Annotated in this window: 101 protein-coding genes and 1 pseudogene (1 of these 102 running past the window's edge); 53 read left to right on the forward strand and 49 right to left on the reverse strand. The window is 40.1% G+C overall.

Annotation, left to right across the window (positions count from 1 at the left end; translation table 11 throughout):
* Positions 1–1,842, reverse strand: the 5' portion of a protein-coding gene (locus AACU25_RS01845; protein ID WP_096573656.1) for a hydantoinase/oxoprolinase family protein. Its footprint begins 258 nt before the window's first position; only the first 1,842 of its 2,100 coding nucleotides appear in the window; its start codon is at positions 1,840–1,842; its stop codon lies off the left edge, out of view.
* A 215-nt stretch (positions 1,843–2,057) separates the two neighbouring features.
* On the opposite strand from AACU25_RS01845, the gene AACU25_RS01850 reads away from it, so the two are divergent.
* The 7 genes from AACU25_RS01850 to AACU25_RS01880 all read left to right on the forward strand — a co-directional run bounded on the left by AACU25_RS01850 (position 2,058) and on the right by AACU25_RS01880 (position 7,875).
* The gene (locus AACU25_RS01850; RefSeq protein WP_096573657.1) at positions 2,058–2,621 is read left to right on the forward strand and encodes a class I SAM-dependent methyltransferase; all 564 of its coding nucleotides are present in this window, start codon (positions 2,058–2,060) and stop codon (positions 2,619–2,621) included.
* A gap of 7 nt (positions 2,622–2,628) precedes the next feature.
* On the forward strand, positions 2,629–3,351 hold the full coding sequence (locus tag AACU25_RS01855) for a glycosyltransferase family 2 protein (protein WP_096573658.1): 723 nt from the start codon (positions 2,629–2,631) through the stop codon (positions 3,349–3,351).
* Between the two features lie 235 nt (positions 3,352–3,586).
* Positions 3,587–3,958: an EamA family transporter gene (locus AACU25_RS01860; RefSeq protein WP_190445548.1), complete on the forward strand. Its 372-nt coding sequence runs from the start codon at positions 3,587–3,589 to the stop codon at positions 3,956–3,958.
* 48 nt (positions 3,959–4,006) lie between these two features.
* Positions 4,007–4,978: a GDP-mannose 4,6-dehydratase gene (locus tag AACU25_RS01865; protein WP_096573659.1), complete on the forward strand. Its 972-nt coding sequence runs from the start codon at positions 4,007–4,009 to the stop codon at positions 4,976–4,978.
* Between the two features lie 8 nt (positions 4,979–4,986).
* Positions 4,987–6,150, forward strand: coding sequence for a glycosyltransferase family 4 protein (locus tag AACU25_RS01870; protein WP_096573660.1), 1,164 nt, complete (start codon positions 4,987–4,989; stop codon positions 6,148–6,150).
* Complete coding sequence (locus tag AACU25_RS01875) at positions 6,147–7,241, forward strand: glycosyltransferase family 4 protein (RefSeq protein ID WP_096573661.1); 1,095 nt, start codon at positions 6,147–6,149, stop codon at positions 7,239–7,241. Before AACU25_RS01870 ends, AACU25_RS01875 begins: the two co-directional genes overlap by 4 nt.
* Positions 7,242–7,284: 43 nt before the next feature.
* A complete protein-coding gene (locus tag AACU25_RS01880; RefSeq protein WP_096573662.1) occupies positions 7,285–7,875 on the forward strand; it encodes a Uma2 family endonuclease in 591 nt (196 codons plus the stop codon).
* A gap of 25 nt (positions 7,876–7,900) precedes the next feature.
* On the opposite strand, the gene pyk is transcribed toward AACU25_RS01880, so the two are convergent.
* A complete protein-coding gene (gene pyk, locus AACU25_RS01885; RefSeq protein WP_096573663.1) occupies positions 7,901–9,667 on the reverse strand; it encodes a pyruvate kinase in 1,767 nt (588 codons plus the stop codon).
* A gap of 538 nt (positions 9,668–10,205) precedes the next feature.
* Here pyk and crtR point away from each other — a divergent pair.
* Entirely contained in the window at positions 10,206–11,105 is a 900-nt protein-coding gene (gene crtR, locus AACU25_RS01890; protein ID WP_096573664.1) for a beta-carotene hydroxylase, read from the forward strand.
* A 146-nt stretch (positions 11,106–11,251) separates the two neighbouring features.
* On the opposite strand, the gene recN is transcribed toward crtR, so the two are convergent.
* Entirely contained in the window at positions 11,252–12,997 is a 1,746-nt protein-coding gene (recN, locus tag AACU25_RS01895; protein ID WP_096573665.1) for a DNA repair protein RecN, read from the reverse strand.
* Positions 12,998–13,522: 525 nt separating this feature from the next.
* Between recN and AACU25_RS01900 the strand changes: the two genes are divergently transcribed.
* Entirely contained in the window at positions 13,523–15,592 is a 2,070-nt protein-coding gene (locus tag AACU25_RS01900) for an ABC1 kinase family protein (protein WP_190445550.1), read from the forward strand.
* Between the two features lie 144 nt (positions 15,593–15,736).
* Here AACU25_RS01900 and AACU25_RS01905 read toward each other — a convergent pair whose 3' ends face one another.
* Genes AACU25_RS01905 through AACU25_RS01915 form a run of 3 tightly spaced genes read right to left on the reverse strand, consistent with a single transcriptional unit; the run spans position 15,737 to position 17,080 of the window.
* Positions 15,737–16,312 (reverse strand): Uma2 family endonuclease, encoded by a 576-nt coding sequence (locus AACU25_RS01905; protein ID WP_096573666.1) that lies wholly within the window; start codon positions 16,310–16,312, stop codon positions 15,737–15,739.
* A 22-nt stretch (positions 16,313–16,334) separates the two neighbouring features.
* A complete protein-coding gene (locus tag AACU25_RS01910; RefSeq protein ID WP_096573667.1) occupies positions 16,335–16,676 on the reverse strand; it encodes a XisI protein in 342 nt (113 codons plus the stop codon).
* Complete coding sequence (locus tag AACU25_RS01915) at positions 16,664–17,080, reverse strand: XisH family protein (RefSeq protein ID WP_096573668.1); 417 nt, start codon at positions 17,078–17,080, stop codon at positions 16,664–16,666. Before AACU25_RS01915 ends, AACU25_RS01910 begins: the two co-directional genes overlap by 13 nt.
* A 71-nt stretch (positions 17,081–17,151) precedes the next feature.
* Between AACU25_RS01915 and AACU25_RS01920 the strand changes: the two genes are divergently transcribed.
* Both AACU25_RS01920 and AACU25_RS01925 read left to right on the forward strand, forming a co-directional pair.
* Positions 17,152–17,274: a hypothetical protein gene (locus tag AACU25_RS01920; RefSeq protein WP_321206549.1), complete on the forward strand. Its 123-nt coding sequence runs from the start codon at positions 17,152–17,154 to the stop codon at positions 17,272–17,274.
* A 5-nt stretch (positions 17,275–17,279) separates the two neighbouring features.
* Positions 17,280–17,501 (forward strand): hypothetical protein, encoded by a 222-nt coding sequence (locus AACU25_RS01925; RefSeq protein WP_096573669.1) that lies wholly within the window; start codon positions 17,280–17,282, stop codon positions 17,499–17,501.
* Positions 17,502–17,626: 125 nt separating this feature from the next.
* On the opposite strand, the gene AACU25_RS01930 is transcribed toward AACU25_RS01925, so the two are convergent.
* Together AACU25_RS01930 and AACU25_RS01935 are read right to left on the reverse strand one after the other, a co-directional pair.
* The gene (locus tag AACU25_RS01930; protein WP_096573670.1) at positions 17,627–18,031 is read right to left on the reverse strand and encodes a hypothetical protein; all 405 of its coding nucleotides are present in this window, start codon (positions 18,029–18,031) and stop codon (positions 17,627–17,629) included.
* A gap of 12 nt (positions 18,032–18,043) precedes the next feature.
* Positions 18,044–18,418 carry a papain fold toxin domain-containing protein gene (locus tag AACU25_RS01935; protein ID WP_199347127.1) on the reverse strand — a complete coding sequence of 125 codons (375 nt, stop codon included), beginning with the start codon at positions 18,416–18,418 and terminating at the stop codon, positions 18,044–18,046.
* 95 nt (positions 18,419–18,513) lie between these two features.
* Here AACU25_RS01935 and AACU25_RS01940 point away from each other — a divergent pair, with 95 nt between their 5' ends.
* The 4 genes from AACU25_RS01940 to AACU25_RS01955 are packed head-to-tail and all read left to right on the forward strand — an operon-like array spanning position 18,514 to position 20,621.
* Positions 18,514–18,762, forward strand: a complete 249-nt coding sequence (locus tag AACU25_RS01940) for a hypothetical protein (RefSeq protein WP_096573672.1) — start codon at positions 18,514–18,516, stop codon at positions 18,760–18,762.
* Positions 18,763–18,808: 46 nt separating this feature from the next.
* Positions 18,809–19,927, forward strand: a complete 1,119-nt coding sequence (locus AACU25_RS01945) for a DUF262 domain-containing protein (protein WP_096573673.1) — start codon at positions 18,809–18,811, stop codon at positions 19,925–19,927.
* Entirely contained in the window at positions 19,924–20,451 is a 528-nt protein-coding gene (locus AACU25_RS01950; protein WP_321206550.1) for an MAE_28990/MAE_18760 family HEPN-like nuclease, read from the forward strand. The genes AACU25_RS01945 and AACU25_RS01950 overlap by 4 nt, the downstream gene beginning before the upstream one ends.
* An 11-nt stretch (positions 20,452–20,462) precedes the next feature.
* Positions 20,463–20,621, forward strand: a complete 159-nt coding sequence (locus AACU25_RS01955) for a hypothetical protein (protein ID WP_321206551.1) — start codon at positions 20,463–20,465, stop codon at positions 20,619–20,621.
* Between the two features lie 31 nt (positions 20,622–20,652).
* Here the strand turns inward: AACU25_RS01955 and AACU25_RS01960 are convergent, their stop codons facing one another.
* The 3 genes from AACU25_RS01960 to AACU25_RS01970 all read right to left on the reverse strand — a co-directional run bounded on the left by AACU25_RS01960 (position 20,653) and on the right by AACU25_RS01970 (position 27,015).
* Positions 20,653–24,639 carry a magnesium chelatase subunit H gene (locus AACU25_RS01960; protein ID WP_096573674.1) on the reverse strand — a complete coding sequence of 1,329 codons (3,987 nt, stop codon included), beginning with the start codon at positions 24,637–24,639 and terminating at the stop codon, positions 20,653–20,655.
* A 530-nt stretch (positions 24,640–25,169) separates the two neighbouring features.
* Complete coding sequence (locus AACU25_RS01965) at positions 25,170–25,772, reverse strand: hypothetical protein (RefSeq protein WP_096573675.1); 603 nt, start codon at positions 25,770–25,772, stop codon at positions 25,170–25,172.
* A 742-nt stretch (positions 25,773–26,514) separates the two neighbouring features.
* The gene (locus AACU25_RS01970) at positions 26,515–27,015 is read right to left on the reverse strand and encodes a sterol desaturase family protein (protein ID WP_096573676.1); all 501 of its coding nucleotides are present in this window, start codon (positions 27,013–27,015) and stop codon (positions 26,515–26,517) included.
* A 566-nt stretch (positions 27,016–27,581) separates the two neighbouring features.
* Here AACU25_RS01970 and AACU25_RS01975 point away from each other — a divergent pair.
* The gene (locus tag AACU25_RS01975) at positions 27,582–28,280 is read left to right on the forward strand and encodes a haloacid dehalogenase type II (RefSeq protein WP_096573677.1); all 699 of its coding nucleotides are present in this window, start codon (positions 27,582–27,584) and stop codon (positions 28,278–28,280) included.
* A 135-nt stretch (positions 28,281–28,415) separates the two neighbouring features.
* Here the strand turns inward: AACU25_RS01975 and AACU25_RS01980 are convergent, their stop codons facing one another.
* From AACU25_RS01980 to AACU25_RS01995, 4 genes are all read right to left on the reverse strand, one after another.
* The gene (locus AACU25_RS01980; RefSeq protein ID WP_096573678.1) at positions 28,416–29,045 is read right to left on the reverse strand and encodes a GDSL-type esterase/lipase family protein; all 630 of its coding nucleotides are present in this window, start codon (positions 29,043–29,045) and stop codon (positions 28,416–28,418) included.
* 133 nt (positions 29,046–29,178) lie between these two features.
* Positions 29,179–29,508, reverse strand: coding sequence for a ribulose bisphosphate carboxylase small subunit (locus AACU25_RS01985; RefSeq protein ID WP_096573679.1), 330 nt, complete (start codon positions 29,506–29,508; stop codon positions 29,179–29,181).
* Positions 29,509–29,549: 41 nt separating this feature from the next.
* Complete coding sequence (gene rcbX, locus AACU25_RS01990) at positions 29,550–29,957, reverse strand: RuBisCO chaperone RbcX (protein ID WP_096573680.1); 408 nt, start codon at positions 29,955–29,957, stop codon at positions 29,550–29,552.
* 101 nt (positions 29,958–30,058) lie between these two features.
* Complete coding sequence (locus tag AACU25_RS01995) at positions 30,059–31,489, reverse strand: form I ribulose bisphosphate carboxylase large subunit (RefSeq protein ID WP_096573681.1); 1,431 nt, start codon at positions 31,487–31,489, stop codon at positions 30,059–30,061.
* 874 nt (positions 31,490–32,363) lie between these two features.
* Here AACU25_RS01995 and AACU25_RS02000 point away from each other — a divergent pair.
* Positions 32,364–33,518: a two-component regulator propeller domain-containing protein gene (locus tag AACU25_RS02000; RefSeq protein WP_096573682.1), complete on the forward strand. Its 1,155-nt coding sequence runs from the start codon at positions 32,364–32,366 to the stop codon at positions 33,516–33,518.
* A 188-nt stretch (positions 33,519–33,706) separates the two neighbouring features.
* Positions 33,707–34,480 carry a 3-methyl-2-oxobutanoate hydroxymethyltransferase gene (panB, locus tag AACU25_RS02005; protein ID WP_096573683.1) on the forward strand — a complete coding sequence of 258 codons (774 nt, stop codon included), beginning with the start codon at positions 33,707–33,709 and terminating at the stop codon, positions 34,478–34,480.
* Between the two features lie 903 nt (positions 34,481–35,383).
* Here the strand turns inward: panB and AACU25_RS02010 are convergent.
* Positions 35,384–35,683: a hypothetical protein gene (locus AACU25_RS02010; protein ID WP_045869246.1), complete on the reverse strand. Its 300-nt coding sequence runs from the start codon at positions 35,681–35,683 to the stop codon at positions 35,384–35,386.
* Positions 35,664–35,909: a hypothetical protein gene (locus AACU25_RS02015; RefSeq protein ID WP_045869245.1), complete on the reverse strand. Its 246-nt coding sequence runs from the start codon at positions 35,907–35,909 to the stop codon at positions 35,664–35,666. The genes AACU25_RS02010 and AACU25_RS02015 overlap by 20 nt, the downstream gene beginning before the upstream one ends.
* Before the next feature lie 469 nt (positions 35,910–36,378).
* Between AACU25_RS02015 and AACU25_RS02020 the strand changes: the two genes are divergently transcribed.
* From AACU25_RS02020 to AACU25_RS02035, 4 genes are all read left to right on the forward strand, one after another.
* Positions 36,379–36,519 carry a hypothetical protein gene (locus AACU25_RS02020; RefSeq protein WP_190445551.1) on the forward strand — a complete coding sequence of 47 codons (141 nt, stop codon included), beginning with the start codon at positions 36,379–36,381 and terminating at the stop codon, positions 36,517–36,519.
* 390 nt (positions 36,520–36,909) lie between these two features.
* A complete protein-coding gene (clpB, locus tag AACU25_RS02025) occupies positions 36,910–39,528 on the forward strand; it encodes an ATP-dependent chaperone ClpB (protein WP_096573684.1) in 2,619 nt (872 codons plus the stop codon).
* Between the two features lie 227 nt (positions 39,529–39,755).
* On the forward strand, positions 39,756–41,390 hold the full coding sequence (locus tag AACU25_RS02030; RefSeq protein WP_096573685.1) for a serine/threonine-protein kinase: 1,635 nt from the start codon (positions 39,756–39,758) through the stop codon (positions 41,388–41,390).
* A 171-nt stretch (positions 41,391–41,561) separates the two neighbouring features.
* Positions 41,562–41,798: a Nif11-like leader peptide family natural product precursor gene (locus AACU25_RS02035; protein ID WP_096573686.1), complete on the forward strand. Its 237-nt coding sequence runs from the start codon at positions 41,562–41,564 to the stop codon at positions 41,796–41,798.
* Between the two features lie 152 nt (positions 41,799–41,950).
* Here the strand turns inward: AACU25_RS02035 and AACU25_RS02040 are convergent, their stop codons facing one another.
* Together AACU25_RS02040 and AACU25_RS02045 are read right to left on the reverse strand one after the other, a co-directional pair.
* Complete coding sequence (locus AACU25_RS02040; protein ID WP_096573687.1) at positions 41,951–42,526, reverse strand: DUF924 family protein; 576 nt, start codon at positions 42,524–42,526, stop codon at positions 41,951–41,953.
* Between the two features lie 5 nt (positions 42,527–42,531).
* Positions 42,532–43,089 (reverse strand): SRPBCC family protein, encoded by a 558-nt coding sequence (locus tag AACU25_RS02045; RefSeq protein WP_096573688.1) that lies wholly within the window; start codon positions 43,087–43,089, stop codon positions 42,532–42,534.
* Positions 43,090–43,409: 320 nt separating this feature from the next.
* On the opposite strand from AACU25_RS02045, the gene AACU25_RS02050 reads away from it, so the two are divergent.
* The 3 genes from AACU25_RS02050 (at position 43,410) to AACU25_RS02060 (ending at position 45,237) form a co-directional block, all read left to right on the forward strand.
* Complete coding sequence (locus tag AACU25_RS02050) at positions 43,410–43,604, forward strand: hypothetical protein (protein WP_045869239.1); 195 nt, start codon at positions 43,410–43,412, stop codon at positions 43,602–43,604.
* A 177-nt stretch (positions 43,605–43,781) separates the two neighbouring features.
* Positions 43,782–43,943 (forward strand): rubredoxin, encoded by a 162-nt coding sequence (gene rd / locus AACU25_RS02055; RefSeq protein WP_045869643.1) that lies wholly within the window; start codon positions 43,782–43,784, stop codon positions 43,941–43,943.
* Positions 43,944–43,998: 55 nt separating this feature from the next.
* On the forward strand, positions 43,999–45,237 hold the full coding sequence (locus AACU25_RS02060) for an aminoacetone oxidase family FAD-binding enzyme (RefSeq protein WP_096573689.1): 1,239 nt from the start codon (positions 43,999–44,001) through the stop codon (positions 45,235–45,237).
* A gap of 866 nt (positions 45,238–46,103) precedes the next feature.
* Here the strand turns inward: AACU25_RS02060 and AACU25_RS36880 are convergent.
* Positions 46,104–47,164, reverse strand: a pseudogene (locus tag AACU25_RS36880) (ISAs1 family transposase); the annotation flags it as partial.
* A gap of 72 nt (positions 47,165–47,236) precedes the next feature.
* Here AACU25_RS36880 and AACU25_RS02075 point away from each other — a divergent pair.
* The 10 genes from AACU25_RS02075 (at position 47,237) to AACU25_RS02120 (ending at position 62,023) form a co-directional block, all read left to right on the forward strand.
* Positions 47,237–48,661 (forward strand): sugar transferase, encoded by a 1,425-nt coding sequence (locus AACU25_RS02075; protein ID WP_096573692.1) that lies wholly within the window; start codon positions 47,237–47,239, stop codon positions 48,659–48,661.
* A gap of 175 nt (positions 48,662–48,836) precedes the next feature.
* Positions 48,837–50,270, forward strand: coding sequence for an oligosaccharide flippase family protein (locus AACU25_RS02080; protein ID WP_096573693.1), 1,434 nt, complete (start codon positions 48,837–48,839; stop codon positions 50,268–50,270).
* A 170-nt stretch (positions 50,271–50,440) separates the two neighbouring features.
* Positions 50,441–51,538, forward strand: coding sequence for a glycosyltransferase family 4 protein (locus AACU25_RS02085; RefSeq protein ID WP_096573694.1), 1,098 nt, complete (start codon positions 50,441–50,443; stop codon positions 51,536–51,538).
* A gap of 25 nt (positions 51,539–51,563) precedes the next feature.
* Positions 51,564–52,835, forward strand: coding sequence for an O-antigen ligase family protein (locus AACU25_RS02090; protein ID WP_096573695.1), 1,272 nt, complete (start codon positions 51,564–51,566; stop codon positions 52,833–52,835).
* 17 nt (positions 52,836–52,852) lie between these two features.
* Entirely contained in the window at positions 52,853–53,947 is a 1,095-nt protein-coding gene (locus AACU25_RS02095) for a glycosyltransferase family 4 protein (RefSeq protein WP_096573696.1), read from the forward strand.
* Entirely contained in the window at positions 53,937–54,695 is a 759-nt protein-coding gene (locus AACU25_RS02100; RefSeq protein WP_096573697.1) for a WecB/TagA/CpsF family glycosyltransferase, read from the forward strand. Before AACU25_RS02095 ends, AACU25_RS02100 begins: the two co-directional genes overlap by 11 nt.
* A 29-nt stretch (positions 54,696–54,724) precedes the next feature.
* Positions 54,725–55,780, forward strand: a complete 1,056-nt coding sequence (locus AACU25_RS02105; RefSeq protein WP_096573698.1) for a glycosyltransferase family 2 protein — start codon at positions 54,725–54,727, stop codon at positions 55,778–55,780.
* Between the two features lie 177 nt (positions 55,781–55,957).
* Positions 55,958–57,118, forward strand: a complete 1,161-nt coding sequence (locus AACU25_RS02110; protein ID WP_096573699.1) for an endo-1,4-beta-xylanase — start codon at positions 55,958–55,960, stop codon at positions 57,116–57,118.
* Between the two features lie 201 nt (positions 57,119–57,319).
* Positions 57,320–59,533 (forward strand): GumC family protein, encoded by a 2,214-nt coding sequence (locus AACU25_RS02115; RefSeq protein ID WP_096573700.1) that lies wholly within the window; start codon positions 57,320–57,322, stop codon positions 59,531–59,533.
* 855 nt (positions 59,534–60,388) lie between these two features.
* Positions 60,389–62,023 (forward strand): DUF1565 domain-containing protein, encoded by a 1,635-nt coding sequence (locus AACU25_RS02120; RefSeq protein WP_096573702.1) that lies wholly within the window; start codon positions 60,389–60,391, stop codon positions 62,021–62,023.
* 644 nt (positions 62,024–62,667) lie between these two features.
* Here AACU25_RS02120 and AACU25_RS02125 read toward each other — a convergent pair.
* From AACU25_RS02125 to folB, 3 genes are all read right to left on the reverse strand, one after another.
* Positions 62,668–63,225 carry a sugar O-acetyltransferase gene (locus AACU25_RS02125; RefSeq protein ID WP_096573703.1) on the reverse strand — a complete coding sequence of 186 codons (558 nt, stop codon included), beginning with the start codon at positions 63,223–63,225 and terminating at the stop codon, positions 62,668–62,670.
* Between the two features lie 212 nt (positions 63,226–63,437).
* A complete protein-coding gene (locus tag AACU25_RS02130; RefSeq protein WP_096573704.1) occupies positions 63,438–64,718 on the reverse strand; it encodes a diguanylate cyclase domain-containing protein in 1,281 nt (426 codons plus the stop codon).
* Positions 64,719–65,648: 930 nt separating this feature from the next.
* On the reverse strand, positions 65,649–66,017 hold the full coding sequence (gene folB, locus AACU25_RS02135) for a dihydroneopterin aldolase (RefSeq protein ID WP_096573705.1): 369 nt from the start codon (positions 66,015–66,017) through the stop codon (positions 65,649–65,651).
* 233 nt (positions 66,018–66,250) lie between these two features.
* Between folB and menD the strand changes: the two genes are divergently transcribed.
* On the forward strand, positions 66,251–68,023 hold the full coding sequence (gene menD, locus AACU25_RS02140) for a 2-succinyl-5-enolpyruvyl-6-hydroxy-3-cyclohexene-1-carboxylic-acid synthase (RefSeq protein WP_096573706.1): 1,773 nt from the start codon (positions 66,251–66,253) through the stop codon (positions 68,021–68,023).
* 11 nt (positions 68,024–68,034) lie between these two features.
* On the opposite strand, the gene AACU25_RS02145 is transcribed toward menD, so the two are convergent.
* The 3 genes from AACU25_RS02145 to AACU25_RS02155 form a co-directional block, all read right to left on the reverse strand.
* Positions 68,035–68,307: a DUF2513 domain-containing protein gene (locus AACU25_RS02145; protein ID WP_096573707.1), complete on the reverse strand. Its 273-nt coding sequence runs from the start codon at positions 68,305–68,307 to the stop codon at positions 68,035–68,037.
* 115 nt (positions 68,308–68,422) lie between these two features.
* Positions 68,423–69,091 carry a YaaW family protein gene (locus AACU25_RS02150; RefSeq protein WP_096573708.1) on the reverse strand — a complete coding sequence of 223 codons (669 nt, stop codon included), beginning with the start codon at positions 69,089–69,091 and terminating at the stop codon, positions 68,423–68,425.
* A gap of 165 nt (positions 69,092–69,256) precedes the next feature.
* Positions 69,257–69,517, reverse strand: coding sequence for a DUF4351 domain-containing protein (locus AACU25_RS02155; protein WP_096573709.1), 261 nt, complete (start codon positions 69,515–69,517; stop codon positions 69,257–69,259).
* A gap of 89 nt (positions 69,518–69,606) precedes the next feature.
* Here AACU25_RS02155 and menB point away from each other — a divergent pair, with 89 nt between their 5' ends.
* The gene (menB, locus tag AACU25_RS02160; RefSeq protein WP_096573710.1) at positions 69,607–70,440 is read left to right on the forward strand and encodes a 1,4-dihydroxy-2-naphthoyl-CoA synthase; all 834 of its coding nucleotides are present in this window, start codon (positions 69,607–69,609) and stop codon (positions 70,438–70,440) included.
* Between the two features lie 218 nt (positions 70,441–70,658).
* Here menB and AACU25_RS02165 read toward each other — a convergent pair whose 3' ends face one another.
* The 6 genes from AACU25_RS02165 to AACU25_RS02190 form a co-directional block, all read right to left on the reverse strand.
* Positions 70,659–70,973: a hypothetical protein gene (locus AACU25_RS02165; RefSeq protein WP_096573711.1), complete on the reverse strand. Its 315-nt coding sequence runs from the start codon at positions 70,971–70,973 to the stop codon at positions 70,659–70,661.
* A 1,070-nt stretch (positions 70,974–72,043) separates the two neighbouring features.
* Positions 72,044–72,844 carry a peroxiredoxin-like family protein gene (locus tag AACU25_RS02170; RefSeq protein ID WP_096573712.1) on the reverse strand — a complete coding sequence of 267 codons (801 nt, stop codon included), beginning with the start codon at positions 72,842–72,844 and terminating at the stop codon, positions 72,044–72,046.
* Positions 72,845–73,024: 180 nt separating this feature from the next.
* Positions 73,025–73,300, reverse strand: coding sequence for a hypothetical protein (locus AACU25_RS02175; protein WP_096573713.1), 276 nt, complete (start codon positions 73,298–73,300; stop codon positions 73,025–73,027).
* Between the two features lie 512 nt (positions 73,301–73,812).
* Positions 73,813–75,318 (reverse strand): MFS transporter, encoded by a 1,506-nt coding sequence (locus AACU25_RS02180; protein WP_096573714.1) that lies wholly within the window; start codon positions 75,316–75,318, stop codon positions 73,813–73,815.
* 187 nt (positions 75,319–75,505) lie between these two features.
* Positions 75,506–76,690: a LeuA family protein gene (locus AACU25_RS02185; RefSeq protein WP_096573715.1), complete on the reverse strand. Its 1,185-nt coding sequence runs from the start codon at positions 76,688–76,690 to the stop codon at positions 75,506–75,508.
* A 439-nt stretch (positions 76,691–77,129) separates the two neighbouring features.
* Positions 77,130–77,981: a DUF4231 domain-containing protein gene (locus AACU25_RS02190; RefSeq protein WP_096573716.1), complete on the reverse strand. Its 852-nt coding sequence runs from the start codon at positions 77,979–77,981 to the stop codon at positions 77,130–77,132.
* A 639-nt stretch (positions 77,982–78,620) separates the two neighbouring features.
* On the opposite strand from AACU25_RS02190, the gene AACU25_RS02195 reads away from it, so the two are divergent.
* The 3 genes from AACU25_RS02195 to AACU25_RS02205 all read left to right on the forward strand — a co-directional run bounded on the left by AACU25_RS02195 (position 78,621) and on the right by AACU25_RS02205 (position 80,567).
* Positions 78,621–79,148: a universal stress protein gene (locus tag AACU25_RS02195; protein WP_096573717.1), complete on the forward strand. Its 528-nt coding sequence runs from the start codon at positions 78,621–78,623 to the stop codon at positions 79,146–79,148.
* 134 nt (positions 79,149–79,282) lie between these two features.
* Positions 79,283–79,798: a DUF3122 domain-containing protein gene (locus AACU25_RS02200; protein ID WP_096573718.1), complete on the forward strand. Its 516-nt coding sequence runs from the start codon at positions 79,283–79,285 to the stop codon at positions 79,796–79,798.
* A gap of 154 nt (positions 79,799–79,952) precedes the next feature.
* Positions 79,953–80,567: a CP12 domain-containing protein gene (locus AACU25_RS02205; RefSeq protein WP_096573719.1), complete on the forward strand. Its 615-nt coding sequence runs from the start codon at positions 79,953–79,955 to the stop codon at positions 80,565–80,567.
* A 108-nt stretch (positions 80,568–80,675) separates the two neighbouring features.
* On the opposite strand, the gene AACU25_RS02210 is transcribed toward AACU25_RS02205, so the two are convergent.
* Both AACU25_RS02210 and AACU25_RS02215 read right to left on the reverse strand, forming a co-directional pair.
* Entirely contained in the window at positions 80,676–80,933 is a 258-nt protein-coding gene (locus tag AACU25_RS02210) for a hypothetical protein (RefSeq protein WP_096573720.1), read from the reverse strand.
* A 312-nt stretch (positions 80,934–81,245) separates the two neighbouring features.
* Positions 81,246–82,103: an SDR family oxidoreductase gene (locus AACU25_RS02215; RefSeq protein ID WP_096573721.1), complete on the reverse strand. Its 858-nt coding sequence runs from the start codon at positions 82,101–82,103 to the stop codon at positions 81,246–81,248.
* A gap of 547 nt (positions 82,104–82,650) precedes the next feature.
* On the opposite strand from AACU25_RS02215, the gene AACU25_RS02220 reads away from it, so the two are divergent.
* From AACU25_RS02220 to AACU25_RS02230, 3 genes are all read left to right on the forward strand, one after another.
* Positions 82,651–84,255 carry a peptide ligase PGM1-related protein gene (locus AACU25_RS02220; protein ID WP_096573722.1) on the forward strand — a complete coding sequence of 535 codons (1,605 nt, stop codon included), beginning with the start codon at positions 82,651–82,653 and terminating at the stop codon, positions 84,253–84,255.
* 971 nt (positions 84,256–85,226) lie between these two features.
* Complete coding sequence (locus AACU25_RS02225) at positions 85,227–86,435, forward strand: hypothetical protein (protein ID WP_096573723.1); 1,209 nt, start codon at positions 85,227–85,229, stop codon at positions 86,433–86,435.
* Between the two features lie 208 nt (positions 86,436–86,643).
* On the forward strand, positions 86,644–87,216 hold the full coding sequence (locus AACU25_RS02230; RefSeq protein WP_096573724.1) for a hypothetical protein: 573 nt from the start codon (positions 86,644–86,646) through the stop codon (positions 87,214–87,216).
* Between the two features lie 80 nt (positions 87,217–87,296).
* Here the strand turns inward: AACU25_RS02230 and AACU25_RS02235 are convergent, their stop codons facing one another.
* The 3 genes from AACU25_RS02235 to AACU25_RS02245 form a co-directional block, all read right to left on the reverse strand.
* A complete protein-coding gene (locus AACU25_RS02235; protein WP_096573725.1) occupies positions 87,297–87,542 on the reverse strand; it encodes an HNH endonuclease in 246 nt (81 codons plus the stop codon).
* A 418-nt stretch (positions 87,543–87,960) separates the two neighbouring features.
* Positions 87,961–89,007, reverse strand: a complete 1,047-nt coding sequence (locus tag AACU25_RS02240; protein WP_096573726.1) for an N-acetyltransferase DgcN family protein — start codon at positions 89,005–89,007, stop codon at positions 87,961–87,963.
* Positions 88,991–90,043: a dipeptide epimerase gene (locus AACU25_RS02245; RefSeq protein ID WP_096573727.1), complete on the reverse strand. Its 1,053-nt coding sequence runs from the start codon at positions 90,041–90,043 to the stop codon at positions 88,991–88,993. The genes AACU25_RS02240 and AACU25_RS02245 overlap by 17 nt, the downstream gene beginning before the upstream one ends.
* A 147-nt stretch (positions 90,044–90,190) precedes the next feature.
* On the opposite strand from AACU25_RS02245, the gene AACU25_RS02250 reads away from it, so the two are divergent.
* The 5 genes from AACU25_RS02250 to AACU25_RS02270 all read left to right on the forward strand — a co-directional run bounded on the left by AACU25_RS02250 (position 90,191) and on the right by AACU25_RS02270 (position 92,921).
* The gene (locus AACU25_RS02250; protein ID WP_096573728.1) at positions 90,191–90,748 is read left to right on the forward strand and encodes an NUDIX hydrolase; all 558 of its coding nucleotides are present in this window, start codon (positions 90,191–90,193) and stop codon (positions 90,746–90,748) included.
* A 77-nt stretch (positions 90,749–90,825) separates the two neighbouring features.
* Entirely contained in the window at positions 90,826–91,311 is a 486-nt protein-coding gene (locus AACU25_RS02255) for a GNAT family N-acetyltransferase (RefSeq protein ID WP_096573729.1), read from the forward strand.
* Positions 91,312–91,820: 509 nt separating this feature from the next.
* A complete protein-coding gene (locus AACU25_RS02260; protein WP_045869200.1) occupies positions 91,821–92,033 on the forward strand; it encodes a DUF2997 domain-containing protein in 213 nt (70 codons plus the stop codon).
* 40 nt (positions 92,034–92,073) lie between these two features.
* Positions 92,074–92,460, forward strand: coding sequence for a DUF1257 domain-containing protein (locus AACU25_RS02265; RefSeq protein ID WP_096573730.1), 387 nt, complete (start codon positions 92,074–92,076; stop codon positions 92,458–92,460).
* Entirely contained in the window at positions 92,460–92,921 is a 462-nt protein-coding gene (locus tag AACU25_RS02270; protein ID WP_096573731.1) for a ferredoxin, read from the forward strand. The genes AACU25_RS02265 and AACU25_RS02270 overlap by 1 nt, the downstream gene beginning before the upstream one ends.
* Positions 92,922–93,089: 168 nt before the next feature.
* Here AACU25_RS02270 and AACU25_RS02275 read toward each other — a convergent pair whose 3' ends face one another.
* The 6 genes from AACU25_RS02275 to folK all read right to left on the reverse strand — a co-directional run bounded on the left by AACU25_RS02275 (position 93,090) and on the right by folK (position 98,832).
* Positions 93,090–94,757 carry a DUF4335 domain-containing protein gene (locus AACU25_RS02275; protein WP_096573732.1) on the reverse strand — a complete coding sequence of 556 codons (1,668 nt, stop codon included), beginning with the start codon at positions 94,755–94,757 and terminating at the stop codon, positions 93,090–93,092.
* A gap of 69 nt (positions 94,758–94,826) precedes the next feature.
* A complete protein-coding gene (locus tag AACU25_RS02280) occupies positions 94,827–95,432 on the reverse strand; it encodes a DUF3038 domain-containing protein (RefSeq protein WP_045869196.1) in 606 nt (201 codons plus the stop codon).
* Between the two features lie 218 nt (positions 95,433–95,650).
* Positions 95,651–96,367 carry a hypothetical protein gene (locus AACU25_RS02285; RefSeq protein WP_339381995.1) on the reverse strand — a complete coding sequence of 239 codons (717 nt, stop codon included), beginning with the start codon at positions 96,365–96,367 and terminating at the stop codon, positions 95,651–95,653.
* Positions 96,368–96,508: 141 nt separating this feature from the next.
* A complete protein-coding gene (locus AACU25_RS02290) occupies positions 96,509–97,369 on the reverse strand; it encodes an ADP-ribosylglycohydrolase family protein (protein WP_096573733.1) in 861 nt (286 codons plus the stop codon).
* Positions 97,370–97,683: 314 nt separating this feature from the next.
* A complete protein-coding gene (locus tag AACU25_RS02295) occupies positions 97,684–98,232 on the reverse strand; it encodes an NUDIX hydrolase (protein WP_096573734.1) in 549 nt (182 codons plus the stop codon).
* Positions 98,233–98,319: 87 nt separating this feature from the next.
* Positions 98,320–98,832 (reverse strand): 2-amino-4-hydroxy-6-hydroxymethyldihydropteridine diphosphokinase, encoded by a 513-nt coding sequence (folK, locus tag AACU25_RS02300; protein ID WP_096573735.1) that lies wholly within the window; start codon positions 98,830–98,832, stop codon positions 98,320–98,322.
* Between the two features lie 259 nt (positions 98,833–99,091).
* On the opposite strand from folK, the gene AACU25_RS02305 reads away from it, so the two are divergent.
* Both AACU25_RS02305 and psb35 read left to right on the forward strand, forming a co-directional pair.
* Complete coding sequence (locus tag AACU25_RS02305; RefSeq protein ID WP_096573736.1) at positions 99,092–101,548, forward strand: transglycosylase domain-containing protein; 2,457 nt, start codon at positions 99,092–99,094, stop codon at positions 101,546–101,548.
* Positions 101,549–101,890: 342 nt separating this feature from the next.
* Positions 101,891–102,115, forward strand: coding sequence for a photosystem II assembly protein Psb35 (gene psb35 / locus AACU25_RS02310; RefSeq protein ID WP_045871887.1), 225 nt, complete (start codon positions 101,891–101,893; stop codon positions 102,113–102,115).
* Positions 102,116–102,209: 94 nt separating this feature from the next.
* Here psb35 and AACU25_RS02315 read toward each other — a convergent pair whose 3' ends face one another.
* From AACU25_RS02315 to AACU25_RS02335, 5 genes are all read right to left on the reverse strand, one after another.
* Positions 102,210–102,632: a tellurite resistance TerB family protein gene (locus AACU25_RS02315; protein ID WP_096573737.1), complete on the reverse strand. Its 423-nt coding sequence runs from the start codon at positions 102,630–102,632 to the stop codon at positions 102,210–102,212.
* A gap of 56 nt (positions 102,633–102,688) precedes the next feature.
* On the reverse strand, positions 102,689–104,071 hold the full coding sequence (locus tag AACU25_RS02320; protein ID WP_096573738.1) for a 16S rRNA (cytosine(967)-C(5))-methyltransferase: 1,383 nt from the start codon (positions 104,069–104,071) through the stop codon (positions 102,689–102,691).
* 192 nt (positions 104,072–104,263) lie between these two features.
* Entirely contained in the window at positions 104,264–105,679 is a 1,416-nt protein-coding gene (locus tag AACU25_RS02325; protein ID WP_096573739.1) for a glycoside hydrolase 100 family protein, read from the reverse strand.
* 459 nt (positions 105,680–106,138) lie between these two features.
* Positions 106,139–107,587, reverse strand: coding sequence for a glycoside hydrolase 100 family protein (locus AACU25_RS02330; RefSeq protein WP_096573740.1), 1,449 nt, complete (start codon positions 107,585–107,587; stop codon positions 106,139–106,141).
* A gap of 832 nt (positions 107,588–108,419) precedes the next feature.
* The gene (locus AACU25_RS02335; protein ID WP_096573741.1) at positions 108,420–110,198 is read right to left on the reverse strand and encodes a DnaJ domain-containing protein; all 1,779 of its coding nucleotides are present in this window, start codon (positions 110,196–110,198) and stop codon (positions 108,420–108,422) included.
* A 295-nt stretch (positions 110,199–110,493) separates the two neighbouring features.
* Here AACU25_RS02335 and AACU25_RS02340 point away from each other — a divergent pair, with 295 nt between their 5' ends.
* Positions 110,494–111,687: a Coenzyme F420 hydrogenase/dehydrogenase, beta subunit C-terminal domain gene (locus tag AACU25_RS02340; protein ID WP_096573742.1), complete on the forward strand. Its 1,194-nt coding sequence runs from the start codon at positions 110,494–110,496 to the stop codon at positions 111,685–111,687.
* A 12-nt stretch (positions 111,688–111,699) separates the two neighbouring features.
* Here AACU25_RS02340 and AACU25_RS02345 read toward each other — a convergent pair whose 3' ends face one another.
* Positions 111,700–112,929 (reverse strand): methionine gamma-lyase family protein, encoded by a 1,230-nt coding sequence (locus tag AACU25_RS02345; protein ID WP_096573743.1) that lies wholly within the window; start codon positions 112,927–112,929, stop codon positions 111,700–111,702.
* An 86-nt stretch (positions 112,930–113,015) separates the two neighbouring features.
* On the opposite strand from AACU25_RS02345, the gene AACU25_RS02350 reads away from it, so the two are divergent.
* Positions 113,016–113,834: an acyl-CoA desaturase gene (locus AACU25_RS02350; protein ID WP_096573744.1), complete on the forward strand. Its 819-nt coding sequence runs from the start codon at positions 113,016–113,018 to the stop codon at positions 113,832–113,834.
* A gap of 213 nt (positions 113,835–114,047) precedes the next feature.
* Positions 114,048–115,100 carry a fatty acid desaturase gene (locus tag AACU25_RS02355; protein WP_096583433.1) on the forward strand — a complete coding sequence of 351 codons (1,053 nt, stop codon included), beginning with the start codon at positions 114,048–114,050 and terminating at the stop codon, positions 115,098–115,100.
* Positions 115,101–115,343: the final 243 nt, after the last annotated feature.

Here is a 115,343-nt window from a genome sequence, read left to right on the forward strand (position 1 = left end):
TTTTTCAATTAATTCAACTGAAGCAGATTCAACAATTAATTGCTTTTCTAGTTGAATGAAACCATAGCGAGATTTATGTTCAGCTTCAAAACTTGCTCGCATTGCTGTTACATCAGGCTCAAAATCAATTGTCAATATGGAGTTAGTACCTTCATATTTTAAATTGAGTTTAGCAACTATTTCCTGTTGCTGAGTATTCTCATCATTACTAATTTCACTAGCTGCTTGATTAGCTAAATTGGCAATTAAATTTTGTAATTGGGGAATTAATGCTGAAGTTAAAGGCTGTTCTACCCCTTTTTCTCTAATAGCACGGATATCAGCTAATCCCATACCATAAGCAGATAAAACGCCAGCATAAGGGTGAAGAAATATCTGTTCCATGCCTAAAGTATCGGCAATTAAACAAGCAACTTGTGCGCCAGCACCGCCAAAACAACAAAGTACATATTGCGTGACATCATAACCCCGTTGGAGACTGATTTTTTTAATGGCATTTGCCATATTCTCTACTGCGATCGCAATAAATCCGGCGGCTACCTGTTCCGGGGTACGATTGTTACTTGTTGCTGTTTTGATATCTTGTGCTAACTGGGTAAATTTAGCTGTGACAATCTCTTTATCTAATGGTAAATTGCCCTCAATCCCAAAAACTGCCGGAAAATATTGTGGGTGAATTTTACCTAACATCACATTAGCATCTGTTACCGCTAAAGGGCCGCCACGTCGATAACAAGCAGGGCCAGGATTTGAACCAGCCGATTCCGGCCCTACACGATAACTAGAACCATCAAAAAATAAAATTGAACCGCCACCAGCCGCAATTGTATTAATTGCTAATACCGGAACTCGCATCCTCGCACCAGCAATTTCCGATTCTAATTGGCGTTCATATTCTCCTTTAAAATGGGCAACATCGGTACTAGTTCCGCCCATATCAAAAGTAATTACTAACTCAAAACCTGCCCTTTTACTAGTTTGAACTGCACCAACAATTCCCCCAGCCGGTCCGCTTAAAATACTATCTTTGCCTTGAAATTGTTGGGCTGCAACTAAACCGCCGTCAGATTTCATAAACATTAATCTGACTCCAGGTAACTGACTTGCTACCTGGTTAACATAGCGCCGTAAAATAGGAGTTAAATAAGCATCTACAACTGTGGTATCACCACGACTAACTAACTTCATTAAAGGGCTAACTTGATGAGAAACCGATATTTGCGTAAAGCCAATTTCTTGAGCGATTTGGTATACTTGTTGCTCGTGATTGGGATAGCGATCGCTGTGCATCAAAACAATGGCACAACTGCGAATTCCTGTGTTGTAAACTGCTTGTAAGTCTTGTTTAACTTGGGCAAGATTGACAGCAGTTAATTCATTACCTTGGGCATCATAGCGTTCATCAACTTCAATTACCTCCTCATAAAGCATTGTTGGTAAAACTATATGAAGGGCAAAAATATCAGGGCGGTTTTGGTAGCCAATTCGCAACGCATCTTTAAAGCCTTTGGTAATTAGCAGGACGACGCGATCGCCTTTTCTTTCTAACAGTGCATTGGTAGCTACTGTTGTCCCCATTTTTACTACTTCTATAACTTCCGTAGGAATCGCCTCATCTTGGGAAATACCAATAATATCCCGAATCCCTTGGATAGCAGCATCTTGATATTGTTCAGGATTTTCTGAGAGTAATTTATAAACGATAATCCACTGCTGATTAGGCAGATTTACAATTAAAAAACGTTCAGGATGCTTTAATAATCTATCTATAATGTTTTGATTATTTGTAACTGCAACAATATCGGTGAATGTTCCGCCTCTGTCAGCAAAGAATTTTAACATTGCTCTGTTTATTTAATCGTCTAGAAGTAGGATAACAAGATTTCTTAGAGTATTTCTACTTCGACTATGAAATATTTTGACTAAAAGTATTGATTAGCAGTAATATTAATATTCGAGAAGTACTACAACTTGCTGTAAAATGTTTATATGTATTAAGAGTAACTTGAGGAAAAATCATCAATAAATATCATTAATAAAAATCAAATTCAATCAATATGAGCGAACCATTTTTAGAGCCCATATTACGATATTTTCGACTTAAAAGGGTTATATCTCATATTCCTAAAAACTCTGTTGTTTTAGATGTAGGATGTGGCACATCGGCAACTTTTCTTCAAAGTATTTCCCCTCACATTAAACAAGGATTTGGCGTTGATTTTAAAGTCAAAGATTTCCAGTTAGGCAATATACAAACTAAGCAGCTAATGCTGGAAAATAGTTTGCCATTTAAAGATAAAAGCTTTGATGTGGTGACAATGCTGGCAGTTTTAGAACATATAGAACATGAAAAAGAGATTTTAAAAGAGATTTATAGAGTTCTAGTTCCTAAAGGCAAACTAATACTCACAGTTCCATCAGTTTGGTCTCAGCCTGTACTAGAGTTTTTAGCTTACAGACTAAAAATCGTGAGTGAAGCAGAGATTAGAGATCACAAAAGATATTATAAGCACGAAACCCTCAGAAAAGTTCTGGTAGATTTCAGTGGCTTTCAGGAATTTCATCACCAATATTTTCAGTTTTGGATGAATAATTTTTGTACAGTGACTAAGAAGATTTAAGGATTATATGCAGCTATCTGTTGTTATTCCTTGTTACAACGAGTTGAAAACTATCAGTAAAGTTGTAGAAGCTATTAAGGCATCACCAGTAAAAAATTGTGAAATCATTATTGTGGATGATTGTTCCATAGATGGAACCAGAGAATTACTTCAATCTAGCATAGAGTCACAGGTAGACAAAGTAATTTATCATCAAAAAAATAGGGGTAAGGGAGCAGCTTTAAGAACTGGCTTTGCTGTAGCTACTGGAGATATCGTCATCGTGCAAGATGCAGATTTAGAGTACGATCCCCAAGAATATCTCCTGATGATTCAACCTATTTTAGATGATAAAGCTGATGTCGTGTTTGGTTCGCGTTTTCAGGGTGGTAGACCACATAGAGTAGTCTACTATTGGCATATGGTAGGTAATACTTTTTTAACTATATTATCTAATATGTTGACTAATATTAACCTCACAGATATTGAAACTTGTTATAAAGCTTTTCGACGGGAAGTTATTCAATCGATCAATATAGAAGAAAATCGATTTGGATTTGAGCCAGAAATTACAGCTAAGGTTGCAAAAATGGAATGCCGTATTTATGAAGTAGGTATATCTTATTATGGTCGTACATATAAAGAAGGTAAAAAAATAGGTTGGAAAGATGGAGTTCAAGCAATTTTATGTATTATTAAGTATAATTTATTTGCAAAATATAAAATTTATAAACGCTCTGAATATAACTAGCCTTTTAAATGTAGATACTTAAAAAGTAGGAGCATACAAGCTTGTCTTTGACTTAGTGAGTAAAGAAATTGGTGAATTTCCTAATTCAAAGAAGCAAGCCGCTTTACGAACCTAATATCAATGTAGAAAACAATGTCTTTAACTTATAGTTAATTCATCAATATTTATTTAAAAAAACTCAATTATTGAAAATTTTAAAAATTATTTTTTGAGAAAAATAGAGGAGGAAAACAAGATGACTATACAAGAATTTGCTTTACTAATTATATCTGTTGCGACAAGTGTAGGTGGACAATTTTTCTTAAAATTGGGAGCCATGAAATTGGCAAAATTCAATTCAGGTAATGCCATAAGTAATATTATCAGTATTGCTACCATACCAGAATTATTAACTGGATTAACTTGTTATGGTTTAGGTGCGATCGCATATATTTTGCTGCTCACTAGAGTCAATTTAAGTATTGCGGCTCCATCGATTTCCTTAGTTTATGTTTTCTCTATGCTGCTAGGTTATTTCATTTTTAAGGAAACGATTCCTTTTACCCGTCTCATAGGTTTGAGTTTTATCGTTGGTGGAGTTATTCTAGTAGTTTGGGATAAAAGGTAGTGATTAACCTTTTCAAGATTATTGTTTTAATACTAGGCTCTGATAAATGTGACTGCAAAAGCTCTGATTACTGGCTTAACCGGACAAGATGGCTCTTATTTAGCTGAACTACTTTTAGCTAAAGGCTACGAAGTTTTTGGCTTAGTGCGTCGTTCCAGCACTAGTAACTTGGAACGTATTTCTCACCTGTTTAGCCAAATCAAAATTGTATCAGGTGACCTTCTCGATCAGTCTTCACTCATGGATGTGATTGCTGAATCTCAACCAGATGAAATTTATAATCTCGCCTCCCAAAGCTACGTTCCTCTGTCTTGGACACAACCAGCACTAACAGCAGAATACACTGCTCTTGGTGTCTCTCGACTCTTAGAATCTATCCGTCGATGTAAACCAGATGCTAAATTTTATCAAGCATCAAGTAGTGAAGTCTTCGGTCAACCAGACGAGTCGCCGCAAACTGAACGTACCGCTTTTCGTCCCCGTAACCCTTACGGTGTTGCTAAGGCTTATGCTCACTGGATGACTATCAACTATAGGCACAAATATAATCTCTACGCTTGCTGCGGTATCACCTATACTCACGAATCGCCTCGACGCGGTACAGAATTTGTGTTTCGCAAAATTACAAATACAGTAGCGCAAATCAAACTTGGCCTGGCGAATGAACTAAAATTAGGCAATTTAGATGCGCGTCGTGATTGGTGCTATGCCAAGGATGCTGTTTATGCCATGTGGCTAATGTTACAGCAAGAGCAACCAGACGACTACATTATTGCTAGTGGTGAAACCCACTCTGTGAGAGAACTTGTAGAATGTGCATTCAACTATGTTGGTCTCAATTGGGAAGATTATGTCTCAGTAGACCCAGCATTTTATCGCCCTGATGAGCCTGTACAGTTAATTGGTTGTATTGATAAAATCAAAACCGCTATAGGTTGGCAACCGCAACACTCCTTTAAGCAATTAGTTGAGTTAATGGTTGATTCGGATATGAAAAAATTGATTCAAAACGGAGCCTGAAAATTTTCATGTTAAAAATTGTAGTTGATGCCACCCCTGTCGAACCAAAACCGAGTGGGGTGGGTTTTTATGTTGCCAATTTAATCCATTCACTTGATGCGCTACAAGCAACAGAAAATTTTCGGTTAGAGATAATTTATCAACCAGGTTTAAAAAAATGGTTAAGGCGAGATTTTAGTTTTCCTGATTCCTTAAAAAATTATTCTCACTTACATATGTTGCCTCTACCTGTGAGGCTTTCTGATTTATTATTAAAATCAAACTTTAAACCGAGTTTAGCTTATTTTGAGAAATACTTTGGTGCTGCAGATATCGTACATGGTACAAATTACACTGTTTATCCCTGTAGCCAAAGTTTAAAGGTAATGAATATATATGATTTAACTTTTATTAAATATCCTAATTATATAGACTCAGTTGTCAAAGCATATACGGAACGAGTGAAACGATGCTTAGGTTGGACAGACCTAATTTTAACAATTTCCGAAAGTTCTAAAAAAGATATTGTTGAATATTTGCAAGTAGAACCGCAAAAAGTCTATGTCACACCTTTAGCTAGCCGCTATTATCCTGATTATTTATCTGATGAATATACTCAGACGCTAGAACAACAAGTTAAATATGATTTTTCACAACCATATTTGCTGTTTGTCAGTACGATAGAACCCCGCAAAAATATTAATGCTATTATCTCAGCCTTTAACTTTTTAAAAGAAAAACATAAAATTGAGCATCAATTAGTATTGATTGGCAAAAAAGGATGGCATTATGAACCAATTTTTACAGCTATTGAAAGCTCTCCGTGGAGAGAACAGATTCATCATCTTGACTATTTATCTAATGAATTAGTAGCTTTATTCTATTCAAAAGCTGATGTATTTGTTTATCCTTCTCATTACGAAGGATTTGGATTACCTGTATTAGAAGCAATGACTTTAGGCGCACCAGTTGTCTGTGCTAATAGTTCTTCGCTACCAGAAGTTACAGGAAAAGCGGCTCTACTAATTGACCCTGATGAACCGATGCAATTAGCTGAAGCTATCCTCAAAGTAATTAGTGATTCTCAGTTACGCCAAGAGTTAATTCAATTAGGTAAAGAAAGGGCAAAGTTATTTTCTTGGGAAAAAACGGCAAGAGAAACATTAAAGGCTTATCGAGGCATTATGTCATGAATAACTTAGATAATGCCTTACCAGAAAAATTAATTATTAATCTCTCAATTATTTTTTCGCAATCAACAGGTATCAGTAATTATGCTCAAAATCTTTTTCCTTATTTAAAAATTCTCAAACCTACTTTATTAACTTCTAAAAAATATCCTGAATTTAATTGCTATATAGTTCCAGATAATCTGACTCCTGCTCAAGGTACAAAAGGTCATTTTCGCCGCTTAATCTGGACACAATTTCAAATACCGCAAATTTATCAACAGCTAAAATCGCAACTTTTATTTTCTCCTGTACCGGAAGCACCGTTATATACAAATTGTCGTTTTGTGGTCATGTTTCACGACTTGATACCGTTGCGGTTTCCTAGACGCTTTTCACCTTTAATACCTTATCATCGCTACTACACACCCCAAGTTCTGAAACAAGCACAACATATTATTTGTAATTCCCAAGCTACAGCTAAAGATATTATCGACTTTTACCAAATTCCTAGCAGTAAAATTACACCCATTCTTCTCGCCTATGATCGCACTCACTTCCGTCCGCTGAATTTACCCACCCGCAACTACTTTCTCTACATTGGCCGCCAAGATACTTACAAAAATGTGCATCGCTTAATTAGCGCTTTTGCTGGGTTACCTAATAGCAAAGACTACGAACTTTGGTTAGTAGGGCCTAGCGATCGCCGTTATACTCCAACTCTACAAGCACAGGTTGCAGAATTGGGTATAACCGAGCGAGTGAAATTCCTTGATTATGTAGCCTATAGCGAATTACCAACAATTATTAATGGTGCGATCGCACTTGTTTTTCCTAGTCTTTGGGAAGGTTTTGGCTTACCTGTTCTAGAAGCAATGGCTTGCGGTACTCCTGTAATTACTTCTAATATCTCATCTCTTCCGGAAGTCGCTGGCGATGCAGCGATTCTAATTAATCCCTACAATACAGAAGAAATTACCGCAGCCATGCAAGCTTTGGTAAATGATTCAAGTTTGCGATCGCATCTTTCGCTTCAAGGTATCGCTAGAGCAAATCAATTTAGCTGGGAAAAAACAGGACAAGCCACTGCTGAAGTTTTATCACGCTATTTATGAGTGCTAGGCTAAAGTAAACCTAAATATTTACCTTCTCAATCTTATGGTTGTGCAAACTCCCCCTCGCCTATATTCTATTGAGGAATACTTAACCCTAGAAGAGATTGCTGAGTTCCGTAGCGAATACCGTAATGGGGAAATTGTAGCAATGACTGGAGGCTCGATTAATCATAACCGTATTATTCGTAACCTAAGTAGACTTCTGGAATTAGGTTTACAAGAGCAACCTTATGAAGTTTTCATAAGCGACTTGCGCTTATGGATTCCTCGTTATCAGCAATACACATATCCGGATATTTTGATTATCAAAGGTGAACCCATCTTTCAAGAAGGGCGCAACGATACAGTTATTAATCCCAGTATTATTTTTGAGATCCTTTCTAAATCTACTCGTAGTCGAGATAGAGGTGATAAATTTACTTATTACCGTTCGATTCCCGAATTTCAAGAATATATTTTAATTGACCAATATCAATTTCATATTGAACAATTTAGCAAAACCTCTGAGGGTAACTGGTTATTTAAAGAATCTGACGATGAAGATGGCCTTTTAACTTTAGCTTCAGCCAACTGCCAAATTCCCCATCGCCAGATTTACGAACGAGTTAACTTTGATCAAAAAGATGAAGGATGAAAAAATCTTTCACACTTCAGCCTTCCTAAGGTGTTCCCACTGCGCCAGAGTAAATTAAACCCCGTTGCAAATCCAGGGTTAAAATTGCACCGTCTCTAATTACTTGTGTTGCTTCCTTCACACCCACAATTACAGGGACACCTAAACGCAAACCAATTACAGCTGCGTGGCTGGTGAGGCTTTCTTCTTCTGTAATAATTCCTGAGGCTTTGCGAATCGCTTCCACAAAATCGGCAGTGGTACGGGGAGCAACTAAAATATCTCCAGGATTAAAGTTGCTGACATCCATACCTTTGTGCGCGACTCTGGCGCGTCCACTCACAGAACCTTGTCCCAATCCAATTCCTTGTCCGAGAATTGCTGTGACGACTTCAACCTTGATTAAATCTGTCGAGCCGGAAACACCTTGTAGTGTACCTGCTGTCATCACTACCAAATCGCCTTCAGTGAGTAGTTTATTTTCTTGAGCAACATTGATAGCGGCTTGAAAAGTTTGTCCGGTAGAAGGTAGTTCTAGTACTAACAGCGGTTTTACTCCCCAGACCATTTGTAACTGTCGTGCTACGTTTACATGGGGTGTAATTGCCAAAATCGGTGTACGCGGACGGAATTTGGAAACATTGCGCGCTGTTGCCCCTGTTTGGGTTAAGGTCATAATTGCCGCTGCACCTAGCTGTTCAGCAATTTGTCCTACAGCTTGGCTAATGGCGTTAGGGATAGAACGTCTAGCATCTCTTAACAGACGATTGGCGTTTTGTGCTTCTTCTTGTTCGATGCGCTCGGCAATTCTCGCCATAGTTGCTACAGCTTCTACCGGGTAACTACCTACGGCAGTTTCATTAGAAAGCATGACTGCATCTGTGCCATCTAAAATTGCGTTTGCCACATCTGACACTTCGGCACGAGTGGGGCGGGGATTACTCACCATACTGTCTAACATTTGCGTGGCGGTAATAATGGGAATCCCCAAGCGGTTAGCAGTAGCAATCAGCCGCTTTTGCAGTACCGGAACATCCTCGGCTGGTAGTTCGACCCCTAAATCACCTCTCGCTACCATTACGCCATCACACAAAGCCAACACTGCTTCCATTTGCTCAATGGCTTCGTGCTTTTCAATTTTGGCAACTACTGGTACATTCTTACCTGTGCTGGAAATTAGCTCTTTAATTTCGATGATATCTTGAGGATTGCGGACAAAAGACAGTGCTACCCAGTCTACACCTTGATCTAGACCAAACATCAGATCTTCGCGGTCTTTGTCGGTCATAGCTTTGATGGAAAGGTAAACTCCGGGAAAGTTAACACCTTTATTGTTAGAAAGTTTACCAGCTACAGTAACACGGCAATGTAAATCACCTTTATCGCGGTTAATCTCCTCAACTACCATTTCGACTCGCCCGTCATCGAGGAGGATTTTTGCGCCAACTGGGACTTCTTCGGCCAAGTAATCGTAGGTAACACAGCTAATTTCTTGTGTACCAATGACCGGACGATTGGTCAAGGTGAAGCGATCGCCTTTTGCTAAAACTATAGACCCATTTTCAAACCGCCCCAAGCGAATTTTTGGCCCTTGCAAGTCTTGGAGAATTGCTACTGGCTGATTTAGTTCAAAAGCAGTTTGCCGAATTAAACGGATACTACGCTGATGATCGGCATGAGTCCCGTGGGAAAAGTTTAGCCGTAGTGTTGTTGCTCCCGCTTCAATAATTGCCTTGAGCATTTCTGGACTGCTAGTAGCAGGCCCAATCGTAGCGACAATTTTTGTGCGGCGTAGAGAATCTCTTAATTGCATAGGGGCTGATTCGAGGATCTATCTAGGAAACCATCGTAAATTAAAGGGCATTTCTATTTCCGTCACTGCTATATCAATCAGATGTAAGCAGTTAGAAAGGGGGAATAAAGGCCAGTTGGTGGCGCGAAATTTAAATTAATCTAGGCGATAGGGACTAAGGGCTAAGGATTTTCATGGGTTGGGGAATTTTCCCGTGAGTAATTGCCTTGAATAGTATATGTATTTCTGCCAAGCTGCATTAATAGTGAGCTAGGAAAAACTTACTTGAGCGTGGCGATTTTGGTAAGTGGATAGACTAGTTATCGTACACTAATCTAGGTTCCATCCTCCCCAGGAAGGATATTCTTCTATCTCTTTCTCACCAATTACTACACCCCAATTAATGCTGAAGATGCAAGTCCCGTCTGGCATCATATCGTATTTATCTATACAATCTGCTAAATGGCGGATAAAACTTGCTATACAAAAGTTTATAAAAGTTTATTATTCACTAATCTTTGTCGTATATTCGTAATGTTTGATAAATAAGGAGATCAGAATGCTCACGTCGGAGGCACAGAAGCCACTGACAGTCCCACCCAAGGAATTTTTAGCGCCTGCTGGTGATTTTAGTGCCACGATGCTGCTATTTTTTAGCGCAGTGGGGATGCTAGTGTTATCTAACTTTGGTTACTGGCTGTGGGAATGGCCGCATTGGCTATGCTTTAGTGTGAATACTCTAGCGCTACATTGTTCTGGGACAGTGATTCACGATGCTTGCCATCAATCTGCCCATCGCAACCGAGTAATTAATGCGATGTTAGGTCATGGTAGTGCCTTGATGCTAGCTTTCGCATTTCCGGTATTTACGCGAGTGCATTTACAGCATCATGCCCATGTTAATCATCCCAAAGATGACCCAGATCATTATGTCTCGACTGGTGGGCCGCTGTGGTTAATTGCAGTACGATTTTTATACCATGAGGTATTTTTCTTTCAACGGCAACTGTGGCGTAAATATGAGCTACTAGAGTGGTTTATTAGCCGCTTGATTGTAGGGACAATTGTTTATATCTCAGTGCAATATCACTTTTTGGGTTACATTCTCAATTTTTGGTTTATACCAGCATTTATCGTGGGCATAGCATTAGGATTATTCTTTGATTATCTGCCCCATCGTCCATTTGTAGAGCGCGATCGCTGGAAAAATGCTCGCGTTTACCCTAACCCAATTCTGAACATTTTGATTATGGGACAGAATTACCACCTAGTTCATCATTTGTGGCCGTCAATTCCCTGGTATAACTACCAGCCAGCCTATTATTTGATGAAACCACTATTAGATGCAAAAGGTTGTTATCAAACTTCCGGATTATTACAAAAGAAAGATTTTTTTGAGTTTGTTTACGACATCTTTTTAGGAATTAGGTTTAACCACCACAAACAGCCTGAAAATTAAGATGATATAGCCATTTACAAGCGGCAGGCGATCGCGCTATATATTCTGAAGTTATGGATGCGATCGCTCTCATTGAAAAAACTTAAATTGGTGCGTTGCGCTACGCGAGAACACACCCTACATTTGATAATCAATTCCGAATTTCTTTAAGATTTCTCGCGCCGATGATTAGCGGCTTGCAATAATAGAGATTCGGCAAAAGCGATCGCATCTGTGGCTGATTTTCCGCCGGCTAATTGTGCTAGTTCATCTCGGCGGGTGGTTAAATTATCCAAGGCGGTGACGCGGACGACGGTACGCTGCTCACTGCTGCCGTTGTTCTCTTTTTTACCCTTACTTTGATTGATAATTTGCTTATCTACCCGGAAATGCCTATCTGCCATTGCTGCTACTAATGGTTGGTGAGTAACACATAATACCTGTGAGCGTTGGCTGAGTTGGTGTAATTTCTCTGCGATCGCTTGGGCGACTCTCCCGGAAACACCCACATCAATTTCATCAAATACCATTGTCCCGGCTGCATCAGCTTGGGAAACACAAGCTTTCAGGGCTAGCAAAAAGCGGCTCATCTCCCCACCGGAAGCAATTTCTGTTAAAGGTTGTATTGGTTCTCCGGGGTTGGGACTAAACATAAATGTAATTTTGTCTGCACCTGTAGCGGTGGGCGCAGTAGGCACAATCTCCACTTTAAACTGCACCTTTTCCATTGCTAGGGGTTTGAGTTCCGCAATTAATCTCGACTCTAATTTATTAGCAGCTGTACGACGCAATTGCGTTAACTGGTTACAAGCTTGAGTCAGCTTTGCTAAAGTTGCTTGTTCTTGCTGTTCTAAGCTTTCAATTGATTGTTCGCTGTCGTTGAGTTCGGCTAATTCACCTTGGATTTTTTGGTAATAGGCGATCGCTTCATGCAGAGTCGGGCCATATTTGCGGCAAATCTGCTTTAATTCCCGGATACGTTCTTCTACTTCCTCTAAACGTTGGGGATCTGCTTCTAAATCTTCGCCATAGGCATTAATTTGCCTCCCTACTTCCATTAATGTAGCTTGGGCATCTCGCACCAAATCTAACAGTGGTTGTAGCTGGCTATCATATTCCACCATGTCATTTAAGGTGGCTTCGCTATCGCCTAATAAATCTGCGGCGGCTGGAGTTTCGTTATCGTTTTGATACAAAGCCTGATAGACCTTGTAACTCATTTGTTGTAAATCTACGACATGATTGAGGCGTTCACGTTCTTGCTGTAGCTGTTCAAGTTCGCTCGGATCGTTGAGGTTGACTGCACCTAATTCCTGCACTTGATAGGTGAGCAAATCTAGTTGCTGCAACCGTTCCCGTTCTGATGTCCGGCGTTTTTCTAAAGCTAAATGTGCTGTTTGGTACAAGTTAAACAAATTGGCGATCGCTTGACGCTGCTGCATTAAAGAGTCGCCACCATGTAAATCTAACCAATCGCGGACTTGGGCGGATTGTCCCACTTGTACAGTTTGACCTTGGGCAGTAATTTCCACAAGGCGATCGCGCAGTCCTCCCATCATCTGCCGATTAACCAACACGCCATTTACCCGCGATCTACTGCGGACATTGCTAGCAGTAGCAGCGATTTCTCGGCTAATAACTACAGAATTTTCATCTATGGAATCAATTTCTTGTTCGCTTAACCAAGCAGCTAAGGAAGCGTTAGATTTAAAAGTAGCTTCTACCATCGCCCGACTAGTGCCAGTGCGAATTACTCGACTAGATACCTTACCGCCTAAAGCTGCATCAATGGCATCTAAGATAATCGATTTTCCTGCGCCAGTTTCACCTGTTAATACATTTAAGCCAGCGCCAAATTCTAGTTCGAGTTGGTCAATTAGGGCAAAGTTTTCAATTCGCAGGCAAAGCAACATCAAGCCAAATTCTCCATCTAGGCAGATGCCGAATACTTCCAACTTTTAGGAATCTAGGCATGAGCCACTACTATAGAAGTAGCAGACCCATATAAGTGTAGCAAACCTAGTACAGTTAGGCGGAATTCGTAATTTGTAATTCGTAATTCGTAATTACCTTTTTATAAGGGTTATAGCTTTTCAATGGGAAGTTTATTTTTGCCTTAGTGTACTAGTAGTCTACCCGATTGATTTTGAAAGGTTGCGGTTGTTCAGATCCCCGACTTTTTGAAAAAGTCGGGGATCTATGACCTCTCATAATTCAATAGCTGAAATTCTCTTTTGAGGATGAGGTGAAACAACAATTTTTCTTTCAATATATAGAGATGTCAGCAAATCTCGTGGTTTGCTATTATTACAATCCAATTTCTAAGGATTGAGGCAACTAGAACAAGAAAACCACTTGTTCTAACTAAAACGGGGTGCTGGAAACAAAACATATTGTTACAATACTTAACAGAATCAATTCGACCGGTGCCATTCTTCATGATTGCGAAAACACTTCCCCCCACTTCCCGACCGATCGAGGAGGACAATCGCGGTAGCAACAACCGCCGCGATGAGGTATATGTTGCTGAAGTTGTGTCTGAAAATGACACACAAGGCTTAGTTGTTAAATCGCCGAGACTGATAGCAGCTCAACAGCAGAGAGCATTGAGGGCACCAATTGACACTGAGATGACACGTTACGATCCAGTGGAGATTGCAGCGCATTATCAACAAAGACCTCTAGAAGTTTTCGGGCGGATTCTTGCTGTCTTATGGCCGACACTCTCCTTTGCTTTGGGGTTGTGGTGGGATAGCAAACGGGGAATTGTGGTCAAGAGTGACCGCCGCCGCGCCGCGCAACTAAGAGAATTATTAACTAGACTAGGGCCTGCTTATATCAAAATTGGCCAGGCTTTGTCTACAAGACCAGATTTGGTTCCCCCCGCATTTTTAGAAGAACTCACCAAACTACAAGACCAATTACCACCTTTTCCCAACGAAATTGCTTACCAGTTTATAGAAGAAGAACTCGGCGCACCACCAGCAGAAATTTATGCGGAACTTTCACCACAACCAATTGCAGCTGCTTCTTTAGGACAAGTTTATAAAGGGAGGCTGAAAACTGGTGAGGAAGTCGCAGTTAAAGTGCAGCGTCCAGACTTAAAAGAAAGAATTACCGTTGACTTATATATATTACGTGGCCTAGCTGGTTGGGCGAAGAAACAGTTTAAACGAGTGCGGAGCGATTTAGTTGGGATTCTCGATGAATTAGGCGATCGCATTTTTGAAGAAATGGACTATATACACGAAGGAGAAAATGCCGAGCGTTTTTTCCAGTTATATGGTCATATTAAAGACATATACGTACCGAAAATATACTGGGAATACACCAATCGTCGCGTGTTGACGATGGAGTGGATTAACGGCATTAAATTAACCCAAACGCCGGAAATTAAAGCTAAAGGTATAGATGCGCGTTATTTAATTGAGGTCGGTGTCCAGTGTTCTTTGCGTCAGCTGCTAGAACATGGATTTTTCCACGCTGACCCCCACCCTGGTAATTTATTAGCCACACTGGATGGTAAATTAGCTTATCTCGACTTTGGCATGATGAGCGAGATTCAGCCGCCCCAGCGTTATGGTTTAATTGAGGCGATCGTCCACGTTGTAAACCGTGACTTTGACGGTTTAGCTAAAGACTACGTCAAGCTAGATTTCTTATCACCAGAAACCGACTTAACACCAATTATTCCCGCCTTTGCCAAAGTCTTTGCAGAAGCGCAAGGTGCTAGTGTTGCAGAGTTGAACATTAAAAGCATCACCGATGAACTATCGGCTTTGATGTATGAATATCCCTTCCGTGTACCTCCCTACTACGCTTTAATTATTCGCTCTTTGGTAACACTCGAAGGGATTGCCATCTATATAGATCCCAACTTTAAAGTTTTGAGTGAAGCTTATCCTTATGTAGCGAAACGCTTGTTAACCGATCCAGCGCCAGCACTGAGAGCATCACTGCAAGATTTGCTTTTTAAAGAAGGTAGATTCCGTTGGAATCGCTTAGAAAACTTATTACGAAATGCACGAGGTAATGAAGACTACGATTTAAATTTAGTAGTCACTCAAGGAATAGATTTTCTCACTTCTGAACGTGGCGGTTTTATTCGCGACAAATTGGTAGATGAATTTGTTAATGGGATAAATGCTTTAAGTCAAAACGTCCTGCATAACTTCACCTATTTACTGCGCGAACAAGTAGGAATCACCGCAATTAACGAAACTCCCGCCGCCACATCTGAGCAACAACAAACCTTAGAGCATATCAAACGAATTTTAGGCATTCTCCGCGATACCCGTGGCTTTGACCCAGTGCAGCTGGCTCCCCAACTTGCACAATTATTAGTAAATCCCGGAGTACAGCGTTTAGGTCAACAAATTACTAATCGTTTGCTGCAAAAGGCTTTAACTAAGTTGATTCGTGATTTGTTAGCAACGGAAGAAGTTAATCAGGCTCCAGATAGTAATTTACGCCAATCTGAGAGATTATCTTTACCTGCACGAGTGTAAAACTTTTTGTTTTTTGGAATAACCCTTGCTTTTCATATTTTTGATGGAAGCGAGGGTTTTCTTTTTTAGAAATTAGGTATTAATTACTTTATCCGCAGCAATAGTTAAGATTTCATCCATCTAAGCATTTATATTTTCATATATTTACCAAATACCTTTCAGATTCAGCACAAATCCAGGTAGTATATCTTCTCCTAATAAACTAGCAGGAGATTGCAGTATTTCAACATCTTGCTTGTGGCGATAAATTTCTACTCGTTTAGTTTCTAAATCAATTAACCACCCCAATCTAGAACCGTTATCTAGATACTCTTGCATTTTTTTCTGTAGCCTTTGCCAAGAATCACTATCAGAACGTAATTCCACCACAAAATCAGGACATACTAGAGCAAATCTCTCTTTTTGCTTCTGAGTAAGATTATCCCATTTATCGCGCCTTAACCAAGATGCATTAGGAGAACGAACTGCTCCATTTGGTAAAGTAAAACCAGTAGAAGAACTAAAAGCAACACCTAATGATTCATCACGATTCCACAACCCAAGTTGAGCAGTAATATTAGCATTGCAGTTACTAGTTAATCCGCCTACAAGAGGCATTAGTAGCAATGTTCCATCTGCATTACGCTCAAATCTGATGAGTTCGTTTATTTGGCAAAGCTGAAAAAATTGCTCATCTGTAAGCAGAATCACTGGGTTGAGATTGAGAGTTATAGCATCCATACTCTGATTAACAGGATATTAACTAAGCGGTTGCAAACTCTGTAAATTTTCTAACATCTGGGGGTTGAAAAGCTAGAACAATCTCACTATTATTCACACCTAACCTAATTAATTCTGTTGCTATTCCCTCTTCTGTCCAGTCTTCTTCTATGTATATTTTTTCATTCTTTATCCTAATATGAACATGAGTATATTTAAGTCTTTTGCTACCTTGCCAATCTACCGTCAACCAGAGATAATGATCGTTATTTTCATCAAATACTAAACAAGTTTCTGAATGCTGTTCAGGTGATTTGCGAGACAGACTATCATACTCAGTCAGTACCTGTTTAATTAACTCTCTATATTGTATTAATTTATCCATAAGGTAATTTCCTCTCGTTCGTTGTTAAAAATAATAAATTCAATTTGATTGCGTTTAACTACTGCTTGAATAGATTTTCGTTGAAAGAAAGTATCAAATATTGTATCTCTAATTGCTAAATAAATTTTATAGTCTTTATTAGCTAATTTTAAAATATCGCGGTATAAGATATATTGTCCAAGAGCATTTTCAAAATCTTTCATAAGTGAAGGGCTGATGAAACTCTTGATTTCAACAACTATTTTTCTTCCTTCTTGTTCTACTAATAAAGCTTTTTCTACAAATAAATCAGCATAAAGCTCTGCATCTTCATACTGCAAAAAGTAAGGATCGGCTATAATTTTCCAGCCATCTTTAATTAAGGCATTTTTAACAGCATCATGGTAAATGTCTTTTGCTGGCATTTTATCTCTGCTGACATCAGCTAATGTATTCACTATGATTACATTGATTATACTAATTAATCGACTCAGCGATGTCTAACGACAAGCCAGTGCGCCTCAACTCACTCCGCACGCATCAGGAAGCGATCGCTTGTTCTAAAACAGTAGTTGAATCGCTGTATATTATATTTAGCAGCAAAAAATTAAAGTTATAAATTATATGTCTAGTTATCAAGAAGTATTACATCAATCTCAAAGTCTCACATCCGAAGAACAAATACGCTTAATTGAAGACTTATCAAGATTAATTCGTCAACAAATGACAATAAAATATCAGCCAAAGCGTAGCATTCTCGAATTGCGTGGATTGGGTAAAGAAATTTGGAATGGTATTGATGCTCAAGAATATGTCAATGAGGAACGTGATTCATGGAATGGTTAGTCCCGCTAAAATCTCAAGTTGTGGGATCTTTGAAAAAATATTTGATGATGCCATACTCATAAAGCGATCGCTTTGCAGAATACCTAAATAGAAAAGCGATCGCCTTTTGTGGAAGTGCGATCGCACTACTGAGGTATTAATGAATGCTGACTTTCTATAACTTGTTCTTGATTAATTGCTTCTCTCCTAGCACTTTCACCATTACGGAATTGCTCAAATAACTCAAAAAAATTATTTAACGCATCTCTTTCATCCGTAGAATAGAAAAGAATAATACTATCCCATCCCTGGGCAGAAGTAATCTTAAACCTTGTTTGTATCCAATCTGGAAATTGATTAAATTCAATCTCTTGTTGAGTTGGCGGTAAGCCTAAATCTTCTCTGGAACTCATGTACCCATCTAAAAAAGCTCTCAACCGAGTAATTGAGGATTTACCTAAAAACATTCCCGGTCTTTGTTTAATTTTCTCTAGCATTTCATAGAGATATTCATTAAGAGTTATAGTAATCGTATGGTTATTTTCTAGCATAATCTTGAATAATTAAAAATTTTCTTCTGTTATTTGAAACTGCTGACCAGAATATAATTTATTATAAAATTGTAAATTACCTAGCCATTGCTCTCTCGTGAGTCCATCAGGATGGTGATTATCAAAAATAATCTCCACCTCATTTATTATAATGGCAATACCTTGATGACGACCGTTAAGAGAAATTGCATCTCCTGATAAACTATCATCATAAATATAACTATTACGCCCTATTGCTGAACCTGTATAAAGTTTTATCCGCTTTCCTGCAATTCCTTGTGATATTAAGTAATCTTGTATAGATTGAGCGCATTCAACACATTCAAGATTTTTATATTTTCTAATTATTTCTTTAATTTGGTGGATTTGCTCAATACTTATAGTCAAAATTTTTGCTATAAACTCAACAGTGAGTAATTATTTTATCACTGAGACGATCGCTTGTTGTGGAAGTGTGATCGCCTTGCAGAATACCTCAGAAAATGCGATCACCTTGCAGAACACCTCACAAAAGCGATCGCTTTGCAGAAAATCTCAAACATAAAGCGATCGCCTGTTGTGGAAGTGCGATCGCTTTGCAGAATACCTCAACAGAAAAGCGATCACCTGTTGTGGGAGCGATATCGCATATACCCACACTCCCAAAAAGTGATATTTTATTGTGCAAAATTCTAAAATTCTTTATTTATAAGGGTTTAGGCAAAGTTTATATTCAGCACAACAATAACTAAATATCGTATATCATAATAAGCAATCACTTTTATAAGTAAACCTAATATGAGTAACAATTTATTAAGCAATAATATTACAGAACAAATGCAGGAAGAAGCAGAAATTCAAATTCGCGACAAAAAAAAAGTTGTTGACTATAACACAATTGAGTATCCTATTGAAGTTATAGTCCAAAAATATCTAACTGGCCTTGATGATGATTCTAATGAATTATTTATTCCAGATTACCAAAGAGCGATGATTTGGGATGAAAAAAGACAATCTAAATTTATTGAATCTATTCTTTTAGGTTTACCTATTCCTTATATTTTTGTGGCAGATACTTCAGGAGAAGCAGTAGACGACAATCTTTTAGAAACAAAAGATTTAGCTCGTTTGGAAATCATAGACGGCACACAAAGGATTCGCACTTTAGCTAGGTTTGTTAATAATGAGTTATGTTTACAGGATTTAGAAAAGTTAGATAAACTCACAGGATTTCGATTTTCTAGTCTACCTATTGCACGTCAAAGACGTTTTCAACGAACAACCATACGAATGATTCAACTAACAGAAGATGCTGATGAAGAAACTCGTAGAGATCTATTTGAAAGAATAAATACGGGTAGTGTTGAATTAAATGAAATGGAAAAGCTTAGAGGTATTAGAAGAGGCAATTTTCTTGATTTAATAGATGAATTAGCGAAGTACCCAAAATTCATACATCTTTGTGCTTTTACAGCACCCTCAATTAAGAGAGTAGAACCTCAAGAATTTGTTTTACGATTTTTTGCTTTTCTAAATAATTATCAATATTTTAATAAAAATATTAATGAATTTCTGGATAATTATTTAAAGGAACTGAATAATGCTGATAAAAATACTTTAGAAAGTATGAAAAATGAATTTTATGCAATGATTGATTTTGTAGAAATGTATTTCCCAAGAGGTTTTAGACAAGGTAAAAACAAAGATAGAACAACAACTCGAATTAAATTTGAATCTCTTGCTGTTGGTATAACGTTAGCTTTAAGAGAGCAAAACAATCTCAAGCCTGCATCAGTAGATTTTCTTGATTCAAACAAATTTAGAGACTTCACTAGTAGTGATGCTAGTAGTTCTAAGAATAAAGTTATTCGTCGTTTAGAATATGTCCGTGACCAGATTTTAGGTAAAGTTAAGTGAAAAAAGTATTAGATTTGGAGGATTTCAACGAACGTGCTAAGGACGTTAGTGATTATCTTTATTTTCTAAGAGATTTGGAACAAGGTAATATTCTATTAAGTAAGGATGGTGCAATTTCTAAAATTGATTCTGAATTAGATAAAAGTTTAAAAGCTACAGGATTTTTATTGCTTTACAATCTTATAGAATCTACTATGAGAAATGCGATTCAAAGTATTTTTGATGAACTTAGTAATAAAGGTGTCTCTTTTGATGAACTTAGGCTAGAGATTAAAAAAATAATTTTGCAAAATATAAAAAAGAATATACAACAATCTGGTGTTAATGATTTTTTAGAACAAATAGAAAGTATTTTTATAGATATTATTCAATCTGGCTTTAATCGAGATGATTTGTTTTCTGGGAATGTAGATGCTAGAGAAATCAAGATAATAGCTAGAGTATATGGATTTTCAGCTACTACTGACAAAGATACTAGAGATGGAATTGATTTACTGTCAATAAAAAAAATAGAAATGATTTAGCTCATGGTGTTATGTCTTTTAAAGAAGTTGGTCAAAATACATCTGCGGAAAATCTTTTTGAAATAAGTGAAAGAGTTATAAAATATCTTAGACAAATTTTAGAAAATATTGATGAATATTTAATCAATCAGGAATATTTAGATTCTAATATAGAAAAAAAGGAGGTGTGATAACATAAAGCACCTCCTTTTTTATTAAAACCTACTCAATCCCTTCAATCCGGTCTTCAACTTCTTGGTACAACTCGCGGAGGCGATCTAAATTCTCTTCGCTAGTCTCCCAATAACCGCGTCCATTCACTTCCAATAAAGTTGATACAACTTTGCGGAAAGAATGGGGATTAAGGTTCATCAACCGTTTTTGCATTTCTTCATCTTTGATGAAGGTTTCATTGGTATCTTCGTAAATCCAGTTATCCACAGCGCCGGCTGTCGCACTCCAACCCATTGTATTTACCAACCGCTTGGAAAGTTCGCGCACACCTTCGTAACCGTGAGATAGCATTCCTTCGTACCATTTGGGATTTAATAATTTAGTACGAGCATCTAAGCGCACGGTTTCCGATAATGTCCGCACTTGAGCATTAGCTGTGGTGGTATCTGCAATGTAAGATGCTGGTGTTTTACCATCACCCCGCAAACTTGCTACCAACTTAGTAGGATCTGAGTCGAAGTAGTGGGAAACGTCCGTTAAGCTAATCTCGGAAGAATCGAGATTTTGGAATGTTGCATCAGCAGTTTTCAAAGTGCTTTCAAAAATCTGCCGGGATTCGTCCATAATTCCGGGGTTATCGGAATTGAAGGCGAAGGATTTCCGCTTCAGGTACATTTCTTGTAATTCGGCTTCGCTATCCCAGGTGCTGTTTTCAACCGCCAAGTTAATATTTGACGAGTAGGAACCGGAAGCATTGGAGAAGACGCGGGTTGCTGCTTGACGCAGGTTAATACCCATTTCCTCAGCTTGTTGCAAAGCGTGTTTGCGGACAAAGTTCATATCTAAGGGTTCGTCTATCTCCGCCGCCATTTTCACGGCTTGATCTAGCAGGTTCATTTGGTTGATAAACAAGTCGCGGAATACGCCAGAACAGTTGATCACAACATCTATTCTCGGCCTGCCTAACTCTTCTAAGGGTATCAATTCTAACTTGTTCACGCGTCCCAAGGCATCGGGAACGGGTCTTACACCAACCATCCACATGATTTGGGCTAGTGATTCCCCGTAGGTTTTGATGTTATCGGTTCCCCAAAGTACACAGGCAATGGTTTCCGGCCATTTACCGTCATTTTCGGCTTTGTTTCTTGCCAATAGCCGATCCACAACGATTTTCGCTGATTGTACCGCCGCAGTCGTGGGTATGGATTGGGGGTCAAGGGCGTGAATGTTCTTACCTGTGGGTAATACATCGGGGTTGCGGATGGGGTCGCCACCGGGGCCGGGTAGGATGTATTCGCCTTCTAAGCCTTTGAGTAGTCCACCGAGTTCATTATCTGCACAAACTTGTTGTAAGCAGAATTCCAAATACTCAAATAATGGCTTTAAGGCGGCGTTATCAACTTTGGTATAGCCGGATTGATGTAATGATTCTACCCAAGGTTCTTTTTTGCCCATGTTGAAGAAATTCAACCGGGAAACCAGGGAAACGCGACCTTCTGCGTCGGTTTGCTCTTTTACCAGAGCGCTAACTGCGGCGCGGGTGGCTAAGGTGATGTCTTGCAGTAGCTGGACATCTTCTAAAATGCCTTTGTCGTTATTGTGGTAAATATCGTCAATGTTCCGCCCAATGCTGTTGGCGATAATGCGGGGTAAGCTGAGAATTTCTTCTTCTTGACGATCTAAGCTAGCGATGTTGACAAGAGTTGCGATCGCTTCTTCGGCTGTGGGTGGTTTACCAATAATATGCAATCCACAAGGTAATAACCGGGATTCAATTTCCATCAGCTTGCGGTAAACGCTGCCAACAATATTATCCCGTTCATCTTCGGTCATATCCTTGGCATCAGTTTCGGGCAAGTCGATATCCTTATCCAGGTTCACCATCCGGCATTTATCCATGATGGAGTTAACAATGGGGATACCTCTTCCTGTATCTTTCAGGGTTTGGTAAGAAGCAATCAACTCGCTGAGTTCTTTCAACCCCTTGTATAAACCAGCATTTTCTGCGGGCGGTGTCAGGTAAGAAATTGTCTCGGCATAGCTGCGGCGCTTGGCAATTGTCGCTTCGCTGGGGTTATTGGCTGCGTAGTAATACAGGTTAGGAATTGTGCCAATTAGTTGGTCTGGATAACAATCACCAGACATCCCCATTTGCTTACCGGGCATAAATTCCAAGGAACCGTGAGTACCGAAGTGTAACACGGCATCAGCTTGCCAAACTTGCTCTAAATAGGTGTAGTAAGCAGCAAAACCGTGGTGCGGGCTAGCGGAACGGGAGAATAACAACCGCATCGGGTCGCCTTCATAACCAAAGGTAGGCTGAACGCCGATGAAGACATTGCCGAAATGCTTACCATAAATCAGCAGATTTTGCCCATCGCTGTTGAGATGTCCGGGAGGTGGGCCCCAGTTTTCTTCTAGGCGTTGGGAGTACGGTGTCAATGCTTCGTATTCAGGCACTGACATTTTATAGGCGATGTTAAGCTCTGGGCTAGCGTACTGTGCTTGAGCATCGTGGATGACTTCTTGCATCAGCGCTTCGGCGGATTCCGGTAATTCCGGTAAATCGTAGCCGTTATTTTTGAGCGCTTTCATCACCTCATAAATGGAACCGAACACATCTAAATATGCGGCGGTACCCACATTCCCTTTATCAGGGGGGAAACTGAAAACGGTAATGGCAACTTTTTTATCTAGTTTGGGTTTGCGGCGGAGATTTGCCCATTTTAAAGCGCGTTTGGCGACTACTTCCACACGGTCTTGGAGTGCGATCGCTTTTCCGGTAGCACCATCTCTACCTGATAAAATGATCGGTTCAATTGCTCCATCCAATTCCGGTATGGCAATTTGCAAAGCTACTTGAATTGGATGTAACCCTAGTTCGCTATCCATCCACTCTTCGGTGGTTTGGAAGACTAACGGTAAAGCTACCATGTAAGGGCGATTTAAGCGCTTGAGTGCGTCAATAGCTTTGGGATGATCTTGTCTAGCAGGGCCACCTACCAAAGCAAACCCAGTCAAAGAAATTACCGCATCTACTAAAGGTGTATTGGTAGTTGGTTCGTAAAAGTAAGCATCCACAGGCTTGGAGAAATCCAAACCACCCGCAAATACTGGTAGTACTTTGGCTCCTAGGGATTCTATCTCCTGCACGATCGCTACATAGTGAGCATCATCCCCTGTAACTAGGTGAGTGCGTTGCAATACCAAACCCACACAGGGAGCTAAAGGATCTTTGAGATTCTTGGATATATCCTTACGGGCTGTGTACCAATTGAGGTATTCTCTCACATCCTCAAACATACTCGGAGCCAGGGGATGCCAAATTCCCATATCTGGGTAAACCACTGGCGCTTCATAAGTTGTCGATGGCAGATTGGCTTTATCCACACCTTTTAATACATATTTATCAGTCAGCATCAGCAAGAAGTTTTCCAGGTTTTCTGGTGAACCTCCCAGCCAATACTGAAAACTGAGCATGAAATTGCGAGCATCTTGTGCTTTGTCCATTGGCAGAAACTTCAGCACTTGTGGCAAAGTTCGCAGCAATTTCAACATCCCATCTTGGAAGCCTGCACCGGATTTTTCCTTGCGCTTCCGCATGAACTGCGCGATCGCACTCTTGGATTGACCCAATTGTGCCAGAGAAAAGCTACCCATTTTGTTGAGGCGCATAACTTCTGGCATCGAGGGGAAGACAACAGCAACATCTAAGCGATCGCGATGTGGTTCTACGGCTGTTACTACTTTCTGTGCTAAGTCTTCAATAAAGATCAGTGAGGCAATAAATATATTGGCACTCTCAATCTCCCGTTTGAACTCCTCGTAGTTCTCTGGATCTCGGAGTTCCTCAATCAAGTACCCGCTGATTTCTATCGCTAGGTTGGGATTATTGGCGTTAATTGTGCGGACAGCTTGCGACAATGCACTTTGGTACTGGGACTCAAGCACGACATAGACCACCTTGATTAAATTACGTCCGCGTAAATTATCAGGCGCAATATGTCTGATGGTGGACTTGACGTGGGTGAACATGCAGATAGGCTCCTTTGATGCGCGTTCTCTACTAGAAGTTCATCACGGCTGATGCTGCCGTTCGTAACTTCAATTTATTTTTACGAATATGAATTTTTTTTATCAGAAAACGCCTACCAAATGGTAGTTTTGTCGTCTAACTGACACAAATCGATAAACATAATGACATATTTCTTTGCAGATATTGCTTTTACATAGGAGTGTTTGCTACACTGATTGTTAAAAAATGTAAAGCAATACCTGGGCGGCACTAATTATTGCGTCGTGGAAGTGCCTGCTATTTAACTATAGAGTCATCTTATTACTATCATTTTAAATCACTATCTTTCAGACAAAAAATTATTTTTTCAGCAAGCGATCGCAAAGAAGTTGGAGAATGGTAGTCTGTAGTACAGAATTTATGATTGAATAACATTAGGTCGCGCAGAATTATCAGCAATTTATTTAATAAATCACTTATATTTTTGTTGATAAAAATTTGCTGTGTTAGCTTTCAACTTGTCCTACCGTAAAAGCGATCGCCAAAATATTTAACCTTCCTGCACCATCCAAACCAACATCCCCAATAATATTTCCACTGGGGGAACAGTATAATCATGGAAATCGATAGTCAGTGTTTGTCCTTCTAACTTTAAAAACCGCCAAGCTGTGCCGCTGCTAACACTCCCATAAATTGCTTTAGTTGGTATATTATTAGCATCATTGAATTTTTGTGCCGCAATCATTTCTGCTGCACATTGCCCTAAACCTGGTTTTAAATCACCTTTTTTCGCTTCAATAATTACGATTACAGGCGCTTCAATAAATATTTGTTCGGGTGAGCGGCTAATCAAAAAATCACATACTCCACTTAAGCCTAACTCCGGTGCTACAGTAAAATCCTCACCCGAAAAAAAGCTGATTTTACGTTCTAGAATTTTCCTAACTTCTACAAGAATAGGACTAATAATTAACTCAGAGCGAGCTTTTTCTGAACCCGTCGCTGTTGCTAAGGGTAGCCCTTCGCTTAATGCTTCTTTGAGGTAAAGACTAGGTTTTATCGGCTGGGTTTCGGGTAAAAACCGTACACCTTCAACTGTAGTTAAATTAAAGTCGCGCTTGACTTTTGATAGTGAGAAGTCGCTATAAGACATTACCAAGAAGTATTAATTTAAGATTATTGATTTTATCGTAGCTATAGCTAAATACAGTTCAGTTAGGAAAATTAATTGATAACAAAACCAAAAAACTAGTACAACAAGGCAAAAGTAAAAAGAAAGAATACTTATACTGCGGGAGCATCCCAAATGTGTAAAAACATATTTTGTCATTGCGAGCGTAATGAAATGAAGCGAAGCAATCGCAGCAGCTAGACTTTGCGGTTGCTTCATTCCGCTTCGCTCCATTCGCAATGACTAGTTTGAAGTTGATAAATTTGCAAAATTGGGATGCTCCCTATACTGCCAGATTTTTCCCCATTTGAAATGGGTGGTTTATTTACGCCGTGCTGTACTAGTTATTCAACAAAAAAACAGAATAATAATTTTGGAGGGGGTTTGGGGGACGCAACCGTCACCCAATCGGGGGTTTGGGGGAGAATCCCCCAATTATTCTAGCTTCTTTAATAAGTGACAAATCAATGGCTAATAAGCTTAAATGAACTGTATTGTACTATGGCTGTTTTGTTATCAATAGTAGCTAAAAGCAGATTTAATCTCACAATCTCAAAAGTTTTCCAACAGACGGATATATGAAAAAAGCCTGCATTAGCAGGCTAAAAATTCTGATTTTTCGTAGTTTGCAGAGATTCCCTAATTCAAATTCATACGCGAAACTCCGTCTCTTCCGCTTTACCCATTTTTCTTCAGAGTAATTTTTACCTAAACCCTACCTTAGCTAGATGCGTGAGTATCGAAACCGAATCCTCAACAGACGTAGCCAACGCAACCACAGCAGCGAAGGTTGCTCAAAGAAAGTGAAAATGTCGCCGAAACCTTGGTTTGTTTTTTGATGGTGTAGCCAATGTCTCTCAGGAGTAGTAATAAATAGAATTTGACACAAAATAATTATAGGTTTTGGAGTCTCCCAAGCCAAAACACTTATGTGTCTCCACCAAACATGAAACTGTCCCAAAAGTAGCCCAGAAATTACACCAATTGGGGAGAAAGACCACAAAATTGCAGCCATAATTAAATATGGCAAAGCACCCAGCACACCATCTAATAAAACTTCAGGATTTAAAGTCAAAATTGCATAGTGGCGGAAATCTTTCTTCCAAGAATGATGCGTTTTCAGGTGGAGGCTACCAAAAACATGCTCGGGTATGTGGTAAACGAAAGTTGAAAGGAAATCACCAAAAAATAATAATAGCCAAGCTACAGCGATAGCCTCAAGCATTTGCACTCCTCACATCTAGTTAAGAAAACTCCAAAGAACAAACTGTACATCTCATATTTAAGATGTAGATGCTACTCACGCAAGCTACAGAAAGATGATAGTTACTTAAAAATAGGTAACTACTAGTTCAATTCTGATTATTTGCACGGTTTTACTAATTAACTTCGCAACACAGCGTTATCTGATTTTTTGATAGTTTCGTCTGTCTCAACTGCATTTTGCTTTTCTCAAAATACATGCATGAGAAGTTGCAGTTTCATCCATTTAATGTTCTATAGGCATTGCACACTAACTGCTTAAAGCCTGTCACCTGGATTTTTGGTCTAAGTATATGATGCTTATACATCTAAAGATCTATCGGATTTACGTATTTTAGCATATTGACCCCATAATCTTCTTATGAAGGCTTTCACCATTAGCAAAGGTTGAGTTAAAATCGGTAAAAATTTAGGTTAAGGCGTTCTCTTACCGCTTTTTTGTGAGGCTATTCGTTGTAAACGCAGAGTTTTGCGGAATTTGATTAGTAACAAACTTGTAAATTATGTAATTAATCCGGAGCAGATTACGTGATTAATTTTAACCAGTACAAGGTTTTAACTTTCGATTGTTATGGCACTTTAATAGATTGGGAAAGTGGAATTTTAGCAGCATTTAAGCAATTTTTGACTAAGCACAAGCAGAATTTAGATGATGAAACAATTTTGCAGCTTTTTGCACAATTTGAGTCAGAAATTCAAAAAGGAGAATATCTCACGTATAAAGAAGTTCTGAGAAAAGTAGTTGAAAGATTTGGTGAGCAATTTGGATTTGCACCTAATAGCGAAGAATTATACTCTCTAAGCAATTCAATTAAGAATTGGCTACCTTTCCCTGATACGGTAGAGGCGTTAAAATCTCTGAAACACCATTTTAAACTGGCAATTATTTCTAATGTAGATGACAATTTATTTGCTGATTCTACAAAACACTTAAAAGTTGATTTTGATTGGATAATTACAGCGGAGCAAGTAAAGAGCTACAAACCTGCTCTGAATAACTTTAAAGCCGCAATCCACAGAATTGGGATACCTAAAGAACAAATATTGCACGTTGCTTGTAGCGTTTATCATGACATTATTCCCGCCCAATCTTTAGGAATATCAACAGTTTGGGTTAACCGCAGAACCGGGAAAGACGGCGCTGGTGCTAACTTACCAGTATTTGCTCAAGCTGATTTAGAAGTTCCAAATTTACAAACCCTAGCTAATTTGAGTATGAATAAATAAGGAGCGATCGCAGTAAATAATTGACTAAAAAATATTAATTTAACGTAGGGTGTGTTATGCCGTAGGCTAACGCACCTGAATTTTTTGTTCTGCGTCGGTGCGTTGCGCTGCGCGACAATATATTTCAATATTATTTTAAGTTGTGAACCAGCTTAACCAAGCATCCCAATTTTGGACAATACTGGCAAATTCTGCATAACCAGCTTCTCTGGGATGCGCGCCATCATTAGCTTTGGCTTCAGCTAACCAAATAGATGAATTAACTAAAGTAGAAAACACATCCAGATAAGGAATATCAAGTTCACGACAAACTAAAGCAAACTGCTGAGATTGATGAGCAATTTGTTGGTTTCTCTGTTCTTGATTTTCATCTCCACAAGGTGGTGGCCCTACCATTAAAACCGGATAAAGCTGCTTGGCTTCACTTAAAATAGTGTGAGTATTGTCTAGAGATTCTGTTAAGTCAATTCCTTGCTGCTTACCAGTCCATCCCGAATCATTTACGCCAAAAGAAAATACAACTCGACCGTCATATTCCGAAGCCAAGCGATAGGAAACTTCTTTTCGCCAACGTTGCTTGAGAAATCGGCTAGTTTCAGCTCTCACGCCTAAATTATAGTAAGTAATCTCATATCCTCTTTGATGAGCATTGGCGCATACTCTACCTGTCCATCCTAGAAAATCAGGATCGCCTATGCCATTAATAAAAGATTCACCGACGAAACAGATGCGGATTTCTTTTGGTTCGGATTGTAATTTTGACATTACCGTAGTGATGCAAAATATGCAAATTATTTTAAATAAAAATACATAAAAAAAGAGGCAGATTATTCTACCTCTCTGGGGGAAATCAATAAACTAAGTAATGATTCCCCAAGATTAATTCAGCTTGCAAGCTTTAGTATCTGCTGGGTTTGTGAACGATGAAGCTGAGTACTTGGCACTGCTTGATGTTGTCAAAACCTACAACACGGATATAGCAGTTGCTATATTGAGAACGGCAAGACTGAACTTCATTTAGTACTTCTTGAGTGGACTTAGCGCCAAACAAAGGCAGCTTCCACATTGTCCAGAAAAATTCGGTTGGCTCAGAATTTTCGTTAAACTCAACTGCTGGGATATAACCTTGATTCAGGATGTACTGAATTTGCTTGGCAATTTGCGCGTCAGACAGGGGAGGTAAGTAAGAAAGGGTTTCGTAACGACGCTCTTTTGGTAAAGTTTGCATAGCTGTTGATAATGGGTTGCGATTTTTACTAAGTTGGTCGGCTAACTGGATAAGTTATCCAAGTTCGTATCTGAGCTTGTTTGCTGTTCTGATTGTAGACTGGGGTCTGATGTATCTATTTGAGTGATGCGTTCTAGATGCTGGCGACGCTGTTCCATATTGCCTTGCTGAATGCCAGTACGAACCATTTCTGGTAAAAAATCTGCGATTTCCTCAGCAAGATGTTCTCTAACAGTCATGATCCGCAATGCTAAGTCTGGCTTTTCCTTTAACAATTGGGCAATATATGACTCTCCATCCTGAATTTTGCCAGCGGAGAAGTTATGTAGCCAAATTGCCAATGGAGGATTAGTTTCGCCTAGCTGTGCCAGTACCGTCCTTAGTGCCTGATAAGTCAGGTAACTTTGGATAGTCTTGGCTGTGTCTTTCGCAATTTGTTTTAGATTCATGCTTGACCCCAGCCTTATAAAGTATGAAGTATGAAGGATAAAGGACGAAATAATGGAGGTAATTTAACTCCAGCCTCTATCCATACCACTTTCAGCCTTTATCAGACGGTATCCATTGCCTCGAATTCAAACTTGATTTCTTTCCACAGTTCGCAAGCAACTGCTAGTTCAGGAGACCACTTAGCAGCTTCACGGATAACATCGTTACCTTCACGAGCCAAGTTACGGCCTTCGTTACGAGCTTGGATACAAGCTTCCAAAGCCACGCGGTTAGCGGTTGCACCTGGTGCGTTACCCCAGGGGTGACCAAGAGTACCACCACCGAATTGTAGTACGGAGTCATCACCAAAGATTTCTACTAGTGCGGGCATGTGCCATACGTGGATACCACCGGAAGCAACTGCCATTACACCAGGCATAGAAGCCCAATCTTGGGTGAAGTAGATACCGCGAGACTTGTCTTGTTCAACATAGTTTTCGCGCAACAGGTCAACGAAGCCCATTGTGATGCCGCGTTCGCCTTCCAATTTACCAACAACTGTACCAGTGTGGATGTGGTCACCACCAGACATCCGCAGGGTCTTAGCCAAAACACGGAAGTGAATACCGTGGTTCTTTTGACGGTCGATTACAGCGTGCATCGCACGGTGAATGTGCAATAGAATACCGTTATCACGGCACCAACGAGCCAATGTGGTGTTGGCGGTGAAACCTGCGGTTAGGTAGTCATGCATGATGATGGGCATTTTGAGTTCTTTAGCAAACTCAGCCCGTTGCAACATTTGTTCGCAGGTGGGGGCGGTAACGTTTAGGTAGTGACCTTTGATTTCGCCAGTTTCAGCTTGAGCTTTGTGGATAGCTTCTGCAACAAACAAGAAGCGATCGCGCCACCGTTGGAATGGTGCAGAGTTGATGTTTTCGTCGTCTTTGGTGAAGTCCAAACCACCACGCAAACATTCGTATACAGCACGTCCGTAGTTTTTAGCAGACAGACCTAATTTGGGTTTGATTGTACAACCCAGCAAAGGACGACCGTATTTGTTTAATTTGTCACGCTCAACTTGGATACCGTGTGGAGGGCCTTGGAAGGTCTTCAAATAAGCAACAGGAATCCGCAAGTCTTCCAGACGCAATGCCCGTAATGCTTTAAAACCAAATACGTTACCTACAATAGAGGTCAACATATTGGTTACGGAGCCTTCCTCAAACAAATCTAGAGGATAAGCAACGTAAGCGATGTACTGGTTGTCTTCACCAGGAACGGGTTCGATGTCGTAGCAACGACCTTTGTAGCGGTCTAGGTCGGTGAGCAAGTCTGTCCATACGGTGGTCCATGTACCTGTAGAAGACTCAGCAGCTACAGCAGCACCAGCTTCTTCGGGTGGAACTCCAGGTTGGGGAGTCATCCGGAAAGCGGCCAGAACATCTGTATCTTTAGGTGTGTAATCAGGGGTGTAATAAGTTAGTCTGTAATCTTTAACCCCAGCTTGATACCCAGCTTTAGACTGAGTCTTCGTTTGCGCGTAAGACATACTTTATCCTTCCAAGAAGTCACACTTTATTGCTTGCAAATCACGCTGGGTGCAATTTCCCCCACCCGCTCTTTCCCCCTATAAGCGGGGGGAAGCTCAAGAAAATTTTTTTGTTAGGGGTTGTCTATGGCAAAGGGTAGTGGTTTCGGTTTAGGAACATTTGGTAACCTATCCAAGACATGATTACCAACTTCCCTTAGAGATTCACACAACTGTGTGCTTCTAATCTTCCTCTTTCCCAGGCATATAAGTTCTTTTTATCTCTTTGTCTCACTCTTCTAATAAGTTGCCTGGCCAAATTTACCCTGCTGTTCTGCAAGGACGGCTTATACCCATTTTTCCTAAAGGAGGATCTAGGTATTTGGGTTGTTTCGCACATAAATCTGGTGCTTTCCTCATAAATTCAGGAAATGCTCAGACTTATTTGGCTTTGGTGGGTTTAGAGGAATGGTGAGCGCAAGACAAAAATTGCACACCACGTAATTTGTAGCTTGTCTCACAATATATCAAGAAATCAATAAGTTATACTTTGAAACTTTTTAACTTATATATTTAAATTTGTTATTACATAAAGTTTTAAACATTTTGTTAAGAATAGTTTACAAATGATCCCTTGAGGCTGTAACGGGAATGGGTAATGGGTGATGGGTGATGGGTAACTGAGAAGACAAACACCAAACACCAAACACCAAACACCCAACATCAAATACCCAATTCCTGAGAAAAATTGCTACAGGCGTTTGAAAAACACTTGTTAGGGGAACACTGAGATTAATCCCCAGCCAATTTCAGCGACAGATATCTTTAGCGGTGGGAAAAAGGAATATCAATCTTTGAAAACCCTTTCCCTGACTTCTGTAAGCAGCCTAATGGCTTGGGTACTGTCACTAAAGGGAATGTCACCGTGGTATTTTTTTATAAGCGTACTAATGTATTGATTAGTTCTATCCTGGCGGGATTAATCGTGCTGCCGAGTATTGGAATCGTCGCCTTGACAAATCCAGTCAGAGCGCAAAAAACTGCAAATCCTGCTCCAACACAAAAAAAACCGGAAACTAATTCATCTAAACCAACTCCTGCTTACCCTGCTTCTGCGCCACCTCCGCGAGTAGACCCATTACCAGATCAACGAGAATTACAAGAAAATGCAATAGAAACTGATTACCGTGTAACTAACTTGTTGGGAGATGTTACAGGCAATCTTTGGGTAGCTTCTTGGCGAGGCTTGTCGCATATTGACCCCAAAACAGGTAAAATATTGTCGCGCGTTAGTTTACCTAATGTGGCTATTAGTGCTTTAGCCCAAGATAAAGTAGGGCGTATCTGGGTAGGGAATTATGAGGGACTAATCCGTGTCGAACCCCGCACCAGCGAAATCACCGCGCAAAATTTATTTTTGCCCTCCAAACGGGTGTTATCACTATTAATTGACAAGCGGGGTTATTTGTGGGCAGGTACTGATAACGGTTTAGCCTTAATTAGCCCTGATCAAGGCTTAATTATGACCACGTTAAAAAATTTGCCCGGTGTTAGCGCCAACGCCCTAACTTTGGATGCTGATGGTCATTTGTGGGTTGGCACTTTAGATGGGCTGATCAGAGTGAATAGTGCAAATGCTTTGATTATGAAGCGGATTGCTGATTTACCTGGCTCAACCGTGCAAGCTTTAGCTATTAGTCCAGAAGGGCTAATTTGGGCAGGAATGCCGAATAATTTGCTAGTAATTAACCCGAAAACAGGTGCTGTGTTGCGTTCTGTGACTCGCCTACGTGGGCGTAATGTGACGGCAGTGCGTTTTGCCCAAGATGGTAGTGTTTGGATCGGTACTAACAATGGTTTGTTACGATTAAATCCAAATACAGGAGCTGTATTAGACCAAGTTGCAGGGCTTCCTTCTAGCCGGGTACTTGCCCTTGCACCTGATATTGCCAATAAATTATGGATTGGCACTAGCGAAGGTCTAGCTTGGTTAATGCCCCAGGTGGGTACAGCAAAGCCCCATTTGGCTTTTAGTCGTGCTGTGAAGTAGGGGGCTGGGGACTGGGGACTGGGGACTGGGGACTGGGGATAAGAAAAGAAGAATTGCTGATTTTACTGTTTCCTTGCAACTCTAATCTCTAATCCCTAGGCTCTAACCAATAAATGTTAACTTTTAACTTTAGCCTCTCATCTCTAAACTCTAGTCCCTAACCTTTAACATCTAAACCTCTGTTGAAAATGGTAGTTACCACCCAAAAATTAATTCAATGGAAACAACAAGGACGCTCAATTGTAGCGTTAACCGCTTGGGATTATGCGATCGCACAACTGCTCGATGCAGCTGGGGTAGACTTAATCCTGGTTGGGGATTCTATGTCTGTAATTCTTGGGTATGAAACAACGCTGCCAATTACTCTAGACGAAATGCTATACCACGCTAAAGCAGTGCGCCGTGGTGTAAAGCGGGCTTTGATAGTGGTAGATTTACCATTTTTGACCTATCAAGAAAGTCTGCAACAGGCTATGCATTCGGCTGGGTCGGTACTTAAGGAAACGGGCGCACAAGCTGTCAAGTTGGAAGGTGGCTACCCGGCAATGGTAGAAACGATCGCACGTTTGGTGCAAGCTGGTATTCCCGTTATGGGTCATGTGGGTTTGACTCCCCAATCAGTTCATCAACTTGGGTTACGACAACAGGGTAAAACCCAAGAAAGCGCAGAGAGAATTTTAAATGAAGCGATCGCTCTCGAACAAGCAGGTGTATTTGCGATCGTGTTAGAGCATATCCCCACCGATTTAGCATTGCAAATTACGCAAAAACTCAGTATTCCCACTATTGGTATTGGTGCAGGGATTCACTGTGATGGTCAAGTATTAGTTACTTCTGACGTTCTGGGGCTTGCAGAAAGGCATCCACCTTTTGCGAAAGTTTATACTAATTTGCGAGATACCATCACTCAAGCTGTACAAGACTATGCGCTAGAAGTGCGAGAGCGAAAATTTCCTTCTTAAATAGGAACTAAATAATAAGCTTTGGGAAAGGTGCGTTACACTTTGTTAACGCATCCTACATGGCTGGGATTTTTTCATAAATTAGGCAAGTTCAAAGTTTTGTAGTTGCTTCAGTGATTAGCGAATGATAGTTTTAGCTAGAAGTTGCTTAGACAAAAAAATAGTAATTGCAGATAGATGTACAGCAACAGGCACCGCGAAAATTAATCAACTGCACGCATTCGCCGGTAGATTGCCATCACAACATCAGCAATTACTAGATATAGCTTGAGAGGAAATAAAGATAATAAATAAGTTGTTGGAAATAAAAGAAACTAGATTACGAAATGTCAATAGACTTGCAATTCTTACCAATGACTAATGACAAATAACAGCCTTAACTAGTTATCTTGAATTCCACCGACCTATTTAATTGGTTTGAGCAATTTCAAACAAACTTATATTGATTAAGAAAATAAGCAATAAGGTAGATACAATCGTCTTTGCCAGACAGATGAGAATCTGTATACTACTACATAGTTGCATAAATAAATTTCAGATTCCCAACAGTGCAAAAGCCTATAATTCAGTGCTTATGACTTACTCTGTAGCGGCACTAGACTTTGATGATTAGTCTTAAAATTTAGGGAAAATTGCATGGATGTTGGATTTGGATGTGATCAATTTTCAGTAAGCAGAGTAGCCAACTCCTCCAAATCCATCAATTGACAAAACAAACCTAAACTAGAGTAGTTTTAGAGTAACAGCATTAAGTTGCTTAACTCTTGGTGGAATGGTACAAGTGATTCTTTAAGAAAATAGGTTGGGTACGTCTAAAAATTGAAGAATCATCTTTTCTCGAGCGAAGACAGATTCATTTCTCTGGAAGTATCAATTCTATTCTTAATGGGAAGATTGCAACCTTTAATTTTGCAAATCTGCGTATCTTTGTTCGAGACGAAAATCAGGTGCAGGCTCTAACTTGAGCCATTGTTTACGTTTAGTCTTATTCTTGAGAATATTTACATAATTATCAGCATAACGGAAAGCTGATGCACGGTCATAAGCAGCAATAGCTACGGCTTGGGAAAATACCTTTGTGGGGATTTCGTAGCCTGCAAATTTTTGCAATAAAACTAACAAATCTTCTTCAGTTACAGGTAAGGAAACTTCTTCTACCTGTTCGGGTTCGTTAAATATTTCTTCATTTAGCGCTTTGGACATTGAGTACCTCCCCAAAAGCATAAGATGCAAAACCTGTGATGAAATTTAGCTGTTGCTCACGAGTCTGTAGATTTACTGGGAGTTCATTACTAGAACATCCAATCTCCCGTAAAATTTCCAAGCAATAAGCACTCAGTTCAGGATATGAAGCTCGTTCCCAATTTCGAGCCACCTCTTTCGCTTTCTCCAGGTTGACTCGAATCACCGTCATTACAGGGCTTGTCATAAATCTACCCTCCTTTTCTGGATATCGTCATTTTGCTCGGAACGACAAATCCATGTAACCGTGTTATTGCGGAATTTCTCTAGGGGGGCTAGGGGAATATCAGGGTATTTACGGTTTAGTTTTAGTGGCTATCAGTTGAGGGATCTCTATGTTTTTACACACAATTCATACATAGAGATTATTGTCATACTTTATAACAGAGAAAGGGTTGTAGCGAATAATAATTTATATTCTCTTAATAATGACGTGTGTTTACTTACATTTACTTAAGTGTGATTACGTAAAAAAGTGAGGGCAGAACTAAGGGAGATCTAACGAAAAAACCTACGTTTTTTTCCGTTAAAAAATATTGCATTAGGGGTGAGTAAGCAATATTTAACGGCAACTCCCCTTAGTTGAGGGTCATTCTCGAAGCCGAAAAAAATTATGGTACACAAAGGGGGAGATTGTCGATACTACTTAGGTGAGATTGCGGGAAAATACAGCGATCGCCTACAACAATGTCAGTATTCCCAATTTTCGCCATAAATCACCATATTTATGGCGGGGGATCGCTTTATTGAAAGCAGAGGATAAGACACTTCTTCCCCATGCTCAAAAAACTCTATAACCTCGGGGGTGGAGTTTTTCATTGTGATTTGGGCTAATACTAATACTTGTCGGTGAAGGACAAAAGGGGAAAAGGGGCAAGAAAAAACCTTTAACCCTTACCCTTTCTCCTGCGGAGACGCTACGCGTAGCTTGCTTAAGCGCAGGGGTACACCTTTTCCCAAACCAAATTAAGAGTTTAAAATCCTTAACTGAGCAGTATTGGGGCTAATACTACTACTTAAGAAAGACGTGAAGACCGATCCAGCTAGTTGTCACGCTTTTCTTACAATGACTTTATTAGAACTAATCTAAATTCCCTTTACCATCAACACTTAGCAAGGGCGGATGAACCGTTGTTTGCGGGTGCTAATTATCCCCTCTGTGTCTAGAGTGGTTTCTCCAAAAGCCTATGCAACCTACTAATCCCAACCAATTTACAGAAAAAGCCTGGGAAGCGATCGCCCACACCCCAGATATCGCTAAACAATATCAGCAACAACAGATAGAAAGCGAACACCTAATGAAAGCGCTGCTAGAACAAGAAGGGCTAGCTAGCGGGATATTTACCAAAGCAGGTGTGAATCTGCAAAGAATCCGCGATCGCGCCGAACAATTTATTCAACGTCAGCCTAAGGTATCCGGTAGCAGCACTTCTGTCTACTTAGGACGCAGTTTGGATACACTTTTAGACCGGGCGGACGGTTATCGTAAAGAATTTAAGGACGATTTTATTTCTATTGAGCATCTGTTGCTCGCTTATGCCAAAGATGACCGCTTTGGTAAAGGTTTATTCCAAGAATTTGGTTTAGACGAAGGCAAACTAAAAAATATTATTAAACAAATTCGGGGGAGCCAGACAGTGACCGACCAAAATCCAGAAGGTAAATACCAATCACTGGAAAAATACGGACGTGATCTTACAGAAGCGGCTCGTAAAGGTCAACTAGATCCGGTGATTGGGCGCGATGATGAAATTCGCCGCACTATTCAAATTCTCTCTCGCCGGACTAAAAATAACCCCGTACTGATTGGTGAACCTGGTGTAGGTAAAACTGCGATCGCGGAAGGATTAGCACAGCGAATTGTCGCTGGTGATGTACCCCAGTCTCTCAAAGACCGGAAGCTGATTGCTTTAGATATGGGTGCTTTGATTGCAGGGGCGAAATTCCGGGGTGAATTTGAGGAACGTTTAAAAGCGGTATTAAAAGAAGTTACCGAATCCGGCGGCAATATAGTTTTATTTATTGATGAAATTCATACTGTTGTTGGCGCTGGTGCAACTCAAGGCGCAATGGATGCGGGTAACTTATTAAAACCGATGCTGGCTAGAGGTGAATTGCGTTGTATCGGGGCGACAACTTTAGATGAGTACCGCAAGTACATCGAAAAAGATGCAGCTTTAGAAAGACGCTTCCAGCAAGTTTATGTCGATCAACCCAGCGTAGAAGATACCATCTCTATCCTACGGGGATTGAAAGAACGCTATGAAGTTCACCACGGGGTAAGGATTTCCGATAGTTCTTTAGTGGCTGCGGCGACGTTATCTAGTCGTTATATTAGCGATCGCTTTTTACCAGATAAAGCCATCGACCTAGTAGACGAAGCCGCTGCGCGATTAAAAATGGAGATTACCTCCAAACCAGAAGAATTGGACGAAATTGATCGCAAGATTCTGCAACTGGAAATGGAAAAGCTATCTTTGCAAAAAGAAAGCGATGCAGCTTCTCGCGAACGTTTGGAAAGGCTAGACAAAGAACTGGCAGATTTCAAAGAAGAACAAAGAACCCTCAATGCTCAATGGCAATCTGAAAAAGATATCATCAATAAGATTCAGGCTGTCAAAGAAGAAATTGACCGCGTTAATCTAGAAATTCAGCAATCAGAAAGGGATTACGACCTCAATCGAGCTGCGGAATTAAAGTATGGGAAGTTAACCGACTTACATCGCCGACTGGAAGCCACAGAAAGCGAACTCGCACAAGCCCAAGGAACTGGGAAATCACTGCTGCGTGAGGAAGTTACGGAAGCGGATATTGCGGAAGTGATTTCTAAGTGGACAGGAATTCCTATTAGTAAGTTGGTGGAATCCGAAAAAGAAAAACTGCTACACCTAGAAGATGAACTCCACAACCGAGTCATTGGACAAGAAGAAGCAGTAACAGCCGTAGCCGATGCAATTCAGCGATCGCGTGCTGGTTTAGCAGATCCTAACCGTCCCATTGCTAGCTTTATTTTCCTTGGCCCCACAGGTGTCGGTAAAACCGAGTTAGCCAAAGCCTTAGCAGCATATATGTTCGACACTGAAGAAGCTTTGGTGCGGATAGATATGTCCGAATACATGGAAAAGCACGCAGTGTCGCGCTTAATTGGTGCGCCTCCGGGATACGTTGGTTATGAAGAAGGCGGACAACTGACAGAAGCAATTCGCCGTCGTCCTTATGCAGTAATTCTCTTTGATGAAATTGAGAAAGCGCACCCCGATGTGTTTAACATCTTCCTGCAAATTCTCGATGATGGTCGTGTCACTGATGCCCAAGGTCATACAGTAGACTTCAAAAATGCAATCATCATTATGACTAGCAACATCGGTTCCCAGTACATTCTTGATGTCGCTGGCGATGATGCGCGTTATGACGAAATGCGTCATCGGGTAATGGAAGCTATGCGGAATAGTTTCCGTCCAGAGTTCCTCAATCGCATTGACGAATTAATTATCTTCCACAGCTTGCAGAAGCGGGAATTACGGCAAATCGTCTTGTTACAAGCAGATAGACTGCGTCAAAGACTTAGCGATCGCAAGATGTCCTTGCGGCTCTCTGATGCTGCTCTTGACTTTTTAGCAGAAGTAGGATATGATCCTGTATTTGGAGCACGTCCACTGAAGCGAGCAATTCAGCGCGAGTTAGAAACACAAATTGCTAAATCTATCTTGCGTGGCGAATTCAACGATGGCGACTCTATCTTTGTCGATGTCCAAAATGAACGCCTTTCTTTCAGCCGCTTACCTGTTGAAGTGTTTAGTAGCTAATTTAGCAAGTCTCACAAAACAGCGCAGCGAAAAGTCTGAGCGGATTTTCTCTGCTCAGACTTTTCCATAAAAATAAAACAAAGTATTGAATAAGCCATTAAGCCGTACAGAATTACTGAAGAATTGGCAATTGTCGTCCGCACTTTACTAGCTGGACTGTGAAATACCCTACATTTATCTTTGAAAGTAGAAGGTTAAAATGCAAAAATTATTTCTTGTATGCCTTTATGTTGGGTCAGTTACTGGACGGACGTTACAGAATTATTAAAGAATTAGGCGCTGGTGGCTTTGGTCAAACCTTCATCGCTGAAGATACTAAGCTGTACAATACCCAGTGCGTCGTCAAGCTACTTAAGCCATTAGCAACTGACCCAATCACTTTGCAGGTAGCTAGACGGTTATTTGAATCAGAGGCGCAACTGCTACACAAATTAGGTACTCACGACCAAATACCTCAATTACTGGCTCATTTTGAAGAAAATCAAGAATTTTATCTTGTTCAGCAATTGATTGCAGGACATCCTCTAAGTGATGAACTCACACCCAGAAAGCAGTTAAGTGAAGCCTATGCGATCGCTCTATTAAAAAATATTCTGCAACCTTTAACCTTTGTCCATCAAAATCAAGTCATTCACCGAGATATCAAACCGCCTAACTTAATTCGTCGCAATGGTGACGGTAAGATAGTCCTGATTGACTTTGGGGCAGTCAAACAAATTGCTACCCAGTTAGTCAATGCTCAAGGACAAACTCGAATGACTGTGAGTATTGGCACTCCTGGCTATATGCCCAGCGAACAGAGTCGGGGTAACCCTAGATTAAGCAGTGATATTTATGCTGTGGGGATGATTGGCATTCAAGCCTTAACAGGATTAATGCCCCACCAATTACAAGAAGATGTGCAGACAGCAGAAATTATTTGGCGGCCTTTAGTATCAGTCAGCCCACAGTTAGCAGATGTCTTAGATCAGATGATTTGCTATGACTTTCGTCAGCGATATCAGTCAGCAGCAGAAGCTTTAGCCGCAGTTCAACAGTTACAAAATCCCTACATCCCACCAACCCAGCCTTTACCTCCACAAAGTGACAATTCCACAGTACCGCTATACTCCCCACCACCCCCAGTTCCACCCCAATATCGTCAAGAAATTTTTGCGCCACCTCCACCTGCAACTCCTAAAACAGCACCAACCCAACCCTCTCAAGTAGAAAGTGACAATTCCACAGTACCGCTATACTCCCCACCATCCACAGTTCCACCCCAATATCGTCAAGAAATCCCTGCGCCACCTCCACCTGCAACTCCTACAACAGCACCAACCCAACTCTCTCAAGTAGAATGGGATTTTTATTCGCAGTGGGTGCTAGCTAATATAGGCGGATATCTTGGCGGATTGTTCTTGGCATACTATACATATAGGCCATTCGGTATTAGTTTCTCACTAATTATGTATAGCCTTTGGGGATTATTAGTGGGAATTTTACAATGGTTAGTCTTGCCGCAAAAACTTTCCCTATCTTTATGGTCATGGATATTAGCGACTACTCCAGCATTTTCCTTGGTAGTTGTATTTGTGAGACCGGGGGAATTTATTGCTAACTTTCTTCAATATTCTCAATTTTCATATACATCCCCATCCTCATCTTATACATTCACATTTATTGTGGCCATATTCCTATTGTTGCCTACATTATCTGGATTAATAGTTGGTATTGGGCAATGGTTCTTGCTGCGACGACTAGTGAACAAAGCTGGTTGGTGGATATTAGTAAATGCTATATGTGGTGGTTTCTGTGGTGTTACTTCGGGAGCAGTGTTAGTTTGGTTACTACGCCAGCCAAAAAGTCAAAACAATGGGTAAATTTTTGACGTTGCTCAATTAAAATGTAAAATCACAAAATTCTACTTATTTAGCTTGTTTTCTTATTGTATTGAAGTTTTATTAATGCTTATCCATACTAACCGGAATACACTTGTGTTCCTATGTAGGCTTTAATAGATCAAAAATTACAATTAAAGGAGCTAAGTTTTTATGTCAATACAACAGGTGAATGCCTTTTATGAACTACTGATATCTGAGCCTGCAATTTATGATCAATATCAAAACAAGTGCTGTAGTCAAGGCTTTTTCGGCAGTTGTCATTGGGATAAAAGTAAAATTGTGAGGTTTGCAGCGACTCACGGTTACAACTTCAATGAAAACGAGTTAGACCAAGTATGGTTTGAAACAGAGTCTAATTATGCTGATGATTCGTTGAATTTAGCTTAGTAAGGAAATTTTTCCTAATATTTAAATTTGATCCCAGCTTGCACAGGCGAACTGGTTTTATTTGGCTATACCCCAAAAGGATATTGTTTGGAAAATGAGAATTGGTAGAAGACGCTTTCCTCTATCTAGAAAGCGTCTTGCTATGAAATTACCTAAAAGAACGAATCAGGTTGCTTTAAAAACTCTATTTCCTCTGGAGTTGAAGGTCGTCCTAAAATACTATTGCGATGGGGAAAACGCCCAAAACGCTCGATTATTTCCATGTGGCGAAAGGCATACTTAATAGCACCAGCACTTTCAGGATCATCACTAATTTGCTGAAATAGCTTCACACAACGGCGCTGATCCTCTAAATTTTCACTATGTTCAAAGGGTAAATAGATAAACCAGCGCTGTACAGGCAAAAATTCGCGATCGTAGTGTCTCGCCACCGCTTGCTGTGCTGCTGAAAGCGCTTCCCAGTCAGTAGCAAAAGCTTCGGGAGTACCGCGAAACATATTCCGGGGAAATTGATCTAGCAGCAAAATCAAAGCTAGACAAGTTTCTGGTAAATCTACCCAATCATCTAAATATCCCGCTGCTGCTTTTTGGTAATCTTTCAGAAAACGGTTGGTCATTTCCCGATCAAAATCTGGTGTTTTGCTAAACCAAAAAGTCTGAGGTTTACCATAACCAGGTTCATCAGGATGACCAAACCAGAATTCCAAAATAGCTTTTGCCTGTGACATTGCTGTTATTGACCTTTACAAAGCACTTGCCGCATTTTACGCATATTAGCAGGTAATTCAAAGTTCATTGCTTGTTGAATAATAATTGAAGGAATCAAGAGATTGGGAGTAGCTTGCACATTATAAGCAAGCAATGTGCCATTTCCGCAATCTTGTAACTCTAAATTAGCTTTAAAGTCTTCAAAAGTTCCTTTTTCCATTCGGAACTGAATTTGCTGTCCTAAAACTTCCACAACATTCAGATAAATTTCTACCTGTGCTGTAAAAAATAAGAAAGCTTTTTGTGCAGCTTGGTATAGACGCTTAACTTCTCCTTTAGACACAACCTCACTTTTAGTAATGTCAGGAAAATAATGTACCCAACGGGGGTAGTCAGTTAATTGTTGCCAAACCTGCGATCGCACCAGTGGGACATACATCCAAGCAGTGACAGCACCACCCCACGCGGTGTGCGATTCTGTTTTTACCAATATTTCACCCTGTATGAGCAATTTTTGCTCGTTTTGACTCCAAGGCATATCTGAACCTTTAATAGTTGAGTCTGAGATGTGAGACGCAGACATATTTCCTACCTTGACTCCTCAACTTATCCACATACTATTTGAACTGCGAACCTACAAACTGGATCGAGTTCGACCCCTTAAATTCTAGTTGCAGTTCACCAGATCTATTTTCCGGAAATAGTGATTTCTCGGTAAATTTTTAGTGAATATACTGAGAGAATATGTATTTTAGATGAAGCAAATTTAAATAAAATATTGAAACGCTTTTACGCGAGTCACACTATTAAGTAAAAAAGGAAATTTATAAAGGATAGAATGGCACAAACATTATCAAATATGCAAGTTACTTTCAAAAAATATTGAGATCAAAGGAAAAATAGATGAGTCAATCTTCTTTAAATCGTAGATTAACCCAAGTTTTCGGTATCCTATTAGGCATGGGAATAGCCGTATGGTTGCTGAGAGGGTTTGGCGTTCTCACTTTTCTCCCCGGTGGCATTATTTGGCTGTTATTTCTGGCAGCGATCGCAGTCGCAATTCTCAGTTACGTCCAAAAAACTTGGTGGCGGTTTTAGGGGATTGGGGACTTGGTGAGGCAGAGGGGCAGGGGGCAGGGAGCAGGGGGAAAATTTTCAATTACCGATTACCAATTACCCATTACCCATTACCAAACCCCTCCCCAGTTAGTGATGCATGGTAGAAAGCCTATGGTAAAGTGCAGCAAAATCGGCAATTTACCAGGAGAAAGTACAATGTCTAAGTACATTTGTAGTGTTTGCGGCTATGAATACGACCCCGAAGTAGGCGATCCAGATAGCGGGGTAGAACCAGGCACAACCTTTGAAGAAATATCTGATGATTGGGTATGTCCAGTTTGCGGCGCTGCCAAAGAAGAATTTGAACCAGCAGAATAAGTGAGAAAATAACAGCTAGGCTAGAAAGTAGTTGTGATTGAGACCGATTGTAAACTTGTTACCGTTGAAAGTTGTAGTTATTGGGGGCGGGGCTGCGGGATTTTTTGGTGCGATCGCTTGCGCTAATGCTAATCCTCATGCCCAAGTTATTTTATTAGAAGCAAGCCGTCAGCCACTAGCAAAAGTTCGCATTTCTGGTGGTGGACGCTGTAATGTCACTCATGCTTGCTTTGAACCCGAGAGGCTGGTACAAAATTACCCCAGAGGCGAAAAAGCTTTGCGGGGCGCTTTTTCGCGCTTTATACCCCAAGATACAATAGCTTGGTTTGCTAAACGCGGAGTCACGCTGAAAACTGAATCTGATGGGCGGATGTTTCCCATCACCGATAGTTCACAAACAATTGTTGACTGTTTGATGAATGCAGCCACAAACGCTGGGGTAGAACTGCGCGTAGGTACACCTGTGGTTGCAGTCCAACGAGAAACTGAGACAACAGGGTTTGAGATAATTTTGAAGTCGGGAGAGAAGCTAAAGTGCGATCGCTTACTCCTCGCCACAGGTAGCAGCCTGGTAGGGTATAAAATTGCCCAGGAGTTAGGGCATCAAATTGTATCGCCTGTCCCTTCATTATTTACCTTTAACATTCCCGATCAACAATTAAGAGCATTAGCCGGAATTAGTGTTAACCCGGTACAGTTGCGTTTGCCTATGAGTGGCAAAGCTGCTTTACAACAAACTGGATCTTTACTGATTACTCATTGGGGTTTAAGTGGCCCCGCAGTTTTGAAGCTTTCAGCTTGGGGTGCGAGAGTTTTATATGAAAGCCGCTATCAATCGAAATTACTCATTAATTGGCTACCTGATTTATCACTAGAACAAGTGAGGGAAAAAATCTTAGCTGTCAAAACTGAATGGGGAAAGCGACCAATTGCTCTACATCGCGGCGTTGACTTACCGCACCGTCTCTGGCAATATATTCTTACGCGTGTAGGTATAACTACAGAACATCGGTGGGCAGAACTGTCTAACAAAACTTTAAACAAGATGGTGGCAGAACTGACTCAAGGAGAATACTTAATTGCAGGTAAAGGAGCCTTTAAAGAAGAATTTGTCACCTGTGGAGGTGTTAATCTTAAAGAAGTCAACTTTAAAACAATGGAAAGTAAGTTGATTCCAGGTCTTTACTTTGCAGGTGAAGTATTAGATATAGATGCTGTGACAGGTGGGTTTAACTTCCAAAGTGCTTGGACTACTGCACATCTAGCTGGTATATCTATAGGAATGAATAATTAAGTTTTACTTAACTTAACAATTAGTTTGGGTAATTGTTCGGTAATTCTAGCATAAATACGTAATTAAAAATCTTCTTTATATTATCAACATAAAATAAATTTGGTGAGACATAAAAATTAAATACTCGGTAAAGATGCAGTGAATTTTGTAGGTATGCGAGCTAGAAATGTTAACTTCTAACTAGCGAAAGCTCTTTCATGCGAAACCAAAAGTCGAGTTAGATGAAACAGATAGCTCTAAAAACCAGGGACAATCTACCTACTGAAGTTCATCCCCCTCTCGAGATAGATTCATCAATTGTTAATTTGGTGAGACAATATCTAAGTAGTATTACCAGTTGGGGAGGCAAGTTCAGTAAGCTCTTTAATGAGATATTCGGAGGCTATGATGTGGGAATTACATCTGCCAGTCGGATATATGTTACCTCTTGCCAACACCATAGCTTAAGTAATACCTGACAATTGCTATAGCTAGAGCGAAAAGGCAATGTGGCAACCAAAACCTTAATTACTATAGTTAAGTAATGAGTAAGCAAGCCACAAAAATTAAGAGGAAACCATAAATACTTACGTCTTGCTACTACGTAAAGTTTGAATTAAGAACTAATAAATAACCAATTTAGCAGCTTCTTCGTCTGTAAATTTTCTACAAGTTGAAGAGCAAAAAATTCTTGTGCATATATAACTTATGTGTACCTTGCTGCTGATGACATTGCAGTGCTTACTTAACGTCGCACTCAAGTTTTTAATCAACCTAACTCAAGTTGCAATTCAGCAAACAAATATCCTTGCTGACTGAAATAATCAAAGTAAAGTTTATGACAATAAAAACTGTAACTAATGCCCCCTTCAGAGAGCAGGGCTGTTTCATTCCACAAGATGAAGGAGTTTGTCAATATCATGAGAGAGAAATCTGTGAGCAATTGTGATGGAATGATAACCATTGCGACGAAGAATATTGAGTGCGATCGCTCTGATAATGGAAAGATTAGCAGGAGCGTTGCCAAGACGGATTGTAGAACAATCCTCTTTGAAAACAACGTCTTTCACCCAGTGAAGGCAGTTTTCGATACCCCAATGACCACGAATACCGAGAGCAAATTCCTTGGCGCTGGCGATCAGACTGCTAATATAACAAACAATTTCATGATATTTCTTACCCTTTCTCGTACCAATTCTTTCGACCCTGACTAAAGATTTTATTCCAGTCCATAACGGGTCAATTCCATTGATATCATGAAAGACTTCTACAGTACGTGTTGTACATCTATCTCTAGTTTTTTCGGTCTCAACTATACGAGAAGTAGGTTTTTTTGTAGCAGCAATACGTTGAATATGACTATGTAGTTTGGGCTGATTATCTTTAACAGCAATGACATAATCATTACCGCCCTCGATAATTATTTGACAAGTTTTTTTTGACAATGTAAGGAATCAAAGCTCAAGACCACACCTTCTAGACCCAATGCTGTGACTAACTCTTGTACAACTTGAATTTCGCTTTTATGCTGGTTCTCAAATTTCTCCATCCCGATAACCAGCCCTTTTTTTCCAGCAAATACTGATACTATGCTCACAAAATTCTGATGAGATGAACTATAGTTTTGTACTGTACCCTTAATACTTTTGCCGTCTATAGCACACCATTGTGATACCTCTAAATCCACATAATTTTTTGCCCATTCATTAAATTTATGAGCCAGTTTATCGAAATCCACTCCCATGACTATACGTCGGATTGTTGAATATGAGGGAACCCCATGTTTTTGAATGCCAAATTTATTTATTAATACTCGACTATGCCTTTTGACGAAATCCCCCCATCCCCGATATCCCACGTATCCATTCATTGTTCCCATTATGACAAATAGCAACACCAGCCACAGTGGATGTCTTCGTCCATCAGTCGTTCTAAAATCTTCCACTTGCTTTAATTGTTCAATCAGATCTGCACCCATATTTTTTCCCCTCAACACTTGCTATTTTACGTGTTTTAGGGAATGAAACAGCCCTGCTTCAGAGAGGCACCCCTAGACTTACGTGCATCTGTACCTATTAGGCTAAGAAAGGGCTTATGGTGGCTAAGATTCCTGACTCTAGGTTTACTAGACTCCACAGTTCTATTCCTAGCTTGGATATTGGCGAAATATCATACTGATGCTGTAGATTTTACCTGGCAAATACCAAGCACTTTTTCACCAATACTCATGACTATTGCTATTCAAATAGTAGCATTAGCCATTCAAGGTAATTATCAACCTGGAAAAAAGCGTTACGACTATTTAAATATTCTCAAAACATTAACTTTTGCCCACGGATTAATACTAGCTTTTGTATTTTTATACCAACCTGATGTTGACATTTCTCGTGCAACATTAATCTGGTCTTGGTTGCTCAGTACATCTTTAGTTAGTCTGGGCAGATTTACAACAAACGTGACACTCGAACATCTTCGTCATCGCAAAATATTAGGACAGTCTTATGTTTTTATTATTTGCGATCCCGAAGATACCGAAAAGTTTATCAGCCTGATCAAAAAAGAAAAGCGTTACATCATCTGCGGAACTGCTAGCCCCAGATGTTTAGATCGTTACTATCGCCAAGAGACTTTAGAAAAGCTCAATGATTTAGGCGTAACTGAAGTATTTATCGCTTGGAATGCCATCAAAAATAGAATGTTTATCCGTTGGCTATTTCAGTCATCTGGTATTCTGGTACATCTTTTGTCAGCAGAAATCAAAAACATTTATAGAAATGTTGAATTTAATGAGATTGGTGGCGTAACTTGTCTTAGTTTAGATTGCCCTATCATCACAGCCAAGGATTTTTGGATCAAAAGAAGTTTAGACTTTTGTTTAGCAGCAATCTTAATATTTTTGTTATCCCCAATTTTTCTGGCAATTTCTGTAGCCATCAAGTTAGATTCTCCAGGCACAGTCTTTTATCGACAAACCCGCATTGGTTTACGTGGCAGACCTTTCCAAGTATGGAAATTCCGGACAATGAGGTCGGATGCGGAGAAATTGCAAAGAGAGTTAGAGGCATTAAACGAGACTAAAGACGGAATCATTTTTAAGATTAAAAATGACCCTCGCATTACCCGTGTAGGCTCATTTCTGCGTCGTTATAGCCTAGATGAGATACCTCAACTTTTTAACATTCTTTGCGGAGAAATGAGTTTGGTAGGCCCTAGACCTTTACCTACCAGAGATGTAGATAAATTTTCTGAACACCATTTTATCCGTCATGATGTTTTACCTGGAATTACAGGTCTTTGGCAAGTTTCAGGCAGATCAAATATCTTAGATTTTGAGCAAGTAATCCAGATGGATCTTAGCTACATTGAACATTGGTCACTTTGGTTAGATTTTGAAATTTTGCTCAAAACAGTCAAAGTAGTTTTAACTAAAGAAGGCGCTTACTAACGTCTATTAATTAGCAATACTGAGTACTCACACTATCCATAAATATTAACTTGTGGAAGATAGCAAAATATCTAAAACAAGTCACATAACTGCGGTAACTTTTGGATAATTTTAGTCTAAATATTCCATACCGAGTTTTACTCAAAAAAACAAAATCACACCAAAAATATAGATAATGGGACAGACAAAAGTTCTCATCAATTCTCTGTCACTTTTAATAAATCGTCTGGCACAAGGGGTTACAACTTTTGTCTTAAGTGCGGCTATAGCTCGTAATTTGGGAGCTTATGCTTTAGGTCAATACCTATTAGCAATCAGCTATTACTATATCTTTGTCAACCTTGCTTCTCAAGGTTTAAAGACTTTGTTTACGCGAGAACTTTCCCGTTCGCCAGAAGAAACTCCTGTTTATCTCGTGAGTGGGACTTTATTGCAGTTAATTCTCAGCTTTATCGGCTACTTGGGACTTGTAGTTTGGGTCTTTTTGTTACCCTATAGCGCTGACACATCAATTGTTTGTTACGTTATGGGTTTAGCTATTTTGCCCTTTGCGCTTTCTAACATTACAGAAGCAATTTTCCAAGCCCAAGAAAAAATGCATTTGATTACTATCTCAACCGTGCCAATTTACATCATGCGTTTATTGGTAATGCTTTGGGTTATGCAAATGCGTTATGGAGTAGTACATATTGCGGGTATATTAGTTATTTCTGAATTATTAATTACTATAATTCAGTGGATTTTACTCACTAGAATGATCCAACCTCAATGGCAAATTAGACGAGACTTTATTTTCAATACTATCAAAGCGGCTCGGACATTTTTTGCGCTTGAAGGTGTAGGAATTATTGCTGGTAAGTTAGACGTACTCATACTCTCCCTGTTAGGGAATGAATTTTTAATAGGTCTTTATGGCGCTGTTACACAATTAATGCAGCCATTTTATATTGTGGCCAATAGTGCAAATATGGCAGCCTTTCCCCGTATGTCTAAGGCAGTATATTTGGGCAAAGAAGAACAAAGAGAATCTACAGAAAATATTATTGAGCTTCTACTTTGTATGGGGTTACCTTTTGCATTAGGATTGTGGTTCTTTGGCAAGGATTTATTATTATTTGTTTATAAAGATCAAAGCTTTTTACAAGCAGATACAATTCTGCATTTAATTTCATTAGGAATTATTGCAGGTACATTTTCTAAAGCACTGAGTTATTTATTAATAGCGAACGGTCTAGAGAAATTTAACCTTTTAGAAGTTGCTTTAACATCTACAGTTGGCGGATTAGCAGGCATAGTATTTATTTCACAATATAAGTTATTAGGTGCCGCATTGATGGGTTTGGTGATGTCTTTAGTAAACTTTAGTTTATATATGTATGTTACATATCGCCGTCTTTTTTCATTGCGTCTATGGAATGTCCTGCGTCGTCCACTACTAATCACATTTTTAATGTTAATTGTATTTCTGCTATTAGAAAAGCTAAATTTAGATTTCTTAGTAATTTTAATCACATCAATCTGTGCTTATGGCTTATTAATGGGTTCAATGACTGTGCAACAATTAGGAGGTATTCATAAAATCAGGCAGAAAATATTTAAAGAAGGCTAATTAACAGCATCTTTAACGATGATATTATGTCGTTAAAGATGAAATTTATTTGTTTACTAGCCAATAGCCAAAAATCTAAACACCAGAAATGAGGTTACTTATCTAATAACACAATAATTAAAATATCAATAATTTCATCCATTTTTAATTAAAATTTAATTGTAAATCAAATGGCTATTAAAGTCGCTTTACTCAATTTTTGCTTTGATGATTACACTATTGAATTAGCCAATAGCTTAGTGAATTATGTTGATTTAACTTTAATCCAACAACAAAAGAGTGCCCCTGCTTGCAAAGGTGTACTAGATGAACGTATTCCAGTACTGAGATTTGAAAAACCACCTATGCGTCATCCTGGCAATATCCGTTCCATAGCGGAGATGATGCGTATTATTCGAGAAGTTCAGCCTGATGTTCTCCATGTTCAAGAATCTAATGATATTTGGTATTTATTAAATCTTTTATTCGCAAAAATGCCACCCCTAGTGACCACAATTCACGATGTGTTTGGTCACCCAGGTGATGGAGAACAAGTATTTGCTTCTCAATATACTCGACCTATAGCGTTTTACCGTTCCCAACAATTAATTGTCCATACACAACAGCATCAAGAAACTTTAAATCAACAATTTCGTATACCAAAAGAAAAAATTAATATTCTGCCACATGGTGAGCTTGGCAGTTTATATCAGCGCCGTACACAGAAATATAGCTTCCCCAAAGAGCCATCTACCTTGCTATTTTTTGGCAGAATTTGGCCATACAAAGGCTTAAAATATTTGCTACAAGCAATGCCGTTAGTTGCTGAACATATTCCTGATGTGAAGTTAATTATTGCTGGTAGAGGCGAAAATATTCATCAATATTTTCCGCATGGATATGATGAACAGCGCTACGAAATTATTAATAATTTTATTTCCAATGAAGATGTAGTGAAGTTATTTCAACGTAGCACAGCTACCATTCTGCCATATATTGAAGCGTCTCAAAGTGGCGTAGCAGCTTTATCATATGGTATGGGAACACCAATAATTGCTTCGGAAGTGGGAGGTTTAAAAGAGATAGTTCGCGACCAAGAAGATGGTTTTTTAGTTCCACCGGGTAATGTGGAAGCGCTAGCTAACGCAATTATTCATTTATTAAGTGACCCCCAATTGCAGCAAAAAATGCAAATTGCAGCGCTATCTCGCTCTCAGCAAGACTTGAATTGGTCAAATATTGCTGCTCAAACAGTAGATGTTTACCACAAAACTATCAAATATGCGTAAATGAAGCACTTTTCAGTATCAGGATATGAAAAAACTTTGGGGATTTTTTGAGCAAGCATTCACAGTTTTGTCCCTGTTACATTATTCAGGTGGGCCACTAGTATTGATATTGATGGGTGGTCAAAGTGAGGGAGAAGCTCTAGTCCAGGATTTTGACTCTATCCCAGTTAGGATACTGTTCATAATTATTTATGCCATTACGCTATTGCTATTGATTGCTCGCTGGAAAAAAGTAATTTATTTACTCCGCAAAGATAAATTTATCTGGAGTTTAGTGGCAATTGCAGTATGTTCTATTTTTTGGTCTTATGACCCAGCTACTACACAGACTAGAGCTATTGGATTAGTAGGAACAAGTTTATTTGGAATTTACTTAGCCACACGTTATACCCTCAAAGAACAGCTTGAGTTATTGGCATGGACATTTGGTTTAGCCGTTATTTTAAGTTTAATGTTTTCTGTAGCATTACCCAAATATGGTGTAATGGGTGGGGTACATGCTGGAGCTTGGCGGGGTATTTACCCTCATAAAAATTCTTGTGGCATTATCATGATGCTAAGTTCGCTGGTATTTTTGTTACTGGCTATTGACAAAAAAGAAAAATCTCTGCCTTTATGGTTGGGATTTGGATTGTCAATCATCATGTTGTTAATGACAAGATCAACATCATCTCTTTTAAATTTTGGGAATATGATGTTCGCATTCTTTTTCTTTCGAGGATTACGCTTGCGATTAGATATGATGATTCCAGCCTTATGCTTTTTTGGTTCTATATTTGCCAGTTTATTTATTATCCTGCAGTCAAATAGTGATAGTATCCTGGCTTCTTTCGGTAAAGGTTCTAACCTCAGCGGTCGTACAGATCTATGGTTGGCTGTGTTGGATATGATTTGGAAAAAGCCTTTGCTAGGCTATGGTTACGGTGCTTTTTGGCTAGGTGAAAATAGTGAAGCTGTGAATGTTTGGTACGCAGTTGGGTGGAAAGCACCTTATGCTCACAACGGATGGTTAGATATTTGGCTGACAGTAGGAATTTTAGGATTAGTGTTATGTGCATTAGGTTTTACATTCAGTTTAATACGGTCATTAATTTGGGTTTCCCAAACCAAAACTGTTGATGCTTTTTGGCCTGGAATTTACATTACATATATCTTTTTAGCTAATATGACAGAAACAACATTTATGGTGCAAAATGATATATCTTGGGTGTTATACGTAGCCGTAGGACTCACTGTGTTACTACCACCAAAAAATCATAATCAACAGTTAAATAAACATAAATTGACTGCAACATAGATTATTAAATTGAAATCATGAATAAAATATTGATGATTGGCGCAAGTCTTCAACAAAATGGAGGCATCGCAACTGTTGAGAAACTAATAATTAATTATATTAATTATCCTATAGAAATTGAGCATATAACTAGTCATGATGAAGGTTCAATTATACACAGATTAATAGTATTTACTAAAGCTTTAATCAAGTTAATTTGGTGTCTGACGATTCAAAAAATTGCCCTTGTACATATTCATCTTTCAGATGGAGGTAGTGTTTTACGCAAAGCAATTTTGCTAATTGTAGCTGTAATCTTCGGTAAGCCTGTATTGATGCACGCGCATGGAGCAGAATTTCATGTAACTTACAGTAAATTACCGCTATGGGCACAAAAAACTGTCAGTTGGGTATTTCGCCAAAGCCAAGGATTTATTGTGCTTTCCAATACTTGGAAAGACTATTATGTGAGCAAATTGGGATTGAATCCCAAACAAGTGATTGTGATGCCTAATCCCACAGAAATACCTGCTCAAATTCCCAATCGGGCTAACTCTAATCAGCTAAATTTAGTATTTTGTGGACGGGTAGGTAAACGCAAAGGTGCATTTGATTTAATTGAGGCGTTTGCTAAATTACCTGATAGCCAAAAAGCTCATACCAAGTTGATTTTGGCAGGAGATGGTGAAATTAGCAAAGCACAAGAATTAGCCGATAACCTCAACCTGACAGAGAAGGTAACTTTTTTAGGTTGGATTAATGCAAAACAAATGAATGAGCTATTATCCCAAGCCAATATATTTGTTTTGCCTTCTTATAACGAAGGTCTACCTATGGCTATCTTAGAAGCTATGGGCTGGGGTTTACCCATAATTGCAACACCTGTTGGGGGTATACCTGAATTAGTAGTTAACCAGCAAAATGGTCTTTTAGTTACCCCGGGAAATATACAAGAACTATCGCAAGCAATAGAATTATTAGTTGCAGATGAAAGTTTACGCCTGGCTCTAGGGAAAGTTGCTAGGAAAAATGTTGAGCCATTTGATATTAAAAATTATTGTCATAATTTAGCCGAAACCTATTATTCAATATCGAACTTTCATCCAACTGAGGAGATACTGCATGAGAATTAATATTTGTGGTGTGGAGATAGATAAATATAGTTTTGCAGAAGTTACTAGCCAGATTGTTAATCATGCAATTTCTAGGAGTCAGCCCGAATATGTGGTTACTCCTAATGCTATGCATATTTTAACTTTACAAAAAGATGCCTATTTTCGAGAGATTTACCGCCAAGCTTTTTTAGTAGTACCAGATGGCGTATCTCTTTTATGGGCCGCTAAATTTTTGCAAACCCCCTTAAATGGTAGAGTGAACGGTACAGATTTGTTTGAAAAGCTCTGTGCTGTAGCAGCAGAAAAAGGGTTAAAAATATTTTTATTAGGTGGTCGTCCGGGAGCCGCAGATCAAGCTAAACAAAAGCTCAAAGCTAGACATCCAAATCTGTTAATTGTGGGTACTTATTGTCCCCCTTATGGATTTGAAAACCAGCCAGAAGAATTAGCAGCAATTAATTCCAACATTAAAGCTGCCTCTCCCGATATTCTATTTGTAGGATTGGGAGCGCCCAAGCAAGAGAAATGGATAGCTCAGAATTATCAAGAGTTAGAAGTACCAATTTCTATTGGGATTGGCGTAAGCTTTGAGCTAGTGGCTGATATGGTCACAAGAGCGCCAATCTGGATGCAAAAGTCAGGTCTAGAATGGTTGTTTCGGCTGATAGTTGAACCTAGCCGTTTGTGGAAGCGATATATTCTGGGCAATCCTACATTTATTTGGCTGGTATTGAAGCAGCGTTTTCAGACATTAATGTTGAACTAATCATCAATCAATAATCAGAGGGTAGAAGAGTGAAAATTAGTATTGGTATACTTGCTTATAACGAAGCTAATTGTATTAGCAGCACACTGCAATCTTTATTTGCACAGAGTATATTTCAAACAGATGATAGTAATATAGCAATTGAAATTGTGGTAGTGCCCAATGGTTGCACTGATGAGACAGCTGCGATCGCACGTACCACATTAGACAAGTTGGTTCAGTCTACCGTTAATCCTGGTGTCTCTGGGAAAGTCTGCGAAGTTAAAGAAGCAGGTAAGCCTAATGCTTGGAATAATTATGTCCATCAGTTTTCTGACCCCAGCGCTGATTACATATTCCTGATGGATGCGGATATTCAATTTCTGGCTCCTAATACTCTGCATTCAATGGTAGAAGCCTTGGAAGTCAATCCTGATGCTTGTGTATCTGTAGATACATTAGTCAAGGATGTAGCCCTGAAGGAGAAGAAAAGCTTAATAGATCAGCTATCGCTGGCTGTTTCTAAAGTATCAGGAGCTAAATCAGTCTGGATTTGCGGGCAGCTTTATTGTGCTAGGGCGGCCGTATTACATAGAATTTGGATGCCCAAAGGTATTGAAGTAGAAGACGGCTTCTTGTGGAAGATGGTTGTGACCAATTTGTTAACTTCCCCAGAAGTACCAGAACGGGTGGTACGTGCTGATTCTGCATCCCATATATTTGAAGCTTATACTGACATTCGTCGCTTACTCCGCCATGAACGATGGTTGATTTTAGCTAACACCATCAACACATTGATTTATGAAGACTTACAAGCCATCTGCAACCAGCACCAAGATGCAGGTGCAATTATCAAAGCTCGCAATGAACAAGATCCATTATGGGTTAGCAAGTTAATCCAGGCCAACGTTTCCCAAAAAAGCGGTTGGGTAATTCCCTCATGGTTGCTGTTACGTCGATTTAAGAGCTTGCTGCAATTATCCTTACATAAAGCAGTGCTGTTTTTGCCTGTAGCAGTCACCGCATTTTGTGTAGATTTACTGGTTTGTTTGCAAGCCAATGAGAAATTAAACAATTGGCAAGAATACATTTCTAATAAGGCGTGAATCTATCAAGTAACAGTGATGAACTGTGTAGCCTAGAACGTTAAGGGTTAAGGATCGGTCAAAAGGTGCATCTTCATTTTTCCCAGTTATACATCCCCGATCCCCACTACCCCCCAAGTTCCCCAGTCCCTATTTTCAAATCGATAAACTTAGCTCACAAAATGAGGATGATGCGAAATGGTAAAAAATAGGATGCTGAATAGAAGAGGATTCTTGTACTTAGGCTTAGGAACGGCAGCAAGTATAGGTGCTTTGACAATTAGCAAAGCAATGCCCCCAAAGAAAACTATACCTGTATCTCCCTTACGCAGAGATTTTCAGGTAGTAGGACAAACTCCTTTAAAAATCCGTGCTGCTAGTAAGGGGTTAATTTATGGAGCAGATTGCGGTACTTTAAATTTAGAAGCAGAGCCAGAGCTAGCAAAGGTGCTTGTCAGAGAATGCTCGATGTTAGTTGCAGGCTTTCTCAAGTGGGATTTACTACGTCCAACACCTGATAGTTTTGATTTTCAGCGGGGCGATTGGTTCGCAAAATTTGCACGCAATAATAAGATGTCGTTGCGCGGCCATACCTTAGTATGGTATATGTCTTTGCCTGCTTGGTTTAAAGAGACAGTTAATAAGCAAAATGCCAAGCAGTTTTTGACGCAACACATTCAAAAAGTGATGGGTCATTATGCTGGGCAAATGCATTCTTGGGATGTGGTCAATGAAGCGATCGCAGTCGAGGATGGATACTCTAGAGGTTTGCGAAAGATGCCTTGGTTAGAGTTTTTGGGGCCAGATTATATTGAAATGGCTTTTCGGATTGCAGCTCAAGCAGACCCCAAAGCTCAATTAGTATATAACGACTATGGGCTGGAATATGACACTCCTGAAAATGAAGCGAAAAGGAATGCCGTTTTAAAGTTACTCGAGCATTTAAAATCTAGAGAAGTCCCAATTCATGCCTTTGGCATTCAATCTCATCTGTTAGCTCATGAAACCCGCTTTAATCCTCAAAAATTACAGAAATTCTTGAAAGAAGTGGCTGACTTGGGTCTCAAAATTATGGTGACAGAGCTGGATGTCATAGACCAAGAATTACCTGCGGATGTGGCTGTTCGCGATCGCATAGTTGCTGCAGCTTATGAAGATTACTTAGGTGCTGTCCTAGAAGTACCCGCAGTTAACGCTGTGATCAATTGGGGATTGAGCGATCGCCACACTTGGCTGGCGGAATTTCAAGCTCGTAAAGATGGCGCAGCAGTCAGACCCTTAGCGTGGGATGCTGACTTCAAACCGAAATTGGCATGGAATGCGATCGCTAGAGCTTTTGACAAAGCACCTAAACGCTAAGTTTTAGTATTTTTACTGAAACCAATAACAGCTCTTATCAATAACTTCATGGTTTTTTAATCTAATTAGTATATACTACTGATACTAATAAGATAGTAGTCTTAATTTAAATAGTAATATTTAATGCCCATATCCAGTAAGTAGTTGTTTACTTTATTGCCTTGAACCTGCACTTTTGAAAACTTTTTGTTGGGATGAGCTATGGAATCAAGAGAATCTATTGATTTCGACTTGAGTCGTTATTTATCGATGGTGAAACGGCAATGGATACCGGCAGCCAGTATCTTTGCATCGACAGTGGCTCTTAGTGTTGTCGCAACAACATTGCTCAAGCCATCCTATGAAGCAGAAGGCAAACTATTATTTAAAACACCCAGTTTTAATGTCGTGGGCTCTGAACTCTTACCTAGCGAAAGTCAAGCTAGAGGAGATTTGAGACCTTTAGTATCAACTCAAAACCCGATCACTACTCAAATAGAAGTTATCACTTCACCTTTGTTGTTGCAAAAAACCATAGATGAACTACAACTAAAAAACAAAGAAGGTAAACCTTTAACAACAGAAGCACTAAAAAAAGCCCTAAGTATCAAAATTATTGGTGGCACAGATGTGTTGCTAGTTAGCTATCAAAGTCCTAACCCTCAAGAGGCGGCCGCAGTAGTTAACAACGTGATGAATCTCTATTTAGAGAATGATATTCTCACCAATCGCGCCGAAGCAGAAGCAACACGCAAATTTATGGCGAAGCAACTGCCTAACAATAGAAGTGCTGTTCAGGATGCGGAAGCGGCGCTCCGCATATTTAAACAAAAATATAACATCGTAGATTTGGCAGAGGAGACGCGATCTGCAGTTGCAATTATTGGCAATTTAGACAGTAACATTAACGGTGTTAAAGCTGACTTCGATCAAGCAACTGCTCAAACTAATGAACTGCGTCAAAAAGTAAATTTAAATTCTCAAGAGGCTCTCTCGGCAAGTGCTGTTAGTCAGTCACCTGCGGTACAAGGAATTCTCACTCAACTGCAAGACATAGACAGACAATTAGCCAGCGAACGCAGCCGATTTTTAGATGATAATCCAGTAATTGTTAACTTAGAACAAAGGAAAGCTAACTTACAAGCTCTCCTCAAAAAAGAAATTGGTCAAACTGGTGCTGGGCCAGTCAATTATCAACCAAAAACCCTACAAATAGGGGAAACCAAACAAAACCTCATTAGAGATTTTCTGCAATCAGATGTTCAACGCCGAGGCTTAGAACAAAAGCTGACTTCGTTGTACAATTCTCGCTCGGTTTACGAACAAAGGGTAAGAATCATACCCCAACTAGAACAACAACAGAGGGATCTAGAACGGAGATTGGAAGTTGCCCAATCAACCTACCAAACTCTCTTGAAAAAGGTTCAAGAATTACAATTAGCGGAAAATAATAATACACCAAATGCTCGCATCATTGCTAAAGGTTCTGTCCCCAACAAACCAACATTAGGATTGAAACCTTTCATTTTGGTGCTAGGTGTTTTATTAGGTGCATTTTTAGCCACCACTGCTGTTATTTTCCTTGAAACTAGAGATAGATCTCTGAAAACACTTAAGGAAATCAGAGAAATATTTGGTTATACCTTATTAGGCATAGTTCCCTCATCTACGAAAAAGATTCGCTCTCGTTATCGCGAAACAGAGATAGCTACCCAAGAAATTGCAGTTATCGATTCACCTACTTCCTTAACTAGCGAAATTTACCGGATGATTCAGGCTAACCTGAGATTCCTGAGTTCAGATAAGGTACTCAAAACCATTGTGGTTAGTAGCGCAGTTCCTAAAGAAGGTAAATCTACAGTTTCTGCCAACTTAGCAGCTGCGATCGCGCAATTAGGACGCAAAGTCTTATTAATTGATGCTGATATGCGAGTTCCAACACAGCATCATCTCTGGCAAATTACCAATACAGCCGGTTTGAGTGAAGTACTTGTAGGTGAAGCGGAATTCAAAACTGCTGCATCTAACGTCATTGAGAATCTAGATGTCTTAACAGCTGGGGTTAGACCTCCTAATCCATTAGCTCTGTTAGATTCTAAACGGATGGCGACATTAATTCAAGAATTCTCTAATCAATATGACTTTGTCATTATTGATGCTCCACCCCTATTGTTGGCTGCTGATGCTGTGACTTTAAGCCACATGACTGATGGCATTTTACTAGTGGCTCGTCCTGGGGTAATTGATTCTAACAGCGCTAATAATGCCAAAGAATTGTTACAGCGCTCCGGACAAAATGTCTTAGGTTTATTAGTGAATGGCATTAATGAGAAAAATGAGTCTAGCAATGATTTCTATCATGCTAAGGAATATTTTAGTGCTGACACAGTAACAACGGAATCTGAATCTGGAGTCAGAACTTGGAGCCAAAGATAATTCAATAACTAAAAAACCTAGTTAGTTATAAAGAAATCTCAGGGGTTTGCACCTCTGGGATTTTTTATTTTGGGAAGGTTTGGATAGCAGCTAATAGTTGTTGGGTAAGGGGGAAGAGGGAAGGGTAAAGGGAGTAATACCAATTCAAAATTCTCTCTTGGAAAGTTCTGATGCCTGCGGCAACCCCTTCGGTGTACGGAGGAAACCTCCGCTCAGACTTTCCGCAAAATTCAAAATTAATAAAGCCATATGTAGCAAGGGTTTTTGAGTTTGGATCTGTTGCTGAATTTTGGAGAATTGGTATAAGATCAATTTTCCAAAATATGGCTACATATAGACAGCAGAGGGGCAGAGGGAGAATTATCTGTAGCCTGGATTTAGAGAAATTGTATAAGAAAAAACCTTTAACCCTTACCTTTCTCCTGCGGAGACGCTACGCGTAGCTTGCTTAAGCGCAGGGGTACACCTTTTCCCTGGGTTATCTACAACACTGCTGATGAAGAGAAGGAATATCATTGCTGAAACTCTACTTTGGTTAAAAAATATTACTGATTTTTAATCGATGTTTTGGTGAAAAGATAAGAAAACATAATTTTTGTAAGCGCGATCGCCTGCACCTATATTCACTAAAAATTCTGGCAATACTTTCTACCAAAGGTTTTTAACTACGAAAAACAAGCATTTACAACTACCCTGTGTGCTATATCCGGTTAAAATCAAGCAATTATTTTTCTAGATTTTTGCGGAATGTATCATCATAGGCTGGAAGTCAATGTTGCGATTTAATCTTTAGGAATTGCTACCTAGTTCAATAGTTAGCGCTAGTATATCTATGTCTTTTTTCGCAGTATAAATATGGTGCAAAATTTTTACGTAAATCCAGGGACAGGCAATGATAACAACTCTGGTACTCAACAAGCCCCCTTTAAAACTATTACCAAAGCTCTCAAAGTTGCTACTCCAGGCACCAAAATTCAACTGACAGAAGGTACTTACAATGCAACTACTGGTGAAGTTTTCCCGCTAACCGTGGCATCTGAGGTAACGGTAGTAGGTAATGAAGCCAATAAAGGTAGCGGTATTTTAATTGAAGGTAGTGGTAACTATCTCAGCCGTACTTTTGCAGGACAAAATGTCACATTTGTGATGCTGAATGGGGCACAACTGCGGGGTGTAACTGTAACAAATCCAGCTAGCCGTGGTTCTGCTGTCTGGGTAGAAGCTGGTAGACCAACAGTTGCAAATAGCACGTTTACTCAATCTAAGCGTGAGGGAGTGTTTGCGACTGGCGATGCTGATCCAGAGATACTCAGCAATGTGTTTTCTGAAAATGCTGCTAATGGTGTTTCTATAGCGAAAAATGCTAAAGGGCAAATTCAAGGTAACACTTTCTTCAAAACAGGTTTTGGCATTGCGATTAGTGATGCAGCTGCACCCACACTCATAGATAACAAAATATCTGAAAATCGGTCTGGAATTGTTATTTCTGGGACAGCACGCCCTATACTACGTAATAATTTCAGCGAAAAAAACACTGATGATGGTCTAACAGTGATTGCCAGCGCCTTACCAGATTTAGGCAGCGCTATTAGTCCTGGAGGTAACGTCCTACGCAATAACGGTAAATTTGATTTGCAAAATGCAGGTACCAATAAATTGATATCTGTAGGAAATCAAATCGACCCAACTAAAGTCAGTGGTAGCATCGAGTTTGCAGCTAGTCCGGTGACACCAACGCCAACGCCAACACCCACGCCAACACCGACACCGACACCAACGCCAACGCCCACACCCACGCCAACACCGACACCAACGCCAACACCCACACCAACGCCAACACCCACACCAACACCAACCCCGATACCAGTCCCGACACCAACACCGACACCCACGCCGACACCCACACCTGCACCTACTGACTTAACCGATATTGGCAATCATTGGGCGGCGGCTTTTATTCGGGAATTAGTGAAACAGCAAATAGTTAGTGGTTTTCCCGATCGCACATTTAAACCTGATGCGACGATGACTAGGGCGCAATATGCTGCCTTATTAGTCAAGGCTTTCAACCCATCTCCCAACCGTGCTGCTAGCAAATTCAAGGATGTACCAGCAGACTTCTGGGCAGCTAAGGTAATTCAACAAGCATACCAAGGTCTGTTTATGGCTGGTTTTCCTGATGGTACTTTCCACCCCAATCAAAATATCCAGAGGGTGCAAGTTATCGTCTCGCTAGTGAATGGGCTGGGGTTATCTGCGGATGATGTAACATCTTTCCAATTTGATGATCAAGCCAAGATTCCTGAATATGCCAAGGATGAAATAGCAAAAGCATTAGACAAGAAAATTATCGTCAATTACCCCAACCCCAAACAACTCAACCCTACCCGCGATGCTACACGCGCTGAGGTAGTGGCGCTAGTTTACCAAGCTTTAGTAGATGCCGGTCGTGTAGCGGCGATTAACTCGCCTTATATCATCAGTGCTTGATGCCTTGATACTACCCCAATACTGCTCGGTTAAGGATTTTCAACTCGGAATTTAGTTTAGGGAAAAGGTTAAAGGCTAAGGGTTCAAGGTTTTTCTTGCCCCTTTTCCTCTTCCCCTTTTGCCCTTAACCGATAAGTATTGGATACTACCCTGACTTTAGTGACCGAAGCGATTTTAGATTTTAGATTTTGGATTAAATGAAAATTTGAAATCTAAAATATTTGGTCTCAAGCCTCTGGGTTAACCCAGAAGAAAAACCAAAATTTTTCAATGTTTAAGCCTCTTCTTTATCAGGAGAGGTTAATCCAAAAGACGCTCGCGGACTCGCTCTAAGCGTTCGCGGTAGCGTCTCGTAGAGAAGCTATGCCGTTGGCGAAGCCTCTCGAAGAGAAGGCTTTACGCTGCGCTATCGTCAATCCAAAATCCAAAATTGAATGACGGGGATTCTACATTCACAGACTCGCCGCTAAATTTTTTGTAGGGGCACGGCATCCACAATATTTTGGCATATCAAATATATGACTGGTGCCTTGCCCTACCCATCTGTTGGGTTCTTTTTTCAAAATCGTCTAATTTTAGATTTTAGATGTGAAATTTTAAATCTTCATGCAAAATTTCTCATCCATCTAAAATCCAAAATTGATTTATAAATGCCGAATAATACGGCAAGGATTACCCGCAGCGACTACATTTGCTGGTACATCTTTAACTACTACACTCCCAGCGCCAATAGTAGTATTGTCACCAATGGTTACACCTGGACAAATAATTGCACCACCGCCAATCCAGACATTATTACCAATAGTAACTGGAGCAGCTAGTTCTCTACCAGAAAGCCGAATATCGGGTGATGTGGGATGGTAAGCAGCGTATATTTGCACATAAGGGGCGCACAACACATTGTCACCAATATGAACTGTATTGCAATCTAAAATTACACAACCATAGTTCATATAAAATCCATCGCCAGCATAGATATTACTGCCATAGTCACAATGAAATGGCGGCACAATAGATATCTTTTTCCCTATCTTCCCGAATAATTCTTGCAAAATTTGTCGTCTTTGCTCTTGTTGTTCTTCTGTTGTAGCGTTGTACATTCGTAAAAGACGACTGGCTCGCTTGTTATCACTTGCTAATTCTGCATCTTCTGCAAGATATAATTCGCCGGAGAGCATTTTCTGCTTTTCTGTTTTTTCCATCACAGAATTTTTAGATCTCCTAAAATAGGATTAATAGCATAGAGAAAATTCAGAATTATTTTAGATTTTCCTCTTGACTTGGCAATCATAAGCTTGCTTACTTATAAAGTACTCGAGTCATGCCAATGCTGTCCTATTCATAACTAAATAGATAGTTACTCGACAACTAGCTAATGGATGATTGTGGTACAGGCTACTATCTATACAGTCGATCAAAATATTCCATAACGCGCTTTTCCCTGACGTTTTGCACGGTACATAGCAATATCAGCATCCCGGAGCAGATTTTGTGGTTCGTCATAACCATGACCACTCAAAGCAATACCAATGCTAGCTGTGGGACATATTTGATATCCATTAATGTTGAGTGGGACGCTTAAAGATTCTTGAATGCGTTTGGCTACATTGGTAGCATCTGTAACATCTTTGATATCCTCTATCAGTACGGCAAACTCATCACCACCAAACCTGGCTACAGTGTCACCACTACGCAAACATGACTCTAAGCGGCGAGCGATCGCTACTAAAAAATCATCTCCTATGGAGTGCCCAAAGCGATCGTTAATTCCTTTGAACCCATCTAAATCTAAAAATAAAACGGCAAAATTATAGTCATTCCGCCGTTTGCTACGTTCTATTGTTTGTCTGAGGCGATCTATAAACAAAACTCGATTGGGTAGTGCAGTCAGCGCATCATGACAAGCATTACGCAGCAGTTGGGCCTCTATTTGCTTGCGTTTAGTAATATCCTGAAGAACTAAAACCGCACCACTAATATTTCCATCCAGATCACGGATGGGTGCTACACAATCACCAATCGGTACTTTTTTCCCATCCTTGGCTAGCAGGGTGCAGTTGTCTGGGAGATTTAACACCTCACCTGCTTGGATTGCCTGTGTAGCTAAATTATCTATGACTTCATCCATATCTTTATCAATTAGGCTGACAACTTCTACTAAATCTTTGCCATAGGCTTCTTCTTGCTTCCAACCTGTGAGGGCTTCCGCTACAGGATTCATCATTTGGATACGGCCATTAGCATATGTCACAACTACTGCACAGCCCATACTATTAATGATTGCTGTCAGCCTTTGTCTTTCCTCTTCAAATTTTCTGCTGATTTGGTGCTTGTAAATAGCCATTTCTACAGCAAAATGTAAGTCTTTTTCAGCACATTGTTTCGGAATGTGGCCGAAAGGCTCACTTAGTTGCTGTTGATGTAATTTAATTTCTTCCGAATAGTCCGTTAAATATAAAACGGGTATGTGGAAGTGGTTCTGGATAATATCCACAATTTTGATACCATTGATCTCCCTTGCTAAACAGATATCAATTAATACTAAATGTGGATTTGTCTCTGCTACTTTCTGGAGGACATCATCATCTGAAGCAGTAATTTCTGGAACTGAATATCCTAACTTCTGCAAACTATTTCTTATGTCTAAAGCTAGGACTTTTTCATCTTCAACAACTAGGATTTTGTGGTCGAACATGTTAGGCTAATCTGTTGGCTAAGGTTCCGATTTTATTTTCAGTCTCTACTCACTCTGAAAATCAATAATCCTATGATAATCAATCTCTAATCTACCTGTGTAGTTGCTTGACTAAAATAATCACTAAGTTTTCAATCATTGTCTTTTGCTTTTACTGATACAGTTAATATCCAGTTCATAACTCAAGATACAATTGAGAAATGTAAATTACCATACAATTACAAAAAACCAAAGACATATTTTATAAATCGATAAATTCTTAATAATTAAACATTACTAAAAATGCAATATATACGTACAATGACAATTTACTTACAGGTTAATAAAATTACTGTTAAATAAAAATATATAAGTAATTGCGAGATATATCAAGTGAATGCAAGCATCCTGGCTCTCTCTCGCTAAATAGAGGTGTTTTTTTGATACACTTTTTAATGATTAGTTAACTATAGCAAATAAGGCTTTTAAATTACTGGGCATATAATTTGTATATGTATAATGCTACACGTCAAAAAATATGTAATTGTAAAAGATAAAGCTTGAATTGGTGATTTTAAATAGTTAATAGCGAAGTTGCTGGATGTATAAAATAAATAGGAAAAAATTTTTACTTAAAACATCCGGAAAATCTGATGCTAGGCATGATAAAAGATGAAAAATAAAACTAGCTAATAGCCAAAGCCTTTAATTGCAGAATTTGTGTCTTAACTGCTGGCACAAAATTAGCTAGCAAAAAGCCCTATCAAGGAAAAAATTGTCAGCACCATGTATGGCGAAGGGCCACATTAGGATAAATCATTAAAAATTCCCTAAGACCATAAAAAAATCTATAGCAGTCCTAATTGACTGAGTAAGAAAAAGAAGCAACTCAACTGAGATATTGAGAAACAGATTTTGCTCACGTTTGACTTTGGACTGCCATAGTAAGTTTTAGGTAATAGCTTGAGTTCTTGTCAGTTCAATGCTAATTTTTCCGCCAAAGTCTGGGATAGGTGCAGCAGGTTTACTGAGTTTTACTTGAACTTGAGTAACGCGATCGCACTCTTGGAGGATAGAGTCCGCAATTGTACCAGCTAACTTCTCTACTAAAGCAAACTTGGATGACTTCACCAGATGTTGTACCAAGCTGATCACACTGCGATAATCTAGAGTATCTGCGATCGCATCAGTTTGAGCAGGCTTACTCAGATCCAACCATAACTTGACATCCACTTCAAACCATTGCCCTAGTACCTGTTCTTCCGGTAAATACCCCGTGTAACCATAGGCTCGAATTCCCGTTAAATGAATGCAGTCCATAATATCAGAGCGAAATTTGCATTTTGGATTTTAACGTTACTATGGGGCATGGGGCATTGGGCATTGGGCATTAGGTAATTGGTAATGAGTAATTGGTGATTGGGTGTTTGTTATTTCCCCTCATCTCTCTTCTTCAGCACTCAGCACTGAATAGACTCATAAGCCTGAAAAATATGCAAAAATGCTATGGCGCTGGTTACCAACGCTGCTAACTTATAGCTCTGTTTGCTTGAATGTCGAACGCCTGTAAAAATGTTAATCAACTTTGGGCTTATATCTTGACGGAGACGCTAAAGCGCCTGGGGTTGACTTGTGCAGTTATTTGTCCAGGTTCACGTTCTACACCGCTAGCAGTCGCCTTTGCCCAACAGAAGCCTGATATTGAAGCAATTTCAATTTTAGATGAACGGTCTGCTGCTTTTTTTGCGTTGGGACAAGCTAAAGCCAGTGGTAAGCCTGTAGTACTGGTATGTACATCTGGTACAGCTGGGGCTAACTTTTATCCGGCGATTATTGAAGCCAAAGAAAGCCGCGTACCATTGCTGATATTAACTGCCGATAGACCGCCAGAACTGCGAGATTGTCATTCTGGTCAAACGATAGATCAGGTGAAATTATATGGCACTTATCCAAATTGGCAAACAGAGTTAGCTTTACCTTCCCCACACATGGGAATGCTAGCTTATCTACGACAAACAATCATCCATGCTTGGGAAAAATCACAAATTCCTAGCCAGGGGCCAGTACATCTGAATATTCCTCTGCGTGACCCCCTAGCACCCATTCCCGATGGAACTGATTTCAGCTACTTAGAATCACAGTTTCACCCAGAAGAATTTTTCACAGCCGTCATAAACTCCATCCCATTCCCCATTCCCCATTCACCATTCCCCATCCCCTCAGAATGGCAACAATGCGATCGCGGAATTATTATTGCAGGTGTTGCTCAACCAAACCAACCACAGGAGTATTGTAGAGCGATCGCCCAACTTTCCCAAACTCTGAAATGGCCCGTCTTAGCCGAGGGACTCTCCCCACTCAGAAATTACGCCGACCTCAACCTCTATTTAATTTCTACCTACGACCAGATTTTGCGAAATCCCCAACTCGCAAAACAGCTAGCACCACAAATGGTAATTCAAGTAGGAGAAATGCCTACAAGTAAAGAACTGCGTAATTGGATAACTAGTATACAACCGCAACGTTGGGTAATTGACCCCAGCGACCAAAACCTTGACCCTCTGCATGGAAGGACAATTCATTTGCGGATGAGTATTGAGGATTTGGGGACAAGGGAAGAAGACAAAGGGGAAAAATCTTTCGCTTCTCTCCCTAATTACTTGCAACTTTGGTGTCAAGCAGAAACGCAAGTCAGGGAGGCTGTTGATCAAACCTTGGCGAAAATGGAAGATTTTTTTGAAGGTAAAGCCGCTTGGTTGCTTTCACAAATTTTACCGCCAGAAACGCCGTTATTTATCGCCAACAGTATGCCTGTGCGCGATGTCGAATTCTTCTGGAAACCGAATAATTTAGGAGTGCGATCGCATTTTAACCGAGGTGCAAATGGTATCGATGGTACATTATCCACGGCTTTAGGAATGGCCCATCGTCATCACAGCAGTGTGATGCTAACAGGGGATTTAGCCTTGTTGCATGACACCAACGGTTTTTTAATCCGTAATAAATTTGTCGGACATCTGACGATTCTGTTAATTAACAACAATGGCGGCGGAATTTTTGAAATGCTACCCATTGCCAAATTCGACCCACCATTTGAAGAGTTTTTTGGCACTCCTCAGGATATTGATTTTGCCCAACTGTGCGCTACCTATGGTGTAGAGCATGAATTAATTACTTCTTGGTCGCATTTGCAGCAAAGATTAAACCCGCTTCCAGATACAGGAATTAGGGTTTTAGAGTTGCGGACAAATCGTAAAAATGATGCCAAGTGGCGACAAGAGAATTTGAAAAATTTTGCAGCAGATATTGCAATAATAATCCCGTAGATTTATTATCTTTAGCTTTCATCATCTTGACTTTCATATTTCAGATGCTCTAGGTAATCATGCCCCTGCCAAGTTAGTCGAATTTCATTTTTAGGTGTTTGGTATTTGATAGATATCAGTCCAGCTTCCTCCATAATTGCGAGATGATAGTCTACTAAATTTTTGTTGTATTCTTCGCCTAATTCAAGATAAGGATATTTAACTGGGTCATATAAAAGACCTTCTGTTTTAGAACTTTCAATAAGCGATAGTATAGTTTTCACTAATTTCAAGTCACGCTTCATACTAATTTAGTGTGATTAATAAAACTAAATTTGAATTTCTGGACAGCTAGAGTACATAGGCTGTTTTCTACTACTATAGCGCAGCCAGTTTTTCAGCAAATCTTTCTGAAAGCGATTAAGCAAAACCACCATTCAATCTTGCTCTTAGAGCGCAAATAAAAAGAATAGCTGGAATAACTCTTTTATAACTAGGTTCTGTCAACTGCCATATTGTAAATAATCCTGCACCTATCCAGCCAACTGGCCCGATAATGACAGCTATAGCGCTTGACATTGTTGTGTAAACAACAAAAGGTAAAGTAACCCCTATTACTCCGGTAAGTGTACCCAATGTTGTTGAAGCTAGTAAGTAGATACCAAAACCAGACAATTTAGCACCTGTTAAAGCAAGAAAAATACTAGTACTTCCTAATAATTCTGTTCCTTTATCAAATTGTGATGCTGTTTCTCGTAACTGTTGTTCCATTTCTCGCTTCTGTTCTGGTGTCATTTTCTCCAACATTGTTGCCATTACCTTCTGTGCGATTTTGACCTCCATTTCACTAGCAGGTTCATATTTTTCACATTTGATTTTTAACTTCTTAGCAGCGCGCCTAACTATTTTTTGATAGCTTGGTTGATCATCAAATATTTCATTAAATACATAACTGACAGCATCTTGACTCTTCTCACATAGCCGATCAACGATAGAATCGGCTGTTGGTTTTGATGCCTTAAGAATATCTGCCAATGCTTTCCTTTCCTCAAATGAGGCACGATTCAGTAAATATTTAAGGTCATCCATATTTTTAAACCTCTGAGAAAAGCAATCCTGCTAATAGTCTTCCCAGAAGTATTGTTTCTATATCAAAATGGATTTAGCAAAGCTTACATTAGGGATAGACTTTACTCAACTAAAAATCGCTATATAGCCAACTCTTGCGTTCTTCTTTGTACCTTTGCTTGATATTTACCCTCTTACTTGACCTTGTAACCACCTTTCCAAATCCGCAAGAGTAGAAAAATCTAACAACGCTTCCCCTACAGCTTCCAACTGTTCCAGCGATAAAGCCTGAATTTGAGACAACAGCACATCTGGAATATTACCCAATCGGCGGTTTAATAGTTTGAGGATTAGCGATCGCGCTTCTATTTCTTTCGCATCCCGAATAGCTTGTGGTTCTTTCTCTGAATTCAGCCGCCGTGTTACTTCAATATCCTTTCGGCTCAAGGTAGAAAACTTTTAAAGACGAATTTTAGCGATCGCTTGTCCCTTGGTCTGCGATAAAATTCTCAAGCACAATAGCCGACTCCATAGCAATGCAAGTTAACTGGCAAACTGCCAAAACCTACGAAGATATTCTGTATCAAAAAACGGATGGTATTGCCAAAATCACCATCAATCGTCCCCATAAACGTAATGCTTTCCGCCCCAAAACAGTCTTTGAACTGTATGATGCTTTCTGCGATGCCCGCGAAGATACAACTATTGGCGTAGTTTTATTTACAGGAGCAGGGCCACATACTGATGGCAAGTATGCTTTTTGCGCGGGTGGAGATCAAAGCGTCCGGGGACACGCGGGTTATGTAGATGATACTGGTGTCCCTCGCCTGAATGTGCTGGATTTACAACGCCTGATTCGTTCCATGCCAAAAGTGGTAATTGCCTTAGTAGCAGGGTATGCGATCGGTGGTGGCCATGTCTTACATTTAATTTGTGACCTGACAATTGCTGCTGATAATGCCATTTTTGGGCAAACAGGCCCCAAAGTCGGCAGCTTTGATGGTGGGTTCGGCGCTAGCTACCTCGCCCGCATCGTTGGGCAAAAAAAAGCCCGAGAAATTTGGTTTCTCTGTCGTCAATATGATGCCCAACAAGCCCTAGAAATGGGTTTAGTAAATACCGTTGTCCCAGTAGAACAATTAGAAGCTGAAGGGATTCAATGGGCGCAAGAAGTCTTAGAAAAAAGCCCCATCGCTATCCGCTGTCTCAAGTCAGCATTTAACGCTGATTGTGATGGACAAGCAGGTTTACAAGAACTTGCTGGCAATGCCACGCTTCTGTATTACATGACAGAAGAGGGTTCTGAGGGTAAACAAGCATTTTTAGAAAAGCGTCCCCCAAATTTTCGCGATTTCCCTTGGTTACCATAAAAACTTAAAAATCGCACCTTTTCATAAGGTGCGATTTTTCTAAAAATTAATCGATTGTTACAAGACTAAAAATTTTAAAGGCAAATCTTAATTTCAAACAGAATACAAACTTATACCAAATTGGTTTAACTATTCAGTCTCACCAATCCTACATATAAAATCCAAAATTGGTATTAGTTGGGGAATATATAGATGACTAGAACATGGTTAAAAGATGGCTAAATTAGTACCGTCTCTGTTCTGGCTTGTTCAGCAGTACAGATAACAGTTTCCTCAACCGGAATAACTTTAGTAAGTTCCACCTCTGAAGGTAAATTTCCACATGGAACTACAACTGGGGTAGCATCTGGTAGACTCCAAGCATCTTCTAAAGTTTCCCAAGAAGGTGCAAACGGTGGTAGTGCTAAAGAACAAGCTTTCCAGCTTCCTTGAACTGGTGCGCCTAACTGCTGACACATTCCCCCACGGCGACCTTCGGGATTGTAATGGCGGCAATATCTACAAGCAGATGTCAAAAATTTATTAGGTTTCATGTGAGTGCTTCTTTTATTTAATATTGCGGTCTAAATTTATTTGTTTATATTTTCCTTCTATATAGAAAACCTGATTAATGCCATAAGTGATTATGGTGTATAGGTTTTAGCGATCCCAAGTAAAAAATTAATTTCAGGATATTTTTATAATTTTGTTATATATTTACATGATCGTTAGAGTGTAGACATGGTAAATTTTGACAAAAAACCATTGGGGATCAACGCTAAAATTAAAAGGATAAATTTTAGCCATCCTTTCACTTCATCCTTAAGGTATAGGATTTAAGATAGATGTGTCTTGCTATTCCTCATCCTTTGGGCATAATTCGACTCCAAAGTTTCTAGTCCGGCAAAAACTAGAACTATTTGGGTAAATAGCTGCAAAATCAGTCAGCATCTATTCGATTTAATAAGATAGTCAGCCAGTAGTTTTGACAGTTATGCTTTTTTTATGGCTGAGTTCGTTTAAAGTCAAATCAAAAGAGCGTCAAGTTAAATTTACTATGGCAAATTTTAGAGCCTCAAGCATATCAAGAAAACTCTCAATAGTTAATTTAGCAATGACTTTAGATGTGAGTTCTAAATTAAAAATAAAATTTCCCGCGAGTAGGTCATAGTAGTTGGAATTTGGAGTATTTTAAAATTTTGATCAATTGCTCTGCATTAGTTTCCTTTTGCTGCAACCACTCAAAGAGAGATTCTTAACGAAAAAAACTGGACTTTAAAGCGCTTCTATATATTTGAATCAATTTTATTAAGCCCAATTTCCAAGCAAATCACACAGAAATATGTAAAGAAAAATTAAGCGATCGCCATCCAAATAGAAATTAGGAAAATTAGAACCTATATATAGTCGGGGCTTAGATAGGCTCACATCTATATAGTTATTAAAAAATGGGTGAGTAATTACTATAGTTTGCAGCCCATAATAAACTTCTTTACTCTTGTCTTCAAGTCTTTTTTTAAAAATCCTCAGCCAATACTTGCCGGTTAAGGGGAAAAAGGGGAATGGGAAAAGGGAAAGAAAAAACCTTTAACCCTTACCCTTTAACCTTTTCCCCATCTGTGTATCAGTTCTGGGTTGAAGTCAAGCTATCTGTTGCGATCGCAGATAAAAATGATAAAGGTTGACTCATATTTGCTGCAAACCCCAAAATACCTGGATCTCGATGTTCGTAGAGTAACTCGCCTTTGCTATCAAACAGAAAAGTTCCACCGCGCTGAGTTAAGTAGGCAGAATTAGGTACGTAAGTTTGCCAATTGCTGAGAACTTCCACCATATTCCGCAGTCGGAGAGTAGCTAATTCAAAGGGACGTTGAAACCCACTACCGCCAGCTAGTTTGAAAAATGAGCCTTTCAAAGCAGGTAGAGGAGTACCTTGAATAATTTCATCATCTTCAATCAGTTGCGGGGCTTGGCGATCGCCTTTGTATCCGCGAAAAACTTCTCTTAGGGTTCCTGGGCTGCCAAACCCTGCACACATTAATATGAGATTTAGCCAAGCTTTAAGAGTCACCGAAAGTCCAGGTAAACCAAGAGTCAGCCCAGAATAAAGTTTGAGTTGCTTGTGTAGTTCTGCGTTTGGTTCAACAAATAAATGTTGGGGTGGAAATCCCGTATATTCACAGAATTTTGTTCCAGAAGCGCGATCGCCAATTCCCACTGCACGAATAGCGAGTTTTTCAGGAGGCCATTTTTTAGCTTCACGCTGTAACCACCACGCATATTCAAGGCTATCAAAATCCCCAAGTTGTGGCCAGACTAAAATAAGGATATATGAGGCGCGATCGCAATTTTCTAGCAGGGGTCTGGTTATGCCATCACTAACACGCTGAAGTTCGGTCTGATGAAAAATGTTGTAGGGATTCATTCAAGGAAATCAACTGCTATTTAGTCATCAAAATTTTAGTCTAATTAATGATAATTTTCGTCTATAGAACTCATATTTGATTTTTGAAGCTCACGTAGGATGCGTTAGCGATAGCGTAACGCATCTGCACCTAATGACAGCGATTAGCAGCTATCTCTAATTGCACCGCTTTACTTACAATCAATAGTAAATTTGCCAAGCAATAATACCAATTAATACTACAAGACCTAATGCTCTACGAAAATAATTCACACCTTGAAATAATTCTAGCCAAGCCCAAGTAAAAGATGCGCCATTAGCCACGACATTTAATACTGTATTGATTGGGTCGCTTGTCAACAGAAAAGATAGTAAACCTGTCACTATCCAGACAGTTAATGGTAAGTTTGGCTTTTGAGCTATCACAATATTGCCATTGCTATCACGGAAGGTTTTATCAACTAATGTATTTTCCATAAATTCCTAATTTGTACTGTAAACGCTATCTTTTACTAGCATTTAAACATTAGGATAAATTCTTTTTCATGCATCTAAATGCTGAGATAATGACCTTAAAATATATGCATATATGAGTATATTGAACGGCATACATATACTACATTATTCGTGTCTTTTTGATATGATGTGCAAAGAGGTAATACCAATTTCAATAATGTTGGCGACAGATAAATTCTATGTAGGGGCACGGCACCAGTAAGATAACGGAATATACCCAAAGATTGTATATGCCGTGCCCCTCCTAGCCATCTGTCACTTTTTGATAACTGATATAAAAACCTGAAAATTTCAATAATTAGGCAAGCAGCTAAATCCAGAAATCACTGAATTGCTGATATTAAGGTCAATATAATGCGTAGAAATATACACAAAAATAGGGTGAGAATTACTCACCCTAAAGCTTTAATAAAAAAGGTATTAATTTGGTTGATTTTAAATTTTCAATTTTGAATCTTGCAAAAAGATTGACATTAGAATTTGCCCAAACGAATTTTTAATTCCCCAAAGGAGTTGACCTTTTTTTGTTCCAGCCACCACAAACCAACTGCCATCACGGTTGAAGCCATCAACAAAGCTGCAATGACGCGAAAGGTAGCCTGTGTGCCAAAAACTAAAGCCTCCACAGGTGCATGGGTGACATCGATGTTGGGTGTGAGTTGGTTACTAGCGATCGCCACTAAGGAAAACAAAGCACCAACAAGCGGTACACCTGCTGTCTGTCCCAATATCCGCGATAATGACAACAATCCAGAGGTAATGCCTAATTGTCCTTTGGGTGCAGCTCCCATAATGGCGCTATTGTTAGGCGATTGAAACATTCCTACTCCTAACCCATAGGGAATAATACCCACAATATAATCGGGTACAGTTAATTCTGCATCAAAATTGCTAATTAGCAAACAACCACCAGCCATTAATATTAGACCGATTAAGCTAATAATTCTTGGGCCAAAGCGGTCAGAAAGTATGCCAGCAATCGGTGCTGTAAAAACTATGAGAATCGGTGGAATTGCTAGTAATAAACTTGTTTTTTCTGTGGAGTAATGCTGCACTAATTCTAGAAAAAACGGCAAGATAAATATTGCCCCTGCCATCACAAAATTGCCGATAAAACGTAGTGCTAAACCCAAGCTAATTTCTAGAGAGCGAAAAATTCGCAAATCTAACATCGGCTCTAATATATGGGCTTCCACAATTAAAAAGCAAGCTAAACTGATGACCGATAAAACTAAAAAAGTGATAGCTGTATGAGAGTTAAAACCTTCTCTTTGTAATAAAGTAATCCCGAATGTAAAGCAGGTTAATGTTAGGGTGAGAATTAGCGTGCCAATGGCATCGAAGCGCTGTTTTACAACACCAACTTTAGAAGGAGGCACTAAACGCGCTACCAGCAAAATGCCGACAATTCCAATGGGAACATTGACTAAAAAGATTAAGGGCCAACCCCCTAAACCAATCAGCAACCCCCCAGCTGTGGGGCCTAACATAATTCCTAACCCGAAAATTCCTGCCCTAATACCTAGCCCTAATCCGCGTTCTTCGGGGGGAAACACTTCCACAATCATCGCTGTTCCCAGCCCCGATATAAAAGCAGCGCCTAACCCCTGAAGTGCACGAAAGGCAATTAAAACACCTACGTTAGGCGCTAGTCCACAAAATAGCGAGCTGAGGGTAAACACTACTAGCCCAATAATATATAGTCGCTTCTTGCTCCACATATCGCCTAATTTTGCGGCACTCATCACAAAAATAGCGATCGCCAATAAATAACTTAAAACCACCCATTGAATGGTGGCAAAGCTGGTGTGGAGTGATTCCAGCATACTTGGCAGGGCCAGGTTAACTATATATACATCTAAGGCAAAGATAAATACGCCAATGCCAATGCCTAGCGTCGCCCACCATTTTTTAGATGCTTTTGTGTCTTGCCCTAGCTCATGTAATTCTTCTTCCTGGCTTTTTGACCTTACTAGCATGTTCTCTAGCTCAAAAAATTATCCAAACTATATTCAAGGTTGAATTTCATATTTTACTACTTCATCATTTCCAGCATTTACCAGTGAGGTTTTGCTAGCAATTATGCTCAGTTTTGTTAGTCTGTCAATAGATATATATGAGCTAAAGCTGTTAATACTCAGCTAAGTAAATCTATGGCTATAACAGCTATTTGCCAATCCAATTAGTAATTAGCTCGCTCAAGGCACAACGATCTACAATTGCTGGTAGTTCTTTTTCTACATCAATAGGTGTACCTCTTTTAGCAATTTCTTTAATTTCTTGCAAAATCTTTGCTACCAAATCAGGATTTTCTGCTAATTCGGCTCTACCAATTTGCTGAATTGCTTGTTTAATGGCACTACGTCCCGACTGCGTACCTAATGCTACGCTACTTTTTAATCCTAAAATTTCTGGATTGAGGCTTTGATAAAGTTCCTCGTCTTTAGATACAGCTTTTACATGCAACCCCGCATAATGAGTAAAGGCATTTTTTCCTAATATAGGTTGATGGGGAGGAATAGCAATATGTGAATGTTCGCTAACTAACTCATATAAATCTTTTAAATATTTGAGATCCCACTTGGTATTTTCCTCGCCTATATCTATTAAATTTATAAGTAATTGCGCTAAATCAACGATGCCAGTTCGCTCACCTAAACCCATCACCGTGACATCAATAATATCTGCATTAGCACTATAAGCATCTAAGGCATTTGCTAACGCTAAACCTCTATCATTATGACAATGCACTTCTATTTGTGGATATAATTCACGTTTAGCTAGTTCAGATTTAAGAGTTTTTACATAATAAGAAATACTGCGATTTGGCAGAAATGGTGTTGTGTATCCTGCCGTATCTGCTATGCTGATGATATTAGCTCCAGCCTGGACTGCGGCACTAGCAGCCTCAATCACATTCTCTATTTTTGAGCGAACAGTATCTTCTGGTGTATACCGAATTAATAAATTATCTTGCTGCTTTCTAGCATAGCTAATAACTTCCACAATTTTATCTAGCGCTGCTGCCAAATTTAAATTGTAGTCAAGTTGCAGCCTTTTTTCCGAAACACTAAAAACAATACCTAAAAAGTCAATACCACAATCTAAGCATTTGTTAACATTCTCAATGCTGCAAAGGGAATGAGCGCCTATTTTCGCCTTAATGCCAGCATGAGAAATTTTTGTTATGGCGTTAGCAATTTCCCGATCAACTGCTGGATTGCCAGCTTCAATAATATCAACCCCTACTAAATCTAAAAACTGTGCGATCGCCAGCTTGATCTCAGGAGAAAAATAAACTCCAGGAGTTTGTTCTCCCTCTCTTAAGGTAGAGTCCAGAATCTTGATCATATCACCTATATATTTAGGGATTAAATTTTCCTAATGGAGCTTTATTAGCTACTTAGTAATAGTCTATACTTATAACTGGTGTATTTATGTCATTAATTCTGATAATTTCATAGTCAAAACTGTAGTAGTTCAAGATTCAGCAAGCAACTCTTGACTACACAATTATTGAATCTTCAGAACTCGTGAAATAAAACCCTAGTAAATGAATACAGACGGGAATAAAGATTAATTTATAGAATTTCCGAACTTTGTCAACTGGCTATTGATTTTTTATGTTGCACTAGGATAAATCTGGTGTGTACTCACTAATTAAACTGATGTTACCAGAATTAGTGCCAGCTTCGTTAAATATAAGCAGACTTTGACAAAATAAATTATCAGTTATCAGTTCTTATCGTTAACTGATAACTGATAAATTTTGACTTTTTGCTAGTTAAGATTACTCTTTAGATGCAGTTGCTTCTGTCTTCTCTGACTGCTGAGGTTCATTTGATTGTTGCAACTGTTGAAGATGAATATTATTTACCTGCACAATAAAGTATTCGATAGCTTGGCTGGCTTGCAATTGTTGTTGACTAAAATCAGAAGCATCATAACAGCGATAAGGCTGAGTTATGCCCAAAATGAATTTTTCTTGTTCAGCTTCTAATAACTCAACTGCTGTATTAGCAGCAATCCAATTCTTTTGGAAAGGAAAAGAAGTCACAATACTAGCAACGATAGAAGCAATAGCGGGACAGATTACAGGAAGCCATTTTAGCCAAGCTTGTCCAGTTTCTAACTTATCTACAAGTACTAAAATTGGCGTAACACCAGATAAAATAACAGTTGCAATTTGCAAAATATAGTAAAGGTTTCTCGCCAAAGTGCGAGTTCTTTTATAATCTTCAATCAATGTTTGGCAATACTGTAAAGCCTTTGCTCTGGCTGGAGTTACAGAGTTGCGATCGCCTGAGTTATTATTGGCTGATAAATAATTATAGAGTTCAGCTTTTCTGAGGATATCAGATTGGTTAGTATTATTACTATATTCTTGAACAGCCTGTCTATTAATTAGAAATAGAAAAATTGCAATAATTAGACCAACTGACCCAGCAATGACTAGATTTTGATTATTTTGACCGAAAAAAATAATCATTCCAGAGCCAGCAGCTACGGCAAGTAAGAAATATTCTATCAGCTTCAAAGTTAACAACCTTTCCCGACCTGATGTAGAGAAAAAGCTTTCTAACTTATAGGAAATATCCCTGTGAGTTTTCTGCTCAAAATTAGTTATGTCAGAACTAGTCATGGTTTTGTACTCCATTAGTGATGAGGTAAATTTGCTGTAGTCAAAAAAAGAGTAGGTTTGTGGCTGTGTTGTTCTCTGCGAAACAGCTTTTACGCCGCTAGCTGTAGTCGGTGAACAAAATAAACAGAACTCTAAATCTCATAAAAACTGAGCAATAGCGTCTCTGATTGCACTCGCCTGTTACTGAGCAAAGTATCTAATTTAACTACTTATTTAATATGTTTCATACAATTTAAGCTGTTACAAGACTATCTAGGTCTCAGTATTGTTGATATTTTTTACTTTTTACAATTGTAAAAATACTTATTTGCAATATCTTAATGATGTTGGAACTCGAGAGTACTTCCGATTGTTGAATTTCGAGCCGAAGAGAGGAAAAATGTCTGATATTAATCGCATACTATCGCCTGATGCAGTTATAGCTGTGCCCTCACAAGTTCCTCAACTTTGAGATCTATAAGCATAGGTGTAAGCAAGTAAATCAGATTTTAGTGAAGGACTTGAAAATTTCTACCAATCTAGTACAGCAGCACGGGAATCAAAACACTAGCTCCTTGTAAATTTCCTGCAGCGAGCAGTACTAGCATCTAGAAACCAGAAACCTCACAGGCCATTTATCAACTCTAAGCGGAGGTACATATGTTCAACAAAATTCTAGTTGCATTGGATCGCTCGCCAATGGGAAAACAGGTTTTTGATCAAGCCTTAGCTTTAGCAAAGGTAACAGGAGCTAGTTTAATGCTAGTGCATGTGCTATCTGCGGAAGAAGAAGGTAGCCCTTACGCACCTATACTATCCAATTGTGACTATTATCCAGGAATAGGCAGCCAAAGCTTTGAATACTATCAAAAGCAATGGGATATCTTTAAACATCAAGGTATTCAAATCCTACAGTCCTTCTGCGCTCAAGCAAACACAGCAGGCGTAAATGCAGAATATACCCAGCACCTTGGTAGTCCGGGTCGGATCATCTGTCAATTAGCAACTAGTTGGGGAGCTGATCTAATTGTTATGGGTCGTCGTGGTCACGCAGGACTCAAAGAACTATTTCTAGGTAGCGTCAGCAATTACGTCCTGCATCATGCTCCATGCTCTGTCCATGTTATGCATCTAACGGATGTTTCACAAGCTGAAACAGTGGTTCCAGAAAAGGCGAGTGTGACTTGATGGGGGATTTGGGAATAGGTAATTGGTAATTGGTAATTGGTAATGGGGAAGACAAACACCAAGCACCCAACACCAAATACCAAACCCCAAATAAATAACTTGTGAGCCTCAAGCAGAATAAGGAGATACACCTAATGTTGCGTCGCTTCCTACAATCATTTTGGTGGATGCTTTTGCTGGGGATATTGACGATGTTGATATTCCTAGGTTTAGAAATCAAATCCTATCAAACTGCGATCGCAGCTATTACTAAATTTGAACAAGTACCAGGCGAGATAATTTATCGCTCACATCTTAAATTAGACGATCAATCGGGAAATACTTGGCAGGTTATCTTGTGGAAGCAAATTTATCCAGGTCATCCGCCTAGCGTCAATCTCCGACTGGTAGGGTTTCCGGGTTCTGCTGAATTGATTCATCCGCAACCACTGCGAATTACTAAAGCTACAGGTGAGGTCTTGACTGCTCCCGATGTTTTTTTAGAGGAAGCACCAGTACCTAGCATTGGTCAGTATGATTTCCAAAATATTTTGCCAAAATTGCCCATAGAACCGCTACAGCTTGGTATTCCTTTGCCTGTCCAGCACTTCATTAATATTTCGGTTCCGCCATCAGTAGTGCAGGAATGGCAATCAGTAGTTAGTAACTAATTATAAAATAGCAGGTATCAAGTTATTAGCTGTTAGACCAGAGAGCGATGCCAGTATTTTCAAAGAACTTTAAAGTTACTTAGTCAACTCTTGAGTGCTGGAAATTTACGCCCTTGTCTGCAGAGTTATTCAAAGATTCTCTGGGAGATAAATTATGTTAAAAGCCGCAGATATTATGACTAAAGATGTTGCCACTATTCGCGGTTCGGCAACAGTAGCTGAAGCTGTTAAATTAATGAGAGCAAGAGACTGGCGAGCATTAATTGTAGATCGTCGCCATGAACAAGATGCTTACGGTATTGTTAGCGAAAGCGATATTACTTATAAAGTGATTGCTTATGGAAAGAATCCTCATGCAATACGCGTTTATGAGATTATGTCTAAACCTTGTATTACTATCAATCCAGACCTCGCTGTAGAATACGTTGCACGCTTATTTGCTGAGTATCATCTACATAGAGCGCCAGTTATCCAAGGTGAACTGCTGGGTATTATCTCACTTACAGATATTCTGGCTCATAGTAACTTTCTGGAACAATCTGGAACAGCGCTACTGGAACAAGAGCTGCAAGCAGAAATTAAGAGAGCTAGGATCATTTGTGCTGACACAGGTATTCGCTCAAGAGAATGTGCTGCGGCTTGGGATGCTGTAGAAGAAATGCAAGCCGAAATATCTCACCAACGCGCTCATAAGCCACCTAAGACAGCTTTTGAGGAATATTGCGAAGAATATCCAGAGGCTTCAGAAGCCAAAATGTATGATATGTAATAATTTGTCATTTGTCATTGGTCATTTGGTAATGGGTAATGGGTAATTGGTAATGGCATTTTCTCCCCTGCTTCCTCATCTACCTCATCTCCCTGATTCCCCTCTGCGTTAAAGTTCAGAAGCTGTATCTGGAGCAACTACTTCGCCAGTACCTATTTGTAATATCAAATCTTGGTCAGTAATTAGTTCCGTAAGTTCTTTAACTTGCAAATTCATTTCTTCGCAAGCTTGCCTTAATTCATGGGCAAATTTGTTGAGATCGTTGCCATAACCGCATTGGTAAGCAGCAGTTTCAATGCCCTGCTTCGCATTTGCTCTAGCACAATCTACTAATTCTGTACCAAGCAATGGTGTTGTGGATGCCATATGTCTATTTGCTAATAATTACTTGTTGTTTACAGAATAGATTACTAAGCAATTAACATTTCTTCATCCATCTAATGGAGGACGAAGTATTCACCCTAAGGGTTACTAAATTTTATTTAATATGATTCACATCATTTATCAGTTAATGGCAAAAAGGGAAGGGGAAAAGGGGCAAAAAACCTTTAACACTTACCCTTTCACCTTTTCCCCAAACCAAATTAAGATTTGAACATCCTTACCCTGACTTATTGAAAAAGTTGGGTTCTATACAGATAAAACTTTATTAAATAAGCTAATTCTGTTTGCAGAAATTTAGCCGTTGACTACATCTCCACCATTAGGATGTATGACTTGACCAGAGATATAAGAACTATCGTCAGAGGCTAAAAATACATAGCTAGGGGCAACTTCTTCAGGTTGTCCAGCGCGTTTCATGGGTACTTGTTTACCAAAACTTTCCACTTTCTCTTCGGGAAAAGTTGAGGGAATTAAAGGTGTCCAAATTGGGCCTGGTGCTACAGCATTAACTCTAATACCTTTTTCTACCAAGCTTTTTGATAAAGAACGAGTAAAAGCTACAATTGCACCTTTAGTAGAAGAGTAATCAAGGAGTTGGGGGTTACCTTTATAAGCTGTTACTGATGTAGTATTAATAATGGTACTGCCTTCTTGTAAGTGTTTTAATGCTGCTTTTGTCAAGAAGAACATCGAGAAAATATTTGTGCGAAAAGTGCGTTCTAACTGCTCTTTAGTAATATCCTCGATACTTTCTTGGGGATGTTGTTCAGCCGCATTATTGACCAGAATATCGAGCTTACCAAATTCACCTATTGTTTGTTGTACAGTGTGTTGGCAGAAATTTTCATCGCCAATATCACCTGCGATCGCAACTGCACGCCGACCTTGTTGTTCTACTAAATGTTTGGTTTCTTTCGCATCGTCATGTTCGTTCAGGTAAACGATCGCCACATCTGCACCTTCTTTGGCAAATGCGATCGCCACAGCACGGCCAATACCACTGTCACCACCTGTAATTAGTGCTACTTTATCTTTTAACTTGCCACTACCCTGGTATTTAGCATCATCTGCTTTGGGTTTTGGCTGCATTTCAGATTCTTTACCAGGCGGCTGTTGTTGCTGGGGTGGTTGTAAAGTCTTCTCTTCTGGCATAAAGCTTTTCCTACAAATTAACCAAGTCAGGATAAATAATGAATCATGAACTGATTCAATTACGAATTACGAATTACCAACTACCTAATTGCCAAAAGTAAACCTTGGATCGAAAATTCAACCCAAGGGTTACTTTGTGTATTACTTAGCATTTATAAGTTAAAGCTGTTATAACCCGGATATTAGCTCAACCTAACTCATGTTTGGTAAATGCACGTCACTAAAATAATTTCTCCCCACACCTAACACAATCTAATAACTTGAACACGGCAAACAAGTATACAACTCTCTTGTGATGAAGGATTTATCCTGTTCATCTGCTTCAAAATTAACTTTTATGTTGTAAGACTTTATCAATCTAAAGATGTAAAAAAATTTTTGTTAGCTCAATCTTAAGGGGTAAATCCTAGGGAACTAGTAAATTCAGCATTATCAATTAAGTTACTGTACACAGCAATTGTTTAGCAGTCCTAGCTTGCGATCTGAGCGCTCATCTAGATGTACCATAGTATTAATACAGTCTTGGGATCAAGACAGGGCAGGGGTTATGGTAACAGCTAATATTTCTGATTTAGACCAGGTTGATCAGTTTCGTCGTCTGCAATCTACTTTACGCGATCGCTGGAAAACTATCGAGCTATTCGATAACAGTGAGGCGGATATTCTAATTATTCCTTCTTTGAGTATCGACCAGCGAGAACTGCAAAAGGTTGAAGGCTGCGAACATTATGAAGAAAGACTATTATTTTCTTTAATTCGGTTACGAAATCCGCGTACAAGGTTAATTTATGTAACATCAATGCCGTTGCATCCTAGCATTATTGATTACTATCTGCAACTGCTACCTGGAATACCTTTTTCCCATGCCCGCAATCGTTTACTATTACTTTCAACTTATGATTCTTCTCTCAAACCTCTGAGTCAAAAGATTTTAGAACGTCCTCGTTTACTAGAGAGAATTAAGCAATCTTTGCGCCATGAAAAATCATTCATGGTTTGTTACAATTCCACATTTTTAGAAGCGGAATTATCTTTAAAATTAGATGTACCTTTGTATGCTGCTGCACCAGATTTACAGATTTGGGGTTCCAAAAGCGGTAGTCGGCAAATATTTGCTGAATGTGGTGTCCCCCATCCAGATGGTAGCCAAAGAGTTTGGAACCAGAAAGATTTAGCAGTTGCAGCTTGTGAGTTATGGGAACGCCAGCCAACATTGCAACGCATGGTAGTCAAACTCAATGAAGGTATTTCTGGAGAAGGAAATGCGTTGCTAGATTTAAGACCGATTATGAATTTAGCACCGGGAGAAGCTGGTACGGCTCAAAGAATTGCTGCAATTAGCGATCGCTTTGCAACCATGCGCTTTCAAGCCAGCCAAGAGACTTGGGCTAATTTTTCCGGACGCATCACAGAATTAGGGGCGATTGTTGAGGCCTTTGTTGAAGGAGAAATTAAGCGATCGCCTAGCGTCCAAGGACGTATTACACCCACAGGTGAAGTTGAAATTCTCTCCACTCACGACCAAATCTTGGGAGGGCCAGATGGACAAATTTATCTTGGTTGTCGATTCCCCGCAGACGAACGCTACCGTTTGGAATTGCAGCAACTAGGTTTGCAAGTTGGCAGAAAACTTGCCCAGAAAGGTGCTTTAGAAAGGTTTGGCGTAGATTTTATCGCGGTTGATCAGGGTAGTGGACAGTGGGATATTCAAGCGATCGAAATTAATCTGCGTAAAGGCGGGACTACCCATCCTTTTATGACGCTGAAACTATTAACCAACGGTCGCTATGACCTATCTACCGGGTTATTTTATAGTCAACAAGGTCGTCCCAAATATTACATTGCTACCGACAACCTACAAAAAGACCGCTATCAAGGATTATTACCTAATGACTTGATGGATATCATCGCTCATTACAGATTACACTTTGATAGCTGCACAGAAACAGGTACAGTATTTCATCTCATGGGTTGTCTATCGCAGTTTGGCAAGTTGGGATTAACCAGCATTGGTGATTCTCTGCAGCAAGCTGAAGATATATACAACAAGGTTGTGAAAGTCATCGATCAAGAAAGCCGCAGTGACAATCAAGATTCACTATCATTCTCAGATTATGCCTTTCCTCTAATTTGGGATGGACATAGCCAGTAAGCTTTTCTTAGTCAAGCTTAGGTAAGCTGTTTATTTTTCGACAGCAGGGTGCTTTCATACGAAAAAAGGAAAATACATAAGTCTTGATTTCTCGTTTTGTAGCATGGCTTTTTCCCTCTCTCCAAACCTCTCTCCCACGGGGAGAGAGGCTTTGAAACCCACTTTTAGTTTTTCTCTGCTTGTATGAAACCACCCTGAGCGGTTTATTTTTCGACAGGGGTTCAGCCTATATTTTTCAAGCTAAACCCCTGTTTTCTGCTGTATAGGCTACACCAATGGCGTACCTTACTTCTCCACAGGGGTACATCCTGAAATTCAAATTATCTGTCTACGTATGTCCTGTGTGTATTTCGTAATAGGGATGGGTTACACACTTATGACCAGCGATCGCAATTAAAATCTTGCCAGGCTTTACCTTCAGTTTCTAGAGTAAATTTCCAGCCATAAACTGGTGATTTTTAGAATACAAGATACTATTAACCAGCTATTTATCACTATTTCAGCAATTTTGAATAGCATTGGCATTCAATAATTTTGCGATTATAACTGAATAGTGACTTGCCACCAGCCTATGAGCTGCACTCACACATAAGAACGGCTCATCTACCCAATACTACAGGTTGCTTCAACTCTTCACTTGTTCCAAAGTTCATTAAACCCAAAACTTGTAACAAAACATTTAAGTAATTAATACTTAAATTAATTTTTCTTTGCATCATTTGCAACTAGTGATAATACGGTGAAATGTGAATAACAAAAAATATTTTAAACCGATCATTTTGCCAGATTAAAAGACTAGTATCCTTCTAAAAAAAATCTATAACCCTTATAGATACGACTTTTTAGCTAATTTTGTCTATCCCATATAACAAAATTAGTATACTTTGCCTTGTCTTTATAAATACTTTGCTATAGGATAAATCAACCTTAGTACAGTGTTATGTTTTTTGCTTTAGTGTGAGGATTTTACTGTGTTAAAAGAAAAAGCCTTAAGTATATTATTACTCAACAGATTGCCGTCTATTTCCTTAGGGTTAGGAAAAACGTTAGTAACTGGTATTTTGCTGACTACAGCGATTTCAACGCATCCTGCTGCTGCAGCAGATAAGTTATTAGCTGATAATACCAGCAGTGAATTTAGTTCTGCTGACACAGCATTAGAGGATACCACCGCTTTTAAGAGCGCCATACAGCAGGATATAGACTGGAGAAAAGTCACTATAGAAGATAGCAGCCCCACTGTTGAATTCAGTTCTTCGCAAAGCCTGCAAGCATCTTCTGCTAGTTCTCATATTATTGCCAAGTCTAATGCAGACTTAAGAGCAAAAGATTTACTGTCTCAAAAGACAGAAACCGCATTCAACCACAAAAAACCCACGCAAATTGCTCAAACAGATTCTTCTGGAGTTGTAGGTGATACTTTAGGAGAAGCCAATAGGTTACGCCAAGAATTATTAGTTGAACCCTTAGTTGAAATACCCAGAGCTCGCTTAGGCGGCGCACCTGCTTCTAGTGCTGGTACTCCCACTGCTTATGGTGCTAGCTGGGGTCAAGCTTTCATTGGTGGGGGAATATATATTCCTTTAGATCAAGGTAAAACAGATGGTTCACTAGCTCTAGGCTTTGGTTTAGGAGATGCGGTGAAATCCGTAGGGCTGGAAGTTGACCTCAATATTATTAGCGTAGGTGGTCAAAATCCCAATTTTAGTGACTTTGGTGAAAGTGGCGGTATCGGTTTCAAACTACACAAATACTTTGCTGATGGAACAGCAGTCGCTATTGGTTGGTCTAACCCCATTAGCTGGGGGGATGCTGACAAAGCTAAAGACACAATCTATGGAGTGGTTACTAAAGCATTTTACTTACAGCCAAATAATGAAAATAATCAAATGCCTTTGACTGTTTCTCTTGGTCTTGGAAGCGGTGATTTTCGCTCTCTAGGTTCATTTAGGAACTCAAAAGATAATCCACCAAATATTTTCGGCAGTGTTGGCTTACGAGTTATACCACAAGCATCCTTAGTAGGTAGCTGGACTGGGAATGCTTTAAACATGGGTGCGTCTTTTGCTCCTTTTCCAAATACTCCAATAGTTATCAATACTATTTTCACAGACCTAACTGGCAGCTTCAGCAATGGTCTTGGTTTTAGTTTGAGTGCAGGGTATAGTATCCAGTTTTAAATTATGCCTGATGTGAAGAAAAAACTCCTCTTTATCAATCAAGGTTTCCAGACTTATTAAAAATTGTAGTTTTGGAACGATGGAAGAGGTTACAAAATTTACGGTACTCAATTCACATTAGACGTAGATTCTAAATTTTATCGCTGAATAAATCTGAGACAAAAGCATGAAAAAGCAAAAATTCCCCCTAAGTTTTGGTCTCGTGTTAATGTTATCGACTGTTTTGCTGGCTACTGCTAATAGAACAAATGCTGGTACATTTGTTAATCAAGGAACTAGCCAAGAATCATCAGGTTACTCTGGTGGTAGTTTCATTCCGCCAAATCCAATAACTCGCCCCCCCCAAATAGTACCAGGTACTAATTTAGAACTTGGCCCAAATGGAGAACTGATAGTTACAGCAGAAGCTCAAGCAGCGCTTAATCAAGCTGCATCTGAGATAACTAGCCAAACTGCTGGAGCTAATACAATATCTGGCGCAATTTTAGTCCTTTTGAAGGGACAAGATAGTTTTGATAGCGCCAAAACTCAATTACAGACAAACCTAGTCACTTTAGGAGCCAGTCAAGAATCAGTACAAGCATTTATCACCTCCATATCAGGTTTATTGGCAACAGAAAATGTCAATATTACTCAGTTCAATAACGCTGTGAATGCTTGGAATAATCTGATAAAACAACTTAGCCCTCAATCTCTCCGCGAGTTTATGAAAAATCAAGATATTGCGAAACTTGCGAAAGATTTGAAAAAATTAAGACAAGCTTTAAAGAAAGCTAGTTAAAACATCAGAATATCCTGATTTAAAGTGTCCATAATTCTGATTTTTTACCATCCCTCTTTTAAAAAGGGATGGTTTTTATTTTATAATTCAAAATTACGCCTGAAGCGCGAGTCAATGTTATTTGATTTTTTCTGGTTGCAAATATTGCAGAGTGTTTGAAGATTGCTAATATCATTTTGACCACCACGCGACAGAGGGATAATATGGTCGATAGAGAGGTTAGTTTCTAAAGCCGTTTTACCACAACTTTGGCATTGATATTTATCGCGTTGAAATACATACTTTCTTACTTCTACAGGTATATTAATGCGTGGGGTTTTATTCATGAAAATAGCTCTAAAAGCTAGAGAATAGAAAAGAGGAATTAATTGCTCACAAAACCAAAAAACTAGTAATCCACCACATTAATTTTGCTAGGCTGCGAGATACCCGACTTCTTCAAGAAGTCGGGTATCTGACACCTCGCAACCCCTCATTACTTATGTGGTGAACTACTAGTTACTCAACAAAAAAACCGAACAATAATTTTGGAGGGGGTTTCGGGGATTCTCCCCCAATTCTTCTGGATTCTTTTATAAGTGACAAATTAATCGCTAATGACCTTAACCCAAGGGTATTGACTTAAAACTAGGAAAAACAATCGCAAGAATAATTGGAATATCTACATATAATAAATTATGAATTTATAAACTTACTGTTAACAGCAAGTTTATAAATTTCTGGAATTATTTGCCACAGTAAAACTTAGCTTTTCATCACGGCATTCAACAGGAAGTTTGCATCGAACCGTACTACGTCAGTACAGGGTAGCCCAGTTTCTTTTGTAGTTTGGGCGATCGCATCTTTAGCTGCCGCTTCATCTAAATGTGCTGTGTTTAATGCTATACCTACAACAGGCACAGGGGCAAAGGCACCAGCCGCACTAGCTACAGTTTCATACAACCGAATCACCTCTGGTAAAGGCGGAATGGGTACATGGGGATGATTGCGGATATGGGTTTGTCCTACTTTATGTACGAGTATTAATTGCGTCGGTTGGGAACCACGAATCAAAGGTAAGGTGGCTGTTGAGCCGGGATGCAATAAGGAACCTTGTCCTTCCACATGGACAATGTCGTAGTTTTTGCCGTAGCGCATCAGCATTTGTTCCACTGCACCAGCCGCAAAGTCTACCCGCACGGCATCCAGAGGTATACCATCGCCTTCTAACATTACGCCAGTTTGACCTGTTGCCAAAAACTTAGAACGCCATCCCCGGCGTTTTGCTGCCCAATGCAGTTCTAAGCTTGTTGACATCTTACCAATCGCCATGTCAGTTCCTACTGTCAACACCCGCCGACAGGGAAGGGTGCGCGCCAACCCACCAGCAACACCTAAATTCGGTGGTTCTTTGCGGACATCCCAAATTATTTGTCCTGGTTTTAGCAGTGCATTTAACTCTGGCATTGTTGCCAATGGTGTATGCAAACCATTGACTAGAGACATTCCCGCTTGTAGCGCATCTTTGATTTCATGCCAATAATCATCTGGTACGGCACCACCTTTAGGGGCTATACCAATTACCAAAACTTGTGGCTGATATTCTAAAGATGCGGCTACTGACTCCACAATCGGGACATCACGTTTGATACCCGTGAGTGCTGATAGAGATTTTCCTGCACAGTCGCGATCGATGACAGCCACTATAGGGGCTTCACTATAGCGTAAAATCGCCAACCCAGTTTTCCCCTGGTTGCCAGCAGTTCCCTCATGTAGCAAAATAGCAATTCGTTGATTAAGTGGCAGACGCACTGTGTTGTACCCCCAAACCTGGTAAATCGTTGGGCAAAACTCTTCCTTCTTTGATCAATGCACCTGTAAAAGGATCGTTGATGAGGTTGAGATGACTGTCTAAATCTAAATAATCAGCCAGCGGAGCCAGCTGTGCTGCGGCTGTATTAGCTAACGAACTATCAGAATAGCAACCAAACATCACTTGTAAACCATAGGCTTTTGCAGTGTGTACCATTCGCATTGCCTCTGTTAAGCCTCCCGATTTCATGAGTTTGATATTAATGCCATCTACATAGTTTGCTAGTTGAGGGATATCGGTGCTGGTAAAGCAACTTTCATCGACAAATATCGGCAGAGGCGATCGCGCTTTTAATTCTGCTAAACCTTGTTCCTGTCCCCGTGGTAGTGGCTGTTCTACATACTTTATACCTAAATCAGCTAACCAACTAGTCATGGCGATCGCATCTGGCAAACTCCAACCGCCATTAGCATCAACAAAAAATTCCAAATTCGGTGCTTCCTCACGGACTGCTAAGAACATTTTCCGATCCGCATCTATGCCATCCGGACTACCTAGCTTCACCTTGAAAACACGAACATCTGTAAATTCTAACCAGTCCCGTGCCCTAGCTTTGGCTGCTGCTGGTGAGTTGATGCCAATGGTAACTGAGGTAGGCACTATCAAATGGCGATCAAGTCCCCAAAGTTGCCACACTGGTAAACAGACAAGCTTACCTAGCCAATCGTGCATTGCCATATCCACTGCGGCTCTCACTGCAGAAGGAGCCTGTACTGCGATTAAAGCTTGTTCAACTTGCTGCCTTTGGAATGGGCTAAAAGGTTGCAAAATTGGTGCTATTTCTTGTAAAGCCTCTTTAATTTTCTCTGTTGATTGCGAATGATTGCCTACACCAAATGGTGACGCTTCTCCCCAGCCTTCAATCCCATCTTGGGAAATACTCACCCATACATTCGTTGTCTGTGACGTTGTCCCCCGACTAATTGTCAAAGGAAAACGTTTATTTACAGTAAATATTTTGACCTGAAGTTGCATATATATACTTTATCTATGGCTAGGCCAAATATCACAAATATCACAGTGTAGGGCTAAAGTTTAGTTGATTTGATACATCTGTTATACTTTTTTACATAGTCAAAATTGCCAGATTTAGACATATTGCTGTCAAATGCTAGCGTATATATGAAAAATCTCAAAAAATGGACAACTTTAACATCAAAGATGGTATTAGATCATCCTTGGTGTAAGGTCAGACGAGATGAAATAGAATTACCTAACGGCAAAATTATTGATGATTATTTTGTTAATCTCAAACCAGAAGTAGCTTTAATTTTACCGATAACTAGCAATCAAGAAATTGTGTTTGTCCGGCAATATCGTCATGCTGTTGGCGATTTTTTTATAGAACTCCCTGCAGGTAGTTTTGATCCACAACAAGAAAGTGCAGAAGTAGCAGCAGTGCGAGAACTAGCAGAAGAAACTGGTTATGTTACGCAAGCAGTACGAAAAATTGCCACACTATACGATAAGCCCAGTAAAGATACGAATCAAATTCATTTATTCCTAGCAGAAAATGTAGTGCAAGTTCAAGAACAAAAGTTAGATATTACAGAAGAAATTGAAGTGATCTTAATACCCGTAACATCGGTGTTAGAAAAAATTGCTCAAGGTGAAATTGCCGTGGCGGGTACTGTGGCAGCGTTGTTTTTAGGGTTAAATTTCCTCAAATCTGGTAAGTAATAAATTTGGCTAAGAGAATTTTTGAGAGATTGCGATCGCACTTGATTTAAACCTAATAAAAAATAGTTTTGAAGTTGATGAAAGTCAGAAATGCAACCCCTGATGATGTACCACTGATTTTCTCATTCATCAAAAAGAAGGCAGAATTTGACCGCAATATTGGCGCTTTTAATGGCGTGTTGCGAGTAACGGAAGCTAAAATTCGCCAAACAATTTTTGGTGAACTTCCTTTTGCTTACGTTTTGTTTGCAGCGACTTCAGAACGCGAGATTGGATTCGCTTTGTATGGATTTAGATACTCGTCATTTGCAGGACAACCGAGTATTTGGTTAGATGATTTATACGTCAATGAAGATATGAGAAGCCAAGGAGCCGGCGCTGCTTTGATGAGTCATCTAGCTCAAATTGCACAGCAAAATAATTGTACCCATCTAGCTTGGAACGCTGATGCTCGGAACACTCGCGGTTTGAGTTTTTATAATCGCTTGGGTGCGGAAATTACAGAGCAAAAAGGTAACCGATTTTTTCTAACTTGGATTCCTGGGACGAAGATAGAGAGATAAACTAGCCCACAAATTATCTATTTAAGTCAATGGTTAAGAGCAAAAATTTACACTAAATTAACCTAAGTACTATTGTTTGAAAGTCTCGAAACAGGCTTGTGGTCAAGGTTTTCAATTTAAAATCCCAAAGTTGGTATTAGACATTGAGTAGTTCAATTAGTCAAACTCAATGATAATGATAAACATTTTCAATAAATTTTATAGTTTTGTTGCTGGCTTTACTGGCTATACTACCGCTAATGCTGGATTTCAGCCTTTTAACCGTCATTTTGCTAGCTCAATTGTCCGCTTGACTAATCTATTAGGTTAAGAGAAACTAACTAATGACAAACGTAACGACTTATAAAATTAATAATTTTTGTAAAAATTCTGAGATATATATTTTGAGAGATGGAACATTAGTTAACAAATGGCAAGTTTGTATCTAAGTGGAATGTTCCGACGGCTATATATTTAGCCGACTGCTGAGGCAGTACAATTCAAGCGTATTATCGTGGTTGGCCAAGAGCATGGAGACATTAGAGTTCATAATTTATCCAGATGGTCGGGTACAAGAGAAAGTCACTGGCATTGTGGGTGCTTCTTGTGCTGAAGTCACAGCAGCAATAGAAGCACAACTTGGTCAAGTGCTTGTTAATGAGCCAACTTCAGAATTTTTCGCCAATAATCAGGTACAACAATCTGGTGTGGTCAATACGCAAACCGCTTTCAGTGATTGGTAATTGTTCAAAAATAGTCTATTTTAGTTAATTCAGAACCACCATGTCACACTTTAGCCAAATTAAAACTCAAATCCGTAACCTAGACTCTTTGAAAGATGCTCTCAGTGAATTGGGTATAGATTGGAAGCCAGGCCCGCGTGAAGTAAGAGGCTATCGCGGTCAAACTCATCCTGCAGAAATTTCCATTGAGCAGGAGAATGGTTATGATATCGGCTTTAGATGGAACGGCCAAGAATATGAATTGGTGGCTGACTTACAGTACTGGCAACAAAACCTATCTGTAGATGGATTTTTGCGCCAAGTGACTCAGCGCTATGCTTATCAAACAGTCATGAAAGAAACATCTCGTGTTGGTTTTCAAGTGACCGAACAAAAGCAACAAGAAGATGGTTCAATTCGTCTGGTAGTACAACGCTGGAGTGCGTAATGGCTGATTTTCTGCCTTCGCCGGAAGAACAAGAAGATAATCGTTCCGGGTTTGAACCAGAATTAGGCGGTTTTTTACGGGATGCTCCCGAACGCTCTGGTTTAGAGCCGGAATTGGGTGGAATGCTTCGCCAAAGAGGTGTATATGTGGACGAAATCACTTGTATTGGCTGTAAGCATTGCGCTCATGTTGCCCGTAACACATTTTACATTGAACCAGATTATGGGCGATCGCGTGTAGTTCGTCAGGATGGGGACGCAGAGGAAGTCATTCAAGAAGCAATAGATACTTGTCCAGTTGATTGCATTCACTGGCTTGATTACACCGAACTGAAAAAGTTAGAAGAAGAACGCAAATATCAGGTAATTCCTGTAGTTGGTTATCCGGTGGATCATGCTGTTGCTACTACAGAAAAGAGGCGGAAAAAACAAAAATTAAAAACAAAAAAATCTCGTTATTAAAATAATAAAAAACTATAGGCTGGTAAAACCAGCCTATTTTATTGGGTATTTATTATTTTTTGTTTGTCAAGGGTCGAGGGTCAAAGGTCAAATCCAATTACCAATTACCAATTACCAATTCCCCATTTTCTTGCTAAAGTATCTTCCACTAAGTGAAAACCTTGATAATTATTCGGTTTCTGGAAAGATTTGCACTTTACCATCTGGGCTAAGTACAGCTCTAAGTCTGACATTTCTGCCATATCTATTAGCAGAAACGAAAGGTGTACCGATATTTGGCATACCAGCGCTATCTACATAATCTCTGGCTGCTTTATTTAAGGGAAAAATTCGTTCAACAGTACCATCAACACCTACCATCACACTATATTCTAGTGTTTGCTTTAATCCAGAAGGTGGTTGCCAGCGTTTTTGCAGATATTGTCTAGCTTCTGCTATCTGAGGTGTATCAAATAATGTGCTGTCATTAGCTTGTGGCGTTATTGTCGTTGCAGTTTTTCTTGTTCCCCGCAATTTATTAACTAACGCACTCTCACTACTGGCTCTGGAAGTTGTGGTAGATGTTGTAGAAGCAGGATTATATTCTCCTTCTAACTTGGCTGTACTTGTTGGTTCATTAGGGATGACAGGAAGCGCTGGCGCAGTGATGGGAAGATTGGGGGTGACACTACGGCTAGTTCTATCTGTTGATAGGCTAGGCGGTAATTCTCGCTTTTTCGGAAGACCTAAATCGCTGGGGCTAATCGATCCAGGCTTGGTCTGTGTCAAGTTTGGTTGCAAAGCAATTTGCTGGTCACCGATGGTAGTAGGTACGCCAAACTGTGGATTAGTAGAAAAAGTTGGGCTTGTCTTTTGATTGATACCCAGTCCAGTTGCTGGAGATGGCACACCCTTAGGTAAACTCGAACCAGCAGATGTGGGAGCAGCAGGAAAATTAGTATTTGGTAATGTTTGGGTTTTGCTAGCCACTCCAGAATTAGGAACTAATAGAGGATCTGCTGGCAAGCTAGAAGTAGGAATTGGTGTAGTCGAGCCAATATTTGGTAATGGGGGAAAACTGTCAGGGGCTGCAAGTCCTGCTTCTGGGTTGACTTGAGGTGAGGGTTGCAGAGCAATTGTCCCTGAATTGGCAGTGGGTTTTTTCGCAGTTTGTTGCTGATTTGGCTTAATGTTATTCACATATTGCCAGGTTACTGGTAATAGTCCCACACCTAAGACTAATACAGCTGCTACAGGTGCCCAGACTGGGAATTTTGCTACCGAACTGCCTGTATTTTCCAGAGTAGGTAACGCCATAATATCAGCCGAGTATTCATCTAGAGCAGTTGCTAAATCGAATAGTTGCAACAGACTTAGTTCGATTACAGGGCCAGATGCTTGGCTGGCTAGGGAACCGAGAAATAGCTTGTGAGTCAAAGAACTGCTCGGTTCTAAATATATTGTTGTTGTAGGGAAAGAAGAGGGAAAAGACCTTAACGTTTGAGTACTAACTGGTTGTGCAGTCTGTTGAAAGTCTTGTATTTGCGCGTCACTAGCGACTTTACTAGAATCTTGTGGGCTGGGAAAACTCAGCGAAAAAGTTTCGGGAGATTGTTGGAGAAATTGTTGAATGTAGATTGAAACTGCATCACACAAAGCTTCGAGTTGATCGCGATCGCCCCGAATTGGGAGTCTGCTTTCTTCTGGTAGTCGCGGATCGTCAAACCGCAACTCAAAGCTGAGTTGCTTGAGGACAGTTTTTCCCGTCCACCGGGATAAAGGTGAGCTTTGCGCCAACACTTCGAGGGTACAGGTGGGGGGTGTGTAGCGACGAATGACAGAATTAGATAGAGGCATAGCAGAAACTGCGAAGGAGATGATTGGTGTTCGATTTGGGATTTAGGAGGAGCGATCTAAAATCAAAATCTAAAACTTTGTGGAACGGTCTATCAGTGCTAACCAAAGACGGCGGTGTCCACCAGGGGCGCTGTAAAACAATAAATCTACCAGCAGTTTGAGCGCTAAATGAGTTAATAAATCTGTAGAAATTTGCTCATCCTCTTCCATGCGCTCTTGGTAAGTATTGCAGAAAGCATCTATATAATCTCCCAGTAAAGCGGTTTGGTGAGGTTCCTGGTGATTTGCGGCCATTTGTTCTAATAGACCAACAGCACGACGAATCAATTCTTGGTGCTGTTTGGCAAGGTAGCAAGTGATGAGAACAAGCGATCGCGCCTCTTCTACATCTAGTTTTTTTCGCCCTCCTTGTCCTTTGCGTAGGGGATTTGACTGGCGCAAGCGCCACAAAGCTACGCGATCTGGCACTCTTGACTCCAAATTCAAACTAATTGCTGCCGAGAGCATCGCCTCGGAACCAAGACCAGTTAAAGTTTCTAGTGCCAACAGCACTAAGTCTAACTGAGTTTTGATATTATCCCATTCAACATAAGTTGGGGTTGGAAGCTGGATTAGATCCTCCCACTGGGAATTTGGGGTAGCTGAATTGGTGGCCGAGTGCATAACTTTTAGCATAGGTGATCGGGCTTATAGGGACGGTTGCTGTTACCCATTTTGAAACAGACTCTTAAGCATTCAACTGAGTTTCCTCTAGTCATTTAGCCTGAAACTTCAGATAGCTTTGATCACAGTGGGAATCAGCATGTATCTCTGTCTTACTCTAAATGAAAATTTATTTTCTACAAAGCAGAAATATTATTACTTCAAGAATACTTATGTAGCTTTCTGAATTTTCACGCCCTAAGTAAATGCATCAGGCAGAAATTGTAAAGAAAATGGGGATTGGGCATAGGGCATGGGGCATTGGTAATTGGTAATGGGTAATTGGTAATAATAATTTCCCCTTTTCCCCCTTCCCCCAGTCTGACAGGTGTAGGTTTTTTACATTTAGGAGGAGTTAAAACAGTATAAATCGTCAACAGGAGTAGAAGGAAAAGAACTCCAGCGATGAAGTTGAATAGGAAGATGGTTGACCAATGTCCTTTCCAACTTCCTGGTTCATTAGCTTGTACAACACACCATGCAATGGGAATTCCACATCCTGCCAACAGAATATTCAGCGATAAGACTACGAACTTACTGCCAATAGTTGTTGCGTCCAGTGCTAAGGCTATCTGTTCAATGTTTGTCGGCAGTAAACTTAATACCCACATCAGTAATGGTGCAAAACAACTGCTCACATCCAGACTGCGACGATGAAGCCCTTTTTTGGCTTCTGCTTCCTCATACCATTGTCTTAACCTTTGACGTACCGTTGCGGCTTTTTCGCCATTCACTCTGGCGATCAATTGCGCGACTTTTGTCAAGCTACTTGATTTGGTCATTACCATGCCAAAACTCCACGTCGCCAGCCCCACCACTTGAGGTATCGACAGATGTGGCATTTTCTCTGATACTATGCGTGTCCACTGTTTGAGATACTCATTTTTCAGCATTTGAGTCTCATCCACACCTTGGGTTTCTAATTTTATTTTCTGACCAGAGAGACTAAATACTCACACCCTTGTAAAAAACCTACACCTGTCAGCAGTCCCCAGTCCCCATTGCCCCTTATCCCCAGAGGGGGCCCCGAGTTCCCCAGTCCCCAATCCCTACCGCCTTACCAAACTCATCAGCTGTTTATCCAATTCGATGAGATAATCTCTGCCATAGGTACCATTCTCTAAACCCATCAAAAGATGATTGGGGATGTCTTGTGTGACTTCTTGACTGCATGAACCAGCAGCTAGGGCTATTGTGGCAACTGTATCCACATCTCCGGTGAAAGCTATACAGTCCTTTAACAGTTCGCTCATGCTATCATTTCGCATTACTGCAGTAATTGCGGCTCTGACGCTCATCCATCCTTTAGACTTAACTTTACCTTCCCAAGCCTTAGACCATTCTCCAGAAACATAACCTTCGAGAAACTGTCCTAATTTGCGCTTTGTCCCTAGTTGGTAAATAAAATAATGGGTCATTAACGCGGCGGCAACGGCGGCGTTAATGCCATCTGGTGTATTGTGGGTAAGAGCTGCTTGAATAGTTGCGGCTTCTATGACTTTTTCTGGTGTAGCAAAAACCCCAATCGGCCCTGCACGCATTGCTGCACCGCTTTTATCGCTATCAGCGTGGATTCTAGCTAGGAACTCGCTTCCATCTGGGATACTTTCTAGAAAATCGTAGAAGCGACTAGCATAACCTTTTCTGCGATCGCGTTTAAAGCAGGTCACAAAACTTTCAGCTAAAACTTGCGGTGTCCAAGGTGCAGCGGAGATAATTACTTCTGCGTTCACGAAGTGTCTCGGAACGAGAATCGCAATGCTCATTTGCGTGTCGTCTGTGTATTTACCAGCGATGAGTCGATGACGAGTATTGGTAACGTATCGACTCAAATCGTTATAGACGCTCATATCGTCAGCGTATTCAAAGCCTGCACCGTAGGCATCGCCAATTGCTAATTCTATGAGCATCTACAAGTTCCCACAATAGCTAAGAGGTTATTTATAAAGCCTAACCCACCATCCATGCGGCGGTGCGTTACGGCTGAATTTCATTGTCTCTGTGTCTCAAATCCTTTCATAGCCGTAACACACCCTACTTCTACGAGAATCTACAAGTTCCCACAATAGCTAAAGGTTAAAGCTGGGCTTCACCCTGATACGCTAACGCCTCTACAGGGTGAAATATCTGATGTTTTTCCCAGTCCCCATTACCCCTTATCCCCAGAGGGGGCCCCGAGTTCCCCAATCCCTAATCCCCAGTCCCTAATCCCCAGTCCCCATCCCTAAACCAAGTAAGGACGCGCTAACAAAAAGCTAGAGATTGTTTTCGCATCTACTGGTTCACCGTCTAAAAAGGCTTTCTCCAATTCTTCGGGTGTGTAATAGAGAATTTCAATATCTTCATCCTCTTCTTTCTGTGGCGGTGTCTCTAACTTTTCCAAATCTCGCGCCAGAAAAGCATAGAGGATTTCATCAGAATAACCCGGAGCCAGAAAGAACTCTCCTAATTTGTCCCATTTGTTCGCACGATAACCAGTTTCTTCCTGAATTTCCCGCTGTACTGTTTCTAAGGGATCTTCATTGAGTTCTAGAGTACCAGCCGGAAATTCGATAATTCTGCCTTGAATAGCAAAACGATACTGACGCAACAGAATTAGCTTACCGTCTTCTGTAACTGGCACAGCTAGAGCGCCACCTGGGTGACGAATACACTCCCATTCTCCCTCCGCTTTGTTGGGTAACCGCAAGCGATTAACTTCAAAATTAAACTTGCGCCCTTTATAAAATAAGCGTTGTCTCAGCAGCTGCGGTAATTCTCTACCTAATGGCATAGTATTAGTTGTTGTCTTTCGATACAAAGGCAAATATTCAGACTGGCTGTACAATCCAGAAGTTCTCTGTGTTTATGGGTGGTAATTTTAATTGCCCATGAATAAATGTACATCAGAACAGTCTACATCTTTAACCAGTTCTTTAATCACACATCCGGAAACTGGTTCTACCCAATTTGGTGCTATTTCTGCTAAGGGTACTAGTACAAAAGCCCGCTCCCGCATCCGGGGATGGGGAATTTGCAAATTTGGTGTGTGTAAAATCAAATCATCATACAACAGTAAATCTAAATCTAGGGTGCGGGGGCCCCACCTCTGTTGACGAACCCGTCCAAATTTCTGTTCAATTGCTAATAATGTTTCTAATAATAGATGCGGTAACATGAATATTCGCAATATTGCACAGCCGTTTAAATAATCTGGTTGTGGCGGGCCTACGGCTTTAGTTATATACCAATGGGATTGGGCTTCAACAAAAATCCCTGGTGTTTTGGCTAAGGTGGCGATCGCTGCATCTAAAATCAACCGCGAATCCCCGATATTACTACCTAGAGCGATAGCTGCACCTACACCTGTAGCAATCTCAGCAGTTTCATCCATACTAGTTATCTGGTCTTTATACTTATACCATGCGGTATATTTTTCCGCTAAGTCCACGGTCTGCTGAGTCCGAATAATTGATGAGAATTCTGTACTAATCTTTACGGGATCGTATTTAAAGAATTCTAAAAAGTCATCATATTTGACTTAATTTAGTTCTTTATTTATGGGATATTATACTAACACGAAAGTGGTACGCTAACCCCGTGATTTTTGGCTGGTGGTTAGGTGACAACTACATTTGAGCTGAGGAACTAACGTGGGGAAACTAACCTCCTGGTTCAAGCAAAGATCACCCGATTTCAGTGCATCTGACAAGGAGAAGCCGCGATTGTCGCCTGGTAATCATCTCGAGAACGAAGAACCTGCAAATGAGAACTTACCATCAACCAAGCTGGACAAGTTAAAGCCGGTACTGAGCCAGATGCAAAACATCTCATCTGGAATCGTTGCCAAACTCTCCAGCCGCGATAAACCTTTTTATCGTCGCCTCTGGTTCTGGGCTAGTTTGGGTGTAGGTGGTAGTGTGATAGCGATTAGCTACGGCATCGGGACAATCGATCGCACCTTGCCAGATAAATCGGAATTAAACGCTGTGATCCGCGAGCAGACATTAACTATTAAAGCTGCCGACGGGACAATTTTACAACAGCAAGGTGAAGCAGCCAGAGAACAACTGAGACTGGAGCAAATACCAGATAATTTCAAAAAAGCTTTTATCGCTTCCGAAGATAGGCGATTTAGGCAACATAATGGCGTAGATCCGCAAGGAATAGTCAGAGCAGTTTTAAATAATTTGCGATCGCAAGATGTGGTGGAAGGTGGTAGCACCATCACCCAGCAGCTAGCGCGTATTCTCTTCCTTAAACAAGAAAAAACTATTTGGCGTAAGCTCAAAGAAGTCCGTCTGGCACAAAAGATGGAAAATGAATTGAGCAAAGACCAGATTCTTGAGCGTTACCTAAATTTGGTGTATTTGGGATCTGGTGCTTATGGTGTAGCGGATGCAGCATGGGTATATTTTAGTAAAACTGTAGACCAATTGACCCTACCGGAAATGGCTACTATTGCTGGATTAGCCCCAGCACCCAGCCTCTACGCCCCAGATAAAAATCCTGAAGCGGCAAAAGCCAGGCGGAACTTGGTGCTACAGCGGATGCAGGAAGATGGCATCATTACCGCTGCCCAAAGGGAAGCGGCTACCAAAGAACCGCTAGTTGTGAACAGTAGTTTCCCCAAGCGACTGCAAGTAGAATCACCCTACTTTACTACCTATATTCAAAAAGAATTACCCAAATACGTTTCCCCTGATGTTTTAGCAGGTGGGGGGTTAGTTGTTGAAACCACTTTAAACCCAACTTGGCAGAAATTTGCCGAGGAAGCAGTTGCGAAAACCTTGAGGAATCAAGGACGCTGGGAAAACTTTAAACAAGCAGCAATGGTCGCTATTGACCCCCGCAACGGAGAAATTCAAGCGATGGTGGGGGGTAAAGATTTTGGAAAAAACCAGTTTAATCGGGTTACTCAAGCCCAGCGTCAACCAGGCTCAACCTTTAAAGGCTTTGTTTATGCGACTGCGATCGCTAGTGGTAAGAGTCCCTACGATAGCTATTTAGATGCACCCTTTGTTGTAGATGGTTATGAACCCAAAAACTACAGCGAAAACTTCCGTGGCTGGATGAATATGCGTGATGCCCTCACCCGTTCCATTAATATTATTGCGGTGAAGGTGTTGATTGATGTGGGATTTGAGCCAACAATTAAGCTAGCTAAAGATATGGGCATTAAATCTGAACTTAAGCCCACTTATTCTTTAGCGCTAGGTTCCAATGAAGTCAATTTGCTGGAATTAACTAGCGCTTACGGCAGCTTTGCCACTCAAGGCTTGCACACCGAAGCTCACGGTATTCGCCGTATTCTCAACCGCCAAGGGCAAGTAATTTGGTCATCTGATTTTTCCTCCAAGCGGGCGCTAGATGCTGATAGTGCTGCGATTATGACTTGGATGCTACGTAATGTTGTGGAAGAAGGGACTGGTGCAGCAGCCCAATTAGATAATCGACCTGTAGCAGGTAAGACTGGTACATCTGACGAAGCCCGGGATTTATGGTTTATTGGTTACATTCCCCAAATCGTCACCGGAGTTTGGTTAGGTAACGATGATAACCGCCCGACTTGGGGTAGTAGTGGTAGCGCTGCTTATACCTGGCATGAATTTATGGAACAAGCCGTTAAAGAGATGCCGGTCGAAAAGTTTCCCCCAAGGCCGAAATTAGATGGTCGTAAGGGTACGATTAAAGCCGAGCGCCTCAAGCCTAAAAGCATTGTCAATAAAGCTGTTCCTTCTAATGATGAAGATGAGGATAACTCTAATAATGAGGAACGCCCATCTAGAAGGCGGAGATATTCTCAAGAAGACCAGCAACAACAAGATGAAACCCCAAGACGGCGGCGCAGACGTTATGATCAAGAACAAAATGATGACACCCCGTCATATAGCAGACGGCGGCGCTATCGTAGCACAGAAGCTAGCAGCAGCGATTCATCTTCAGAATCTCGTCCTCGTCGGCGCAGGAGTGTAGAATCCCAACCTTCTTCACCTCGGAGATCTCGGAGTTCTGCTTCATCTTCTGGTAGTGGCTCATCTGGTTCCTCTGGTTCCTCAAATTCCACCCCTACCTGGCGGGAGAGACTGAGACCATCTTCCTCGCAATAAGTCTGGTTAGTGCTGAGTTGCAACAGACGCGATTAATCGCGTCTGTACAAAAGTGCTGAGTAATTTGAAGGGTAAATATTGACGTTTCCGTTAAATAATTGAGATTATTCTCATTATTTAACGGATTTTTAAGGCTTGAGACTATCATTCAATACCGTTCAGTTAGTCTCAAAAAGCTTAGAAACCATGTATAACCTCCATTTCGCTATGTGGTCAATGCAAAATCCCAAATCTAAAATCTAAAATCTAAAATTGCTGGGTTCAAACTACAGAGGGATGTTAGGTGATACGCTCGTTTTATAGTGTGTTAAGCAGTGTTACCTAGATTAGGAGAATATACTCATGCTTATATTCATGCAAACAGCCGCACCAATAGCAGATGGGCCTCATTTTCCTTTTGCTTTTACATTTGTATATGTATTTGGTTTTATTGCCGCTGTTACCATTGGTTCCATCGCCTGGTATAACTCTAAGCGTCCACCAGGTTGGGAAAGCAAAGAACGTCCTGACTTTGTACCCAAGGTAGAAAAAGAAGAAACTCCGGGACTGGGTGAACCGAAGTCATAAGTACTGATGAGTGCTGAGTTAAATTACGAAATTTAAAAAACATGGTCAGGCGCGAGATATCGCGTCTGCTTAAACCAATAATCATAAATCTCTTTTAATTTTGCACATCAACCCAACGGCGATAGAGCTTTTGAATTTGTTTGAGTAAAGTATTGTAGGCTGATGGATGTGACCCACTGGCTTTGCCTAACTCCTGTAATTTGGTTAGGAGTCTTGCTTCTTCAATTGCCACATCCCCGTCACTATAAATTAGTCCACTGATAGCTTCAATCAAACTTTCGTAATCTTCTAAGCTAGGATGATCGCCTAAATATTCTTGTACCCAGCTATAGCACTCATTTGGTTGTACAGGAACTAATTCGTACAACCAAGGCTTAATCTCTGGATCGGTGGCTACACCTTTAGCTTGGGCGATTTCGCGCAAATATTGGCGTTCTTCCGGTTGGATTCTACCATCAATCCAAGCTGCCCCGATCAGGATTTTCACTAAGTTTTTCACATTGGAATCAGTAACCATGCTGCATCCTCTGGGAGATTTCAACCTCGCTTAAATAGTACAATCACAAACAGTGTTCACTCGGAATTATTAGTTTTTCTTAAGCGCACCATAAAAAAGCCATCCATGTCTTGGCGGTGGGGCCAGACTTTACACCAACCTTCAGGGGTGGAATAGGCAAAAGCAGGTGAATCTTTCTGAGGCGGTTCAATTTGCCAATCAGGAGAATTAGCCAAAAATTGGGTAATTACAGCCTCATTTTCTAAAGGATGTAGGGTACAGGTAGCGTAGACAAGGACACCGCCGGGTTTGACAAAAGTAGCAGTATGGGATATAAGTTCTGTTTGCAGTTGAGAAAGTTCTTGCACAGTTTCAGGTGTTTGTCGCCAACGTGCATCAGCGTGACGGTGGAGAGTTCCCAAACCAGAGCATGGCGCATCTAATAATACGCGATCGCCTATATTTTGAAACTGTAAAAATTCACGACTGTCACCAGTACAAATTTCAATAGATTGCAAATTCAAGCGTTTGGCGTTTTCTTGCAATTTTTTGAGACGAGAAGCAGTGCGATCGCAAGCCCAAATTTTCCCTTTATCTCCCATCAACTCAGCAATGTGGGTAGTTTTCCCACCTGGCGCAGCACAAGCATCAATCACCACTTCCCCTGGTTGCGGGTCGAGTAAATGACTCACCAATTGCGCGCTACTATCTTGGACAACCCACCAACCTTCACGGAAACCAGGTAAATTTTGAATCGGCCCACTATTACTAATCAATCTTAAAGCTTGGGGTAGGTGGGGTATCCGCCTAACTAAAACATCAGCCGATTGCAACACCGCTTCTACCTCTTCAATAGAACAGCGAAGCGGGTTGATTCGCAAATCAATGGTGGGTGATTGGTTCATCCATTCACACAACTGTTCTGTATCAGAAACACTCAGTTGTTCCAACCATACTTGAAGAATCCAGTCAGGAAAGCTGTGTACAATCCCCAAGCGTTCCACAGGATTTTCTGGAAGTTGCAAGGGGAGATGGGATGAGGTAGGTTTTTCCCCCTCATCTTCCTCATCTCCTTCAACTTGTCTAATATATTGCCGCAATAGACCATTTACAAAACCAGTTAATCCCGCAAAGCCATTTTCTTTAGCTAGTTGCACAGTCGTATTCACAGCCGCAGAAGCCGGAATTCTCTCTTGATAGCACAGCTGATATAAGCCAAGATGCAGGATAGTGCGGAGTTCTTTGGGTTGTTGGTGAGATTTCTTTTTAGCGAATTGGTCAATTAACGCATCAAGAGTGCGTTGTCGCCTGACGCTACCATAAACTAATTCTGTAACTAAACGGCGATCCGTGTCTTGTAATTTAAATTTTTGTAGTACTTTATCTAAAGCAAAATCAGCATAAGCCCCTTTGTGAACATCTCGCAGGGCAAGAAAAGCTATTTGACGAGCATTTGTCATGGAAATCTTTAAAATGTTAGATTCTATAATCTAGAGAATTTTAATTATACTCAGACTATAAATTTAGAAAAAATAGGATTGCATGTAGGATGCGTTAGCGATAGCGTAACGCATCAGCTAAGATTTATCAGAAATCAAATCAGATTCCCATATATGAAATTATTATGACCAAATTATTTTAGTTCTTAAAAGTTACAAATCACAAACTTGTGAAGCATCACTTAAATCTAATTCACCAAAACTAATCAAACCTAAATGTTCGGGGTTTCTCATCAATTCTTTGGCTAATAAAAATCCAGTAATTGTCCAAGTTTGATATCTTCTCGCTTCTTTGCCAATTAATAAACCCCTAGTCCCATCATAATATTCTGGCCATTCATCTGCACTCAAGCGTGTTTCGGCAAGTGCGATCGCTTTTTCAGCAAGATTTATTCTACCTGTTTTTTGAGCAGCAGCAGTTAACAACCACAATAAAACAGGCCAGCTGCCACCATTATGATACGACCAAGGTATATTTTTAGGGTCACATCCAGTAAAAATCCTGTACTCTTCTTTTTCGACAGCCGGAAAGCAGATTTTCATCGGCATTTCTCCCACTAGGTCTTGCCATTGTTCTTCAATCAGGTTCATAATGGCTTGCGATTGGCGATCGCTCGCTAAAGAAGAAATAATTGCCATTAAATTTCCCAGTGCAAAAAAGCGTGTATCTAGCTGTGACGGCCCAACATTTCCTGCTAAATAACCACCAATTTTTGGTAACCAAAGAGCCAAGTTAATATAAGAAATTGAATCTGCATAAATATTAAATTGATTAACTGCTGTTTGTCCGTATTCCTCACCTTTAAAGTGATAAATTATATTCAGACGAGGTATATCTATCCAATAATGATTGCGAATATGCTCTCTTAATAAAGGTAAGCGGTTATTAATACCGATTACAATTTCTTCATTACCAGCACAAATTAATAGCTTGCGCGCCGCCCGTAAAGCTGCATAAAATAAAACTTGAATTTCTAAAGGATAACCATAAATACCTAAACGCCGATGAATCATACAAGAACCATCTGGAACTAATAGCGTTGGGTACATATCAAATCGCGTCGCCAAGCAGAGTTCCATAATTAACATGATTCCTTGCTGAAATTGCGGCTGTAAGGCAAATTTTATATCTTTTGTAGCTTTAACATAGGCATATAAAATCAGAATCCACCATAGACAAGAATCAACTGGTGTCACTCGTGCGATCGCCTGTTCACCAAAATCCGCTTCTAAGGTTTCTTGTCCATCTTTTACTACAACTTTAAAGCTGGCTGGTATCAAACCTTTACCACGAGTATAAGCGTTTAATTGATTTTGTGTAGGTTGTAATTTTAAAGTCTCTTCCAAAAAATTTTGGACAATATCATATCTACCTTTAATCAGAAAAAGTATGGCTGAAGAGACGAAATCTCGCACAAAGCAATGGTCATAATTCAACCCTGTTGATGATGGATCTCTTGCAGCTATTGTACCTACAGGACGACCTTGATAATAGAGAATTGAATTTTCTAGCAGTTCCCAGGCCTGTTTTTCTATATCATCAAATGTATATAATTTCTCTTTTTCCATAGCGATAAACACTCCATTTTGCTTGGATGTTGGCAGTAGATGATACTTTTATTGAGTGCTGAAGCTTTAATACTTTTACTTAGGTAATAGCTACAGATATATAGTTGCAGAGTATTTACCACACTTTCCCGGCACTATATTTCTTCACATATTCTTTCAGGATAACCTAAGTTTTTCAATTAATTCATTTGGTTTGATGACATATTATTGAATCTGTCATGGAGAACAAATGAGAAAAATATAAAAGCACTTTTAACTACAAAATAGCTTGGGGGATATTATCTCTGCAAGTACGGCATACTGCGTGAATTCTTGATTGATGGTGCGGCGCTTTGCGAAAATACACCCTATAAGAATTGATTAAACATGATGAATTAAAGATGTAATGTACAAAAAAATCCCGCCTGTTTAAAGCGGGGATTTTTCTGTATAGCTATAATTATCTATTGCCAGGTATTTCTAGTGTGATAGGTATGGATCTACACTGCTAATTTCAAATTCACAAGCTCTAGAAACTGCTTCTGGGGATAATTCATCAAAACTCACCAATTTTAAAGAACTGGGGTTAGCTATTAGTTCTTTTGCTAATAAAAATCCAGCAATTGACCAAGTTTGATATTTTCTAGCTTGCTTACCAATTAATCGCCCTTTCTTACCATCGTAATATTCTGGCCATTCATCTTCAACTAGACGTGTTTGAGCAATTTCAATTGCTTTTCTCACTAAACCTGTTTTGTGAGTTTTAACAGCAGCAGCCGCTAACATCCACATCAACACAGGCCAGCTACCAGCATTATGATATGACCAAGGAATATTTTTTGGATCGCAACCAGTAACAATTCTATACTCTTCATGTTCCAAAGCAGGGAAACAAATTTTCATAGGCATATCTCCTACTAAATCTTCCCATCTTTCTTCAATCAAAGTCATAATTGCTTGCGACTGTTCTTCAGTAGCCAGGTCAGAAATAATCGCCATCAAATTACCAAGTGAAAAGAAGCGAGTATCTAGTTGTGATGGGCCAACATTCCCAGCTAAATAACCGCCTTTTCTTGGCAACCATTTGTCTAATTCATAATAGGGAATAGAGTCTACATATATATTGAATAAATTGACTGCTCCTTTGCCATATTCTTCACTCTTGAAGCGGTAAATTGCATTAAGGCGATTAATATCTATCCAATAATGCTGACGAATATGAGCGCATAAAAGAGGTAAGCGGTTATCAATTGCGGCGAAAACATCTTGGTTACCATCGCAAATTAATAACTCACGCGCAGCACGCAGAGCCGCATAAAATAATACTTGAATTTCTAGAGGATGACCATATATACCCAAACGACGGTCAATCATACAAGCGCCATCTGGAACTAATAGCGTTGGGTACATATCAAATCGATTCGCCAAGCAAATTTCCATAATTAACCTAATCCCAGTTTGGAATTCAGGTCGATCAGCTAGCGAATAATCTTTGGTAGAGACAACATAAGCACGCAACAAAAGAATCCACCACAGACAAGAATCTACAGGTGTGACTCTAGCGATCGCGTGTTCGCCAAAATCAGCCTCTAAATACTCTTCGCCATTAATAGACACAACTTTAAAACTAGCAGGAATTAATCCTCTTCCCGGCTTATATGCATCCAATGCTCTTTCTTTAGGCTGTAACTTTAAGGTTTCTTCCAGAAAATTGCGGACAATTTCTGGTTTACCTTTGAGCAGAAAAATTAAAGCCGATGAGACAAAATCGCGAATAAAACATTGGTCGTAATTCAGCGCCTCTACAGACGGATCGTATGCGGCCAAAGTCCCAACAGGACGACCTTGATAATAGAGAATCGACTTTTCTAATGCTTGCCAAGCTTGTTCTTCTATATTTTCAGCTATTACCAATTCGTTTATTTGCATCGCCAGAATAACTCCACTAGATTTGTAAATTTGTGGTAGATGCGTTCGTTTTGACGTATGGACTTTGCTATCCCGATCATAACAAAGACGATTTTTTGGATAGCAAATGCAATTTGGGAATAAATGATTAACTCTACAAAAGCTGTCTATAACTGCCAATTATTATGCTGCTTAACTGGCAGTTAATTTGCTTTTAAGCAATAAGCATCTTGGTGAAAGAGAACTTTTTATCTCTCACCTTAAGAAATGATATTACTTTGAAAGCAGTTACGCAAAATATATTTTTAGCTTGAGCGCAAATCGACTTTTATGCCTGGAATGCTTGATTTATCAACCAAAAATATATTGCTAACACTGTTGAAGATTTCCTTAGAGTTTCAAATAGTTAAAGTATTTTTACGTAGCTAGGATTTAGTTTTTGACACTAAAAATTATTCTATTCCCCTATAACTTAATAATTTATAACGTTTTTTCAAATTATGCAATACGAATTCTTAAAAAAAATGAATTGTCAATACATCTTAGGGGCTATGTATTGTAACCTATATATTTATAAAGTGGCTAGTATATAGAAGTAAGTGGCTAAAATACTCTGAATACCAGAGTGATAAACTACTAATCTTTTATAACCTTGCTAATAAAGGAAAAATAGCTCATCTTAAGAGAATTTAAAGTAATTATTGTAACATTAGCAAATTTTAATAAATTTGTAGTTAACTAACATTAATGCTATTAGCTACAGTTCAGCTTAATAAAGATTCGTAAAGTAGAAGGTCGAGAAAAGCGATACCCACGATAAATGTACTTACTCTGTATAAGTTGGTAGCTTCCATTAATAAAATCTACTGTGGATATGACTATTCCATTGCTCCAGAAACTTTTGATAAGCCTGATTTATTGATTGCATTGAGGCTTTAGCATTCTCAGAAGCGTTAAGATCAGGATGGTAAAATCTTGCTAATCGACGGTAAGCAAGCTTCACTTCATTGGGATGAGCATCCCGATCTACACCCAAAACTTCCCACCACAACTCAGAATCTATATTTTCGAGTGTGAATTTATCAAAGCTTTGAGTTCTTTGCCAAATCTGGATTGTAGCATTATTACCACCACTAATCAGGCTTTTGCCATCAGGACTAAAAGCTACAGGACTACGACCATAAAAAGTTTGTATGATTTCTCCTGTAGGCAGATGCCAAATGTTAATTACACCATCACTGCTGCTACTAGCTAAAGTGTTACTATTAATGCTGAGACTAATAGATAAAACTGCCGTTGAGTGTCTAGTGAGGGTGTGGAGTAATTCACCAGTATTGAGATTCCAAATTTTAATTGTGGTGTCTGTACTGCCACTAATTAAGGTTTGACCATCAGAACTAATAACAACCGTATTAACTGCTGCTAAATGTCCAGATAAAATAGAGCGCTGTTTTCTAGTATTGACATCCCAAATTCTAATAGTTTTATCCGCACTACCACTCACAATAGTTTTGCTATCTGGGCTAAAAATAACGGCTAAAACTGCATCTAAATGCCCATTTAAAGTACATTTAATTGTTCCTGTATAACATCCCCAAATTCTGATAGTTTTATCATTACTACCACTCACAATGTATTTACCATCAGAGCTAAAGGCAACGGAGTGAATAAAACCGTTATGGCTGTAGGGAGAGTTTAAATAAAAAAATGTACGCAAGAATTTTCTTGTATCTATCTGCCAACTGCTAATTTTGCGATCAACACTACCACTAACAATTTTTTGACCATCGGGGCTAATAGCCACAGATAAAACCGCTTCTGCTTGTCCTGAGAAAGTATAAAGCCATTTTCCGCTACTTAAATCCCATAGATGAACTTGTTTGTCATTACTGCCAGTAGCTAGGAGATTACTATCAGGACTGATTGCGATCGCATTTACTGCTGCTGAGTGTCCCTTGAGTGTGCGTATACATTTCCAAGCTTCTGTTGTTGCAGTTGTTGGAGGAATGATTTTTGTTTCAATCTTGGCAGGAGAAGGTTCAGGATTCGTTTGATTTTTTTCTTTTAATTCAGCCTTCAATTGTTCCAATTCATCTTCAATTTCTAAAGCCGCAAATTTGGGGTTGAGATCCTCACCAGATAAAAATGCCTCTAACTCCATCACAGCTGCGGCATAATCATCCATCGCTAGGACTTTCTCTTCCATGCGCTCAAAAACTTGTGCAGAAGTTTCCTTACTTTCCGATTCATCTAACAGCTTGGCAATCCCATAAGCAGCGAGTCCCACTACCGCACCAACCCCTACCATAGGTACTGTACCAATACCAACCACCAGCCCTATTTTTGGCGCAACTAATCCCATCCCACCCACAACGCTAGAAAAGCCAGCACCACCAACTGCGCCAATACCCATTGCGCCAAAAGCTGCTGCATCTCCTTGGGCGATCGCACTAAACGCCCCATAAGCAGCTGCACCACCTACAGCACCAATCCCAACTACTGGAATTGTGCCAAGTCCCACAGCACCAAATCCTCCAGCTAATCCCATCCCGCCAACTGTTGCGGAAACGCCAGCGCCTGTTATGCTGCCTCCAGCAATAAATGCTGCACCTGTTTGAGAATTTTGAGTCACTTTCAATTCATTTGGAGAATCTCTTCATCAACGATGCTCCAGATAAAAAACAGATGAGAATGGAAAAAATACTTAAAAGTTTCTCTATCCTCTTCATGCTCAATTTCTATCGCCACAAAAAGGATGCAAACCCCTAAATTTACTTATAAATAACATAGATTGGTACAAGGCAAAAAACTTAAGTATGGGTATTGTAATGGGTGAATTTTGAATTTTGAATTTTGAATTTTGAATTCCCCGGAGGGGTTGACGGTATTGTAGTAAAAGCGATGCCTGGATAAAACAAAGAATTTATATGACTTCGGTTTCTCCTCATAAAAAAGCCAAAGCCTTAAAACCCACTAGCCGCCGCCCTGCTAAAGAACTGTGCAGCGAGTGCGGACTGTGCGATACATACTACATCCACTACGTCAAAGAAGCCTGCGCCTTCATTAATCAGCAGATAGGGGAACTAGAAGCACAAACCCACACCCGTTCTCGCAATCTCGATAACCCTGATGAACTATACTTTGGTGTTCATCAAGACATGATGGCGGCGCGGAAACAGCAACCCATCGAAGGCGCACAGTGGACAGGTATTGTCAGTTCCCTGGCGATTGAAATGCTGAATCGTGGGCTAGTTGAAGGTGTTGTCTGTGTCCAAAACACCAAAGAAGACCGCTTTCAACCGATGCCAATTATTGCCCGTACCCCAGAGGAAATACTGGCAGCGAGAGTCAATAAACCAACACTATCACCCAATCTCTCAGTTTTAGAGCAAATAGAACAATCTGGGATGAAACGGCTGTTAGTGATTGGAGTTGGTTGCCAAATCCAGGCATTAAGAGCCGTAGAAAAACAGCTAGGCTTAGAAAAGCTGTATGTTTTAGGTACACCTTGCGTAGATAATGTTACCCGCGCTGGACTGCAAAAATTCTTAGAAACCACCAGCCGATCGCCTGAGACTGTCGTGCATTACGAATTTATGCAAGACTTTCGCGTTCACTTCAAACATGAGGATGGCTCTACAGAAATGGTGCCATTCTTTGGTTTAAAAACTAATAAGCTCAAAGATGTCTTTGCCCCCTCATGTATGAGTTGCTTTGACTACGTTAATTCTTTGGCAGATTTAGTTGTCGGCTATATGGGCGCACCCTTTGGCTGGCAATGGATTGTTGTAAGAAATGATACAGGAAAAGAAATGCTGGACTTGGTAAAAGACCAGTTAGACACGCAACCTGTCATGTCCCAAGGAAATCGCAAAGAAGCTGTACAGCAAAGTATTCCGGCTTACGATAAAGCTGTGACTCTTCCCATGTGGGCAGCAAAACTGATGGGTGTGGTGATTGAGAAAATTGGCCCAAAAGGTTTGGAATATGCCCGATTTTCCATTGATTCCCACTTCACTCGTAATTACCTGTATGTGAAGCGGAATCACCCGGAGAAGTTGGAAGCCCATGTACCGGAGTATGCCAAGAGAATCGTTGAGCAGTATAAGTTACCAGACTAATACGCAACGATTTTAAGCAGGGCCGACAGCTTCTATTGCTGCTTCTAGTGCGATCGCAATATGTGTCCAATGGGTACCCCCCTGGCAATAAACCACATAAGGCTCACGCAACGGCCCATCTGCGGAAAATTCCAAGGTGCTACCTTCGATAAATGTTCCCCCAGCCATCACTACCTGGCTCTCATACCCCGGCATTTCATCGGGGATGGGGTCAAGGTAGGAACCGATGGGAGAATTTTGTTGTACAGCTTTACAGAAGGCAATTAGCTTTTTGGCGGAACCGAGTTTAATTGCTTGAATTACATCGCGGCGAGGTGCAAGCGGTGCAGGATTGACCGGATAACCCAGTTTGTCAAAGACATAACCTGTGAGGTGAGTGCCTTTCATTGCTTCTCCCACCATCTGCGGCGCGAGAAATAAGCCCTGGAATAGAAGGCGATTTTGGTCAAAGGTTGCACCACCATAACTACCAATGCCAGGGGCAGTGAGACGACAGGCGGCAGCTTCTACTAAGTCAGCGCGACCAGCAACATAACCGCCAGCAGTCACAATTGTGCCACCAGGATTTTTAATCAATGAACCCGCCATTAAATCAGTACCGACATGGGTGGGTTCTTGGGTTTCGATAAATTCACCGTAGCAGTTATCTACAAAACAAACGGTGTTGGGATTTTGCTGTTTTACTAGTTGGACAATTTTTTCGATGTCAGCAATCGATAAGCTAGGCCGCCAAGAATATCCGCAGGAACGTTGAATTAATACTAAACGTGTGTTATGAGTCACGTTAGTACTTAAAGCTTGCCAATCAATATTTCCATCAGGTGTTAAGTCTAATTGGCGGTAATTTATGCCAAACTCAGTAAGGGAACCTTGACCTTTACCCCGTAAACCAATCACTTCTTCGAGCGTATCGTAGGGAGCACCGACCACTGCTAACATTTCATCTCCAGGACGCAGCACACCATACAAGGCACAAGCGATCGCGTGAGTCCCTGAAACAAACTGTACCCGTACTGCCGCAGCTTCAGCACCCATTATTTCGGCAAATACTTTATCTAAAGTTTCTCTTCCTAAATCATCGTGTCCGTATCCACTTACACCTGCAAAGTGGTGTGCACCTACGCGTTGATGACGAAAGGCATTTAGTACTCGTTGAAGATTGTGCTTGACCTGAGCGTCAATTCCAGAAAAAATCTCTAACAGTGCCTGTTCTGCTTGCCGCAGCTGTTCCAAGCTGTTCATTGGTTCCTCATTAAAAAAAAATTAAATAAATATGCGGATTTTGGGATCGCGCAGATTAGGCTTCACCTTTCCTATTCAGGTTACTCATGACAATTGCTACCTCAACCAAACTTAAAATTAACTGGGTTAATACCCTCTTCTTCGCTGCGTTGCACATCGGAGCGCTATTTGCCTTGCTTCCTAGTAACTTTAGCTGGAATGCAGTTGGTGTAGGTTTATTGCTCTACTGGATAACTGGTGGTTTAGGTATTACTCTAGGTTTTCACCGCCTGGTTACCCATCGCAGTTTTCAAACTCCCAAGTGGTTGGAATATCTATTGGTGCTTTTCGGAACTCTCGCTTGCCAAGGCGGGCCAATTGAGTGGGTAGGTACACACCGTATCCATCATCTACACTCGGATACTGAACAAGACCCCCATGATTCTAATAAGGGCTTTTGGTGGAGCCATATGGGTTGGCTGATTTATCACGCACCCGCTCACGCTGAGGTTCCTCGCTTCACTAAAGACATTGCCGATGACCCAGTTTATCAGTTTTTGCAAAAATATTTTATTCTCGTCCAAGTGGCGCTAGGCTTGTTGCTCTTGGCAATTGGTGGTTGGCCGATGGTTGTTTGGGGCATTTTTGTGCGGATTGTTTGGGTTTACCACTGTACCTGGTTGGTAAATAGTGCTACACATAAATTTGGTTATCGTACTCACGAATCTGGCGATCGCTCCACTAATTGCTGGTGGGTAGCTTTACTGGTGTTTGGCGAAGGCTGGCACAATAACCACCACGCTTTCCAATACTCAGCACGTCACGGCTTGGAATGGTGGGAAATTGACATGACTTGGATGACTATTCAATTACTACAAGTGCTTGGTCTAGCTACAAATGTGAAGTTAGCAGATAAAAAGTCATAAGCCAGTAATCTACTGTCAATTGCATCTTGACATTAGGCAGTTGATAGTTTACTGAGTGGCAAAGTTTTTTTAGTAACCAAAAATATTGGTTCCCTTAACTCTTAAACAAGAGTGAGTTGGGTTACTATAATCCGAGACGTTAATGTGTATAAGCTTTACGGCAAACCACTTTGTGGTGTGTTGGTGGAAGATTTTGTTGTTTTTCAGGTTTTCATGACTACATCAATAATCAAAATTCAAAATCAAGCTAATGACCTTGGTAGCTCCAACCTGAGGCTAAAAGATATTATTAAAACCCTGCCCAAGGAGTGTTTTAAAAAGGATAAACGTAAAGCTTGGACAAATGTGGTAACTGCCGTTTTGATGGTGGCTTTAGGCTACGTCAGTCTGGCAATTTCGCCTTGGTTTCTGTTGCCATTTGCTTGGATTTTTACAGGTACAGCTTTAACAGGTTTTTTTGTCATTGCCCATGATTGCGGTCATCGTTCCTTTGCGAATCGTCGTTGGGTAAACGATTTAGTTGGGCACATTTTAATGATGCCTTTGATTTATCCATTTCATAGTTGGCGGATTAAACATAATCATCACCATAAGCATACAAATAAGCTGGAAGAGGACAATGCTTGGCATCCCATCACACCAGAAGTATTTCAAAATTGGGGGACATTCCGCCGTTCAGTCTTTGAAGGCTTTATGCGTAAACGCTTCTGGTGGGTAGGTTCCATTGGACATTGGGCAGTTGTACATTTTGATTGGCGTAATTTCAAAGCTAAAGACCAATCAAGTGTTAAGCTTTCTGTGGCTGTAGTAGTAATTTTTGCAGCCGTTGCCTTCCCACTACTCATTGCGACAACTGGTATTTGGGGATTTGTCAAATTTTGGCTTTTACCCTGGATGGTTTACCATTTTTGGATGAGTACCTTTACCCTGGTTCACCATACTGCTGCAGATGTTCCTTTTAAGGCAGCTACCAAGTGGAATGAGGCTCTAGCGCAACTATCTGGCACTATTCATTGTGATTATCCACGCTGGATAGAATTTCTCTGCCACGATATCAATGTTCATGTACCTCATCATCTTTCTACTGCAATTCCTTCCTATAATCTGCGCTTGGCTTACAAGAGCATCAAAGGAAATTGGGCAGATTATCTTCATGATGAAAGCCAATTTTCTTGGGCTTTAATGAAGGAAATTACAGGCCAATGTCAACTTTACACTCCTGATGTTGGTTATCAAACTTTTGACGATTATTACGCAGGGCGATAAATCAAAGATGAGGTATAACTTGGAAGATTATTTCGTCTTCTGGAAAGTTTTACTTTTATCTGTGTAATTTCTCCTTGTTAGTGATTTGTATTCTGGCAGATCCTACTAATGAACATTGTTCAGGACATTGCCAGAAGAAATTTTTGTGCTGATCATCGCTCAAAAATATATCTCCGAAACTGCTCATTGCAGAGGTCAAACGATTTTGGATTTTGGATTAGTTACATCCTCTATGGGTGAGAC

The sequence above is a fragment of the Tolypothrix tenuis PCC 7101 genome (genome assembly GCF_963874875.1).
In the GTDB taxonomy this organism is placed as follows: domain Bacteria; phylum Cyanobacteriota; class Cyanobacteriia; order Cyanobacteriales; family Nostocaceae; genus Aulosira; species Aulosira tenue.

Coding starts and splice junctions, on each gene's coding strand:
- AACU25_RS01850 (WP_096573657.1), top strand. CDS start 2,058: ATGAGCGAACCATTTTTAGAGCCCATATTACGATATTTTCGACTTAAA.
- AACU25_RS01855 (WP_096573658.1), top strand. CDS start 2,629: ATGCAGCTATCTGTTGTTATTCCTTGTTACAACGAGTTGAAAACTATC.
- AACU25_RS01860 (WP_190445548.1), top strand. CDS start 3,587: ATGACTATACAAGAATTTGCTTTACTAATTATATCTGTTGCGACAAGT.
- AACU25_RS01870 (WP_096573660.1), top strand. CDS start 4,987: ATGTTAAAAATTGTAGTTGATGCCACCCCTGTCGAACCAAAACCGAGT.
- AACU25_RS01875 (WP_096573661.1), top strand. CDS start 6,147: ATGAATAACTTAGATAATGCCTTACCAGAAAAATTAATTATTAATCTC.
- AACU25_RS01880 (WP_096573662.1), top strand. CDS start 7,285: ATGGTTGTGCAAACTCCCCCTCGCCTATATTCTATTGAGGAATACTTA.
- pyk (WP_096573663.1), bottom strand. CDS start 9,667: ATGCAATTAAGAGATTCTCTACGCCGCACAAAAATTGTCGCTACGATT.
- crtR (WP_096573664.1), top strand. CDS start 10,206: ATGCTCACGTCGGAGGCACAGAAGCCACTGACAGTCCCACCCAAGGAA.
- recN (WP_096573665.1), bottom strand. CDS start 12,997: ATGTTGCTTTGCCTGCGAATTGAAAACTTTGCCCTAATTGACCAACTC.
- AACU25_RS01900 (WP_190445550.1), top strand. CDS start 13,523: ATGATTGCGAAAACACTTCCCCCCACTTCCCGACCGATCGAGGAGGAC.
- AACU25_RS01905 (WP_096573666.1), bottom strand. CDS start 16,312: ATGGATGCTATAACTCTCAATCTCAACCCAGTGATTCTGCTTACAGAT.
- AACU25_RS01910 (WP_096573667.1), bottom strand. CDS start 16,676: ATGGATAAATTAATACAATATAGAGAGTTAATTAAACAGGTACTGACT.
- AACU25_RS01915 (WP_096573668.1), bottom strand. CDS start 17,080: ATGCCAGCAAAAGACATTTACCATGATGCTGTTAAAAATGCCTTAATT.
- AACU25_RS01920 (WP_321206549.1), top strand. CDS start 17,152: ATGTCTAACGACAAGCCAGTGCGCCTCAACTCACTCCGCACGCATCAG.
- AACU25_RS01925 (WP_096573669.1), top strand. CDS start 17,280: ATGTCTAGTTATCAAGAAGTATTACATCAATCTCAAAGTCTCACATCC.
- AACU25_RS01930 (WP_096573670.1), bottom strand. CDS start 18,031: ATGCTAGAAAATAACCATACGATTACTATAACTCTTAATGAATATCTC.
- AACU25_RS01940 (WP_096573672.1), top strand. CDS start 18,514: ATGCGATCACCTTGCAGAACACCTCACAAAAGCGATCGCTTTGCAGAA.
- AACU25_RS01945 (WP_096573673.1), top strand. CDS start 18,809: ATGAGTAACAATTTATTAAGCAATAATATTACAGAACAAATGCAGGAA.
- AACU25_RS01955 (WP_321206551.1), top strand. CDS start 20,463: ATGTCTTTTAAAGAAGTTGGTCAAAATACATCTGCGGAAAATCTTTTT.
- AACU25_RS01960 (WP_096573674.1), bottom strand. CDS start 24,639: ATGTTCACCCACGTCAAGTCCACCATCAGACATATTGCGCCTGATAAT.
- AACU25_RS01965 (WP_096573675.1), bottom strand. CDS start 25,772: ATGTCTTATAGCGACTTCTCACTATCAAAAGTCAAGCGCGACTTTAAT.
- AACU25_RS01970 (WP_096573676.1), bottom strand. CDS start 27,015: ATGCTTGAGGCTATCGCTGTAGCTTGGCTATTATTATTTTTTGGTGAT.
- AACU25_RS01980 (WP_096573678.1), bottom strand. CDS start 29,045: ATGTCAAAATTACAATCCGAACCAAAAGAAATCCGCATCTGTTTCGTC.
- AACU25_RS01985 (WP_096573679.1), bottom strand. CDS start 29,508: ATGCAAACTTTACCAAAAGAGCGTCGTTACGAAACCCTTTCTTACTTA.
- rcbX (WP_096573680.1), bottom strand. CDS start 29,957: ATGAATCTAAAACAAATTGCGAAAGACACAGCCAAGACTATCCAAAGT.
- AACU25_RS01995 (WP_096573681.1), bottom strand. CDS start 31,489: ATGTCTTACGCGCAAACGAAGACTCAGTCTAAAGCTGGGTATCAAGCT.
- panB (WP_096573683.1), top strand. CDS start 33,707: ATGGTAGTTACCACCCAAAAATTAATTCAATGGAAACAACAAGGACGC.
- AACU25_RS02010 (WP_045869246.1), bottom strand. CDS start 35,683: ATGTCCAAAGCGCTAAATGAAGAAATATTTAACGAACCCGAACAGGTA.
- AACU25_RS02015 (WP_045869245.1), bottom strand. CDS start 35,909: ATGACAAGCCCTGTAATGACGGTGATTCGAGTCAACCTGGAGAAAGCG.
- clpB (WP_096573684.1), top strand. CDS start 36,910: ATGCAACCTACTAATCCCAACCAATTTACAGAAAAAGCCTGGGAAGCG.
- AACU25_RS02030 (WP_096573685.1), top strand. CDS start 39,756: ATGTTGGGTCAGTTACTGGACGGACGTTACAGAATTATTAAAGAATTA.
- AACU25_RS02035 (WP_096573686.1), top strand. CDS start 41,562: ATGTCAATACAACAGGTGAATGCCTTTTATGAACTACTGATATCTGAG.
- AACU25_RS02040 (WP_096573687.1), bottom strand. CDS start 42,526: ATGTCACAGGCAAAAGCTATTTTGGAATTCTGGTTTGGTCATCCTGAT.
- AACU25_RS02045 (WP_096573688.1), bottom strand. CDS start 43,089: ATGTCTGCGTCTCACATCTCAGACTCAACTATTAAAGGTTCAGATATG.
- AACU25_RS02050 (WP_045869239.1), top strand. CDS start 43,410: ATGAGTCAATCTTCTTTAAATCGTAGATTAACCCAAGTTTTCGGTATC.
- rd (WP_045869643.1), top strand. CDS start 43,782: ATGTCTAAGTACATTTGTAGTGTTTGCGGCTATGAATACGACCCCGAA.
- AACU25_RS02075 (WP_096573692.1), top strand. CDS start 47,237: ATGAAACAGCCCTGCTTCAGAGAGGCACCCCTAGACTTACGTGCATCT.
- AACU25_RS02080 (WP_096573693.1), top strand. CDS start 48,837: ATGGGACAGACAAAAGTTCTCATCAATTCTCTGTCACTTTTAATAAAT.
- AACU25_RS02085 (WP_096573694.1), top strand. CDS start 50,441: ATGGCTATTAAAGTCGCTTTACTCAATTTTTGCTTTGATGATTACACT.
- AACU25_RS02090 (WP_096573695.1), top strand. CDS start 51,564: ATGAAAAAACTTTGGGGATTTTTTGAGCAAGCATTCACAGTTTTGTCC.
- AACU25_RS02095 (WP_096573696.1), top strand. CDS start 52,853: ATGAATAAAATATTGATGATTGGCGCAAGTCTTCAACAAAATGGAGGC.
- AACU25_RS02100 (WP_096573697.1), top strand. CDS start 53,937: ATGAGAATTAATATTTGTGGTGTGGAGATAGATAAATATAGTTTTGCA.
- AACU25_RS02110 (WP_096573699.1), top strand. CDS start 55,958: ATGGTAAAAAATAGGATGCTGAATAGAAGAGGATTCTTGTACTTAGGC.
- AACU25_RS02115 (WP_096573700.1), top strand. CDS start 57,320: ATGGAATCAAGAGAATCTATTGATTTCGACTTGAGTCGTTATTTATCG.
- AACU25_RS02120 (WP_096573702.1), top strand. CDS start 60,389: ATGGTGCAAAATTTTTACGTAAATCCAGGGACAGGCAATGATAACAAC.
- AACU25_RS02125 (WP_096573703.1), bottom strand. CDS start 63,225: ATGGAAAAAACAGAAAAGCAGAAAATGCTCTCCGGCGAATTATATCTT.
- AACU25_RS02130 (WP_096573704.1), bottom strand. CDS start 64,718: ATGTTCGACCACAAAATCCTAGTTGTTGAAGATGAAAAAGTCCTAGCT.
- folB (WP_096573705.1), bottom strand. CDS start 66,017: ATGGACTGCATTCATTTAACGGGAATTCGAGCCTATGGTTACACGGGG.
- menD (WP_096573706.1), top strand. CDS start 66,251: ATGTCGAACGCCTGTAAAAATGTTAATCAACTTTGGGCTTATATCTTG.
- AACU25_RS02145 (WP_096573707.1), bottom strand. CDS start 68,307: ATGAAGCGTGACTTGAAATTAGTGAAAACTATACTATCGCTTATTGAA.
- AACU25_RS02150 (WP_096573708.1), bottom strand. CDS start 69,091: ATGGATGACCTTAAATATTTACTGAATCGTGCCTCATTTGAGGAAAGG.
- menB (WP_096573710.1), top strand. CDS start 69,607: ATGCAAGTTAACTGGCAAACTGCCAAAACCTACGAAGATATTCTGTAT.
- AACU25_RS02165 (WP_096573711.1), bottom strand. CDS start 70,973: ATGAAACCTAATAAATTTTTGACATCTGCTTGTAGATATTGCCGCCAT.
- AACU25_RS02170 (WP_096573712.1), bottom strand. CDS start 72,844: ATGAATCCCTACAACATTTTTCATCAGACCGAACTTCAGCGTGTTAGT.
- AACU25_RS02175 (WP_096573713.1), bottom strand. CDS start 73,300: ATGGAAAATACATTAGTTGATAAAACCTTCCGTGATAGCAATGGCAAT.
- AACU25_RS02180 (WP_096573714.1), bottom strand. CDS start 75,318: ATGCTAGTAAGGTCAAAAAGCCAGGAAGAAGAATTACATGAGCTAGGG.
- AACU25_RS02185 (WP_096573715.1), bottom strand. CDS start 76,690: ATGATCAAGATTCTGGACTCTACCTTAAGAGAGGGAGAACAAACTCCT.
- AACU25_RS02190 (WP_096573716.1), bottom strand. CDS start 77,981: ATGACTAGTTCTGACATAACTAATTTTGAGCAGAAAACTCACAGGGAT.
- AACU25_RS02195 (WP_096573717.1), top strand. CDS start 78,621: ATGTTCAACAAAATTCTAGTTGCATTGGATCGCTCGCCAATGGGAAAA.
- AACU25_RS02200 (WP_096573718.1), top strand. CDS start 79,283: ATGTTGCGTCGCTTCCTACAATCATTTTGGTGGATGCTTTTGCTGGGG.
- AACU25_RS02205 (WP_096573719.1), top strand. CDS start 79,953: ATGTTAAAAGCCGCAGATATTATGACTAAAGATGTTGCCACTATTCGC.
- AACU25_RS02210 (WP_096573720.1), bottom strand. CDS start 80,933: ATGGCATCCACAACACCATTGCTTGGTACAGAATTAGTAGATTGTGCT.
- AACU25_RS02215 (WP_096573721.1), bottom strand. CDS start 82,103: ATGCCAGAAGAGAAGACTTTACAACCACCCCAGCAACAACAGCCGCCT.
- AACU25_RS02220 (WP_096573722.1), top strand. CDS start 82,651: ATGGTAACAGCTAATATTTCTGATTTAGACCAGGTTGATCAGTTTCGT.
- AACU25_RS02230 (WP_096573724.1), top strand. CDS start 86,644: ATGTTATCGACTGTTTTGCTGGCTACTGCTAATAGAACAAATGCTGGT.
- AACU25_RS02235 (WP_096573725.1), bottom strand. CDS start 87,542: ATGAATAAAACCCCACGCATTAATATACCTGTAGAAGTAAGAAAGTAT.
- AACU25_RS02245 (WP_096573727.1), bottom strand. CDS start 90,043: ATGCAACTTCAGGTCAAAATATTTACTGTAAATAAACGTTTTCCTTTG.
- AACU25_RS02250 (WP_096573728.1), top strand. CDS start 90,191: ATGAAAAATCTCAAAAAATGGACAACTTTAACATCAAAGATGGTATTA.
- AACU25_RS02255 (WP_096573729.1), top strand. CDS start 90,826: ATGAAAGTCAGAAATGCAACCCCTGATGATGTACCACTGATTTTCTCA.
- AACU25_RS02260 (WP_045869200.1), top strand. CDS start 91,821: ATGGAGACATTAGAGTTCATAATTTATCCAGATGGTCGGGTACAAGAG.
- AACU25_RS02265 (WP_096573730.1), top strand. CDS start 92,074: ATGTCACACTTTAGCCAAATTAAAACTCAAATCCGTAACCTAGACTCT.
- AACU25_RS02270 (WP_096573731.1), top strand. CDS start 92,460: ATGGCTGATTTTCTGCCTTCGCCGGAAGAACAAGAAGATAATCGTTCC.
- AACU25_RS02275 (WP_096573732.1), bottom strand. CDS start 94,757: ATGCCTCTATCTAATTCTGTCATTCGTCGCTACACACCCCCCACCTGT.
- AACU25_RS02280 (WP_045869196.1), bottom strand. CDS start 95,432: ATGCTAAAAGTTATGCACTCGGCCACCAATTCAGCTACCCCAAATTCC.
- AACU25_RS02290 (WP_096573733.1), bottom strand. CDS start 97,369: ATGCTCATAGAATTAGCAATTGGCGATGCCTACGGTGCAGGCTTTGAA.
- AACU25_RS02295 (WP_096573734.1), bottom strand. CDS start 98,232: ATGCCATTAGGTAGAGAATTACCGCAGCTGCTGAGACAACGCTTATTT.
- folK (WP_096573735.1), bottom strand. CDS start 98,832: ATGGATGAAACTGCTGAGATTGCTACAGGTGTAGGTGCAGCTATCGCT.
- psb35 (WP_045871887.1), top strand. CDS start 101,891: ATGCTTATATTCATGCAAACAGCCGCACCAATAGCAGATGGGCCTCAT.
- AACU25_RS02315 (WP_096573737.1), bottom strand. CDS start 102,632: ATGGTTACTGATTCCAATGTGAAAAACTTAGTGAAAATCCTGATCGGG.
- AACU25_RS02320 (WP_096573738.1), bottom strand. CDS start 104,071: ATGACAAATGCTCGTCAAATAGCTTTTCTTGCCCTGCGAGATGTTCAC.
- AACU25_RS02325 (WP_096573739.1), bottom strand. CDS start 105,679: ATGGAAAAAGAGAAATTATATACATTTGATGATATAGAAAAACAGGCC.
- AACU25_RS02330 (WP_096573740.1), bottom strand. CDS start 107,587: ATGCAAATAAACGAATTGGTAATAGCTGAAAATATAGAAGAACAAGCT.
- AACU25_RS02340 (WP_096573742.1), top strand. CDS start 110,494: ATGACTTCGGTTTCTCCTCATAAAAAAGCCAAAGCCTTAAAACCCACT.
- AACU25_RS02345 (WP_096573743.1), bottom strand. CDS start 112,929: ATGAACAGCTTGGAACAGCTGCGGCAAGCAGAACAGGCACTGTTAGAG.
- AACU25_RS02350 (WP_096573744.1), top strand. CDS start 113,016: ATGACAATTGCTACCTCAACCAAACTTAAAATTAACTGGGTTAATACC.
- AACU25_RS02355 (WP_096583433.1), top strand. CDS start 114,048: ATGACTACATCAATAATCAAAATTCAAAATCAAGCTAATGACCTTGGT.